This is a genomic window from Qipengyuania sp. CAU 1752, from assembly GCF_054482615.1.
On sequence record NZ_JBTLRE010000001.1, the window covers coordinates 1,631,619 to 1,744,140 of the forward strand.

Here is a 112,522-nt window from a genome sequence, read left to right on the forward strand (position 1 = left end):
CGATTACGAACAGGCTACGGATACGCTGGTCATCATCGCGCGTCAGTTCGTCGGCGAAGGCGATGGTCGGGATTTCGCCCATGATGGATGGCAAGGTGCCGCGCGCGGTTTCGACCGTCCTGATGTTGCCCTTGCCGACCTGTCCGACAAGATCAAGCAGCGGCTGCGGGAACATGGTGCCGCCTTCGCGGTCGAGGTTCCCGGTGGCGAGATTGATGAGCTGGATCAGCCATTGATTTAGGGTGCCGAACTCGCACACGGATACGCCCATGCGGCCATAAATCGCGGCCGGTTTGCCGCTCGCCAACTCTGCTGCAAGTGATCGGATCGTCGCTGCCTCGATCCCGCAGTGGTCGGCCAGCGTTCCTAGATCGAAACCATCAATGGCGGGCTTCACCCTGGCCCAGCTCTCATCGGCCAGCTCGGCCAAGCCCGCTCGCAGCGCGTCGCCCTCAGCCAGCACGCACTGCAATATGCCAACAAGCAGCGCGGTATCGGTGCCGGGGCGAACCGGGTGCCATGCGTCGGCCACATTCGCGGTCTCGGTTTTGCGCGGGTCGATCACCACCAGTTTTCCGCCGCGGGCCTGCATTTCCTTCACGCGATTGCGGAAATCGGGGACGGTCCACAGGCTTCCGTTCGAGGCCATGGGGTTGCCACCGACGATAACGATCAACTGCGTGCGATCGATATCCGGCACAGCTGCCAGGCTGACGTGACCATACATCTGGTATTGCGCATAGTGGTGCGGGATCTGGTCGAGGGTCGAAGCCGAAAAGGTGCCGCGCGCGCCCACCGCGCGTTGCAGATAGCCCGACTGCGTCGACAGGGCATAATCATGCGCGCCAGGATTGCCCCGATAGAATGCTGCCCGTGCGCCTTCGCGCTGCAAAGCGACCACTTTTCGCGCAATTTCTCGAAAGGCGCTGTCCCAGCTTATTTCCTGCCAGCCATTGTCTGTGCGTTTGACCGGGTGCCGCAGCCGGTCCGGATCGTCCTGCAGGTCGGCAATGGCGGTGGCCTTGGGGCAGATGTGTCCGCGGCTCAGGACGTGATCGGGATTTCCCCTGATCGAGACGACCTTGCGCCCCTCCATTTCCACCAGGACGCCGCAATTGGCCTCGCAGATATGGCAGGTGCGACTGTGAATCGTGGTCATGGGCAGGCTCCTTGCGCACACGAAACTAGCAGAACCGAACCAAGCGTGCCACACATCCCGCATGGACCATTGGGGGGATACCGCGCAGCCACATTGCTCGCTATCGTTGCGATATTCCCACGACTATCGGTGTTCCTCTTGCCTGGAGAAATCACTTTGCTGAAACCGTTCAAGACTTCACTTTTCGCTGCCGTTGCAGGCTTTGCTTTTGCGGGCGCTGTGCCAGCGCAGGCCAGTTGCGACGATCTTTGTGCAGCACCTGTCGAAACGGTGGAGACGGCACCAGTAGCGGCGGCAGCCGGCCCTGCGCTGTGGAAGGTCGCGGACGAGGACACGACGATCTATCTGTTCGGCACCATCCATGTCCTGCCTGACGGGGTGAGCTGGATGACCCCGGCGATCAATGCCGCGCTGGGCAGCTCGGATGTGCTGGTGACCGAAATCCTCATGACGCCCGAGGCGACAGTGAGAAGCCAGCAGCTTGTTGCGGAACTGGGTACTTTGCCGGCCGGCACGACGCTGCGCAGCTTGATGACCGACGAGCAGAAAGCGAATTATGAAGCGGCCCTGGCCGCTCTCGGCCTTCCCGCGGCGACTTTCGACCCTTACGAGCCGTGGTTTGCCACTCTCACCCTGTCGATCCTGCCTTTGGTCAAGCAAGGATACAAGATCGACCAAGGTGTGGAAAAAGTGCTCGAGACCAATGCCGAAAGCAATCTCGCGCGTGACGCACTGGAAACCATCGAATTCCAGCTCGCGATCTTCGACAGCGCCCCGATGGAGGCACAGCTTGAATACCTCGCGCAAGCCGTCGACGGGGTCGACGAAGTTGCACCGATGGTCGACGCCATGGTCGCGGAATGGCTCGAAGGCGATGCCGTTGGCCTTGCGGCGTTGATGAACGAGGACTTGGACAAGGCTCCCGAGGTGGCCGAAGCCCTGCTCTACAATCGCAACGCCAATTGGGCGCAGTGGATCGAGGAACGGCTTGCTACGCCCGGCAGTGTGTTCATGGCGGTCGGCGCAGGCCATCTTGCCGGGACCCGCAGCGTGCAGGACTTGCTGGGCCAGCGTGGTATCCAGGTTTTCCGGGTCCAGTGACCTGGCGGATGCTTCTTGCAGCCGCGGCGGCTCTGCTGCTGGGGGCCTGTGGCGAGACCTCCCCCCACCCCACCCAGGTGGAGCAGCCCCTGCTTTGGCAAATCGCGAGGGCGGACGGAGAAGTCGAGGGTTGGCTCTACGGCACCATCCATGCCCTGCCCGATGGGGTGGAATGGCGGGCTCCGGCGTTGCAGCGAGTAATTGGCCGAGCGGATTTTCTGGTGGTCGAGGTGGCTGGTCTCGATAATTCGGGAGCGATTGGCGAGGAATTCCAGCGCGCCGGGCGATCGACCGGGCATCCGCTCCTGCGCGACCGCATAGATCCGGCCAAGGTGGCGCAACTCAACGAGCTGACCGCTCGCACACCATACTCGCCGAGCGAGTTCAGGCAGATCGAAACCTGGGCCGCAGCCCTGATGCTGGCACAAACCATCAACAATGGTCTTGAAAGCGAAAACGGGGTCGACCGCGCGTTGCTGGGTGATTTCCGCAATCGTCAGGTAATCGAACTGGAAGGCGCTGCGGCACAGTTCGCAATCTTTGATGCTCTTGCGGAAGAGGACCAGCGGGTTCTCCTTGATGCCGTGATCGACGAAGCTGCTGCCGGCGGGGCGGCTCCCAATGCGGCGCAGGTCTGGCTGTCCGGCGATGTGGCGATGCTGGAACGGGAAACGCAAACGGGGATGCTGGCCGATCCGGAAGTGCGCGAGGCGCTGCTGGTGACGCGAAACCATGCGTGGACCGATCGTATTGCGGCGCTGCTCGCGGATGACCGACGCCCGCTTGTTGCTGTCGGTGCCGCCCATCTGGTCGGGGATGACGGTCTGATCACCCTGCTGGAAAGGAAGGGCTACAGACTGCGACGGCTGCGTTGAGCCCTCGCAAATCCCTTGCATCGCGCCGCCTTTGTCCGTAAGGGCGCGCCCTTCGGCAGCCATGGTCATCCCTGGAGGCGTGGTGAGGCCGATATGAACCAAAAAAGCACTCGAAAGGCTATGTGACATGAGCGACGCTCTGACCCTGCCGGCCGAAGCGCGCGAACGGGCTGGCAAGGGAGCCTCCCGTGCACTGCGACGCGAAGGCCGTGTACCTGCTGTAATTTACGGCGGAAAAGACCAACCCACGATGATCCACATCGAGGAAAAGATTCTCACCAAGCAGCTGCACAGCGGCCACTTCATGAACTCGATCGTGAACATCGAGATCGGTGGCAAGACCGTGCGCACGCTGCCGAAAGACGTTGCTCTGCACCCGGTCAGCGACCGTCCGGAACACGCCGACTTCCTGCGCCTGTCGAAAGACGCCAAGGTCGAAGTCGAAGTGCCGGTTGTCTTCATCAACGAAGAAGACAGCCCCGGCCTCAAGAAGGGCGGCGTTCTCAACGTGGTCCGTCACGAGCTGGAACTGATCTGCGAAGCCGACAAGATGCCTTCCGAGATCACTATCGATGTGACCGGCAAGGAAGTCGGCGATTCGATCCACATCAGTGAAGTCAAGCTACCTGAAGGTAGCGAAAGCGCCATCACCGACCGCGATTACACCATCGCGACGCTGGTTGCTCCGTCCGCGCTGAAGAAGGCCGAAGGCGAAGGCGGCGACGACGAAGAAGAGATCGAAGGCGAAGGTGAAGACGGTGAAACCGAAGTCACCGAACAGGACGCCGAAACCGTCGAAGGCGAAGACAAGAAGTCCGACGACTGATCGTCTCGCACACACGCGATCACCAAGGCGCCGGGTCCCTATGGGGCCCGGCGTTTTGCTTTTTACGGCATGCTCGCTAGAGGCACGAAATGCAGATCTGGGCTGGCCTTGGAAATCCTGGACCGAAATACGCGATGCACCGGCACAATGTCGGCTTCATGGCGTGCGATGTGCTGGGCGAAATGCATGGTTTCGGTCCGGTGCAGAAGAAATTCCAGGGCTGGTCGCAGGAAGGCCGCATCGGCAATGAGAAAATCCTGCTGCTCAAGCCCGCAACTTTCATGAACGAGAGTGGCAGGGCCATTGGCGAGGCCATGCGCTTCTACAAGCTGGGGCCCGAGGCGGTCACGGTATTCTATGACGAACTCGATCTCGATCCGTTCAGGATCAAGGTCAAGCGCGGGGGCGGCGCCGCTGGTCACAACGGTATCCGTTCAACCATCCAGCATATCGGCGAGGATTTTCGCCGCGTCCGGATCGGCATCGGCCATCCGGGCCACAAGGATCGCGTGACCGGCCACGTGCTCGGCAATTATGGAAAGAGCGAACAGGACACGCTGGTCCAGATGCTGGGCGCAATCGGGGCCGAAGCCTCGTGGCTAGCCGAAGGTGACGACGCCCGCTTCATGAGCGATGTCGCGCTGAGGATGCAGGATTGACGCTCGACGCTCCGTTGCGACGGGTGCTGGTCATCGGGCCTTGCGGCGCAGGCAAGAGTTCAGCTTCCCACCGAATAGCGAACGCGCTCGACCTGCCATTGCATCATCTTGATCGCCTGCATTGGCAGGCAGGCTGGCAGGAAGGTTCAATTGACGAGCTGCGCCGCGACCTCACTCCGATCCTGGCGGGCGAGCAGTGGCTCATCGACGGCAATTACGGTTCCACCCTCTCGCTGCGCCTCGCCCGCGCCGATTGCGTTATCTATCTCGATTTCCCTGTGATGCTCTGCCTGTGGCGTGCCGCCCGGAGAGTTTGGCGCTTCCGCGGTCGCACACGGCCAGACATGGCTGACAACTGCCCGGAACGGCTCGACCTCGCATTCTTCCTATATATCGCTCGATGGAACCGGGATGTGCGCCCCGGTGTCGAAGTTCGTCTTGCCCAATCGACAGCGCAGGTCCTACGGTTTTCCAACCCGCGCGAACTGGAGGACTGGCTCGTGCAATTGGAGACTCGCCATGCCCATGTTTGATCGTCGAACCCTACTTGCCAGCGCCGCCGCGACAGGCGCCATGGCCGCCAGTGCGTCTTTCGCCCACCCCGACGTGGCGGAAGTCACACCGGATCTTTCGGGCAAGGCCGTCATCATCACTGGCTGCTCATCGGGTTTCGGCAGGCTGGGTGCGGAACATTACGCGCGGCTCGGCGCAAAAGTGTTTGCCACCATGCGCAACCTGCCCCGGCCCGAAGCCGATGAATTGCGCGATCTTGCGACGGCCAATGGCCTCGACATTCATGTTCTTGAAATCGACGTGCTATCCGACGCGCAGGTTGCTGCCGGCGTTGCCGAGGCGGAGCGAATCAATGGCGGCCCGCTCGATGTGCTGGTCAACAATGCCGGAATCGGCATATCGGGGCCGCTCGAAGTGCAGGACATGGAAGCCACCAGGCTGGTCTTCGACACCAATGTTTTTGGTTGCCACCGGATGGTGCGGGCCGTGTTGCCGGGGATGCGCGCCAAGGGCGGCGGACAGATATTCCAGATCAGCAGCCAGCTGGGCCGCGTGATCGTGCCCTATAGCGGGCACTACTCGCCGACCAAGTTCGCGCTTGAAGCGATGGGCGAAGCACTCGCCTACGAATTGGTGCCGCACAATATCGATGTGACTATCATAGAGCCGGGTGGCTATCCGACCGAGGTCTGGGTCAATCGCAATGTCTATACGCAGGCGCTGAAAGAGCGAGCCAGCGAGGTGCACACTGACGGTTATCCGCAGGTGGTCGCGCGGATGGGGACCGAGGATGGTTCGGGCCGCTCGGCCGACCCGATGGATATCCCGCATGCCATTGCAAAGACCATTGCCATGCCGTCTGGAACACGGCCGCTGCGGATGCCGGTGAGTGGTGGACCTGTGCCACAGGTCGCGCTCAACAAGGCGACCGCGCAGACCCAGTTGGCATGGCTGGGTGAAAGCCGCATCGGCCCGATGATCCGCGCGGTGCACGAACGCTAGCCTTCGCAGGACAAGGCCGCTAAGGCGCGCGCCACACATTTAATCCGGAGTTCAAGATGGGTTTCCGTTGCGGGATCGTCGGCTTGCCCAATGTCGGCAAGTCCACCCTGTTCAATGCACTGACAGAGACGCAGGCGGCGCAAGCGGCCAATTATCCGTTCTGCACGATCGAGCCTAATGTCGGCCAGGTCGCAGTGCCGGACGAACGGCTCGACAAGATCGCTGCCATCGCCAAGTCGGCGAAGGTGGTGCCGACCCAGCTTGCCTTCGTCGACATCGCTGGCCTTGTTAAAGGTGCCAGCCAGGGCGAAGGTCTGGGCAACCAGTTTCTCGGCAACATTCGCGAAGTCGACGCCATTGTCCACGTCCTGCGTTGTTTCGAGGATGACGACATCCAGCACGTCAGCAACCGGGTTGATCCGCTGGCCGATGCCGAGGTGGTTGAAACCGAACTGATGTTGTCGGACCTCGAAAGTCTCGAAAAGCGCGTTCCTGCCGCCGACAAGCGCGCCAAGAGCGGTGACAAGGAAGCCAAGGTGATGGCCAGCGTGCTGGGCCAGGCGCTTGAACTATTGCGCGAAGGCAAGCCCGCTCGGCTGACCGAACCCAAGGACGACGAGGAAGCGCGCATCTTCCGTCAGGCACAGCTGTTGACCGCCAAGCCGGTCCTGTATGTCTGCAATGTTGCAGAGGAAGACGCGTCCAACGGCAATGCCATGACCGCGCAAGTTTTCGCCAAGGCCGAGGCCGAGGGCGCTCAGGCGGTAGTCGTTTCTGCTGCGATCGAATCCGAACTGGTCGGCATGGAGCAGGACGAGCGCGCCGAATACCTCGCCGAGCTCGGCCTCGAAGAGAGCGGCCTGACCCGCGTTATCCGCGCCGGTTACAAATTGCTCGGCCTGCAGACTTTCTTCACTGCCGGACCCAAGGAAGCCCGCGCATGGACCTTCCATACCGGTGCGAGGGCCCCGCAGGCTGCGGGCGAAATCCATACCGACTTCGAACGTGGGTTCATTCGCGCCGAGACCATCGCGTATGATGACTTCGTGACGCTGGGCGGCGAAGCAGCCGCGCGAGAGGCCGGCAAGCTGCGCCAGGAAGGCAAGGAATACCTGGTCCAGGACGGCGACGTCATGCTGTTCAAGTTTAACGTCTAGGGACCAATATCGCCCTTCGCCCGTTGCAACCCCTGAACCTAAACAGGGAGAATGTGCGTGGTGGACAAGTCCGAAAAGTTCGATTGGTTGGTTCGTACCGGCTATTTCAGCCGTGCGCTTCTATACGGCGTACTCGGACTTATCGCCCTCACCAGTGCGGGCAAGATTGCCGAAGGTACCGACGGTATCTTCTTGGCAATCGAGGATTTTCCCGCCGGTACGGTGCTCTTGTGGATCATGGTGATCGGCCTCGCCGCCTACGCCCTGTTCCGCTTCTCCTCCACTTTCTTTGATATCGAGAACAACGGCTCCGATACGAAAGGCTGGGGTAAGCGGATCGGCCATGCGGGTAGCGCCGTCGGTCACCTCGCGCTGGCCTACAGTGCTTTCAAATATGCCAGTTCGGACCGCAGTTCAGGCGGCGGGTCGGACGGAGCCGAACAAGCTGCGGCGGGCATATTGTCTGCGGAGTTGGGGGGGCTCGTCCTCGGGATTCTCGGCATTGCGTTTGCGTTGGCGGCAATCAACCAGTTCAAGAAGGCCTATACCGGTGATTTCATGAATCGGATTTCCGCCCGCGCACCCAGTTCTACGAGGTTGCTCGGCGGTGTCGGCTTCGCTGCGCGCGGGGTTGTCTACTCCATCATTGCCTGGTCGCTGATCAAGGCCGGGTTTCTTTCCAGCGGCGCGGAGCAGGTCAAGACGCTCGGCAGTGCGGTTGCTTCGCTTGCCGGTGAAGGCCTGCTGTTCAACCTGGTCGCGATCGGTCTGTTGATGTTCGGCCTCTTCAGCCTTGTGCTGGCCCGCTATCGTATCATTCCAGACCTTTCCAATGATGGCCGGGTGCCGTCTTTCCGCGCATAATCTTCATATAAGAGTAACGCATGAGCAAGACTGCCCAACTTTACCGGATGGTGACGGACGACCATGTCTGCCCCTACGGGGTGAAGTCCAAATACTTGCTCGAGAGCAAGGGTTACACGGTCGAGGATCATCATCTCGCCAACCGTGACCAGACCGATGCGTTCAAGCGCGAGCATGGTGTCCAAACCACCCCGCAGACCTTTATCGATGGCAAGCGGATAGGCGGCCATGACGCGCTGCTCGAGCACTTTGGCAAGGGCCGCGACGAGAACGCGACGAGCTACCGCCCGGTGTTCGCCGTTTTCGCCGTTGGCCTCGCATTGGCGCTGTCACTCAGCCAATTCGTCTATGATACGGCGCTGACAATCCGCACTGCCGAATGGTTCGTCGCCTTTTCGATGGCGATGTTGGCGATGCTCAAGCTGCAGGATGTCGAGCAGTTTTCGAGCATGTTCATTGGTTACGACATGCTTGGCCGACGTTGGGTCCCTTACGCATACGCCTATCCCTATCTCGAAGCGACCGCGGCGGTCCTGATGGCAGGGCGGATATTGCCATGGCTGTCGATCCCGATCGCCCTTGTGATCGGGACCATCGGCGCGGTCAGCGTGTTCTACGCCGTCTACATACAGAAGCGCGAAATCAAATGCGCTTGCGTTGGCGGCAGCAGCAACGTGCCGCTCGGGTTCGTTTCGTTGAGTGAGAACCTCGCCATGGTTGGCATGGCGTTTTGGATGCTGCTGCGTCCGACGCTCTAGCCCTTAGCCGATGCAGTCCAGCGTCCCTCGCTGCTCGAAAGCGATGCGGTCCCGTCCATCAAGCAAAGTCAGCCGAACGGGGATATCATTGGCTGTCGCCTCCCCGTCTGCCGCAAGCCGCACCCCGTGTTCGAGCCCGCCAAAGCGTGCGTGGATGTCACCTGCGACCAGCTTGCTGCCTCCGTCGGCAACTACGCGCCGTACCTGCCCCTGGCGCTTGTAAATCCCGATTTCCGAAGTCACGACAAACAGGGGCGAAGCATCTCCCGCGCCGGGGTGGAACGCGCATTGTTCATCGGGCAACGCGGCGAGGTCAACATCGCGCTCATTCAAAGGTTGGAGCTCGACAGGTTCGAGCGGATTAATGTTGGCGCCTTCGACCAGAGCAATCTTTTCCGCGTCGGTGGTGGGCGGTGAGCCCTCGCTGCAGGATGCGACGATCAGTCCGAAGGCAGCGGGTAGCAGGCAACGCATCAATGTCTCCCGAACAGTTTCTCGACATCTTCCATCGACAGCTTGATCCACGTCGGACGTCCGTGATTGCATTGGCCTGAACGAGGGGTCCGTTCCATCTCCCGAAGCAGTGCATTCATCTCGTCGGCGCGCAGGACCCGCCCGGCCCTGACCGAGCCGTGACAGGCCATCGTGCCCAGCACCAGGTCGAGCTTTTCCTCAAGCCACAGCGCGTCCCCATGCTTGGCAAGATCATCGGCAATATCGCTCAACAGCTTGTGCGGATCTGACCCTGCCAGGGCATGCGGCAGCGAGCGGACCAGCATCGCGCCCGGTCCGAACCTCTCTATCGCCAGCCCCATCATGTCGAGCCTGTCGACGGCGTCTTCCAGCCGGTCGCAAGCCGGTTCGTCCAGTTCGACCACTTCGGGCATCAACAGGGCCTGGCTCCGCGCAACCGCTTGCCCTGCACCGGCCGCCTTGAGCCGTTCGAGAACAAGCCGTTCGTGGGCCGCGTGTTGATCGACCAGTACCAATCCGTCCTTCGCTTCGGCCACGATGTAGGTGTTGGCGACTTGTCCCCGGGCGATGCCAAGCGGGTAGTCGGGTTGATCCTCCTCGGCAGTGTCGGACTCTACTGCCCGGCCCTGGGGCAGTGGTTCCAAGGCCTGCACGTCGACTCCGCGCCAATCGCGCATTGGCTCGCGAACGCCGGTCCCGCCTCCGGTCCAGTCGCGCCCACCGAAAATCGAGCGTAGCACAGGTGATGTTTCGTCGAGGACAGGTTCCTGCTGCCAACGTCCCATGGCCCGGGCATCTGGCCCTTGGGCGCTGCGTCGGTCGCCAGTGGACAGCGCTTGCCGCAGGCCGCTGACGATGAAGCCACGCACCGCCGCCGCATCGCGAAACCGGACTTCCGTCTTGGCCGGATGCACATTCACGTCAACATCCTCGGCCGGTAGCTCGAGAAATAGCGCCAGCACCGCGTGCCGGTCCCGGGCGAGCATGTCCGAATAGGCACCGCGTACTGCCCCGACCAACAGGCGATCTTTCACCGGGCGCCCGTTGACGAAAAGATACTGCTGGTCGCCCACTCCGCGGTTGTATGTCGGCAGGCCCGCAACCCCTGTCAGCCGCATGGCGTCGCGCTGCATGTCGAGCAGCACTCCGTTGTCTTTCAATTCGCGCGCGACGATTTGCGCGACCCGGTCGGCCAGGGTCTCGTCGGGTTGGACAGCGATCGTGCGACGCTCGCCGTGATCCAGGGTGAAACCTATGTCCGGTCGCGCCATCGCCAGTCGGCGGACGACATCGAGACAAGCGGCATATTCGCTGCGCGCTGTGCGCAGGAACTTGCGCCGCGCCGGCACCTTGGCAAAAACCTGTTCGATTCGGGCACGCGTACCGGGCGGCAGGGCGGCCGGACCCTCTTCGACCAACTGGCCGTGATCGACGACGCGGCGCCAGCCCTGCCCAGCCTGTGGCCCCCCATGGGGACGGCTTTCCAGAGTAAAGCGTGAAACGCTGGCGATAGACGGCAAGGCTTCGCCGCGAAAACCCAGCGTGGCGACGCGTTCGATCGCCTGCCCGGAACCGATCAGCTCGTCGGGCAATTTCGATGTTGCGTGGCGTTCGAGCGCGAGCTCCATTGCCACCGGGTCCATCCCGTAACCGTCGTCTGTCACCTCGATCCGAGAGAGCCCGCCATCGACAAGCTTGACGGCTATTCGAGTGGCGCCGGCATCCACGGCGTTCTCCACCAGTTCCTTGAGCGCAGCCGCGGGTCGCTCGACCACTTCACCAGCTGCGATGCGGTTGACCAGGTCTTCGGGAAGGCGGCGAATGACGGGCATTTCACCTGCGTAGCGGCCAGTGGCAGCTATTTCGAGACGAGCCGCCCTTTTTCCGTGGGATTACTTGGAAAATTTTTTCCCTTTTTGCGCACGACTCGGTAAAGGGAGCCACTCCCACAATCAGGGATTGCCGTTTTCGCAATTTTGCGGGCCGTCCCTTGTATCAAAAGACGGATTCCCAGTTGCGATGAGCTTCTTTTCCAAACTTCTCAAATTCGGCACCCAGAACATGGCTATCGACCTCGGCACGGCCAACACTTTGGTCTACGTCCAGGATCAAGGCATCGTTCTCGACGAGCCGTCGGTGGTTGCCATCGAAACGATCAATGGGCAGCCCAGAGTCAAGGCCGTGGGTGACGATGCCAAGATGATGATGGGCAAGACGCCGGACAGCATCGAGGCCATTCGTCCGCTGCGCGACGGTGTCATCGCCGACATCGAAATCGCCGAGCACATGATCAAGCACTTCATTCAGAAGGTGCATGGAAAGAAGAGCCTGTTCCGTTATCCCGAAATCACCATCTGCGTTCCCTCGGGATCGACCTCGGTGGAACGGCGCGCCATTCGCGACGCGGCCAGCAATGCCGGTGCCAGCGCGGTTTACCTGATCCTCGAGCCAATGGCCGCGGCGATCGGTGCCGATATGCCGGTGACCGAGCCGGTCGGTTCAATGGTCGTCGACATTGGCGGCGGCACCACCGAAGTAGCGGTCCTCAGCCTGCGCGGCCTGGCCTACACCACTTCGGTCCGCACTGGCGGTGACAAGATGGACGAGGCGATCGTTTCCTACGTGCGTCGTCATCACAACCTGCTGATCGGGGAAAGCACGGCGGAGCGGATCAAGAAGGATTACGGCATCGCGGTTGCTCCGGCGGACGGCATCGGTGAAATCATTACTATCAAGGGGCGCGACCTCGTTAACGGCGTACCCAAGGAAATCACCATCAACCAGGCGCATATCGCCGAGGCGCTGAGTGAGCCAATTGGCGCCATCGTCGAAGGCGTTCGCATTGCGCTTGAAAACACCGCTCCCGAACTCGCTGCCGATATCGTCGACCAGGGCATCGTCCTGACCGGCGGTGGGGCACTCATCAAGGGACTCGACGAGCACCTGCGCGAAGAAACCGGCTTGCCGGTGAGTATCGCCGAGGATCCGCTCTCCTGTGTCGCGCTTGGCACGGGTCGGGCAATGGAAGATCCAATCTATCGCGGCGTTTTGATGACCGCCTGACACGAAGGAAGTCGAGGACATGGCGCCGCCTTCCTCACGGCGCTCGGGGCATTCGCGAAGGGCGCAATACGGACAATTCACTGGCTACGTGCTGGCCAGCATAGGTGCGCTCGTGGGCGCGTTGTTGCTGGGCATTTCGCTGCTCAGCCCGCACGCCTTCAGCGGCCTGCGCAGCACTGCGGCGGAAACGGTCGTCCCGGTTGGCCAGGGAGCCGCTGTCGTGCGGTCCGAAGGTCGCAGCTGGATCAACAGCGTGGCGGGTTACTTGCGCGCCGGCAGCCAGAACGATGCACTCAAGAAAGAAGTCGAACTCGCTCGCATTCGCCTCGCCGAAGCCGAAGCCCTCAAGCAGGAGAACGGCCGCCTCAAATCGTTGCTCCAGATCGACGACAGCGACATGGAGCCGGTTGCGATTTCCCGGGTGGTCGGTTCGACCGCAACCAGCGCACGCCGCTTCGCCTATCTCGGGGTCGGATCACGCCACGGGGTCCGGCCAGGAATGCCGGTCCGTTCGCCCCGCGGCTTCATTGGCCGGGTGCTCGAGGTTTCACCCAATAGCGCACGGGTATTGCTGTTCACCGACACCGAAAGCGTTGTGCCGGTCCGCCGCGTCAAGGATGACGTGGTCGCGTTTGCCGAAGGGCGCGGTGACGGGATGATCAGTGTCCGCCTGATTAACCTTGGCATCAACCCCCTCAAGGTCGGCGACATATTCGTAACTAGCGGGGCCGGCGGTTTCTTCCGTCCCGGCGTCGCTGTCGCCGTCGCCACTGAACTGACCGATGATGGTGCGGTTGCTCGCATCATCAGCGATCCGGCCGCCACGGATTTCGTCTCGGTCGAACCGATTTTCCAGCCCAGTACCGTCAAGGCTGCCCGCGTGCCGCCCGATGTGCCGCTCGGAGAATCGACGGTGGTCGAGTAATGCTCGCGCCCAGGCACAAGCGTCGCTTTCGCCTGGCCCGGCGCGATGCCTATGGCAGCCGCATCAACCGCGAACCTTCGCCATTCCTGTTGGCCCTGGTCCCCTGGGGCTCGGTCATGCTGGCAGCGATCATACCGTTCATTATTATCACCACAGCCGTGCCGCTGGTTCCCCCCCTTTCACTGCTATTTTTGCTCGGTTGGCGGCTCGTCCGGCCAGGCGTGATACCAGTCTGGGCAGGCCTGCCTCTGGGTCTGTGGAACGATCTTTTCAGCGGCCAGCCGTTTGGTTGCTCGGTCCTGCTGTTTTCGCTGACCCTGCTGGCGATAGAGTTTGTAGAGAACCGGTTCCCTTGGCGTGATTTCCGACAGGACTGGTGGACCGCTGCGCTCGCCCTGGCGGCCAATATCATCATCGCCGCCATCTTCTCAGGGGCTGACGTCGATCTCGTCCTGCTCGCAGCGATGGGCCCGCAGGTCTTGCTGTCGGTGCTCGCATTCCCCATTGTGGCCCGCATGGTCGCCGATCTCGATAAATTGCGCCTCCTGCGCGTGCGGGAGGTCGACTGATGCCGCTGGGCTTTCCCCGCCTGCCGGTCAGCACCACCCTCCTGCAAAACCGCTTCAACCGCCGCAGTTTTGCGATTGGCAGCGTTGGTGGTGGGGTCGGTATGCTGCTCGCAGGGCGGATGGCCTATATCGCCATCGCGGAGAACGAGAAATACGCGACCGAGAGTGAGAGCAACCGGGTCAATCTTACTCTGATTCCTCCACGCCGAGGGTGGATCCTTGACCGTAATGGTGCGCCGCTGGCCTCTAACCGGGCAGATTTCCGCGTCGACATCATCCCCGAACGGATGGTCGAGCCGGAAGTGACACTCATCCGCCTTGGCGAACTGCTCGATCTGGATCCTAACCGGTTACGGGATCTGCAGGACGAAGTTGCGCAATCGCGGGGCTGGGCCCCGATAGAAGTCGCTAGCGGCCTTGATTATGAACAGTTCGCAGCCGTTTCGCTGCGTTTGCCCGATATGCCCGGTGTCGTGCCCCAGCGCGGTTTTTCGCGCTTTTATCCAACCGGGCCGTCAGTTGGCCATTTGCTCGGTTATGTCGGGCCGGCATCAGCCGAAGAATATGACCAGGACCGCAACCCGCTGCTGATCACGCCTGGGTACAAGATCGGCAAGGACGGCCTCGAGAAGCAGTTCGAACAGAACCTGCGGGGCAAGCCCGGAGCGCGACGGGTCGAAGTGACCGCGTCGGGCCGGATCGTGCGCGACCTCGACACCAGGCCCGATGTCCAGGGCAACCCGGTCAAGCTGACGATCGACGGGCCGTTGCAGGATTATGCTGCACGCCGCATCGGGCTCGAAAGCGGGTCGGTGGTGGTCATGGACTGCGACACGGGCGATTTGCTGTGCATGGCGTCGATGCCCAGCTTCGATCCGAACAGCTTTTCCGAAGGTATCGGTAGTGTGGAATATTCCATGCTGCGCGATGATGACCGCGTGCCGCTGCGGAACAAGGTGCTAAAGGGCCTCTATCCGCCGGGATCGACGATAAAGCCAATGCACTGCATGGCGTTCCTGCAGGCAGGTATCGATCCCAACGAGAAGATCGTCTGCGGCGGCGGGCGCAGGATCGGCAACCGTTTCTTCAATTGCTGGAGCAATCACGGCGTGGTCGATATGGCCAAGGCCATCTACCAGAGCTGTGACAGTTATTTCTACCACTTCTCCCAGCAGATTGGTTTCGGCCCCATTGCACAGATGGCTGAAACCACGGGCCTGGGTCAGGAATTTCCGCTTCCGGTGATAAGCCAGTTTTATGGCACAGTCCCTAACCCGGAGTGGAAGGAGAAAAAATACGGCGAACCTTGGCGCGCGTTCGACACTGTCAATTCCAGCATTGGCCAGGGGTATTACCTGGTCAATCCGCTGCAATTGGCGGTCATGTCGGCCAGGCTGGCGACCGGCAAGAACCTGATGCCGCGGCTACGGCTCGATAAACCACCAACCCCGGCGAGCCTCGGTTTCTCGCAGGAAAATATTGAACACGTCCGGCAGGCCATGGCCGATGTCGTCAACGGACCCGGCACGGCTGGCCGTGCACGGTTGCCGCTGGAGAACATCCAGATGGCCGGAAAGACCGGTACGGCGCAGGTGGTCAGCCTCAGCGTGTCCGATGGTCGCTCTGGCCCGTGGAAATACCGCGACCACGGCCTGTTCGTGTTCTTCGCCCCGCTCGACAAGCCCAAATACGCTGGCGCGGTAGTGATCGAACACGGTGGCGGGTCGGGCGCTGCCTATCCGATCGCCCGCGACGTAATGACCTTCCTGTTCGACCCCGGTAAGGGGCTGGAGGCGCTCAAGACTCTCGAAGACCAATGGGGTGGCACCGCGCAACAACGGCTTTCGCGTAAATATGCTGCCTATGCTGCCGAGCGCGGCGCGCAAGTCGAGCCGGTTCCCCGGCGCGACGAAGAAATTTTCGACCGGGTGGATGCGGAGGCAAGGCTCGCGGCACAGCAGACCGAGGCACTGGCCGAGGAAGCAAGCACGAGTCGGAACGAGAGTACCCGTGGACCTGAGATCGACCGGGGGGCGCGGTGAATTCGATCATCCCTACCCCCGTCGCGCGGCAGCCGTGGGGCGTGCTTATTCCCTTGTTTCTGCTGGTCGGTTTTGGCGCGGCGGTTCTTTATTCGGCGGCAGGCGGCAGTTTCCAGCCGTTCGCTTCCTCGCACCTGATCCGTTTCGCCATATTTCTCTTCGTCGCCAGCATGATGGCGCTGTTTCCGCGCGATGTGGCGAAGTTCTTTGCCTACCCCGGCTATGTCGTGGTGCTGGTGCTGCTGATGGCGGTCGAGGCAGTCGGGGCAATGGGCGGCGGTAGCCAGCGGTGGCTCGAAGTCGGCCCGATCAGGCTGCAGCCGTCCGAACTGATGAAGCCCGCCGTGGTGCTTGCCCTCGCCAAGTTCTATTCCGAATTGCCGGTCGGCATGGTCGGAACCTGGCGGTCGCTGATCCCGGCGGGGGTTATCATCGCCCTGCCCGTCGGGCTGGTGCTGATGCAGCCCGATCTCGGCACCTCGCTGGCGATCATTTTCGGCGGGGCGTTGGTGATGTTCCTTGCCGGTTTACCGATGCGTTGGTTCATGAGCGGGGCCGCGGCCGGCCTAGTAGCAATACCGCTGGCCTATTTCTTCGCGCTCAAGCCCTACCAGCAACAGCGGGTGACGACCTTCATGGATCCGGAAAGCGACCCGCTCGGCACCGGCTACCACATTACCCAGTCCAAGATCGCAATCGGATCGGGCGGGTTAACTGGCAAAGGGTTCAACGAAGGTTCGCAAAGCCATCTCAATTACCTCCCCGAACCGCATACCGATTTCGTCTTCGCGACCATGGCCGAGGAATGGGGATTGCTCGGCGGAATTTTCACACTGGTGATGTTCGGCCTGATCCTGGGCTGGGGTCTCAGGGTGGCGCGACAGGCCCGGCACCGGTTCGACCGTTTGCTTGGCGCAGGGCTCGTCGGCACCATGTTCTTCTACATCGCCATCAACCTGTTGATGGTGATGGGCCTGGCCCCAGTGGTGGGCATCCCCCTGCCCTTCATGAGCCATGGTGGTTCGTCCATGATGACGAATATGATCTGTCTTGGTGGCCTGCTGATGATCAACCGCTGGAACCGCCTGCGGACGGCCGACGGGATTGCCTGATCGGGAGCAGCGCAATCCCCTCTTCCAATTGGCGCAACGCTCGCTATATGCAGCGCCTCGCGTGATTCGGAGACTGCAAAGCAGGACGCCGAATGACCGTTCCGCCAAGCGGAAAGTGGACCCTTAGCTCAGTTGGTAGAGCGTCTGACTCTTAATCAGAATGTCGTTGGTTCGAACCCAACAGGGTCCACCATTTTCCTTTAGATTGCGGATTTGGAGCGCCTTGCGGTCGTGGCGTGATACCCGATGTTCAGCCAAGCGATTCTTGCAATCACATTATAATGTGATATCTGGTCTGCATGAGCACATCCACGATCACACGCGTTCGCGAGCTAATTCAGACCGGACACATGACCCGCGCCGGCCTCGCCAGAGCAGCGGGGCTACACGCCAACACGCTGCGCGAATGTACCGACGCAAGCTGGAACCCGACAGTCGAGACATTGTCCAAGCTGGAAGCCTTCCTGATAGAGAATGATGACCGTCCGGTCCTGGTAGGCGCCGAGGAAATCATCAACGAGGCACGCAACGGGCGCATGTATATCCTCGTCGACGACGAAGACCGTGAGAACGAAGGCGATCTCATCATCCCTGCCCAGATGGCGACGCCCGACGCGATCAATTTCATGGCCACCCACGGCCGCGGCTTGATCTGCCTGGCGCTCGACAAGGATCGGGTGGATACGCTCGGTCTCGAGCCGATGACCCGCAACAACACTGAAAGCATGCAAACCGCCTTCACGATCTCGATCGAGGCAAAAGAAGGCGTGACCACCGGCATTTCAGCAGCCGACCGCGCGCGCACCGTTTCGGTCGCCATCGACGCCGCCAAGGGGCCTGGCGATATCGTCATGCCGGGCCACGTATTCCCGCTCGCTGCGCGTAAGGGCGGAGTCCTGGTCCGTGCCGGCCATACCGAGGCGGCGGTCGATATCTCGCGCCTTGCCGGGCTCAACCCCTCGGGCGTGATCTGCGAGATCATGAACGAGGACGGCACCATGGCCCGGCTCGAGGACCTGGTCAGCTTCGCACGGATGCACAATCTCAAGATCGGTACGATCCGCGATCTTATCGAATACCGCATGCGGCACGATCACCTGGTCGAGCGGGTCGACGACAAGGCATTCGAGAGCGATTACGGCGGCCAATGGCGCCTGCTGACCTATCACAACAAGGTCGACGGTCGGGAGCATTACGTCCTGCAGAAAGGTCATGTGGTTCCGGGCGAACCTACCCTCGCCCGCGTCCACCCGATCTCGATCTTCGATGATGTGCTGGGCCAGCCCGGCCCGCGCAAGCGTACTTTGCAGCGCGCTATGCAGGCGATCGGCGAGCACGGTTCGGGGATTATCGTGATTATCACCGGACGACGTGCCTCGGGCAGCTACAGCGAGGAGGACGAGGTCCGTAATGTCGGCATCGGTTCGCAAATTCTCGCCGACCTTGATGTGCACGAGATGATCCTGCTCAGCAATTCGCAGCCGAATGTCGTGGCAATCGAAGGCTACGGCCTCGATATCGTCGACCACAAGCCCTTGCCGGAGTAAATAGCATGGCCCGTTTCCTGATTGTCGAAGCCCGTTTCTACGACCATCTCAACGACATGCTTGTTGCCGGGGCGCTCGCTGCGCTCGAAGCCGAGGGGCACGAGGTCGAGGTCTTGACCGTACCGGGTGCGCTTGAGCTGCCCGGTGCCATCGCCATGGCTGCTGAAAGCGGCGAATTCGACGGCTTCGTCGCAATTGGCGTGGTTATTCGCGGCGAGACCTATCATTTCGAGATCGTCGCCGGCGAAAGCGCGCGGGGCATCTTGGCGCTGACGATGGATGGAATCGCCATCGGCAATGGCATCATCACCACCGAGAACGAACAACAGGCACTGGAGCGCGCCGATCCTGCGCGCAAGGACAAGGGTGGCGAAGCTGCCAAGGCGGCAATGGCCTTGCTGGCGTTGCACACGCGCTTCGGACGCTAGGAAAAACCGTCGAGGATGCCCTTCAGCCCCAATGGCGCGAAGGGACCCAGGATCAATTGTTCGAATACGCCGATCCCTTCTGTTCCATCGCTGCCCAAGACCGAGACGGGAATTTGCACATGCAGGTTCTCGGGCTGGAGCGGATCGACTTTTGTGAGGTCGATGTCCTCGCGCTCTACCGAGAGTGCGCCGTGGTAGATGCCGTGCCCCCACTTGGGATGGGTATAACCCAGCCCCTTCATCTGGAACCGGCCAAGAGGTTCAAACTTGACCTGTTCGGGCGCGCCCATCAACGCCAGTGACAATGTGCCGCCGCTGGGCCAGCGCGTATCGCTTTCCAGTCGGGTGCGCATTCCTCCCGCGCCCTCGGTTATCTCGCTTGCCCGCGCTCCGTCATCTGCCCAGGCCGCACGCGTGTTCCAGGCTTCGCCATGGGTATCATTGTTGACGTGGAAGAACAGGCTGCCGCCAGGGAAGTTGACCGGGGTCCACTGCCAGAAGAAGGACGGCACCTCGTGCCCGGGAATTGGCTGCGGATCGCGCATCCCGATCGGGCGGACACCCCAACTGCGATCGCGCGTGCCCGTTGTTCCGGCCGCCAGTTCCTGTCGCTCGTCCCCAACCGAGATCCAGCCCTCGTAACGCCCGTTTTGCGTCATCCGGGTGTAATCCATGAAAGAGCGTGTCCCCATGCGATGGGTAAAACGCGGTTCCTCGATAGGATAAGCTCGGCCAGTAAAGGTGATATCGGCAGCAATGCCGTCGTGTTCCTCGACCACAAGGCGCAAGGATTGCAGTGGCTCGATCACTTCTATTCGGATTGGCCCGACGGCCATGGCCATGCGTTCCAAGCCCATGACGCAGCTGGCGTGGAGGCAATGCTGCACACCGTCACGGATGACGCAGAAATGCGCGTCGGCGATGTCGAGATGCGGGTAGACGCCAAATGCAGCGGCGAAGAAACCTCTGCCATCCGGCGCGTAGCCATTGAAGAAATACCGATCGTAAAAATTGCGATCAGTGCCAGCATAGGCGACCGGCTCGGCGGTCTGGTGGATTGGGAACTCGTCGCCTTTGCTAAGTGCCATCGCATCGCTCCTTCAGGGTAGCCAGGGCGTCATGGTCCAGCGCTAGTGCGCAGGCACCACGGGCCATCGACAGGAAATTGGCGTCGCCGCGTTCGGTCCGTTCGACAAACGAAGCACTGAATACCGCCGTGGTCAGGCCGCTCAGCGCGCCGCGCCGGTAGTCGTCCCAGATCTTGTCGCGCGTGATCGATACGCCGCGCCGCCCCATCTCGGTGCAGTAGAGATCGAGCAGGTGGTCTTCATTTGCGCTTCGCAATTCATGACCGATGCCGCAGCCAAGGAAATAGCCGATGTCGGTCAAGGGGTTGCCCAAGCTGACCGTTTGCCAGTCGAGGACGGCCGCCGGTTCGGCGCCGCCGCGGATATCGAACAGCATGTTGTCGAGACGAAAATCGCCGTGGACCAGGCCTATCGGCTCTTCCTCGCGCATGGCGAAAAAGCGATCGCTCAATGCGGCGATTTCCTCGCACAGGGCCATGTATTCCGGTTCCAGCAGGTCGACATAGCGTTCGCGCCAGACACCCTGAGCCTGCGGATACAGTTCACACAATTGTGCGGTAAGGTCGGGTTGGACTTGCAACCAGTCGCGTTCGAGGATTTCGGCGTTGCCCCAGGACGGAGCGTGGACCGCCGCTGCTTGCCTGATCGCGGCCTCGGCATCAGCCAAGGTGCAACCGGCAATCTGGTCTCCGCCGCGTGCGGGGCCCAGATCCTCGAAGAGGAGAACGAACTCGCTGCCATCCGCCGACAGCCCGGCAAAATGCACTTCTGGCACCCGGACATCGAGCAATGGCGCGATTTCACGGTAGAAGCGCACCTCCTTGGCATAAAGGCCCATCAGCGAGGCTGTGCCCCTGCTTGTGGCGTCGGCTGCAGGAAACTTCGCTGCTAGAGTTGCAGGCGTAGTCCCGGCCTCGCGGGAAGAGAGCAAGAACCGAACGCTGTCGGCAACCTGCCCGGTGCCTATCGGGGACCACTCGACTGCATCGACATGCAGGCCGAGCGCCTCGCTCAGCCAGCCCGGCGTTACGGCGTCGGGATGCGTCGGAAATTCGGCCATTACCCTCCCCTCGAAGGGAGGGGTATGGGCCTTTGCGCGGTAGCTGCCAAGATGCCTCTGAGCGAGGCATCTTGGCCGGAGTTCAGCGGGCCAGTCTTCCGAAGCAGGCAGCGCCAGCGTAGTGCGCGCTGCCGCCCAGCTCTTCCTCGATCCGGATCAGCTGGTTGTACTTTGCCAGCCGGTCCGAGCGGGCAAGCGAGCCGGTCTTGATCTGCCCGCAATTGGTCGCCACCGCGAGGTCGGCGATGGTCGCATCTTCAGTTTCGCCCGAGCGGTGGCTCATCACGCAGGTGTACCCTGCGCGGTGGGCCATATCGACCGCTTCAAGCGTTTCGGTCAGGGTGCCGATCTGGTTGACCTTGACCAGCAGCGAGTTGGCCAGGCCCTGTTCAATGCCCATTGCCAGTCGCGCCGGGTTGGTCACGAACAGATCGTCGCCGACCAGTTGCACGCGGTCACCGATGGCTTCTGTCAATGCTTTCCAGCCATCGAAGTCATCCTCGGCCATGCCATCCTCGATCGAGCGGATCGGGTAGTCGGCGCACAGCTTCGCCAGGTAGTCAGCCATTTCCTGGCCTCCAAGCGACAGGCCTTCACCCGACACTTCGTATTTTCCGTCGCGATAGAATTCGGTCGAAGCGCAATCGAGTGCCAGCGCAACCTGTTCACCAGGCTTGAATCCGGCCTGTTCAACCGAACGCATAATGAAGTCGAGCGCATCGCGAGTGCTGGAAAGATTGGGAGCGAATCCGCCCTCATCGCCGACCGAAGTAGACAGACCCTTGTCGGCCAGCCCCTTCTTGAGCGTATGGAAGATTTCGGCGCCCCAGCGCACCGCCTCGGTCAGGCTATCGGCGCCAATTGGCATGACCATGAATTCCTGGATGTCGATCGGATTGTCGGCATGTTCGCCGCCATTGACGATGTTCATCATCGGCACCGGCAGGACGTGCGCGGATACTCCGCCAACATAGGCCCACAGCGGCAGGCCTCGTGCTGCAGCGGCGGCCTTGGCAACCGCCAGGCTGGTGCCGAGGATGGCATTGGCGCCCAGCGATGCCTTATTGTCGGTCCCGTCGAGATCGATCAGTACCTGGTCGAGATCGCGCTGGTCCTCCGCATCAAGACCCAGCAAAGTGTCGGAAATAGTCCCATTGACCGCGTCGACGGCCTTTCGCACGCCCTTGCCCAGGTAGCGCCCCTTGTCGCCATCTCGCAGTTCGACTGCTTCGTGTGCGCCCGTCGATGCGCCCGAGGGGACGGCAGCGCGACCGAAACTGCCGTCTTCGAGCAGGACGTCGACCTCCACCGTGGGGTTGCCCCGGCTATCCAGGATTTCGCGAGCGTGAAGATCGATGATGGCAGTCATGGGTTTATTGCTCCGGCGCGCAGGTGTTGTGTACTGGTAAGACACCCCCATATAGGGTATGGGTGAGCGCTCTATGCAACGGAACTATACGGTGCAAGCAGCGTTGGACCCGTGCATGCGTATTTATCGACGCGCAGATATTACAACGTCTAACGGAGGGATCCCCACATGGCCAAATCAGCAAGCAGTTCGGGCGGTTCGAAATCGACCGCCAAGTCGAAGAACACCAGCAGCAAGTCAACAACCCCGGCTCAGGAACCTGAAGTCATCCAGGCGACCGCACATCGCGATGAAGCCAAATCGCGCTTCAACGCAGCGCTCGATGAAGCCAAGGCTGGCGCTGCCGCGCTCAAGGCAGAAGCAGGCCAGGTCGTGGGCACTTATCGCGAACAGGCCAAGGGCCGCAGCAGCGATCTTGCCACTGATGCGCGTGCCTATGGCGAAGAAGCCAAGGTAAAGGCGAGTGAACTGGCGGTCGAAGGCAAGCTCAAGGCCAGCGAAGCACTGGCTGCACTCAGCCGCCTGGTTTCCGAAAACGCCACCCAGATCGACGATCAGTTCGGTCCGAAATACGGCGACTATGCTCGCAATGCCGCTCGCTCGCTGGAAGAAAATGCCGCCAAGCTCGAAGCCAAGAGCATCGAGGAACTCGGCGAGGACACTCGCGAAATGGTTCGCAAGAGTCCTGGCACGGCGCTCGGCATAGCAGCAATCGGCGGATACATCCTCGCCCGACTCTTCCGCCGCTAAGATACGGAAAGGGGCCCGCGTGAATGCTGGATGATGGCGTAGACGACGAGCAACCGAATATGCTGGATACAGCGCCTAGGCCGGACGGCAATGGTGAAGAACCTCCGCCGTTCGGATCTTTGGCCGAAGATGTCGGTGCGCTGTTCGAAGACGGCAAGACCTATCTCGAAGCAGAGGTCGCCTTTCAGAAAACGCGTGTGGCCTATGTTGGCGACAAGGCTCGCCAAGGCCTGTTCTTCGGTCTTGGCGCCCTGGCGTTTCTGCATCTGGCGCTGATTGGCCTTGTTATCGGCCTTATCTTCGCTTTGGCCCCCTATCTCACGGCATTCGGATCGACTGCAGTGGTGGTCGGCATCTTGTTGATCGGCACTGTAATCTTCGCCCGGCGGGCGAGCCGGAAATTCGGCGACCTTGGTGACGCTTTTTCAGACCCGGCGGAGCGAAATGAGCAGGATTGACCAACAGTTGCATGAAGACCGCTTGTTGCGCGATGCCGCACGCGCATTGGTCGATGCCGATATTGCGAGGGTGAAGGCCGATCTCGATGGCGGCAGCCTGGGTCGTCGCGCAGTGGCACGGATCAAGGACGGGGCCGAGGAATTGCTCGAAACCGCCAGCGATGCTGCTGAATCGAAGCCTGGTGTCCTGGCCGCTCTGGTCGGAGCGGTGGTCTTGTGGTTTGCCCGCAACCCGATCCTCGACGCCTTCAGAGACCCGGATCCGAATCACGATGCTGACAGCGAAGAACATCAACCCCCGAACCCCCAATCGGAGACATAATATGACCACGACCGAAGACACCCGCGACGCTCTGCGTCAACGCATCGAAGAGGGACAGGCCCGTCTTGCCGAACGCGATTGGGCAGCTGACGCGCAGAAGGCAGCCGACAGTGCCAAGGAGTTCGTCCGCGAACATCCGATCGCCACTGTTGCAGGTGTTGCTACCATCGGGCTGCTGATTGGCGCCATGACCCGGCCGGGTCGCCGCCTTGGCAATCGCGCCGCGGGACTGGTGACCTACGCCACCGAAGCCGGCGTTGCCTATGCGCTTGGCGTTATCGACGCTGCCGGCGACCTCGCTGTCGACGTCCGCGAAGCCAGTGCCGAGAAGATGGAAGACGTCGGCGATAGTCTCGAGCGGACTACCCGCAAGGCCAAGCGCGAAAGTGCCTATCTTGCCGCCTCTGCGCGCGATACCGTGCACGACCTGGGCCGCAAGGCCGGTCGTAAGGCCGGGCGTACCTTCCGTAACACGCGAAACCGGGTAGCCAGCTAAACACGGCGATCCTGCTTTCGGGCAGTTGACGGCGCGCGCTTGGCGGTTTGCCAGCGCGCGCCCTTCGTCTATGTGCGCGCACGAGATTCTCAATCCCGAAGAAAGTCGACATCATGCAAGAAACCACCCCCAAACAGGAACTCTACCTCGTCATGGGCGGCCGTGTTGCCGATCCGCGCGCGATCACTTTCCAGGATCCGGAAAGCGTGCACGTTGTGGGAGTGTTCAGCAGCTATGAGACAGCCGAGGACGCATGGCGTGGCCAGGCGCATCGCACGGTTGACGATGCTGAAATGAAATATGTCATCGTGCATCTGCACAAATTGCTGACGCCCAAGGCCTGAACCAGTCCGGATGGCCTATACCATCCGACCTTTCGACACTGGCGATGCCGAGCAGCTCGCCGAATTGGCGCTGCGTGCTATCCGCAGGATCGGCCCTCGCGCTTATTCGGCGGAGCAGGTTGATACTTGGGCACGCCGTCAGGGCGATGCAGCGACCTATCGGCAACGGGTGGATCGCGGGGCAGTCATTTTCGTAGCCGCCGACAGTGAAGATATGCCGGTTGGCTATGCGCTGTTGGAACCGGACGGCCATGTCGACCGCCTCTATTGTGACCCGGCGCACACCAGGCAGGGACTGGCGGTGCAGCTGCTGCTGGCTGCCGAGACACACGCCAATGCGCGAGGTATCAAGCGTCTTTATTCAGAAGCCAGTGAGCTGGCACGTCCTGCATTCGAGCGCGCTGGCTACGACGTGACGCATCGCCGGGACTTCGTCCTCGACGATGTCGCAATCCATAACTACGCGATGGAAAAGCGGCTCGATTAAGAATCTGGGCGCATCCCGCCGCAGCGGGACGCGCACCACCTGTCAGATGAATTCGATTTTCTCGACGAGGTAGAACTTGTCGCCCGACGGGACGGTCACTTCGATCTCTTCGCCAACCATCTTGCCGATCAGCGCCCGCCCGATCGGCGAATTATAGCTGATCCGGCCCTTGGCCGCATCGGCCTCGGTCTGGCCGACAATCTGGTATTTGACCGGCTTGTCGTTCTCGTCGAGCAAGGTCACGGTCGCACCGAACACGATCTTGTCGCCCGACAGGGTCGTGGGATCGATGATCTGTGCCCGGGTAACGCGGTCCTCGATGTCGGCGATTTGCATCTCGACATGGCCCTGTCGTTCCTTGGCCGCATGATATTCGGCATTCTCCGACAAATCGCCATGCGCGCGCGCTTCTTCGATCGCGTCGACGATTTTCGGCCGTTCTGCCCGCAGCGCCTTGAGATCGGTGGTTAGCCGCTCGTAGCCTTCTGCAAGCATCGGAACCTTATCCATCACTGTCCCCACTTCGTTTCTTTCTCTTAAGACTCCACCCGAGGGTTTTGACCGTCAATTCGAGGCTTTGCCGCGGTAAAAACGCGCGGTGCAGCACATCGAACTGTCAGGGGAGCTTGTGTTAGGTAGAGCTATAATAGTCTTGCAACGAGCGCACTTCAAGTTCGCTCGAACTAACAGTGGCAATTGCCTGTGCGACAGCCAGGCAAGCAGCGGCGGTCGTGTAGTAGGGGAGCTTGGCTTCCAACGCGCCGGCGCGGATCGATTTGCTGTCGCGCAAGGACTGCCAACCTTCGGTTGTATTGAAGATAAGGTCGACCTCTCCATCGATAATGGCATCGACGATATGCGGCTGTCCCTGCGCTACCTTGTTGACCCGTTCGACCGGCAATCCCTGCTCGGCAAGATAGGTCTGGGTGCCGCCGGTGGCTATCACCCGGAAGCCCTTTTCGATCAATGTCCGCACCGCCGGCACGATCACCGGCTTGTCGGTATCCTTGACCGACACGAACAGCGTGCCGCTTTCCGGCAGCGGCATTCCTACGCCCAATTGCGACTTGAGGAAAGCCTGCGGGAAATCGCTATCGATCCCCATCACTTCGCCGGTTGATTTCATTTCCGGCGAAAGCACCGGGTCGGCGCCGGGGAAGCGGCTGAACGGGAACACCGCCTCTTTCACCGACATATGGGCAGGCCGCAGGTTGAACGGTTCGAAGCTGGTCAGCGGTTCGCCCGCCATCACCAGGCTGGCGATCTTGGCGATCGGGCGGCCAATGGCCTTGGCGACGAAGGGCACGGTGCGGCTAGCGCGGGGATTGACCTCGATCAGGTAGACCTCGTCATCCTTGACCGCGAACTGGACATTCATCAGGCCCTTCACGTCGAGCGCGATGGCCAAAGCCTCTGCCTGGCGCTCCATCTCGGCGACAATCTCGTCAGACAGGCTGTAGGGTGGGAGCGTGCAGGCGCTGTCGCCGGAATGGACCCCGGCTTCCTCGATATGTTGCATCACGCCAGCAATGCGGACTTCGGTGCCATCGGAGACGACATCTACATCGCACTCTATTGCGTCGCGCAGGTACTGGTCGACCAGCACCGGGCTTTCGCCGGAGACATTGACGGCGGTGCGGATGTAATCGTCGAGCTGCGCTTCGCTATCAACGATTTCCATCGCCCGGCCACCCAAGACGTAGGACGGGCGCAACAACACCGGATAGCCGATGCGATGGGCGACTGCCGCTGCTTCGTCACGGCTGTAGGCTATGCCGTTGTCGGGCTGCTTGAGCTTCAACTTGTTGACCAGCTTGGCGAAGCGTTCGCGGTCCTCGGCAAGGTCGATGGCGTCGGGCGACGTGCCCAGGATCGGGATCCCGGCATCTTCCAGCGCCTGCGCCAGCTTGAGCGGGGTCTGCCCGCCGAACTGGACGATCACTCCGACCAATTCGCCCGATTGCTGTTCGACGCGCAGAATTTCGAGCACGTCTTCGGCCGTCAACGGCTCGAAATAGAGCCGGTCGGAAGTGTCGTAATCGGTGCTGACGGTTTCCGGGTTGCAATTGACCATGATCGTCTCGAACCCGGCTTCGCTCAGCGCGAAACAGGCGTGGACGCAGCAATAGTCGAATTCGATGCCCTGCCCGATCCGGTTCGGGCCACCGCCAAGGATGACGATCTTGCGCCGGTCGCTCGGCATGGCCTCGTCTTCCGCTTCGCCGAAGCTGGGGGCTTCATAGGTCGAGTACATATAGGGCGTGATGGCCTCGAATTCGGCGGCGCAGCTGTCGATGCGCTTGTACACCGGCAGCACGCCGAGCTTGTGGCGCAGGTCGCGAACTTCCTGCTCGCTGGTGGCGCCAGCCATGACCTTGAGCGCATCGTGCAGCAGGCCCGAACGGCGTGCCTGCGTTTCTCCGAGGCCGCCCGCGACACCGACAGAACGAACCGCGAGGGTCGCCAGGCGCTTGTCGGAAAAGCCCATGGCCTTGAGCCTGCGCAGTCCGGCCGCGTCCTGCGGCAGGCCGTGTTCGCTGATATGCAGTTCGGCCCGGATAATGTCCTCGATCTGGCGCAGGAACCACGGATCGTATGACGTAACCGCGTGGACTTCCTCCACGCTCAGACCTTCGCGGAAGGCCTGTGCGACCTTCAGCAGCCGGTCGGGTGTGCGTTGGCTGAGGGAGGCGGTGATGACGTCCTTGTGCACGCCCTCCAGCGCCGGGATTCGGTTGAAGCCGTCGAGATCGGTTTCGAGCCCGCGCAGCGCCTTCTGCATCGACTCCTGAAAATTGCGGCCGATGGCCATGACTTCGCCGACCGACTTCATGGCGGTGGCAAGGTTCGGCTCGGCGCCCTTGAACTTCTCGAAGGCAAAGCGCGGGATCTTGGTCACGACATAGTCGATGGTCGGTTCGAAACTCGCCGGCGTCGCGCCGGTGATCTCGTTCTCGATCTCGTCGAGCGTGTAGCCGACCGCCAGCTTGGCAGCGACGCGGGCGATAGGAAAGCCGGTGGCCTTGGAGGCGAGCGCCGAACTGCGCGAAACGCGCGGGTTCATCTCGATTACGATCAGGCGACCGTCCTCTGGATTGACGGCGAACTGGACGTTCGATCCGCCGGTCTCGACCCCGATCTCGCGCAGCACCGCGATGCTGGCGCTGCGCATGATCTGGTATTCCTTGTCGGTCAGCGTCAGCGCCGGGGCGACGGTGATCGAATCGCCGGTATGCACGCCCATCGGATCGACATTCTCGATGGCGCAGATGATGATCGCGTTGTCCTTGCGGTCGCGCACCACCTCCATCTCGTATTCTTTCCAGCCGAGCAGCGATTCTTCGATCAGCACCTCGTCCGTGGGAGACGCATCGAGGCCTTCCCGCACGATCTTCTCGAACTCGGCCTTGTTATAGGCAATGCCGCCGCCGGTGCCGCCCAGCGTGAAACTGGGTCGGATGATGGCAGGCAGGCCAGTGCGTTCAAGCACGTCGAAGGCCTGGGCAACGGTATTGGCAATGCCGCTGCGCGCGCTTTCGAGGCCGATGGCATCCATCGCCTCGCGGAAACGCTGGCGGTTCTCGGCCTTGTCGATGGCGTCGGCCTTGGCCCCGATCATCTCGACGCCGTGTTCGGCCAGCACACCCATCGCGTCGAGCTTCAAAGCGCAGTTGAGCGCGGTTTGCCCGCCCATGGTCGGCAACAGCGCGTCGGGCTTTTCCTTGGCGATGATCTTGGCGACTATCTCGGGCGTGATCGGCTCGATATAGGTCGCGTCGGCCATTTCCGGATCGGTCATGATCGTGGCGGGGTTGGAATTGACGAGGATGACGCGATAGCCCTCCTCCTTCAGCGCCTTGATCGCCTGCGTGCCGGAATAGTCGAACTCGCAAGCCTGGCCGATGATGATCGGGCCAGCGCCAATGACGAGGATCGAGGAGATGTCAGTGCGTTTGGGCATTAAAGAAGCTTCTCCAGAAGATCGAACAATCTTTTCGCCGCTTCCGCGACCGCCGTTCCAGCAAATTTTTCCATTACAAACTGGAGAGCACGGCGAATCCAACCCAGTAGGCTAGCCACACGAAATGAGTTTGACGCGACTACCGTCTGAGCGATGTCAATTTCTTGTTGTAGGAGCTCCCGACTGTCACCGAGTTTGTCCCCGATCTCGTTGTCTTGCGAATAAACGTGTTCTTTTAGAATCCGAATTTCCTCTTCGATTCGATCGAATTCCCTTTGGTTATCCTTTCTACTAACTACCCGATCCGATGCAGGGACCCTTGGACCCTGACGATCAAACTCAAGAACATCGGTTTCATTAGTCTCGATCAGCCTTTCGGCCTCTCTAATCCCATGAGCGGTCAGCCAGATTCGCTGCTGCTCCATTTCTCCCGAATGCAGCGTCTCCTTAGAAATGCCGCCGCGGCCAAAATCTGCCAATGCGACCCTTGTGAATCGCACTGGCATCTCAAACGAGAATTGTTCTGAAATTTCTTTTAGGGTGACCGTGTCCTTGTCGAGCCGGTTCGAGGTATAATAGGCCGCGACAAGAAGGCGATTTTCCAGTGCGGTGTAGCTATCAGCTATAATGGTCACCCCAACATCCCCACGAATTTCTCGAAGAGGTAGAAGCTGTCCTGCGGCCCTGGGCTCGCCTCGGGGTGGTACTGCACGCCGAAGGCTTTCTTGCCGCGGATGCTGATCCCGCAATTGCTGCCGTCGAACAGGCTCACATGAGTCTGCTCGACGCCAACGGGCAATGTCTCGCCATCGACTGCGAAGCCGTGGTTCATGCTGGTGATCTCGACCAGGCCGGTGCTGTCGCCCCAGCCCTCTCCCACGCGCTGGACCGGGTGGTTGGCGCCGCGGTGGCCCTGGTGCATCTTGGAAGTCTTGGCCCCCGCAGCCAGCGCCAGCATCTGGTGGCCGAGGCAGATGCCGAAGATCGGCACGTCGCGTTCGAGCAATCCCTTGATCACCGGCACCGCATATTCGCCGGTCGCCGCCGGATCGCCCGGCCCGTTCGAGAGGAACACGCCGTCCGGCTTCAGCGCCAGCACTTCGCCCAGCGTGCTGTGCCCCGGCACCACCGTCACCTTGGCCCCGGCGCGGACGAGATTGCGGAAGATGTTGTCCTTCGCACCGTAATCGATGGCGACGACATGGGGCTTGTTGGCATTGCCTTCGCCATAGCCGTGGCCGAGCTGCCAATGTGCGCCGCGCCAATCCTCGTTTTCCTGCCGGCTAACGCGCGGGACCAGGTCCAGCCCCTCCAGCCCGGTGAAGGCGCGGGCCTGTTCGAGCAGGACAGGCAGATTGAAATTGCCGTTCGGTTCGTGCGCAATCACCGCATTGGGCGCTCCGCTGAGGCGGATGAAGCGCGTCAGTGCGCGGGTATCCACGCCCGACAGGCCGATCTTGCCATACGCCTTGCACCATTCCACGAACTCGTCGCGGGCGCGGAAATTGGAATGCGGGGTCACTTCCTCGCGCACCACGCAGCCGACTGCGCCCAGCCCGCGGCTTTCGACATCTTCGTCATTGGCACCGACATTGCCGATATGGGGGAAGGTGAAGGTGACGATCTGGCTGTCGTAGGAGGGATCAGTCATCACCTCCTGGTAGCCGGTCATCGCGGTGTTAAAGCACACTTCGCCCACCGAACTGCCGATGGTGCCAAAGCCCTTGCCCCAGATCGCCGTACCATCGGCCAACAGCAGAACGCCGGTGGCTCCTTTGGGTTGCGCAGGCGTAATGTCGGCAGATGCCATGATGGGCTGCTCCGAGTCAGGTGGTTCCAACGATGTCGCTAAGACCCAGCGGCTAGGCGCAGCCCGCCCTTGCGTCAAGCGCCCGTGAAGGCCAGTTAGACGCAATTCTGCGCCTATTTATCCCGAGGCGCCCCTCCATCCACAGGAAACACCATGCTGAGAGACGATATCAAGGCCGAAACTGTCACCGCCATGAAAGCCAAGGACAAGAAACGCACCGCCGCGCTGCGCCTGATCGGGGCCAAGATCAAGGACCGAGATATCGAGCTGCGCACCTCCAGCAAACAGGTCAATGACGACGAAATGGTCATCGAAGTCCTGCAAAAAATGGCCAAGCAGCGGCGCGAATCGATAACCATGTTCGATGACGGTGGTCGCACGGAACTGGCCGACCAGGAACGCGCCGAACTGGCGATTATCGAGGAATTCCTGCCGCAGATGATGGACGAGGCCGCAACCCGTGCTGCGATCGAGGAAGCCAAGGTAACCACTGGGGCCGATTCCATTAAGGATATGGGCAAGGTCATGGGGGAACTGAAGGCGAAACACGGCGCTGTACTGGACATGAGCCTCGCCTCGAAACTCGTGAAGGATAGCTTCTGATGATCCGTACTGCCGCCGCTTCTGCTCTTGCTGTCTCGCTAGCCCTCGCCGCCTGTTCCGATGGCGCTGAGTATGAAGACGAGACCAACACCATCGAGGGCAGCGATGTCACCGATTTGCAAGGGGCGAATACCGACGGCAAACGCATCTCGCAGGCTGTCGATCGCGGGAAGGGCGATTTCGCAGATTTGAAACTGGGCGCCAAGATCGTCGGTCCGCAGGGGCCGGAGGTCAAGGGCGCACTGTCCAATGCCAGCGGCAATTATGCCGACATCACCTCTTACGTCGCCTGCCCGGCAGGCATGGAAAAATGCGACCCCAAGACCGCGCCCGAAGGCACGATCTACACCTATGTCCACATCGTGTATCCGGGCGAGGACATGGACCCGACCACCGGCAGTGGCGATGGCGCGGATTCGAGCGATGTCGAACGCGCAACCGAGTTTCGCATGACCAGTCCGGCTCACGGCTTCACCGGCGGGGCCGGCTATTCCAAGGCCGAGGCTATGGCCGCTATCGGGGCCAAAGCCGACATAGTGATGTCGTGCGATAATGGCGCGCTGGTCTGGACCATCAATGCCGGCGACGGCGGCGACCAGTGGCAGTCAGGCGAACCGCTTACCTTCTACTGGCAATCCGTGCTGCCCCCGGCCGGCCCGGCCGATGCCTACCGGATTGAGGTCGATGGAACTGCGGCGAGCGGCAAAGGCCCCTTCCCTGCAGCCGCGGACGGCGTCCAGAACGCGTGCCTTTCCACCCCAGCTGACCGCTAAGGGGAAAACTCGAAAGCCACAGCGCTTGAAGACTCGCCCTCCAGCGAGCAAAGATGCGCCATGCTTTCTCCGCAATGGCTTGATGAACTGCGCGCGCGCGTAACGCTGTCCAGCGTCATCCTGCGCACGACCAAGTTGCAGAAATCAGGGCGCGAGTGGAAGGCGTGTTGTCCCTTCCATAACGAGAAGACCCCCAGCTTCACCGTCTCTGACGAGAAGGGCTTCTACCATTGCTTTGGCTGCGGCGCGCATGGCGACGTTATCCGCTGGATGACCGACCAGCGCGGCCTGGGGTTCATGGATGCGGTGAAGGAACTGGCGCAGGAGGCCGGGCTGGAAGTCCCCGCCCCCGATCCGCGCGCTGCCCAGCAGGCCGAGAAACGCGCTACCCTGATCGACGTGACCGAGGCGGCCCAGGGCTGGTTCGTCCAGCAATTGCACGAGCCCGGCGCTTCGGGGGCGCGGGAATATCTTGCAACGCGCGGGTTTTCCGACGCCATCGTCCGCGAATTCGGCTTTGGCTATGCGCCCGACAACAAGCAGGCGATCAAAGGGGCGCTCTCGCAATTCGATGAAGCCATGCTGGTCGAGGCAGGGATGCGGATCGAGACCGAGGAAGGCCAGCATTACGACCGCTTTCGCGATCGGTTGATGCTGCCGATCCACGACGCTCGCGGGCGGGTCATCGCGTTCGGCGGACGCATTCTCGGCAAGCGCGAAGGCATCGCCAAGTATCTCAACTCGCCTGACACCCCGTTGTTCGACAAGGGTCGCACCCTTTACAATTTGCACCGGGCCGGTCCGGCCTCGCGCCAGAGTGGGCGCATGGTCGTGGTCGAAGGCTATATGGATGTGATCGCGCTCGCCAATGCCGGGATCGAGGACGTTGTTGCTCCGCTCGGCACCGCGCTGACCGAACGGCAGATCGAGATGCTGTGGCGGATGGTCGAACGGCCAGTGTTGTGTTTCGACGGCGATGCGGCAGGACAACGTGCAGCCATGCGGGCGGTCGAGCGCGCACTGCCTTTGCTGCGTCCCTCCCACTCGCTGGCCATCGTTCGCCTGCCGAGCGGGCTCGACCCCGATGATCTGATCAGGCAGCGCGGCGTGAAGGCGATGGAAGACATGCTGGGTCAGCCCGACAGCCTGCTCGATACGCTCTGGCTTTATGAGCGCGAGGCTGAGCCACTCGACAGTCCTGAGGCCAAGGCCGGTCTCAAGGCGCGCCTCATGCATCATGTCGATGCCATCGCCGATCCCGACATCAAGGCGCTTTACCGCCGCGAATTGCTTGATCGCTTTTCGGCCTTTGCCTTCCCCAAGCGCGAGCGCGAACCGTGGAAACCTGGCGGGTTCCAGGGCGGTTTCAAGGGTAGACAGGAGCGGCGATCGCGCCCTGACCCGGCCTCTATCGAAAAGCTTCGCAAGTTGGTGGCCGGGCGCGGGCGCGATCAGCTGCTGGGTGCAGTGACGGCTGGCCTGATGCGCTTTCCAGACATGATTGCGGGCCACGAAGACGCGCTGGTGGAAGCGGCCGAGCGTGACGCAAATATCGCGCGGGCGATAAATCCACTGCTTGATCTTGCGGAAACGCTTGAAGACGGCGGCGAATTGCCCATATCAGCCGACAGCGGTCGTCTTGTGCCCCCGGACATAAGTCATTTTACCTTCCTTCGAGAAGGTACCGATCCCGAGGACGCGCGCGAAGATTTGGCCGAAGCCGTATCGATGCTGGTCGAAAGGCCTGCGCTGGAAGCTGCCTTGGCTGCTGCCACTGCAAGGTTCGAGACTGACCCGGAAGGCGCTTTTGCCGAACAGCAGAGATTGCTTAAGCGAAAGCTGGATTTCGAGGCGCGACTCGGCCAGATAACGAGTTTAAGAGCTGCTCGCGCCGAGGCGCAGTCGCAGCAGGACAAGGGGCTTTCGCCGGCAACCCAATCGGCCGGTGAACAGGAAACGGACTGAACGAGACTTATGGCGTCCGACGCAAAGAATAAGCAGAGCGAAGATGCACCCTTGATCGACCTCAACGAGGCGTCGATCAAGAAGCTGATCACGAAGGCCAAGCGCAAGGGTTACGTCACTTATGACGAGCTCAACGAGGCTCTGCCTTCGGGTGAAATGAGCCCTGACCAGATCGAGGACATCCAGACCGCCCTGTCCGAAATGGGCGTACAGATTGTCGAGAACGACGAGGAAGCCGAGGCCGAGGCCGAACAGGCATCCGAAGTCGAGGAAATCGCCGGCAGCGCCAAGGACGACAAGAAAGACGCCAAGAAACCCGCCGCTGCGGCCAAGAAAACCGGGACCGGCGACCGTACCGACGATCCCGTCCGCATGTATCTGCGTGAGATGGGCGCGGTCGAGCTGCTCAGCCGCGAGGGCGAAATCGCCATTGCCAAGCGGATCGAGGCCGGTCGCGACACCATGATCATCGGCCTTTGCGAAAGCCCGATCACCTTCCATGCCATCATCCAGTGGTCCGAAGCCCTCAATAACGAGGAAATGCAGCTGCGCGAGATCCTCGATCTCGACGCCATGCTGTCCAAGGAGCCTCCCGTCGACAAGATGGAAGAAGGTGCCGAAGACGACGACGATGGCGAGATTACCGAAGAGAACGCGGGTCCGACGATCGTCGATGACGAGGATGAAGACGAGGACGAAGACAGCGACGACGAGGACGGCGAAGAAGGCTCGAGCAAGAGCGACGACGAAGACGAGGACGAGGACAACACCATGTCGCTCGCCCAGATGGAAGCGGCCCTCAAGCCCGATGCCATCGAACGCTTCGCCCGCATCACCGACCTGTTCAAGAAATTCGAGAAACTGCAGGGAGAGCGGGTCGACACCCTGGGTGCCGGCAACGCCTTCCCGCCGGCCAAGGAAAAAAAGTACGAAAAGCTGCGCGAAGACCTCACTGCCGAGGTCGAAAGCGTCCAGTTCCACGCCACCAAGATCGAATTCTTGGTCGACAATCTGTATGCCTTCAACCGCAGACTGACGGCGCTCGGCGGCCAGATGCTGCGCCTTGCCGAACGGCACAAGATCAAGCGGATCGACTTCCTCCAGTCCTATATCGGCAACGAGCTCGACGACGACTGGATCAAGGAGAAGGTCAAGAAGGACAAGAAGTGGGCTGCCTTCGCTGACAAGGAAGCCGACGCGGTCGACCGCATCCGCACCGAAATTGCCGATATCGCCAGCCAGACCGGCATGGCGCTGCCCGAGTTCCGCCGCATCGTGAACATGGTGCAGAAGGGCGAGCGCGAGGCACGTATTGCCAAGAAGGAAATGGTCGAGGCGAACCTGCGCCTGGTGATTTCCATCGCCAAGAAATATACCAACCGCGGCCTGCAATTCCTTGATCTCATCCAGGAAGGCAACATCGGCTTGATGAAGGCGGTCGACAAGTTCGAATACCGCCGCGGTTACAAGTTCAGCACTTATGCTACGTGGTGGATCCGGCAGGCGATCACCCGCTCGATTGCCGACCAGGCACGCACTATCCGTATTCCGGTCCACATGATCGAAACGATCAACAAGTTGGTCCGCACGAGCCGCCAGTTCCTGCACGAGCAGGGCCGTGAACCGACGCCCGAAGAAATGGCCGAGCGCCTGTCCATGCCGCTCGAAAAGGTCCGCAAGGTGATGAAGATCGCCAAGGAACCGATCAGCCTTGAAACGCCGATCGGCGACGAGGAAGATTCGCACCTTGGTGATTTCATCGAGGACAAGAACGCCATCATCCCGGTCGACGCTGCGATCCAGGCCAACCTCAAGGAAACCGTCACCCGCGTGCTGGCATCGCTCACCCCGCGTGAGGAACGCGTTCTGCGCATGCGCTTCGGCATCGGCATGAATACCGATCACACACTCGAGGAGGTCGGCCAGCAGTTTTCGGTCACCCGCGAACGTATCCGCCAGATCGAGGCCAAGGCACTGCGCAAGCTCAAGCATCCGAGCCGCAGCCGCAAGATGCGCAGTTTCCTGGATCAGTAGGAAAAAATTTCGAACCGCGGGAACCCGATCGGGGATCGCGCGTTGAATGTGTACCAGACGACGTAAAAATCATCTGGCTTGACGGAGTTTCTTTCGAGGAGCTTTCGTCAGGAGCCCCGACGCCCTTGTGGCGCCGGGGCTTTTCCTTGTTCGGCCCAGGCGCCATTTCCTTGTGCGCGACCGTCCTTCTGGGGTGGAGAGAATCGCACGGCTCGCCTATGCGTGCGCGCATGAAGATAGCAATTGCATCAGACCACGCCGCCATCGACCTGAAAGCCGCATTGCGCGAATGGCTTGTCGATCAGGGACATGAAGTCGCCGATCTCGGTCCCGACAGCACCGACAGCGTCGATTATCCCGACTTCGGCTACAAGCTCGCCAGTGTTGTCGCCGATGGCACTGTCGAACGTGGCATTGCCCTGTGCGGCAGCGGGATCGGAATCTCGATCAGCGTCAATCGCAACCCGCACGTGCGATGTGCGCTGGTCTCCGAGCCGTTTTCGGCCGCTCTTGCTCGAGAGCACAATGACGCCAATTGTATCGCCATGGGCGCGCGGCTGACCGGCATCGACATGGCCAAGGCATGTGTCATTGCCTTTCTCGAAACCGAATTCGGCGGCGGGCGCCACCAGCGCCGCGTCGACAAGCTCTCCAACCCTCCTGCAACGGACCCCAGCTGACCCATGAGCACCGTGACCACTGCCGAACCCGACATCATGCATCGCTTCTGGCACGACAGCCTGGCCGAGGCCGATCCCGAGATCGCACAGGCCGTGCGTAACGAACTGAAACGTCAGCAGGACAAGATCGAGCTGATTGCCTCGGAAAACATCGCCTCCACGGCCGTGCTCGAGGCAACAGGGACCGTTTTCACGAACAAGTATGCCGAGGGTTATCCCGGCAAGCGCTACTACGGCGGATGCGACTATGCTGACGTGGTGGAAACGCTCGCCATCGATCGTGCAAAGGAACTGTTCGGCTGCAACTTCGCCAACGTCCAGCCGAATTCAGGCAGCCAGATGAACCAGGCGGTGTTTCTCGCCCTGCTCTCGCCCGGCGACACCTTCATGGGGCTCGACCTCAACTCCGGTGGCCACCTGACCCATGGCTCGCCCGTCAATATGAGCGGCAAATGGTTCAATCCTGTCAGCTATGGCGTGCGCAAGGATGACGAGCTGATCGACATGGACGATGTCGCTGCCATCGCCCGTGAGCACAGGCCCAAGCTGATTATCTGCGGCGGCACGGCCTACTCGCGTACGTGGGATTTCAAACGTTTCCGCGAGATAGCTGACGAAATTGGCGCCTATCTCCTGTGCGACATGAGCCATATTTCGGGGCTGGTAGCTGGGGGCGCACACCCCTCGCCCTTCCCTTATGCTCACATCGTCACCACCACGACGCACAAGAGCCTGCGCGGCCCCCGCTCCGGCGTGATCCTGTGGGATGACGAAGCCCTGACCAAGCCGCTCAACATGGCGGTATTCCCCGGCTTGCAAGGTGGCCCGCTGATGCATGTCATCGCCGCCAAGGCAGTCGCATTCCGCGAAGCCCTCCGACCGGACTTCAAGACCTATGCCAATGCCGTGGTCGAGAATGCCCGGGCGCTTGCGGCAAGCCTGGAAGAGAACGGTTTGCGGATCGTCTCCGGCGGAACCGACAATCACTCCATGCTGGTCGACCTTACCGCGAAGGACGTTACCGGCAAAGCCGCCGAAGCCGGGCTCGACCGGGCATGGCTGACCTGCAACAAGAATGGTATACCCTACGATACCCGCAGCCCCTTCGTCACCAGCGGCATCCGCCTGGGTACGCCGGCAGGGACAACGCGCGGTTTCGGTCCCGATGAGTTCCGCCAGATCGGTGCGCTGATCGCAGAAGTCGTTGAGGGTCTGTCGAAAAACGGACCCGAAGGCGATGCCCAAGTGGAACAATCCGTGCGGGGGCGCGTCGAGGAGATGTGCAAATCATTTCCCGTTTATCCCGGAAGGTAACAATCATGAGCCACCACGACGAAACCAATGAAATCGAAACGCCGCCGATGACCGCAACCGAAGGCAAGGTCGTGCCGACCAAGCAAGCCTATGGCGACGAAGACCACGACGACCTGCTCGGCGATGCGCAGCGCGAGGCCAAGGCCATGGCGCGCGACGGGATGAAGCATCCCGCTACCAAGCCTGTGCTCAAAGGTGCCGCCATCGGTGCGGTTGCAGGGCTCGTCCTGCCGCTGGTCGGGCCAATATTCGGCGCGACCGCAGGTGCAGGTTACATGTTCTATAAGCGATTGCGCCCCAGATAGATGCGGTGCCCATTTTGCGCGCATGACGACAGCCAGGTAAAGGACTCGCGTCCGGCGGAGGATAATGCAGCCATCCGCCGGCGCCGTCAGTGCGGCAGTTGCGGAGCGCGTTTCACAACCTTCGAGCGCGTCCAGTTGCGCGACGTCACCGTGGTCAAATCCGGAGGCAGCGGCGAAAACGCGCGACGCGAGGCTTTTGATCGCGCCAAGCTGGAGCAGTCGGTCACCCTTGCCTGCCGCAAACGCGGTGTTTCGCAAGAGCAGATCGATCAGCTTGTCTCCGGAATCCAGCGCCAGGTCGAAGCCAGTGGCGAGAGTGAGTTTCCCTCCCACCGCATTGGCGAGCTGGTGATGGACGGGCTGCGCCAGATCGACACCGTGGCCTACATCCGCTTTGCCAGCGTCTATCGCGACTTCAGCGAAGCCCGTGATTTCGAAGAGTTCGCCAGCACCGTGCAAGACGCTGTGAAGGGCGACTGAGCATGTTGGCCGAAAAACCTGTCATCGTTCTCGTCCGGCCACAACTGGGCGAGAATATCGGCAAGGCCGCGCGGGCCATGCGCAATTTCGGCCTGACCGAGTTGCGCCTCGTCGCTCCGCGCGATGGCTGGCCCAACCCCGATGCCGGCCCCTCTGCCGCCGGGGCGGACGACGTGCTGCAACAGGCCAAGGTGTACGACACCACGGCCGAGGCTGTGTCCGACTGCTCGCATGTCTACGCCACCACCGTGCGCAAGCGTGGCGTTACCAAGCCCGTCGTCACGCCGGAGGAGGCTGCAAGCGCTATCCACGCCGGTCCCGGACGTTCCGCCATCCTGTTCGGTCCGGAGCGTTCGGGCCTCGAAACCGCCGATGTCGCCCTTGCCAGAGCCATCCTCACCGTTCCCATTGATCCCGACTTCGGCTCTCTCAACCTGGCTCAGGCAGTCATCTTGTGTGCCTATGAATGGTCGAAAGGCCTTCCCATCGATGACGAGGCCTCTGCGTTGGTCCAACCGACGCAAGAAGAATTGCTGCCCCCTGCCCCGCAAGAAGAACTCGAAGGGCTGATCGCTCATCTCGAGACGATGCTCGCGCCCAAGGGGTATTTCATGCCCGAAGAGCGCACCGATGCAACCCGCAGGACATTGCGTGGGGTCTTGACCAAGCCGGGCTGGAACCACCTCGAGATCCGCACTCTGCGCGGGGTCTTGTCAGCGCTGCAACGTCGTGACCGGGAAGGCTCGCTTGCGTTGCCGTACACGGTAGACAGCGCACGAGACACCGACTAGCCATGAGCCGTACTTTCCCAGCTACTACAGGACCTTCCGATGCTTGCCTCGCTTTTCGCACTTCTTCTCGTCGCCAATCCGCAAGGTGCGGACAAGGCTGCGAGCCAGGAACGGTCGGCCTCCGACAGGACGCAGGAACAGGCCGAACAGAAGCCAATCTGCCGCTATATTCGCGGTGAGATGGGCAGCCGGCGCAAGGAAAAGGTCTGCATGACCAAGGACCAGTGGCGCGAATTCAACCAGGGCAATTGATCGCCCCGGTCGATACCATGATCAGGTGCTCGACCTGATCTGGTCCCATTCAACCAGCTCATAGGCGATCGATGCCTCGACCAGCTGGTCCCACAAGGCTGCGATAGGGTCACCCGGCAATCCGCGTGCTTCGGCATCGGCCCGGGCTGCATCCACGACCTGCGCCTTGCGCGCTTCGTCGCGCACCTTATCACGGCTCTGTTTGATCCGTGCTGCGGCACGCATGTAATTGAACCGGCGTTCCAGCAATTCCATCAACTCGCGGTCGGTCGCATCGACTCCGGCGCGCACTTCGGTCATGTCGTTGCAGGCATCTGGCAGCTTGTAATTGCTCATGACGCGCCCTGTGGCGCGCCCTGCCGATTTTGTCGAGAGCGCGTAGGCCGAAGCGGGTACTTTACCTTGACTTGGCCCGCACAGGCGCTATCTGGCGCGCTTCACTTCGGCAACGCGTCTGATGCAGGCGCGCCCGATTGGCCCCGCACCCCGGTGAAGCGGCGGCCGCATCCGGCACAATTGGTCGGATGGTGCGAACCGGGTTCAATGGTCGCCACTGGGGCGGCTTGGCAAATCGAAGGAATATCTCATGTCGAAGCGCAAGAGCGCCAAGTATAAACTCGACCGTCGGATGGGCGAAAACATCTGGGGTCGCCCCAATTCCCCGGTAAACAAGCGTCCGTACGGCCCCGGCCAGCACGGCCAGCGCCGCAAGAGCAAGGTCAGCGACTTCGGCCTGCAGCTGCGCGCCAAGCAGAAGCTCAAGGGCTATTACGGCGACGTGACCGAGAAGCAGTTCCGCCGCACCTACAAGGAAGCGGCAAAGATCAAGGGCGATACCGGCCAAAACCTGATCGGCTTGCTCGAGCAGCGTCTCGACATGGTTGTGTATCGCGCCAAGTTCGCACCCACGATCTTCTCGGCCCGCCAGATCGTCAACCACGGTCACATCTATGTGAACGGCGTGAAGACGAACATCCCCAGCGCCCGCATCAAGGTTGGCGACGTCGTCAGCCTCGGCAGCAAGGCCAAGGAAATGGCACTTGTGATCGAAGCACAGAGCCTGCCCGAGCGTGACATCCCTGACTACGTCGCCACTGACGGCAACGACAAGGTGACTTTCACCCGCGTGCCCAAGCTTGACGAAGTCCCCTACCCGGTGACGATGGAACCGAACCTCGTAGTCGAGTTCTACTCGCGCTAAGGTCCGGCATCACGAATTCGAAAGGGCGGCCCGTCGTGGCCGCCCTTTTTCGTTTCACTTGCCCAGATTGGTTTCGAGAAATTCGCCGATACGCTTGAGCATGATGCCGCGCGCCTGGCTGTGCAGCAGGTAATGGTCGAGTCCGTCGAACTTGAGGAAGTCCACTTTTTTGCCTGCCGCCGTGAGCCGGCCTTCCATCAGCTTCGACTGCGCGATGGTGGTGTTCTGGTCCATCGAACCATGCACCAGCAAGACCGGTGCCTGGAACTTGGCGGCATGGCGCGCCGGTGAACCGGCTTCGACATGGGGCCCGCTACCAATCATCCGGTCATGGGCAGTGTAACTGGTGTAGCGCCGGTTCTCCTCCTTCAGCAGGTTGAGATCGGTAACCGGCGCGATGGCCACCACCGCCTTGAACAGCGTGGGATCGACGACCTGAGACTGGAGCGTGGCATAGCCGCCGTAAGACCAGCCGACGCCCGCCAGCTTGGCCGGATTGGCAATGCTCTGAGCAATCAGCCAGCGCGCCCCGTCATTGACGTCGGAAATTGCCGCGTCCCATTGCTGGAAGCCGTTCTTGCCAAACCAGTCGCTTCCAAACCCTGCCGAGCCGCGGTAATTGGGCTGGAGCACGGCATAGCCGCGAGCAGCGAAGAACTGCACGAGCCAGTCGAAGCCCCATACGTCGCGCGACCCCGGCCCGCCATGCGGCATGACGATCGCAGGCAGGTTCTTGCCATCGCTACCAGGAGGCAGGGTGAGATAACCGGGGATCTGCGTCCCGTCGGCGGCCGGAAAGCTGATCGGCTTCATCTCGCCCATTGCGCGTCCGTCCAGCGGGACCCGCAAGGACAGCAACTCGCTGAGCGAGCGCGTGTCCTTTTCGAACAGATACGCCCTGCCGGGGTCGGTATCGCTCGATGCGATCAGGATGAGCTCGTTCTCGTCCGCGCTGGCATCGGCAATGGTGATCTGCGGCGTGCCGGGCAAGGCCTTGGCGAAGGCACTGGCAAGCGCGTCGAGCTCGGGGTCGAAATAGCGCGTATAGGCCCGCTCGGTGGCGAAATTGGCACCAACCACGCGGCGTTGCCGCCCAATCTGAGAGACCCCGTCGACATCGACGCCGTCCAGGGCCAAGACCTCGGTCATGGTGTCCGATCCGTCGAGTGCGAACGTGAACAGGGCCGTGTTACCGTTCTTATGATCGAGACCGTAGACCACGTCCTTGGCGCTATCGATTGCCAGCGGTTGAAAGCCGACAGTCAAAGGGCCGCCGGCATCGACGCTAGACAACGGGTACCACTTGGACGAACCCTTGCGACGATAAAGGTAGCGGTAGTCGCTACCATCATAGCCGCTGGCCGCGGAATCGGATGCCAGCATGATGCGCACCCGACCTGTTTCGTCTGCGATATAGGTCACAGCCCGAAGCGCCGCATCCTCGACCGTTCGGGCGCTACCGCTCTCGATGTCGACTGCGTCGACGCCGAGCCCTTCCTTGTCGTTGCACAGGCGGGTCTTGGCGCAGCGTTCCTTGATATAACGCCTGGTCATCAGGATCTTGCCCGGCGCGCCTTCGGACTCCAGCGCCAGCACTTCGCCGCCGTTCTGCAGAACACCCATGGTCTTGTGACTGGTCGAAGGGCTCAACATCTCGGTATTGGTCCCATCGGCGCTGATCGAGATAATCCGCGTAAACCCGAGCAGCATGCCATTGGTGTCGGCCATGCCGAATACTTCACAAACGATCCGATCATCGGTTGCCCACTGGCACCAGCTGAGCCGCGCTTTCGCCTCGTTCATGGTTATGATGGGGGTAGGAGCCCCCCCATTGACCAGGTCGACCACGTAAATCGTTTCGTCGGCCTGGCTGCCGGGTTGGACATAAAGGATCTTGTCGCCTGAAGGCGAGATCGAGATATCTTCAACCGAACGGCGCGCACCGAATGCCGCAGCATCTTCCGCCAGTGATTGTGCCGCTGCCGGCATTGCAAATACAGCCGCCGCAATCGCGGCAAGCGACGTCATCAAACGCATGATAGACCCCCAACCCAAATCAAGCACTGCAATAACTTCTAAACTGCTGCTTTTGTTTGAGAAGGGGGAAAAGCGACTTTATCCCGAACCCAAGTAATCTCGCCGGAAATCGGCGGCGAAACTTGCAAAGCGTCCTTCACCAATCGCGTCGCGCATGGCCTGCATCAACTGTTGGTAGAAGCCGATATTGTGTTCGGTCATCAGCATCGCGCCGAGGATTTCTTGGGATTTGACCAGATGGTGCAAATAGGCGCGGCTGTAGGTGGCGCAAGTTGGGCATTTGCAGCGGCTGTCGAGCGGCTCCTGGTCCTCGGCAAAACGGGCGTTTCGTAGGTTGAGCGGGCCGTTCCAGGTGAACGCCTGCCCGTTGCGGCCCGATCGGCTCGGCAGCACGCAATCGAACATGTCGACCCCGCGCTCGACTGCGCCGACCAAATCGTCGGGTTTGCCAACCCCCATGAGGTAGCGCGGCCGATCTGAGGGGAGCTGCCCAGGCGCGAAATCGAGCGTTGCGAACATGGCGTCCTGACCCTCGCCCACGGCCAGGCCGCCGATGGCGTAGCCGTCGAAGCCGATCTCGGTCAGTTTCTCGGCGCTGATCTGGCGCAGGTCCTTGTCGAGCGCGCCCTGCTGGATGCCGAACAAGGCGCTGCGCGAGGCATGTTCTTCGCCGCTATCGAATCCGTCGCGGCTGCGCTTGGCCCAGCGCATCGACAGTTCCATGCTCTGCGCGATGACATCACGGGGCTGGTCAGCGCGTGGACATTCATCGAATGCCATCACGATGTCCGACCCGAGCAGGCGCTGGATCTCCATCGACCGTTCGGGGGTAAGCATGTGCTTGGAGCCATCGAGATGGCTGCGAAATTCCACACCTTCTTCGGTCAGCTTGCGCAAATCCGACAGGCTCATCACCTGGTAGCCACCACTATCCGTCAGGATCGGACGCTGCCAATTCATGAATCTGTGTAGCCCGCCAAGTCGGGCGACCCGTTCGGCCCCCGGGCGCAGCATGAGGTGGTAGGTATTACCGAGGATAATGTCGGCACCCGCGCTGCGCACGGCTTCGGGCTTCATGGCCTTTACAGTGGCAGCGGTTCCTACCGGCATGAACGCAGGCGTGCGGATTTCACCGCGCTGCATTGTGATGGTGCCGCTACGCGCAGCGCCGTCGGTTGCGTGGATGGAAAAGGCGAAACGGGTGGTCATGCGCGGTGTCGACTAGCGGCGGGATAGGGGCCTGTCACCCAGTTGTGTGCGGACAAAAGAAAACGGGGTCGGCGCGGTGCCGACCCCGTCCTCAGATTTTGCCAGTCGTTCGATCAGAACGAGAAAAGCACGCCTGCGGTCAGACGCGTCGAATCGAAAGCAATCGTATCGGCTGCAAGACGCAGCTTGATGGCATCACCCGGGAGGCCGATGTCGGCGCCGACGCCGACGATGTAGTCACCGTCGGTATCATCGAGACCGGCAGCAGCCGGACCAGCGATACGCACGAGGTCGAAATCGACTTCCTGGTAACCGCCCTTGACGTAGAACTTCGATCCGCCGGCCTTGATGCCAGCGCGTGCGGCAATACCGTATTCGCTGTCGATCACGCCGTCGCCGAGGTGGTAGTTGCCTTCGGCACCGATGAAGAACGTGTCACCAGCGTTAAAATCGACTCCGCCTACGACACCGTAGATCATGCCGTCGTCGTCAGGCACGCCAACACCGATATCGTGGTAACCGATCGAAGCACCGACATAAGGTTCGACCGAAGCGGCCGGGTTTTGTGCAAGAGCCGGGGTAGCGAAGATCGCAGTTGCAGCAACTGCGGAGAGAAGTTTGATCTTCATGAGAATGTTCCTTCATTCAATCCAGAAGCTGGATGAGCGAACAGATGGTGTCAGGCCGCTGTCGCTGCAATGAATGGCGCGTTCAAACAAACCTGAATGACTAACGGCGCGGCAATTTTGTTGCATTGTAGCAACAGGGTCTATTCGCGCAGGCGCCAGCCCGTCTTGAAGATAAAGGCAATAACGACGACGCAAACTGTCAGGAAGACCAGAGTCAGGCCCAGCGAGAGGCCGATTGACAGGTCTGCAGTGCCATAGAATGTCCAGCGCAGGCCATTGACGAGGTAGACGATGGGGTTGAACAGCGCGAGCGTCTGCCACGGTTCCGGCAGCATCTGGATCGAATAGAATGTCCCGCCGAGGAAGGTCAGCGGCAACAGGATCAACTGTGGGATGATGCCAAGTTTCTCGAACCCGTCGGCCCAAATCCCGAGAATGAAGCCGAACAGGCTGAAACTGGCCGTTACCAACAAGATAAACCCGAAAGCGTAGAATGGATGGGTGATCGAATAATCGACGAACAGGCTCGCGGTGAGCAGGATGATGCTGGTGAGGATCAACGACTTGGTGATTGCCGCGCCGACGAACCCCACCAACGTTTCAGCCACTCCCACTGGCGCTGACAACAACTCGTAGATCGTGCCGGTGAAGCGCGGCATGTAAATGCCGAAGCTGGCATTTGACGTGCTCTCGCTCAGCAGCGTGAGCAGCAACAGTCCCGGAACGATGAAGGCGCCATAGGATATGCCGTCGATCTCGCCCATGCGGCTACCGATCGCGCCGCCAAAGACGATGAAGTAGAGGCTGGTGGTAAGCACTGGCGCCAGGATCGACTGGAAGGCTGTGCGCAACGCGCGAAATACTTCGCGCTTGTAGATCGCCCAGGTGCTGCGGGGGTTAAAAACGCTCATTCTGCGCCCTCCCCGCTCTGTTCGACCAGGTTGACGAAGATATCCTCCAGCGAGCTGTCACGGATATCAATGCCAGTATAGCCAATGCCATTGGTGGCCAGCAGCCTGGTGATTTCCGCCACTTCTGCGCGGCCCTTGCCGCTTCCGTCGCCGCCGCGGTAACAGAGGTCTTGCCCCCCCCGTTCCAGCGCGACGTTGAATCCCTGAACCATGTCGGGCAGCGCCTTCATCGGCTGCGCCAGCGAAATGACCGCCTCGGTCCGGCCAAGCCGCTTCATCATTGCGGCCTTGTCATCGACCATCAGGATACGCCCTTGCCGGATTACGCCGACCCGATCGGCCATTTCCTCGGCCTCGTCGATGTAGTGAGTGGTGAGGATGATCGTGGTGCCATTGGCCCGCATCCGGTCGATCAGCTTCCACATGCCCTTGCGCAATTCGACGTCGACCCCGGCGGTTGGTTCGTCGAGGAACAGCAGGTCAGGTTCGTGCGAAAGCGCCTTGGCGATCAGAAGGCGGCGTTTCATTCCGCCCGACAGGGCCATGATGCGCTCGTCGCGCTTGTCCCATAACTCGAGTGTGCGGAGCAGTTCCTCGATCCGGTCGGGGTCTGGCGCGAGCCCGAACAGGCCGCGCGAATATTCCACCGCCCGCTTGACCGGTTCGAACATGTCGGTCGACAATTCCTGCGGCACCAGGCCGATCCGGCTACGAGCGCTGCGCCAGTTTTTCGCCAGGTCATCGCCAAACGCGCGGATCGTGCCCGAGCTCGGCCGCACCAGTCCACAGACCGCACCGATCAGCGTCGTCTTGCCAGCACCGTTTGGACCCAGGAGGGCAAAAATCTCACCTTTGCGAATGGAGAGATCGACATTGTCCAGCGCCTTGAGTCCGCCCGGATAGACCTTGGTCAGCCCTTCAATCTCAAGGATAGAATCCGTCATGCGTGCGTTCGCCCCACTGGTTGCAATGGGCTACTTAGCTTCCCGTGCCGGGATTAACAGCGAGGAATCGCCATAGGAGTAGAAGCGGTAGCCATTGGCGATCGCGTGGGCATAGATTTCCATCACCCGTTCGCGGCCCATGAGCGCGCTGACCAGCATGATGAGGGTCGATTTGGGCAGGTGAAAATTGGTCATCAGCCCATCGACTGCCCGGAAACGATAGCCTGGCGTGATAAAGATATCCGTGTCGCCCGCGAAGGGCCGGATGATGCCATCCTCACTGGTCGCGCTCTCGAGCAGGCGCAGGCTGGTGGTGCCGACTGCGATGATACGGCCACCTGCCGAACGCGTGGCATTCAGCCTGTCCGCCACGTCTTTTTCGATCCGGCCCCATTCGGAGTGCATCTGGTGCTGGTCGGTATCCTCGGCCTTGACCGGCAGGAATGTCCCCGCCCCAACATGCAGCGTCAACGTCTCGCGCGCGACACCTGCTGCGTCGAGCGCTTCGATCAGCCGCGGGGTGAAATGCAGAGCAGCGGTCGGCGCAGCCACAGCTCCATCCTCGCGGGCGAACAGTGTCTGGTAATCCTCACGGTCCCGCTCGTCGGTGGGACGCTTGCCGGCGATATAGGGCGGAAGCGGCATGGTTCCCGCGCGTTCAAGCAGCACTTCGACAGGCTCATTACCGGCAAATGCAAGGGTAAAGCTGCCATCGTCCCAACGCTCTTCGGCCAGTGCCGTGACCCCGGCACCGAAATCGATCCGCTCGCCGACCCGCAAGCGCTTGGCATTGCGGATGAAGGCTTGCCAGCGCCGCAAGTCCACCCGCTTGTGCAGCGTGGCGCCGATTGTCGCTTCGCCCCGCTTGCCGGTCAATTGCGCGGGGATGACCCTGGTATCATTGAAAACCAGCACGTCTCCACGGCGCAATTGCTGCGGCAGGTCGAGCACTTGAGCGTCGCTGATCGGCGCCTCGCCCTTGGCCACGAGCAGGCGTGCGGCGTCCCGCGGCGTTGCCGGACGCAGCGCTATCAGGTCTTGGGGAAGGTCAAAATCGAACAGGTCAACGCGCATGACGCGCGGTTAGCCTCCACGCCGCCGAGCGTCGACCCGCAATCGCAAAAGCCTATTGGCCGATCGGCGCGTTCAGCTCGTCCGCAGTCACTTCCTGCTCAACCGGAGCGGGAGCCCGCCGCGGTACCGGTTTGTTGTCGGATGCGATCGATGCCTGCACGATCCGGCTGGGATTGGCAGGTGGTTCACCGCGGGCAATGGCATCGACTGCAGCCATGTTGCCGATCACGCGGCCGAAATTGGTGTAGCGTTTGTCGAGCGCGAAACGCGGATAGAACACGATGAAGAACTGGCTATTGGCGCTGTCTTCGGATTGCGCGCGCGCCATGGAAACCGTGCCACGCACATGCGGCATCGGATTGAACTCTTCCTCGAGGTCCGGCAGGGAGGATCCGCCCTGCCCGGTGCCGGTCGGATCGCCGGTCTGCGCCATGAAGCCTTCGATTACGCGGTGGAAAATGATCCCGTCGTAGAATCCCTGCCGCGTCAACGTCTTGATCCGTTCGACATGGTTGGGTGCCCAGTCCGGCATCAGGCGAATGGCCACCCGCTCGCCGGTCGAGAGATCGAGCAGCAGGATGTTCTCGCGCTCCTCGTTCAGATTGTAATTGATCTTGGCATAGGACAGCGGCAGGCGCGCCGGCGCCTCGGCTTCGCTTTCCACGGCCGCTTCTGTCGTGGGCGTCGCGTCTTGCGCCCCCAGTGGAGTGGTCGCGAGCGCCGCGATAGCCGTAGCTGCAATGAAGCGTTTGATCATGAAGGTTCCGCAATGTTTGAAAAGTGTTGGAGGCCCCATAACCGCGCCCCTCTGTCACTGCAATGAATAGGCACCGATAACTCAGTAATCGCCGCGAGGGCCGATTTCCTGCACCCGCGATTCCACCTGCTGTCTTACAGCCGGGCTAACGAAGGGTGCGATATCGCCACCATACAGGGCGATTTCCTTGACCAGCTTCGAAGCGATCGGCTGCAGAGATACGTCCGCCATCAGGAAGACGGTCTCGATCTCATTGTCTATCTGCTGGTTCATCCCCGCCATCTGGTATTCGTATTCGAAGTCCGCGACCGCTCGCAGGCCGCGAATGATCACATTGGCATTCTGCACGCGAGCGAACTTCATCAACAGGGCATCGAAGCCGACCACTTTCGTGTTGTCGATGCCCATTTCGGCCAGTTCGTTGGTGACCATCTCCATGCGTTCTTCCGGCGTGAACATGGGGTCCTTGGACGGATTGGTGGTGACTCCAATGATCAGTGTATCGACCAGCTTTGCACCTCGCCGGATGATATCTCGGTGACCACGGGTGATGGGATCGAATGTCCCTGGATACACTCCGACGCGTTCCTGCATTACCTGTCCCTCTCGACGATATAGCGCGCCAGTGCCCGCAGCACCGCTGCGTCATGGCCGAAGGGGGCGAGGTGCCCCACGGCCTGGTTAACCAATGCTTCGGCCTGGGCGCGAGCGCCATCGACCCCCATCAGGCTAACGAAGGTCTGCTTGCCCTGCTCATCATCCTTGCGCAACGCCTTGCCGGCAGCCGCCTCGTCACCGGTCGCATCGAGCAGGTCGTCGGCGATCTGAAAAGCAAGGCCGATATCGCGGGAGTAGGCTCGCAGGCTGGCACGCCCTTCAGGAGGCATCCGGGCAAGAATGGCTCCCATTTCGACCGACGCAGCAAGCAAGGCGCCGGTCTTGAGCTGTTGGAGGCGAGTGATATCGCGCAGGTCATAGCTGCTGCTTTCGGCAACCATGTCCATCATTTGCCCGCCGGCCATGCCGCTCATGCCGCTTGCAGTCGCGAGGCATCGGACAAGTTCGGCCTGGGTGAATGGGTCTGAGGTGGTCTCTTCCGCTGTCAGGATCTCGAACGCCAATGCGTGCAGCGAATCACCAGCCAGCACCGCTGTCGCCTCGTCAAAGCGGCGGTGAGTCGTCGGCTTGCCACGCCGCACATCGTCATCATCCATGCACGGCAGATCGTCGTGGATCAGCGAATAGACATGGATCGATTCCACCGCACAGGCCGCACGTAACGCCGGATCGCGTGCCACGCCCAGCATTTCCGCCGTGGTGACCAGCAACAACGGCCTAACCCGCTTGCCGCCGTTCATGGCTGCATAGCGCATCGCCTCGACCAAGGGCGCCCTGGTATCGTCAGGGACGGGAAGCAGGGCGTCGAAGACAGCATCGATATCGCGTGCGATCCGGGTCAGCGCCGCATCGAGCATCGCCCCGTCGCTGTCGACAAGGCTGAATTCACCCATCGGAATCGAACGGCTTCGTGCTGCTGGCCTGACCCTGCGAGTCCTGAACGATAGCTTCGATACGCGCCTGCGCCGCGTCGAGACGGGCCTGGCAATGGCGACGCAGTTCCTCACCGCGCTCATACAATGCAATCGATTCGTCGAGCGGCACTTCGCCGCCCTCGAGATCGCGCACGACCTTCTCCAGCGCTCTGAGCGCGTCTTCGAAGCTCATTTCGGATATATTCGCCGCTCCGGCGGTTTGTCCCTCAACCATGCTGTGCAGCATTGGCCGCGCCCCTTGCGCTGGTCAAGCGGCGAGCCGACAGGGGGAAACAATATGACCTGGATTATCGCCTACATCGCTGCTGCGCTCGTTTTCGGAATTCTCGATGCCATCTGGCTTGGCTGGGCAGGGAACAATTTCTACCGGCCCAACATCGGCGAGATCATGGCCGACGATTTTCGCGCGATCCCTGCGGGCGTGTTCTATGTCTTTTATGTCGCCGGAATGGTCTATTTTGCTGTCCGACCGGGATTGCAGTCCGGCATCGGGACAGCGGCGCTTAACGGCGCGCTGCTTGGCGCGCTGGCATATGGAACTTGGGGCCTGACCAATCAGGCGACCTTGAAAGTCTGGCCAGTGCACGTCACCATGGCGGATATAGCCTGGGGCGCCTTTGCCACCGGCGCGGCCGCCGCTGCCGCAACATGGATCACGGGGCGATTTGCCTGATGTTCATTGGCCACTGGGCCCCAGCTTTTCTTGCAGCAGCCGCGGCGCCGCGGGCACCCAGGCTCGGCACACTGTTTGTAGCAGCGCAGTTGGTCGACTGGGCCTTCATGGGTTTCCTCCTGGTCGGCGTTGAGCACATGCGCATGACGCCGGGCATAACGGCGATGAACGCACTGGACCTCTATCACATGCCATTCACGCACAGCCTGGTCGGGTCGGGAGTGTTCGCGCTGCTGTTCGGTCTGTTTCTTTGGTGGTGGCGTCGTGACGTCATCCTGGCATCCATCGGCGCGCTGGTTGTGGTGTCGCATTGGTTCATCGACTGGCTGGTGCATCGCCCAGACCTGACCATCGACGGTGCGGCACCTTTCGTCGGTCTCGGCCTGTGGAATGTGCCCGCGATCGCCATTCCGCTCGAGCTGCTCCTGACTGTCGGCGCATTTGCACTTTACGTGCGATCGACCAAGGGCCCGATTGCGCCGGCCTATATCCTTCTGTTGGTCCTGCTCGCCCTGCAGGCGTTCAACTGGCTGGCGCCCGAGCCGGAGCAATACTCCATCGCCTTCCCGCTTATGGCGTTCCTCGGCTTCGGAATCCCGACGCTAATCGCGGCATGGGTCGGATCGACACGATGGCATAAACGGGAGCACGGGCTAGCGGTTGCCACCGTCCGCCGCTAAGGGCGCTGGCTATGTCCGAGATCACTCCCGAGGTCGTCGAGTCGCACGGCCTGTCATCGCAAGAATACGAGACCATCCTTCACGCGCTGGGCCGCGAGCCCAACCTCGTGGAATTGGGGATTTTCTCGGTCATGTGGAGCGAGCATTGCTCCTACAAATCCTCGCGCATCCACCTCAAGAAGCTGCCGACCGAGGCGCCCTGGGTGATTTGCGGCCCGGGTGAGAACGCTGGCGTTATCGACATCGGTGATGGCCAGGCAGCCATTTTCAAGATGGAGAGCCACAACCACCCTAGCTATATCGAGCCGTACCAGGGCGCGGCGACTGGCGTTGGCGGCATCTTGCGCGATGTCTTCACTATGGGCGCACGGCCCGTGGCGAACGCCAATGCATTGCGCTTTGGCCGTCCTGAACATCCCAAGATGAAGCATCTTGTGCAGGGCGTGGTCGCGGGCATCGGCGGATATGGCAATTGCGTTGGCGTGCCGACCGTTTGCGGAGAAACCAACTTCCACCGCGCTTACGACGGGAACATCCTCGTCAACGCGATGACTGTGGGCGTCGCGGATGCGGACAAGATCTTTTATTCGGCCGCCACCGGCGTGGGCAACCCGATCGTCTATGTCGGCTCCAAGACCGGGCGCGACGGGATCCACGGCGCGACCATGGCCTCTACCGATTTCGCCGAGGACAGCGACGCCAAGCGTCCTACCGTCCAGGTGGGCGACCCCTTCACCGAAAAGCTGCTGATCGAGGCATGTCTCGAATTGATGGCAACCGATGCGATCGTGGCGATCCAGGACATGGGTGCAGCAGGCCTGACATCCTCCAGCGTGGAAATGGCCACCAACGGCAAGACCGGCATCCGGCTCGACATGAACATGGTGCCGTGCCGTGAAGATGGCATGACGCCCTATGAAATGATGCTGAGCGAGAGCCAGGAGCGGATGCTCATGGTGCTCAAGCCCGGCAAGGAAGCAATGGCCGAGAAAATCTTCCGCAAGTGGGAACTGGATTTCGCCGTTATCGGCGAAGTGACCGATACCCAGCGGATGGTGCTCGAATTCGATGGCAAAGAAGTGTGCGACATTCCGCTCGGCCCGCTTGCCGACGAGGCACCGCTGTACGAACGACCGACCCTTTCGAGCGAGGAGTACCAGGCCTGGGCCAAGGTCGCACCGCTCGGTGAAGTGCCGAAAAGCAACGATATCTGTGGCGACCTGCTCAAGCTGATAGCCACCCCCGACCTTGCGTCGCGGCGCTGGATTGCCGAGCAATATGACAGCCAGGTGGGCGCCGACACCCTTCAGACGGGCGGCGATGCTGGCGTCGTTCGGGTACACGGGACCAAGAAGGCGCTGGCAATCAGCACCGACTGCACCCCGCGCTATGTCTACGCCGACCCCTATGAAGGCGGCAAACAGGCCATTGCCGAGGCCTTTCGCAATTTGTGCGCTGTGGGTGCGCGACCACTGGCGGTGACCAACTGCCTCAATTTCGCCAATCCTCAGCGACCTGAAATCATGACCCAGTTCGTCGAGGCGCTCCGCGGCATGGGCGATGCCTGTCGCGCGCTCGACTTCCCCGTCGTGAGCGGCAATGTCTCGCTTTATAACGAGAGCAAGGCGACTGGCGGAGGCTCGGCCATCCTGCCGACACCAGCAATTGGAGGTGTCGGCCTGATCGACGATTACGATTACATGATGACGATGGGCTTCAAGGCGAAAGGCGAATTCATCGCTGCCATCGGCCCGCATTACCCGGACATGGGCCAGTCGCTGTGGCTGCGCGAATTGCATGGGCAGGAGGCGGGCGCCCCGCCGCGGGTCGATCTCGAAGACGAGAAGCTAAACGGAGCCATCATCCGCAAGCTCATCGCCGAGGGCAAGGTGACTGCGGTGCATGATATCAGCGACGGTGGCATTGCCGTGGCGCTTGCCGAAATGGCGCTGGCCGGCGGAATCGGCGCGACGGTGGACGCGATGACCAGCGAGTTCGCCTTCAATGAAAGCCAGGCACGCTATCTCGTGACCTATCGCAATGAAGCGGACCTCGACCGCGCCGAGGTGCCGTTCGAGAAGATCGGCACCGTGGGCGGTGACAGGCTCTCGATCGGCAGCAGCGCGGTATCGCTTGACGATCTGCGCGAAGCCCATGCCGGTTTCTTCCGCGAATGGATGGAAGCCTGATCAACGGCAGCGCGACGGCGATCTTGCAGCCCATGCTGCATTATGGCGGCCACATCGTTGTGCCCTTTGCAATCGCCTGGCTGTTATGGCGCGAGAACTGGCAGCGCGCCGGCCTCGTGATCCTGGCGGCCAATTTGATCGATCTCGACCATTTGCTGGCCAATCCCATCTTCGATCCCGGGCGGTGCAGCATCGGCTTCCACCCGCTGCACACGATCTATGCCGGTGGGTTCTACGTGCTATTGTTGGTCATCCCCAAGTGGTGGGCGCGTGCGCTGGCTGTCGGAGCGCTTTGGCACCTCGCCGTCGACTGGGGCGATTGTCTCATGCAGGAAGGACCATGGTGACCGCAGGATATTCCGATACGCCGCTGGCAAAGAAGCTCAATCTGCGTGACGGCCAGCGGTGCTGGTTCGAAGCCATGCCCGAAAGCATTCAGGACGAAATTGGCGAATATGCGCTCGAATTGACCTTTGTCGGAGATCCGGCGGAAGGTCTGGACGCAGCGCATATTTTCGTGACCGATGCGAAGGCTTTGGAGGAAAGGCTCGGCAGCCTTCGCCAGCAGATTGCCAGTGACGGGCAGGTCTGGGTCAGTTGGCCCAAGAAGGGGTCGGCCAGCGAAACAGAACTCGACCAGGACGAGGTCCAGCGTATCGGGCTTGCTGCCGGGTTCATTGATACCAAGAAATGCGCCGTGGACGATACCTGGTCGGCCCTCAAATTCGTGATTCCCAAAGCCGACCGCTAGGCGGCTTTCGGGGTCAGCAGGTCCTGGCCAAAGTGACCCTCTGCCTCGAGAATCTCCAAGCATTCGCGATAGACAACCGGCTGTCCGATGCCGAGCCGTTCGCGGGCCTTGTCAATATCTTCACGCATGACCTGCTCGACATCCATATGCGCCAGCTTCTGCGCCGCACGGCCGAGCTTGCGACCTTCCTTGACTGCAGCATAGAGCGGCGCACGGGTGCCGGTGGCCTTGCGGATCTCGCGCGCGCCGGCATAGGCAATGAACAGGATCCCCGGGTTGTGGTTCTGTTCGTAGCTGAAACCGAGCAGCGCCTGTTCGCCAAGAGCATCGCGGCCATAGCCGGTCAGTACGTGGAACAGGTCATGCGTGTCGCGGAGCCGCTCGAAATACCATTCGGTCAAATCCGTTAGGCGCTTCTCAGGCGGTAACCAGCGATGTGATTCCGCCACCAGGCCGGCAGCTGAAAGTCCCTCGCGCTTCATGAACCGGATATAGTTCTGCGCGACGCTGTTCGGCCCGCAATCTGCCCAGCGATCGTGATCGTCGAGAACGGTGGGAATATCGACCGCTTCCCCGAGCAAGCGCTGTCCTTCCGGCGACTGGATGAATTTCCACGCCTCGCGGTGGCTCTTGCGGCTCTTGGTCGCTTCGATGATGTGGAATACCTGCGCGGTGTCTTCCTTGTCGGCCACCAGCTTGCGGAAATGGCGCCACGCCTTGAGCGGCCGAAAGCGGATGGTCTGCCGGTCGGGATGCACAAGGGGTCGGTGAGCGAGCATGCCGAGAGGATGCTCTCTACTTACATCGATGTCAATATGACTGCTTAGCGTTGCTTTTCATCGACCCTCTACCAAGGCATAGCTACGCGAATGAACCAGCCTGACACGATTCCCTACGCCCTTCCTGACCTTTCTGACTCCGAGCGCATCGCCCGCGCGACCGCCATGCGCGAAAAGCTTTCTACCCGCCGGAGCTGTCGCTATTTTTCCGATACGCCGGTCCCGCGCGAAATTATCGAACAGGCCATTCTGGCTGCTGGCGGCGCGCCCAACGGAGCAAATCACCAGCCTTGGCATTTCGCGGTCGTATCCTCGCCCGAGAAAAAGCGCGCGATACGCCAAGCTGCCGAGGAGGAGGAGCGCCGCTTCTATGGGGCGGACGGAGACCGGCCCAAAGCGAGCGAGGACTGGCTCGCCGCACTGGCGCCGATCGGAACCGACGAGGACAAACCGTTTCTCGAAGAAGCGCCGTGGCTGATCGTGGTGTTCGCCCAACGCAAGGGTGGGTTCGAGGAAGATGGCACAACCCAGAACTACTACGTCAATGAAAGCGTCGGCATCGCCTGCGGAATGCTGCTCGCAACCCTGCACGGAGCAGGCATCGCCACGCTCACCCATACCCCGTCCCCGATGGGTTTCCTGCGCCAATTATGTGGCCGCCCGGACCACGAGAAACCATTGATGATCGTAGTGGCCGGGATTCCGGCAGATGATGCGCGCGTCCCTGTCCACGCGCTGCGCAAGAAGCCGCTTAGCCAGATCGCGAGCTGGCTCTAGGCCGCAGCGCCGCCCTTGCCGAGTAGGTCGTAGGGATCAACCCCCTGCGCCTGCCAGATAGCATGGGCGCGATGATATTCGGTTGGTTCACCAATATTCATCAAGGCGCGCGCTTCACTCAATTGCATAGCGAGCAATTGCCTGATCGGCATTTCGCAAAGCGTAGGCGCGCATGACCCCATCCGTTGCGCCTGCCGGACGGCGCGAAGCACTGGCGCCGAAGATTTGGTACCCATGCGCACGTTGAGCGCACCGAGATATGCGATGAAGAGGTGCGCAATGCCCCCGTTTTGGCCATAGGTGAACGCCAGCACGCACTGTTCGCCCAGTGCATCCCGGCCGTATCCGGTAAGGACGTGCAACAGGTCATGCGTATCGCGCCGACGACAGGCATACCAATCGACCAAATCGCCATAAGCTGGCCGGTCTGGCCATGCGCGCTCGCCCTCTTCGACCAGGCCAGCGGCGGTCAGTCCCTCGGCTTCCATGAAATCACAATATTCCTGCGCTACCGAGCCCACGGGAAATTCGCGCAAGGCTTCGTGGTCGTCGAGGATGTCGGGGAGAAACGGTTCGCTTTCGCGGATCCGTTCGCCCTGGCGGCTCAATGAAAAAGCGCGCGCCTTGGGAAGGAACTCTTTCGACGGCAGTGCTTCGAAGATCTTGAAGACATGCGACGTGTCTTCCTTGTCTTTCAGCAATTCACGAAAATGCCGGAAGGCGGCACGAATATCACGCCGGGGCTGCGGCCTGTCGGGATGACGGAAAAGCATGCCGTCGCACCCGATATCGACCTGCATTTCTGGCGGAAAGGCGCGGATGGTATCGTTCATGCAAACCTACTTCGATGGAGTTTCAAAGCATTGTAGTACTGACATCGATGTCAACATAGGATGAATGCGCCAAACAGCATCCGGGTTCCGCTCACTCCTATCTTGAAATACCCAGCAACGTCAGGATCGATGTCAGGTCACCACGGTCGATCCAGCAATTGGCCGCGGCTCGAGCCTTGGGCTTGGCACGATAGGCAATGCCATAGGTGGCCGCCTCGATCATCGGGATGTCGTTGGCGCCATCCCCGGCCGCTGCACTGGCAGTGCCTGCAGGAAGCCTCCCCAACTCCTCGTCGAGCACGGCTTTCTTTTTCGAGCTGTCGACTATTGGTCCGTCAAGCCCGCCGGTCAGCTTTCCCTCTGCGACGGCCAGGCGATTGCCCACGACAAGATCGAACCCGATTTGCTCAGCCACTGGATCGGCGAAATGGTGGAAACCACCAGTCACCAGCACAGTCCGGCATCCCACTGACTTCAGTGTCTCGACCAGTTCCTGTGCGCCGGGATTGGGGCTTATGCGCTCCGCCAAGCACTGACCGATGGCGGTCTCGGCCAATCCTTCGAGCAATCTGACCCGCTCGCGCAGCGCATTTTCGAAGTCGAGCTCGCCCTGCATGGCGCGCTCGGTGATCGCAGCAACCCTGTCCTTGAGCCCGGCGAAACCCGCCAGTTCGTCGATGCATTCCTGGCCAATCATGGTCGAATCCATGTCCGATACGAACAGTCCCGGCACGCGGATATCGTCCTGCGCAATCAAGCCGTCGCACCGCGGAAAGGCGCGCTCAATTGCAGCGCGTAGTACCCGGCGCTTGCTGCCCATGGTGCGCACTTCCACCAGCACGCCGTGTGCGACCGGTTCGGCCGACGCCTCGATGGGCATGCCTTCTGCGGACAGCGATCCCTTGAGTGTTTCGATATTGCTCAACAGTGCGTCGGCGTCTGCTATCAGGCGGGCAATGAGCAAGACAGATTCTCCGGTTGGCGGGCCGCTCGGGCTCATCGCAGGGCCGACCGCCAGCGGCAAGAGCGGATTGGCGCTCAGGCTGGCCGATGCCTTGGCGCAGCGCGACAAGAATGCCGTGATCGTCAATGCCGACAGTATGCAGGTCTATCGCGACATCCCGATCCTGTCGGCAGCTCCGGAGCCAGGCGACATGGCCCGGCATCCGCACAGGCTTTATCTCGCCTGGGATGGGAGCGAGACCTGCTCTGCCGCCGATTGGGCAATACGTGCAAAGGTCGAAATCGAAGCAGCCCATGCGGACGACGCGGTTCCAATCCTTGTCGGCGGTACGGGGCTCTACATGCGAACCTTGCTCGAAGGGATTGCCCCCATCCCTCCGATCGACCCGGATATTCGTGCCGAAGTGCGCGCACTGGACCAGACCGAAGCGCGCGCTGCGCTCGAAAGTGAAGATGCAGAAGCCGCCGCACGCTTGGCTCCTGCTGATCGCGCACGGACAGCGCGGGCGCTGGAAATTGTCCGCTCGACGGGTCGGACGCAGAGCCATTGGCAGGCGCGCAAGGAAGGCGGAATAGGTGAAGAGGTCTCGCTTAACGCCGCCATTCTGCTGCCTGATCGCGAGTGGCTCTATGGCCGGTGTGAACAACGCTTCGAACTGATGCTTGAAGCAGGGGCGGTGGCCGAGGTCGAAGCCCTGCTTGCGCGGAATCTTGATACTTCGCTGCCGGTCATGCGCGCCATCGGCGTAGCCGAAATCGCGTCCTGGATCGATGGTTCGATTACCCGCCAAGACATGACCGCTGCAGGTAAGCAGGCCACCCGCAACTATGCCAAGAGGCAGTATACCTGGTTCCGCAATCAGCCGCCCGCCAACTGGGTTCGGTTTGAAAGCCAAAATTTCTCGATTGATAGTCTTCTTGAAGGAATATTACGCGAATAGCGTTTGACAGGACATAAACGGACTCCTACGAAGGGGGTGGACAATCCCCTCGGGCTCGACGTTTCTTTGTAAACGTCGGGCCCAATTTTTGACGGAGAACAACATGACGACCTCAGGCGAACGCAGCGGTGCGGCGATCCTCGTCGACTGTCTCGTGCGTGAGGGCGTGGAATTCGTATTCGGCTATCCTGGTGGGGCGGTCTTGCCGATTTATGACACGCTGTTCGACGATAACCGCATCCGCCACATCCTCGTCCGTCATGAAGCCGGCGCGGCCCATGCGGCCGAAGGCTATGCCCGCAGCACTGGCAAACCCGGCGTGGTACTGGTGACCAGTGGGCCCGGCGCGACCAATGCGGTTACCGGTATTGCCGATGCCTATATGGATTCAATCCCGCTGGTGGTCATCACCGGGCAAGTGCCCACAGCGCTGATCGGCACCGATGCCTTTCAGGAAGCTGATACTGTCGGCATCACCCGTCACTGCACCAAGCACAATTACCTCGTGAAGGATCCAAACAAGCTCGCCGCAACCATCACCGAGGCGTTTCGCATTGCCACCAGTGGCCGACCGGGACCGGTGCTGGTTGATATCCCCAAGGATGTGCAGATCGCGATGGCTGACGCCGATGCGGCTGCGAAGGCTGTGCCGTTGGCATCGACCCGCTACCAACCTCGGACTGTCGGCGATGCCGAGGAGATCGCCCAAGCGGTTGAAATGTTGGCATTGGCGAAAAGGCCGGTTTTCTATACCGGCGGCGGGGTCATCAATTCCGGTCCGCAGGCAAGTGAGGCGTTGCGCCAGTTGCAATCGCTGACCGGCGCTCCGCTGACTTCCACACTGATGGGTTTGGGCGCCTTTCCGGCCGATCATCCCGACTGGCTGGGAATGCTCGGCATGCATGGCACCTTCGAAGCCAACATGACGATGAACAAGGCCGATTTGATCGTTGCCGTCGGCTCGCGTTTCGATGATCGCGTGACCGGTCGACTCGATGCCTTTGCGCCTGATGCCAAGAAGATCCACATCGATATCGACCGCGCGCAGATCAACAAGGTGGTGCCGGTCGACCTCGGCATAGTCGGGGATTGCGGCACGGTACTGGAACAGATGATCGCCGCGTGGGGTGATCGAAAGGCCCAGGACATGGGCGAATGGAAGGCGCGCATCACCGGTTGGCGCGCACGCGAAAGCCTCGCCTATCCCGAAAAGACCAACGATCTGATGCCGCAAAAAGCCGTTGAACGGTTGTATGAACTGACCAAGGACCGCGACCCGATCATCACCACCGAGGTCGGCCAACACCAGATGTGGGCGGCGCAGTATTTCCATTTCTTCGCGCCCAACAAATGGCTGACCAGCGGAGGCCTCGGCACGATGGGTTATGGCCTTCCCGCCGCAATCGGCGCGCAACTCGGCAATCCCGGTGCGCTGGTGATCGACATTGCCGGTGAAGCTTCGATCCAGATGAATATCCAGGAGCTCGGCACCGCCAGCCAGTACCGCCTGCCAGTCAAGATATTCATCCTCAACAACGAGTATATGGGCATGGTGCGCCAGTGGCAGGAGCTGACATACGCCAGTCGCTACTCAAACAGCTATTCCGACAGTCTTCCCGATTTCGTGAAGCTGGCAGAAAGCTACGGTTGGACCGGCATCAGGATCGACGACGAAGCGGGGCTCGATGCCGGGATTAAAGCGATGCTGGCCGCAGACGGGCCGGTCGTGGTCGATTGCCGCGTCTCCAAGGATGCCAATTGCTTCCCGATGATCCCCAGCGGCGCGGCGCATACCGAAATGCTGCTTTATGGCGATACCGTGGAAGGCACGATGGACGACGAAGCCAAGGCACTGGTGTAGGAACCCCGCCATGAAAATCACCCAAGCCGATGCCGAGCGCCACGTATTGGCCATAACGGTTGATAACGAGCCGGGTATCCTGGCCAAGATCACCGGCCTGTTCACCGCGCGCGGCTATAATATCGACAGCCTCACAGTCGCCGATATCACCGAAGACCATGCCGTTAGCCGGATCACCGTCGTTACCAACGGTCCCCCAGCGATCATCGACCAGATCCATGCCCAACTCGAACGACTTGTGCCGGTTCACCGCGTCGTCGATCTGACCGAGGCTGGTCCCCATGTCGAACGCGAACTGGCGCTGGTGAAGGTTTCGGGCACTGGCGAGAAACGGGTCGAGGCCCTGAGGCTGGCCGATATTTTTCGCGCCCGCCCGGTCGATACCACGACCGAGAGCTTTATTTTCGAGATTACTGGCCCACCCGACAAGGTCGAGAGCTTCGTTGCACTGATGCGCGAACTCGGACTGGTCGAAGTTGGCCGGACAGGCATTGTCGGCATGATGCGTGGTGCCGAAGCGGTTTAAATACAAAGGGTTAATGATGAAAGTTTACTACGACGCCGATGCTGATCTGGGCCTGATCAAGGACAAGAAGATTGCCGTGCTCGGCTATGGCAGCCAGGGCCACGCCCATGCTCAGAACCTGCGCGACAGCGGCATGCAAAATGTCGCCATTGCCCTTCGTGAAGGCTCGACCACGGCAAAGAAGGCTCAGGACGCGGGCTTCAAGGTGATGACCAATCGGGATGCGGCCGAGTGGGCCGATATCCTGATGGTATTGGCGCCCGATGAGCATCAGGCCGCCATCTGGGAAGACGATCTGGCAGGCCGTCTAAAGCCGGGCAGCGCACTCGCCTTTGCCCACGGGCTCAACATTCATTTCGGCCTGATCGAGCCGCCGGCCGATATCGACGTCATCATGATTGCGCCCAAGGGCCCTGGCCATACCGTGCGCGGCGAATACCAGAAGGGCGGCGGCGTGCCGTGCCTGATCGCGGTCCACCAAGACAATAGCGGCGCTGCGCACGATATCGCGCTCGCCTATGCCAGCGGCGTCGGCGGCGGCCGCAGCGGGATCATTGAGACCGATTTCAAGGAAGAGTGCGAGACCGACCTGTTCGGCGAACAGGCTGTCCTGTGCGGCGGGATCACCCACCTGATCCAGGCTGGCTTCGAGACTTTGACCGAAGCCGGTTACGCGCCCGAAATGGCCTATTTCGAATGCCTTCACGAAACCAAGCTGATCGTCGACCTGCTGTATGAAGGCGGCATCGCCAACATGCGTTACTCGATAAGCAACACGGCAGAATATGGGGATATCAAGACCGGGCCGCGCATCATCACTGATGAGACCAAGGCCGAAATGAAGCGCGTGCTCGCAGACATTCAGTCAGGCCGCTTCGTCAAGGACTTCGTGCTCGACAACCGCGCTGGCCAGCCTGAATTGAAAGCGAGCCGCAAAGCAGCCGAGGCCCACCCGATCGAGCAGACCGGCGCGCGCCTTCGCGGCATGATGCCGTGGATCGGCAAGAACAAGCTGGTGGACAAGGAACGCAACTGACCAGCGATTGGTGCTTGCGGCTCGACAAGTGTGTCGAGCCGCGCCAAACCGACCCGCAACGGGAAATCCACGCTTTAACATAATTGCCCTCGCCGCCTGCGCTGCAATCTGGGTGGCGCTGGTGCTCAACGCTGCGATCCGCGCGCGAGAAAACCCCAACAGTGGGCGCGAACCCATTGCCGCCCCGCAAGAGATCGCCCGGTTTGCCAAGCAGGCGTTGAACGATATGCAGGGTCGATCCTTTGCCTCGGGCAAGGAGCTGTGCGGCTTGCTGCTGGAAGACGAGACCGGCAGTCTCAGCGTATCGACGATATCCGAAGGCCGCGAGGCGGACTGTGATCTACCGTGGGTCCTGCCGCGCGGTAAATTTGCCGTGGCAACTTTCCACACCCACGGCACATTCAGCGAAGAATATGACAGCGAAGTGCCTTCAGTGCAGGATTTGCAGGCCGATATCGACGAGCAGATCGATGGTTTCGTCGCTACTCCGGGTGGACGGATCTGGTACACCGATTGGGAGACCAAGGTCGCCAGCCAGGCGTGTGGGGAGAAGTGCATAGCGCAGGATCCCGCCTACCGGCCCGACCGGCAAAACCCGCCTGCGCCCCGCTATACGCTGCGGGAACTGGAAGAGCGGCAAGGAAACTGGGAGTGAGACTTTCCGACTGCCACAATATCGAAGATTTCCGGCGGCTCGCAAAACGGCGCCTGCCCTGGCCGGTGTTCGACTATATTGACGGGGCAGCCGATGACGAGCTGACCAAGGCGCGTAATACCGATGCTTTTGCCCAGGCCGACCTCGTCCCGGACGTCCTCGCCGGGGTGGCAAAAATAGACACCGGCTGCACGATCATGGGGCGCCGCAGCGCGCTGCCGCTCATGCTCAGTCCAACTGCAGTCCAGCGCGCCTTTCACTGGCAGGGCGAGACCGCCGTGGCGAAGGCGGCGGAAAAGTTCGGCCTGTGGTTCGGCATTTCCAGCCTCGCGACACGCAGTATCGAGGAGATCGCCGCGCTGACCGATGGCCCCAAGCTGTTCCAGCTCTACGTTCACAAGGACACCGGCCTCAACGCATCGATGATCGAGCGCTGCCAGGATTCCGGTTACGATGCTTTGGCCCTGACCGTGGACACCATTGTTTCCGGCAAGCGCGAGCGGTGTCTACGCAGCGGTTTCACCACTCCCCCCCGTTTCACTCCCAGCGCCTTGTGGAGTTATGCCACGAGACCGCGCTGGACGCTCGACTACCTGCTCCGCGAGCGTTTTCGCCTCCCCAATCTCGATGGCCATGTCGGCGAAGGGTCGAGCCGCGCGGTCAGCATCGCGGATTATTTCAATACCATGCTCGACACAGCGATGGACTGGGACACGGCCGCGCAGATCCGGCAGGATTGGGGCGGAACCTTCTGCCTCAAGGGTGTGATGAGCGCTGCCGATGCCCGCCGTGCTGTGGAGATCGGGGCCGACGCCATCATGATCTCAAATCATGGCGGCAGGCAGCTCGACGGCAGCCGCGCGCCCTTCGATCAGTTGCGCGAGATTGTCGACGCGGTTGGCGGCGAAATCGAGATCATCTGCGATGGCGGGGTCCGGCGCGGCACGCATGTATTGAAGGCATTGAGCGCAGGCGCGACTGCGGCCAGCGGCGGGCGGTTGTATCTATATGCCTTGGCAGCAGCAGGTCAGCTTGGCGTGGAGAGGGCGCTTGGCATCTTGCAGGACGAGATCGAGCGCGGGATGCGGCTAATGGGCGTGACCTCTGTCGACCAGTTGACCTCGGATCGCCTGCGCTGGCGTTAACGCATCAGCGTGAAGCAGGACTGCAATTCCCGGGCGAACAAGTCCGGCTGCTCCCATGCGGCGAAGTGACCACCCCTGGGCAGCTCGTTCCAATAGACGATATCGGTATATCTGCGTCCGGCCCAATTACGTGACGCGGGAAGGATTTCCTTGGGAAAGGCGCTAACCCCGGTCGGCAGCGCAACCTTTCCTTCGCTCATTCGGGCAAAGCTTTCCCAGTAGAGCCGCGCCGCCGATGCGCCTGTCGCGGGCAGCCAATAGAGCATTATGTTGTCAAGGATGGCATCACGGTCGAGCGCGTCGAAAGGCGAGCCGTCATTGTCGGTCCAGGCCCACATCTTTTCGAGTATCCAGGCAGCCAGCCCAACCGGTGAATCAATCAGTCCATAACCGATTGTTTGAGGCCGCGTGCTCTGCTGCTTGGAATAGCCTGAATCCCAGTCCTGATAATACCGAAGTGCTTTCAAGGCGCGTACTTCCGTGGGAGAAGGATTGGCCAGGTCATCCGGCCCCGGTCGCCCGATCGGCATGTTGAGATGAATCCCCCGACACCCTGACGGTGCCTGCGCGCCAATCGCGGTGGTGACTGCCGCCCCCCAGTCGCCGCCTTGCGCAAGCCAGCTCTCGTAACCAAGCCGCTCCATCAGGATAGCCCAGACCTGCGCAATCTTCTCTACTCCCCAACCCGTCGTGTCCGGCTTGCCCGAGAATCCGAAACCCGGAAGCGAGGGGATCACCAGGTGAAACGCGGGGCCGTCTGCAGGCTCGGTCAGCAAGGGAATGACTTCGAAGAACTCGCGTACCGAGCCGGGCCAACCATGCGTCATAACCATGGGCATGGCATCGGATTGCGAAGACCGCACGTGCAGGAAATGGATGTCGAGCCCGTCGATCCGGGTCACATGCTGACCAAACCCGTTGAGCTTCGTTTCGCACACACGCCAATCGTATTCGTTGCGCCAATAAGAAACCAAGTCCCCAAGTACCGTCAGTTTTGTGCCCTGTGACCAGTCCCTCACCGGCTCCTTCTCCGGCCACCGCGCATCGTCTATCTTGCGATGCAGGCGATCCAGCTCCTCTTCCGGAACGTCGAGCGAGAAAGGCCGGATGGCGCTCACGCTTGCGAATCTCTGGCAGCCTTTTCGACCCGGTTACGATCGGCCAGCAAAATGGTGCTGGTGGCCTTGGCCAGCACAGTGCCGTCGGGCGACTTGAGGTGTCCCTCGTAGAAGCTTGTTCGCTTGCCGTGCCGTTCTACCCATCCCTCGGCAATCACCAGCCCAGGCCGCGCCGGCGCGAAGAAGCTGACCTTGAGTTCAAGCGACATCGGCGTGATCGTATCGCCGTTCTTGGCGATAGCAGCATGAGCCATGGCTGCATCGATCCAGCCCGAGATGAAGCCGCCTTGCACCACCCCGCCCGAGTGACACATGGCCGGTTTTGCCTCATATTCCAAAGTCGCCAACCCACGCGGATCGAGGCTGACAATCCGGACAAGCCCCATCGTCTCATAAAGCGGATGTTGTTTCTCGGGAGTTTCCGACATGGCCAACCTTTTCGCACTGAAAGATAATTGCCAGCGATGCCTGCGCAGCTTTGCCTTTACAACCCCTCGCGGCCCTCGCATAAGTCGGACATGGCTATGAAGCGCGCACTGCTCCTACGACTTACACGCCCTTGGGCGTGACTATCGGCGTGCCGGACTGAGCGCGCTGCAGCGTTCAAGGGGTTTTCCACCGTCCAGCCAGCAGTTTCCAGGCCGAAAACATGACCAGCCAACGCTCCATGCTCCGCGATCCGTCGCAGAAATACCGCCCCTTCCCGCAGATCGACCTGCCCGATCGGCAATGGCCGAGCCGGACGATTACACAGCCTCCTCGCTGGCTGAGCACCGACCTGCGCGATGGGAACCAGTCAATCATCGATCCGATGGATGCGCTGAAGAAGAATCGCTTCTTCGACCTGCTGGTTGAGATCGGCGCCAAGGAAATCGAAGTTGGCTTCCCCAGCGCCGGCGCGACCGAGTTCGACTTTATCCAGGGCCTCGTTCGCTCGGGCCGCATTCCCGACGATGTGACGGTCCAGGTCCTTACTCAAAGCCGCGAAGAGTTGATCCGGACGAGCTTCGAAAGCCTCGATGGCGCGCGCACAGCGATCGTTCACCTCTACAATGCGGTCAGCCCCGCGTGGCGCGAAATCGTATTCCGGATGACCCCGGCCGAAGTGGTCGATGTCGCCGTAAAGGGCGCGCAGGTCATGGCCGACGAGGCAGCAAAGCGGCCCGGCACCAATTGGCATTTCCAGTACTCGCCAGAAACATTTTCGACCGCCGAAATCGATTTCAGCATCGAGGTCTGTGCGGCCGTGATGGAGGTGCTTGCGCCGACCCCGGACAAGCCGATCATCCTCAACCTGCCGGCCACGGTCGAGGCGGCCACACCGAACATCTATGCCGACCAGATAGAATACTTTTGCCGCCACTTGCCGAACCGCGAGAGCGCTGTGATCAGCCTGCACACGCACAATGATCGTGGCACGGGTGTTGCGGCGGCGGAACTGGGGTTGATGGCGGGCGCCGACCGGGTCGAGGGCTGCCTGTTCGGCAATGGCGAGCGGACCGGCAATTGCTGCCTCGTGACCATGGCGCTCAATCTCTACACCCAGGGCATCGATCCAGGACTTGATTTTTCCGATATCGACCGGGTGATCGAGACCGTCGAATATTGCAACCAATTGCCGGTGCACCAGCGCCATCCCTACGGGGGTGAACTGGTTTATACCGCCTTCTCCGGCAGCCACCAGGACGCGATCAAGAAGGGCTTCTCGGCCCGCGAGACACAGAATGACCTGGGGTGGCGCGTGCCCTACCTGCCGATCGATCCGGCCGATCTGGGGCGCAGCTATGAAGCCGTGATAAGGGTCAATTCGCAAAGCGGGAAAGGCGGTTTTGCATGGGTGCTGGAGCAAGACCAGGGCCTCAAGCTCCCCAAGAAAATGCAGGCCGATTTCAGCCCTTACGTGCAGGCCATGGCTGACCGCCTGGGTCGCGAGCTCAACGCAGCCGACATCTGGCAGACATTCCGCACTGCCTATCACGTCCAAACCGACTCCCAACGGTTCCAACTCGTCGATTACGAGGAAAGCCGCGCGACTGACGGGACGCGGTTGTTCGCTGGGACCATCGCGGTCGATGGCGAGGAGCAAAGTGTCAGCGGGCGCGGCAACGGCCTGATCTCGAGTGTGATGGCAACATTGCGCGATGCCTTCGGGGTCAAGCTGGAAGTGGTCGACTATACCGAGCACGCGCTCGGGACCGGGACCGATGCACGCGCCGCCGCCTATCTCGAATGTTGCACGCCAGGGGGTCAGACGGTGTGGGGTTGCGGGATCGATGAAGACATCGCCACCGCCAGCGTCCGCGCCGTGCTGAGCGCAGCAAATGGCGCGATGGAAAAGACGGAGCGCGCGACCGCCGATTGAGGAACACCGCCAGCGCCTTCTCGTTTATCGGACAAGGAGGCATTCATGCTGTTGAAAAAGATCAAGACCCCGGGCCTGTCTCACTTGTCCTACCTGTTTGGTTCGGGAGGCAAGGCGGCCGTTATTGACCCGCGCCGTGATTGCGAAACTTATCTCGAGCAAGCCCGGGCGGAAGGCCTGGAAATCACCCATATCTTCGAGACGCACCGCAACGAGGACCTCGTTTCGGGCGCGCCAATCCTGGCCGAAATGACGGGTGCCAAGGTGCTGCATGGGCCGAACCCCGAAGGCGAAGTCGTCTATGCCCAGACCACCCGCGAAGGCGATTGCTTCGCCATCGGCCAGCTTGAAGTGCGCGTAATAGAAACGCCGGGTCACACGCATGATCACCTCGCCTTCGCCTTGTTTGATAGTGAATATCCGGAAAAGGCAGTGGGCGTATTCACCGGCGACGCGCTTTTCGTCGGCGATGTCGGGCGAACCGATTTCTACCCCGACCGCATGCGCGAGATGGCCGGTACGCTTTATGATTCCCTGCGCAAGATCCTCGATCTTGGAGACCAGGCGCTGATCTGGCCAGCGCATGGGGCCGGTTCAGTTTGCGGATCGGGCATGGCTGAAAGAGAGTTTTCAACTGTCGGTCATGAACGCCAGAACAATCCTCGCCTGCAGATCGAAAGCCGCGAAGAGTTCATCGACGCCAAGGTCTCCGAAAATCACTACCAACCACCCTATTTCCGCCTGATGGAGCGCCTGAACCTCGAAGGCGGGGAAGCAGCACCGCGGGTCATGCGCCCGCCCCGTCTCACGCTTGAAGAGATGCGCAAATGCGGGGCCGACCACCTGGTCGATATTCGCGAGCCCCTGGCGTTTGCGTCTGGCCACCTGCCTGGCGCGATGAACCTGCCGGTAGGAATGGTTCCTGCCTTTGCCGGGTGGTTCATCGGCGAGGGAGAGAGCATCGCCCTGGTCGCGTCAGAGGAAGATCAACTCGCAAAGGCCATGGAACACTTGGTGCGAATTGCTCTCGACAATATCGTGGGCGGGTATGTCGGCGTTGTGCCGGCTGCGGCGCAAGGTGTTGAGACGCGGGCGATTCCGATGGTCGATACCCCCTTGATCGAAAAGCGTTTGCAGGAAGGCGGTTCGGACTGGACGTTGCTCGACGTGCGCGACGCCGACGAACGCGCCAGCGCCGCGATTGACGGTTCGCGGCATGTCTACGTTGGCTGCCTCAACGAGGAGTGGAAGTCATTAGACAAGGACAGGCACTATACCCTCATGTGCGCGAGCGGGATGCGGGCGACTGTCGCCGCCGGTTGGCTAGCGAGCAAGGGATTTTCGAAACTGGACATTTATCTTGGCTCGATGGGGGCATGGAAGGCCGCACACAGCTAGCCCAACCTCCACCTGCCGACGCCTCCGCCATGTTCTTCCTTGTCAATCACTGCGGGTGTGTGCTCCACCTGATGACCGACCGGGAGAGGACATCACATGACCGAAGCCATTATCGAGCCCAAACTGCCAATCATCGATCCGCACCATCATTTGTGGGATTTGCGACCGATGATCCCGGCATTTCCGGAGCCGCGCCACGACTTCATTGAAGCAATTGCGGGGGCGGCGCATTACACCTTCGATGCGCTCCAGGCGGATACCAAGGGCGGCCTCGAAGGTGGCCACAACATTGTCGGCACGTGCTTCATGGAGTGCGGAGCATTCTACAATCCCGCATATGGCGATGCAAAGAAAACGGTCGGTGAAGTCGAGTTCGTTAATGGCGTGGCGGCACAGGGCGCCAGCGGACTCTACGGCGATTACCGCCCATGCCACGCCATCATCGGCCATGCTGATCTTTCGCTCGGCGATTCGGTTGGTGAGGTTCTCGAGGCGTTGCAGGCGGCAAGCCCGCGCTTCAAGGGAATCCGCCATCAGGGCGCCTGGGATGCAGATCCGGAAGTTCTCGGTGCGCCATTCCATGCGCCCGAAGGCCTCTACCGCGCTACTAGCTTCCGCGAAGGGTTCAGGCATCTGACCAAGGATGGCCTGACCTTCGATGCCTGGGTCCTGGAACCACAGATTGAAGATGTTACCGACTTGGCGAAGGCATTTCCCGAGCAGCCGATCGTCCTCGATCATTGTGGTACACCGCTGAACACCGCCAGCTATCGTGGCAAGCTGCACGAAAATTTCGATCGTTGGCGCAAATCGATTCACACCCTGGTCGAATGCGAGAACGTCTCGGTCAAGCTGGGCGGCCTGGCGATGGCATTCTGCGGAATGCCCGAGGATGGCCCGGCCAAAGGCCATGGTTCAGAACACTTGGCCGCACTCTGGCGCCCTTACATCGAGACTTGTATCGAAGCATTCGGACCGGACCGGGCGATGTTCGAGAGCAATTATCCTGTGGATCGGTGGGGCGCGAGCTACGATACCCTTTGGAACGCGTTCAAACGAGTTGCGCAAAGTCATTCTGATGACGAGAAACGCGCTCTGTTCGCCGGGACTGCGGCCAAGTTTTATGGCATCGAAGACTTGCTTGCATAGAAAGTCAGGCCTCTCGACAAGCATTGCGCGAACGCATAAGCGCTGAAATCCATTGCAAAACAAAACTGGAGTCTCCCGGATGCCGCTACCCGCCCCGTTCGACAAACTGCGCCTGCCCGTCATCGGATCACCGCTCTTCATCGTTTCCGGGCCCGAGCTCGTCATCGCGCAGTGCAAGGCCGGGATCGTGGGCGCGTTCCCTTCGCTCAATGCGCGCCCGCAATCGCTGCTCGACGAATGGCTGCACCAGATCACCGAAGAACTGGCCAAGCACAATCGTGAAAACCCCGAGCGCCCCGCAGCGCCATTCGCGGTCAACCAGATCGTTCACAAGTCGAACGACCGGGTCGAGGCCGACATGGCAACATGCGAAAAATGGCAAGTTCCGATGATCATCACCTCGCTGGGCGCGCGCGAGGAGATCTTCAAGGCGGTAGACAACTGGGGCGGCATCACCATGCATGACGTGATCAATGATCGCTTCGCCCGCAAGGCTATCGAGAAGGGCGCGACCGGCCTGATCCCCGTCGCTGCCGGGGCCGGCGGCCATGCCGGCGCGACATCCCCCTTTGCGCTGATGCAAGAGATCCGTGAATGGTTCGATGGACTGGTAGCGCTGTCGGGTTCGATTGCGCACGGCCAATCGATTTTGGCGGCGCAGGCGCTGAGCGCTGATTTCGCATATATCGGCAGCGCTTTTATCGCTACCGAGGAAGCCAATGCCGACCAGGGTTACAAGCAGGGCATTGTCGAAGGCAGTGCGGACGGCATTGTCTACACAAATCTGTTTACCGGCGTGCATGGCAACTATTTGCGCTCTTCGATCGAGAATGCCGGGCTGGATCCCGACGCATTGCCGGTTAGTGACCCCAGCAAGATGAACTTCGGTAGCGGGGGCAACACCAAGGCCAAGGCCTGGAAGGATATCTGGGGCTCGGGCCAGGGCGTAGGTGCGGTCAAGTCTGTCCAGAGCGTTGAAGACCGCGTTGCACAGTTGGAAAGCGAATATCGCCAGGCAAGGAAAGCGCTGGAGCAGGCGAGCGAACCCTATTGCTAGGGCGCGGCGTCAGTCCCTTTGAACATCGATCAGGTGGCTGTCACCAGAGGGTTCAAGCCTGAGGACGAGACCATCGGGCCCGGTAAATCGTTCGGATGTATCCAGCCCGCCCATGTAGATCACCTGGTTGGCGAGCCGCAAGGCAAGCAGTGCTGCCTCCGGCGTGTCTTGCGCGACACCTGACCGAATTTGCAGTTCCTGTCCGCTGAAATAGGAAAGGCCTTCGGTTACCACGTGCCCCTCCGGGGTTTCATGGGTTGCCACCAACCATGGGAGTGGAAGGGTGCCGCCGCCGTCGGCACGCTCGATCATGCTCTCAAGTGATTGCCGATCAACCGCCATTCTCGAAGCAAGCCAACAGGCCCCAGCGCAATCCTCAAACGACCCAGCCAGGTCGACGGTGAGTTTCAGCAGCCCGCGAAGGATAGGAAGAACCGCTTGGCCAGCCCGAATGTGGGGTCCCAGCCCAAGCCCGATATGCGAACTCTTGCCTACTGCACTTTCGGGTTGAGTCCCCAGCCACCGGTTGATGTCCGGCATGGCATTGACGGGTCCTGGCGCAAGGCCGGAACAATCATAGGTCAGTCCGTCGCGCTGCACCTCCACCCACAAGGTCTCTTCCGAAGCACTTACGCCCGGCGTATCGCGTACGATATTCAGCCCCTCGATCGCCGCCGCCGCAGCCGCAATTCCTGCGCTGTCCGGTCGTTGGCCTGAGGGAAAGAATAGCAACAAATCCGGTTGCGATCCGGTGCTGCCTACACGGTCCTCACTCTTCTGAATCGCCCTGTCCTCTGGAGATTGCTGCCCCGGTTCTTGCAGACAAACCCCAGTCTAGTCGAGTCGGACACTGACAAGTGCCCGCAAACGGTACAGATTATCAAAAAACGCCGAGAGCAAGTCCGGTCGCCAAGGCCTCTCCCAAATCTCTGCACTTGGCTAGATCGGACGGCTCCAGCACCTTGGGCGCGAGGATCTCTTCGGGCTCCTGCGCATAGGTGCAGATAATAATCGGAGCCGCCACCCGCTTCAGCCGCCATCCCTTTGCAATCCGGTCAATCTGGCGCTGAGCGCCCTCCCCGTCCGACCCGGCAGCAATGGCGGTGGCATAAGGGCGCCCCTCGATCTGACCCAGCACAGGATAATAGCAGCGGTCGAACATTTCCTTCATCAGCCCACTCATGGTGGCGAGGTTTTCCGGACAGGTGAACAGGTAGCCCCCGGCGGCAAGGACATTTTCCGGTTCAACTTTATCGGCACGAAGCAGGCACGCAGCGTCGCCAGCGCCTTCCGCCGCGGCCCGGGCCATCGCCTCGCTCGCGCCGGTACGGCTGTGCCATGCAATCAGTAACGTCCCTGTCTTGCTCATAACGAGTAGCGTTTGCGCGTGAGCGTTGAAAGTCAATGCGAAGCCATTGGCCCGGAGGGAACGAAGCCCTAGTGTCAATGTCATGGCCTCTCGTTCGCTCTCACATGTCTGTGGCGTATCGCAATCGCTGTCAGGCCGCGCCTGGCGCTGGCGCGGTGGCAATATGGAATTGCAGTCGGGGGCAATCGGACTGGAAGACAATATCGTCACCCAGCTGTTGCTTTCGCGCGGGGTCGAGCGCGAGGACCTGGAGCGCCATCGCAAGCCGACCTTGGCGGGTTTCCTGCCTGATCCCTCCTGCTTCCAGGATATGGACAATGCCGCCGAACGGATCGCCCAGGCAATCCTCGCGGGCGAGACCATGACTGTCTATGGCGACTACGATGTTGACGGGGCGACCAGTGCAGCCCTGCTTATCCGCCTATTCCGTATGCTCGGCCATGACGCGCGTTATTACATTCCCGATCGCCTGCTCGAAGGCTACGGGCCGAGCGGGGAAGCATTGGTGAAGCTGGGCGAGCAAGGTTCGAGCCTGGTCATTACCGTCGATTGCGGAGCGATGGCGCAGGAAGCCCTGTCTATGGCCCGCGATGCCGGTGTCGACGTGATCGTCGTAGACCATCACAAATGTCCGCCCGACCTCCCGCCGGCAATTGCGCTCGTCAATCCGAATCGCCTCGACGAAAGCGATGAAGCTGCAGCCCACGGACACCTGGCAGCGGTGGGCGTGGCGTTCCTGCTGGCAATTGCGGTTGTGCGCACCTTGCGTGGGCGCGGCTATTTCACAGAACGGTCCGAACCCGATCTGCGCGGCTTACTCGACCTGGTTGCGCTCGGTACGGTGGCCGACGTCGCTGCACTGCATGGACTCAACCGCGCGTTCGTTGCCCAGGGCCTCAAGGTGATGGCCAAGCGTAACAACGTTGGCATGAGCGCGCTGATCGATGCGAGCAGGTTGAAACGCGCACCTGTGTGCAGCGATCTCGGCTTTGCACTGGGTCCGCGAATTAACGCCGGGGGCCGGGTTGGCGAATCAACCCTCGGCGTACGGCTTCTCACTACTGAAGACGGCGAGGAAGCCCAGGCTATCGCTGCGCAACTTTCCGCGCTGAACGAAGAACGCCGGGCAATCGAGGCCGAAGTTCAGGAAGCTGCTGAAGAGCAGTTAGCCGGCCAGCACAACCGAGCGGTTCACTTGGTGGCCGGGCGCGGCTGGCACCCTGGGGTGATCGGCATCGTCGCCGGTCGTATCAAGGAGAAGACCGGCAAACCTTCGATCGTGATCGCCGTTGATGATGAATCGGGTGAAGGCAAGGGTTCGGGCCGTTCGATAGCGGGCGTCGACTTGGGGGCCGCGATCATTGCAGCGCGCGAGAATGGCTTGCTAGTAGCTGGCGGTGGCCACGCGATGGCGGCTGGCCTGACCATTGATCGCAACCGGCTCGAAGAATTTAGCGAGTGGCTCGAGGAACGGCTCGCCGGACCTGTCAGCCGGGCAGTTGCCGAACAGGCGATGACGCTCGATCTGGCCGTGGGACCTTCAGGTCTCACTCCCGACCTGGTCAATTCGCTCGACCTTGCCGGACCATATGGCGTCGGTTGGCCAGGACCGCGCGTGGCTGTCGGCCCGGTACACGTCATCAAGGCAGATATCGTCGGCAGCGATCACCTGCGGGTGATCGCGGGTTCGCCCGACGGCGGCTCGCTCAAGGCTATCGCATTCCGCGCCGCGAATACCGAGTGGGGCCAGGCAATTCTGCACAGCGCCCGCGGACGACGCATGTGGCTCGCCGGTCGTGCGAAGATCGATGACTGGGGCAACCGCCCTGCCGCCGAACTGCACCTCGAAGACGCGGCCTGGGCCGACTGAATAAAAAGAGCGGTGCCGCGCCCTTTCTGGGCTTGACCGTTCCAACTCACGTCCCTAGATGCGCGGCTCGCCTCCGGGACGGGACCAAATGGCCCCTTCGTCTAGCGGTTAGGACGCGGCCCTTTCACGGCTGAAACACGGGTTCGATTCCCGTAGGGGTCACCACCCCGGAGGCGCATTTCCACATTATAATGGTCCGGCTGGCCTGCGATTGTGCAGGCATGCCCGACTTTCTTTATCGCCCGGCTGGCGGCTCCGGCGCATCGCCATTATGGCGTCTGCCATGAACGCGGAGACAGCTTTCCCCTGGCCTGGAATACTGCTGGCACTGGGCACGACCGCCATCCTGACGGCCGCTGGCCTCAACACGGGACTGGCACTGCTGCTGCTGGTGGTCTGGATCGGTTCGCTCTGGCTCGTGATGCCGCGCCAAGAGGCAGTGCCACAGAAGCCTGCCAAAACGCCGTTCTCACGGGAAGGCATGGCCGAGATCATCGAGCATTCGGGTACGCCGCTGGTGATTACCCAGCGCAATCGCATCATCATCGCCAATCGTGCAGCCCGCGAGGTTCTCGGAAACTATATCATCGAGCAGGATGTACGGATGGCTTTTCGTCATCCCGAGGCGATTGCCATGATGGATCGCAGCACACCCGGCGACGCGATCGTGACGGGGCTCGTCAGACCGAAGGATATCTGGCGCATCAGCCGTTACCAGATGGATGAGAAGCTTGCCGTGATCGAGCTGATCAACAAGACGGCAGAGGCCGACATCAGCCGCGCGCATACTGACTTCGTCGCCAATGCCAGTCACGAACTGCGCACGCCGCTCGCTTCGATCATCGGCTATGTCGAGACGCTCAGCGAAGATCCGGCCGGGCTCGACACCGCCACTGCGCGCAAGTTCCTCGATACCATTCATCGTGAAGCTCGGCGGCTCCAGGCGTTGGTCAGCGACCTCATGTCGCTATCGCGCATCGAGGCGGAAAAGCATGAACGTCCGCAGAAGCGGGTTGAGCTGCAAAGCCTGGTCGAACGCGCTGCGCGCGATGCTGCCATGCATAGCGCGCGCGAAGGTCGATTGGACTTGCGGCTCGAGGGCGAGTTCGAAATCGCCGGTGACCAACAGCAACTCGAGCAGCTGGTCCGCAATCTGGTCGATAATGCCTTCAACTATGGTGGAGACGAGAGCGATGTGACTGTGCATCTGTTTCGGGCCAGGAACGGTGATGCCCACCTCCAGGTCATTGATCGCGGGGACGGGATTGCGCCAGAGAATGTGCCTCATCTTACTCGTCGGTTCTATCGCACAGATCCGGGGCGCAGCCTCGCGACGGGCGGGACCGGCCTTGGGCTGGCAATCGTCAAGCATATTGTCCAGCGACATCGCGGACGGCTCGATATTGCGAGTGAACTGGGCAAGGGCACCACTATTTCCGTGCGCTTTCCTCCTTTAGATGAGCGCAGTTCCAAGACTTCCAGCCGGACCACCGACAATAGCGTGGAGGCTAGCGAATGAGACTTTCCCCTCCATTCGGTCACCCGCTGTCATCAATCTGCCATAAACCGGCATCATGGCCCAAGACCGTTAGTCATGCGTGTAATTGGCTGCGGTTGGCAGACGTGTTGCCCAGTCGCCAAGCGCATACCCTGCTGAACAAAGTTCGGGATCGCATTTAGGTTATGTCGCCTGCCTTCTTGATATTGTTGGCCCTCGGTCTCGGCCTGATTGGCTGGCTGGCCGGTCGGGCCCGCGCCTGGACCTTCGTCCGCAAGGCGGATGCAAAGGTCATCTCGGCGCGACCGATCTACCATGCCTGGTATGTCGCGTTATGGGTTGCCGTCCCTTTGCTGTTGTTCGCTATCGTGTGGAGCGCGCTGGCCCCGACGCTGGTGATGCAATCGGTGCTGGCGAGCCCGGAAGCCAGCCAGCTGCCGGCCTTTTCATTCGTGCGTGATACCTTGTTGTCCGAAGCGCGGGCCGTGGCAAACGGGTCGGCAAATACCGTTTTCAATCCCAAGGCGCGCCCTCTCATTGCACCGTTTCGCGAAGCGATGGCGTTCTACAACTGGATCGGTTTCGGCCTCGGCCTTTCGATTGCCGTGATCTGCGGCGCGTGGTCCTACACCCGGCTCAAGCCCGATTTCCGCGCCCGCACGAGGGTGGAAAAGCTGGTCATGGCCGTGTTGCTGATGGCGTCGCTCGTCGCGATCCTCACCACCTTTGGCATCCTGGCGTCGCTGGTGTTCGAGACAATCCGTTTCTTCGGAATGGTCTCACCGATCGATTTCCTGTTCGGAACGAGCTGGAATCCCGATCCGATGTCGAATCCCGATGCCCCTCAGGGCGACCGCTACGGCGCGGTACCGCTGTTCTGGGGAACGATCTTCATCGGGGCGATCATCGCCATGATCGTAGCCATCCCGCTTGGCCTGATGAGCGCTGTATACCTGACCCAGTATGCCCACCCCCGGTCGCGCAAATGGCTCAAGCCGGCGCTCGAAATCCTCGCTGGCGTGCCGACGGTGGTCTACGGATATTTCGCCGCGCTGACCGTAGCGCCGATTATCCGCGACTTTGCCATCTCGCTTGGTGTCTCCAATGCATCGAGCGAGAGCGCGCTCGCAGCAGGCCTGGTCATGGGCGTGATGATTATCCCGTTCGTGTCCTCGATGGCTGATGACAGCATCGCCGCGGTGCCGCAGGCCATGCGCGACGGCAGCCTGGCGATGGGCGCAACCAAATCCGAAACCATCAAGCGCGTGCTTGTCCCTGCCGCCCTGCCCGGCATCGTTGCTGGCATCATGCTGGCCGTAAGCCGTGCCATCGGCGAGACGATGATCGTGGTGATGGCAGCGTCGACAGCCGCCAATCTCACTGCCAACCCGCTCGAAGCCATGACGACTGTGACAGTGCAGATCGTTGCGCTGCTGACCAGCGAAGGCAGCTTCGATCACCCCGCCACGCTAAGTGCGTTTGCCCTGGGCTTCGTCCTGTTCATGGTTACGCTCGGACTGAATTTCATCGCCCTGAGCGTCGTCAAACGGTTCCGTGAAGCGTATGAGTGACATGGTTTCTCCTTCCTCGCCGGGCCCAGGTCCGACGCGCACAGCAGCGTTCGAACAGCGTCTTAAGCGCCGTTATGCGGCCGAGCGACGTTTCAAGCGACTTGGCTTTGCCGCCATCGGCTTTTCAGTGCTCGTGCTGGTCCTCCTGCTCGGCAATATGTTGATTACCGGGGCGGCCGGGTTCCAACGCGAGGAATTGCGGGTCGAGATCGATCTCGCCAATTCGGGTATTGCTATCAACGCCCAGGACCAAGCGGCGGTCAACGCCGTGCAGCGCCTGGAACAACAGGGCTTGCGCGAGGTCGTTGCCTATTCCGCCGAGGTGTCCCTTGGTGCCGAAGGGGCCGCCGCGCTGAGCGACCAAGCTTGGCGCGACCTTGCCGACTATATCATCGACGATCCGACTCTTCTTGAGGGAAGTGAAGAGTTCTGGCTGCCTGCTTCAGCAAGCTTGGCGCAGGGTGCCGATGGCGAGGGTTCGCCCGAGCTTCAACAGCTTGCCAGCGAGTTGAAGGCGGAAGGCAAACTCGCGACCCGGTTCGATTTCGGCTTCCTCACCCGATCCGATGCCACGGATCCCCAAATGGTCGGTATCTGGGGCGCACTCAAGGGTTCGATGCTGACCATGCTGGTCACACTGCTGCTCGCCTTTCCCATCGGTGTCCTGGCAGCAGTTTATCTCGAAGAATACGCGCCCAAGAACCGCTGGACGGATGTTATCGAGGTCTCGATCAACAATCTCGCCGCGGTGCCATCGATCATATTCGGTCTGCTCGGCCTCGCCGTGTTCCTGTGGATCTTCCCGACCATGCGTTCCGCCCCCTTGATTGGCGGCATGACGCTGGCGCTGATGACAATGCCGGTGATCGTCATCTCCGGGCGTAACGCGATCAAGGCAGTACCGCCGTCCATTCGCGATGGCGCGCTGGCAGTGGGCGCGTCACCGGTTCAGGTTGTGTTCCACCACGTGCTGCCATTGGCCCTGCCTGGTATCCTCACGGGGACAATTATCGGGATGGCCCGCGCGTTGGGCGAGACTGCACCATTGCTGATGATCGGCATGCGCGCCTTCGTTGCTACGCCACCAGACGGGTTAACCTCGGCCGCGACGGTCCTGCCGGTGCAAATCTTCCTCTGGTCGGACGAGATCGATCGAGGATTTATCGAACGCACAAGTGCCGCAATCATCGTCCTCCTGCTGTTCCTGCTTTTGATGAACGGCATCGCCATTTACCTGCGCAACAAATTCGAGAAAAGCTGGTGACACTCATTCACGACATGGACGCGCCGACCGATCCCAAGATGCGCACTCGCGGCGTCTCCGTCTATTACGGCGACAAGCAGGCAATCGACAGCGTTTCGATCGACATCCCGGCAGAATACGTAACGGCCTTCATCGGTCCGTCGGGCTGCGGCAAATCGACGTTCTTGCGCGCGCTTAACCGCATGAACGACACCATCCCCTCTGCCCGTGTAGAGGGGCAGATCGAACTCGACGGTGAGGATATCTACGACAGCCGGATGGATGTTGTGCAGCTTCGCGCGCGAGTGGGAATGGTGTTCCAGAAACCCAATCCTTTCCCCAAGAGCATTTACGATAATGTTGCTTATGGTCCGGGCATCCACGGCCTGGCCAATTCGCGGGCCGAGCTTGACCAGATTGTTGAAAGCTCGCTCCAGCGCGCCGGCCTGTGGAACGAGGTCAAAGATCGCCTCCAGGAATCGGGCACAGCGTTGTCGGGCGGACAGCAGCAGAGGCTATGCATCGCGCGGGCTATCGCGGTCGATCCGGAGGTGATCCTGATGGACGAACCATGTTCCGCGCTCGACCCAATTGCCACGGCCAAGATCGAGGAACTGATCGACGAGTTGCAAGGGCGATATGCTATAGTCATCGTCACACACTCGATGCAGCAGGCTGCCCGCGTCTCGCAACGCACCGCATTTTTTCACCTCGGTGAGATGGTCGAATACGGCCCCACCGACGCCATCTTCACCAATCCCTTGGAGGTCCGCACCAAGGATTATATTACAGGTCGTTACGGATGAGCCAGGATCATACAGTCAAGGCGTTTGACGAAGACATTACCCGCTTGCGCGGCTTGATCGCGGAAATGGGCGGGCTTTCCGAAGTCGCGCTGCACAACGCCATCGAGGCAATGGTCAAGGGTGACCAGGATCTCGCCAGCGAAGTCGTTCGCCGCGACAAGGAAATCGACGTTCTCGAAAGCGAAGTCGACAAATTATCCGTGCGGATCATCGCCCTGCGGGCGCCAATGGCCGACGATCTTCGCGAAGTCATTGCTGCACTCAAGATTGCCGGCGTGGTCGAGCGTATTGGTGACTACGCCAAGAACATCGCCAAGCGGGTTGGCCAGATCGACGGTCGCGACCGGTTCGAACCGTTGACCCTGCTGCCGACCATGGCCGACCTTGCCTCCGAAATGGTGCATGACGTGCTGACGGCATATTCGGCGCGCGATGCCGCCCTTGCACTGGAAGTGATCGCTGCCGACGAGAAGGTGGACGCGTTTTACAACAGCATTTTTCGTAATCTTGTCAGCCACATGGTGGAGAACCCTGCGACAATCTCCAGCGCGGCCCAACTGTTGTTTGTGGCCAAGAACATTGAGCGGATTGGCGACCATGCCACCAATGTTGCCGAAATGGTGCATTTTGCTGCGACCGGCGATTATCCGGCCGACGCGGACTGAAATCCATCCGATTGAAACAATACTGACGCGTGATTGCCATAAGGCTCTGCCCGAAGCTAAAGCAAAGGGGTGGTAGAAGTGCCGTCAGCCAAGCTCCTCCTGGTGGAGGATGATCCTGCTCTTTCCGAGCTGCTTGAATATCGTTTCACCAATGAAGGATACCATGTCCGTGTCACTGGCGACGGTGACGAAGCTTTGCTCATGGCAAGTGAGGATGTGCCGGACCTGATCCTGCTGGACTGGATGATCGAAGGCACCAGCGGTATCGAAGTGTGCCGTCGATTGCGGCGTGACAAGGCGACAGCGCATGTCCCGATCATCATGCTGACCGCCCGTGAAGCCGAAGACGACCGTGTTCGGGGGTTGGAAACCGGGGCCGACGATTATATCACCAAGCCGTTTAGCCCGCGCGAATTGCTGGCCCGCGTGGCGGCCGTAATGCGAAGGATTCGTCCCGCACTGGCGGGCGAAACAGTGGAAGTCGGAGACATACAGCTCGACCCGGTGGCGCACAGGGTCAAGCGAAGAGGCGAGACGCTGCAACTCGGACCGACCGAATATCGCCTTCTCAAGTTTTTCATGGAAAGTCCGGGCCGGGTCTTCAGCCGCGGCCAGTTGCTCGACGGCGTATGGGGCACTGGCAGCGATATCGAGCTGCGCACGGTCGATGTCCATATCAGGCGATTGCGCAAGGCAATCGAGCTGCCCGGCGCCGATGATCCGATCCGAACCGTTCGCTCCGCCGGCTACGCGCTCGAAACCGTCTAGCGGCAGACCCCGCCAAAGCCTCGCGCGGCCTGGTCGAGGTGGAAATGGTCGCGATGGGCGGCGTTGTAGTCAGGTGACAGCACCGTTCCGAACACCGCGCAGGCCCCGTCGCGGACCTGCCGCAGGAATGCCTTGTCCGTTTCGTTTCCATCCCAGTCCGCCGCTAGCCCGATGCTCGTTCCGTCCGCCAGCACGAAGCCGGCAATGTCAATCGCATTGCCGGTAGCGTGCTCGCTCCATTGCCCCTCCGACCTTCCGTAGAGCCTGCGACAGCTGTAGCTGCCGAGATGCTCGATCTGTGCCACGGCCTGTCCGTAAGCGTCATGCGCTGCTGCCTGCACGCTCTGGTTGAGCCAGACCTGCAGTGCGGCGGCCACTGCGCAACTGGTCGGCGGTGTTTTCGGTGTGAGGGGATAGGAAGTGAGCCGGGTGCGATCCTCGCGCCGGCAGGCTCCCTCACCCGCCGGATTGAGCCGGGCGAACGCTACTTCGCTGCGTTTGAGCACTGCGCGGCATTGCTGTGGATCGTCGCGCAGGGCGATGATCTTGCGGCCGGTCGCCCAGCCCGGTTCGTCCCGCAGGTCGAGCGGAGCCCATGGGTTGTCGCCCGGATGCGTCTGCAGCCAGTTCCAGCCCCACATGGCGGCACCGAGCAGGACCAGCAGCCTGAGAGCGCTACGGTCCCATCGCATCCGCCCGATCCGGCGCGAGATCTTCCAGCGGCGTGTTTTACTCAATGGAAGTCCCGCGACTTGGGAATGATGCGTACATCGCGCGGATGGCCGCCACTGCCGGGGCCATGAAATCCACATTTGCGGTTACCTGCTGGCGGCTCCTCCCACGGCTCTACCGGTTTGTAGGGACCGCCCTTCCCCTGGCGCAGATAGTCACGCGAGTTGGAGTGCGAAGTCGGCAGCGGATTGTTGACATGATCGGCGCGCGCGACCGGCGTATTGAGCATGTCGTCGGACAGCTTGGCGAGTTGGTGCGTCGCGTCGGTCATGTGGTGGGCGATGACATGAATCACCTCGTCATCATACTCGACCCGGCCCCGCACTTCCATCAGCCGCGAGCCCATCACCACCTTGCGCTGTTTCTCCTTCAAGTCCGGCCACACCACCAGGTTGATCACCCCGGTCTCGTCCTCGAGCGTGATGAAGCACACGCCCTTGGCGCTGCCCGGTCGCTGGCGGATCAGCACCACCCCGGCAACCTGCACCATGGAACGGAACTTGCGGTCGCGCAGGTCGCAGGCGCGCACGAAGCCGCGCTCGGCCAGGTCGGGACGCAGGAAGGCCATCGGATGCGCTTTCAGGCTCAGCCGCGTGGTCTGGTAATCGGCGACGACCTCTTCGGACAGCGGCATGGCGGGAAGCATGGTGCGTTTACGCTCCGCGCCCTCGTCGCGTTCCTCGGCGGCGCGGAACAGTGGCAGGTCCGGCCCCGCGACCAGGCTGCGCGCATCCCACAGGGCCTGACGGCGCGACAGCCCCATCGAGGAGAAGCAATCGGCACTGGCAAGCCGCTCGACATGCGCCGGGCCGATGCCGGCACGGTCCTTCACCGCCCTGACGTCAGCGAACGGCCCCCTGGCGTCACGCTCGCTCAGCAATCGCGCGGCAACATGCTCGGGCAGGCTATCGACTTGTCGTAGGCCGAGCCGCAGTGCGATATGCCGGTCCTGCCGCCCGGCATCGTGCCCCATGCCACCATGCCGCTTGGGCGGCGCGGCAATTTCTTCCAGCGTGCAGTCCCATTGCGAATGGTTCACATCAGCCGGCAGCACTTCGACCCCGTGCTCGCTGGCATCGCGCACGATCTGGGCCGGGGCATAGAACCCCATGGGCTGCGAATTGAGCAGCGCGCAGGCAAAGGCTGCGGGGAAGTGGCATTTGAGCCAGCTCGACACGTAGACGAGGTGAGCAAAGCTCGCCGCATGGCTTTCGGGGAAGCCATATTCGCCGAAGCCGCGGATCTGGTTGAAACAGCGCTGGGCGAACTCGCGGTCGTAACCCCGGTCGACCATCCGCTCGACCATCATGTCCTGCAACTCGTCGACCATGCCGCGGCTGCGGAAGGTCGCCATCGCCTTGCGCAGGCGGTTGGCTTCGAGGCTGGAGAATTTCGCCGCGTCGAGCGCGATCTTCATCGCCTGTTCCTGGAAGATCGGCACCCCCAGTGTACGCTCGAGAATGCTCGACAACTCGTCCGGCGGGCCATGCTGCGGACTGGGTGCGGGAATGACCACTTTCTCCGCCCCGCGCCGCCGCTTGAGATAGGGGTGCACCATGTCTCCCTGGATCGGCCCGGGGCGCACGATCGCGACCTGGATCACCAGGTCGTAGAACTCGCGCGGGCGCAGGCGTGGCAGCATGTTCATCTGCGCCCGGCTCTCGACCTGGAACACGCCGAGTGAATCGCCGGTGCGCAGCATCGCGTAGGTTTCGGGATCCTCGCGCGGGACACTGGCGAGTTCGAGCGGTCTTTGATGATGGTTTTCAAGTAGATCGAGGCATTTCCTGATGCAGGTCAGCATCCCCAGCGCCAGCACGTCGACTTTCAATATGCCCAGCGCCTCGATATCGTCCTTGTCCCATTCGATGAAGCTGCGATCAGGCATGGCACCATTGCCGATCGGCACCGTCTCGGTCAGCGCGCTTTCGGTGAGGATGAACCCGCCGACATGCTGCGACAAATGTCTTGGCATTCCAATCATTTGCCGAGTAAGCGTGAGGACACGGCGAAGCTGCGGATCGGTCACGTCCATGCCGGTTTCCGCGACATGACCTTCGCCGATCTCTTTGCCCCACCCGCCCCACACGGTCTTCGCCAGCGCGGCAGTCACATCTTCGGATAATCCCATCGCCTTACCCACCTCGCGGATCGCCATGCGCGGACGATAGTGGATCACCGTCGCGGTCAGGCCGGCGCGGTGGCGGCCGTATTTGCGATAGATGTGCTGGATCACCTCCTCGCGACGCTCATGTTCGAAATCGACATCGATATCGGGTGGCTCCTTACGCTCTTCGGAGATGAAGCGATCGAACAGCAACTGGTGCTTGGCCGGATCGACCGAGGTGATGCCCAGCACGAAACAGACCGCTGAATTGGCCGCGCTGCCGCGCCCCTGGCACAGGATCGGCGGCGAAACCCCGGTGCGGGCATAATCGACGATATCCTTGATAGTGAGGAAGTACCGCGCCAGGTCGAGCTTGGCGATCAGCGCCAGCTCGCGCTTCAGCGTGTCACGAACAACTTCTGGCAAGCCATTGGGATAGCGCCATTTTGCGCCCTTCCACGTCGCCTCTTCGAGGAATTGTTGTGGCGTCATGCCGTCGGGATATATCTCCTGCGGATACTCGTATTTGAGTTCATCGAGGTTGAAGCTGCAGGCATCTGCCACGTCGCGCGTCGCCGTGATGGCATGGGGCCAGCGCGCGAACAGGTGGACCATCACCTCGGGCGGCTTGAGATAGCGTTCGGCATTGCCGTGGAGCAAGTGCCCGGCCCTGGCGACCGTGGTCTTGTGCCGGATCGCGGTCATGACGTCCTGCAAGGGACGCCGGCCAGGTGCATGATAATGCACGTCATTTGTCGCCAGCAGCGCAAGGCCATTGGCCTGCGCGAGCGTGTCGAGCCGGTCGATCCTGGCGATATCGTCACCGCGATAGAGATGACTGGCGGCCAGGTGCCGCAGGCCGGGCAGCTGGCGAACCAGATGTGGGAGCAGTTCAACGAAGCCCGCGGTCATGCTCCCTTGCACCGGGGCACGGTCCAGCCCGACGACATTGCCGGTGCCCGCGATAGTGAAGCGCGACGCAAGGTCATCGGGTGGCAGCAGGATCAGTTGCACGCCTTCGCTGTGTGCAGCGAGCATGGCGAGGTCGATCTCGCACGCCCCCTTGGCCTGCCATTCGCCATCCAGCGTCGCCATCCGCCCGGCGCTGATCAGGCGGCAAAGCCTGCCATAGGCGGCGCGGTCCTGCGGATAAGCAAGGAAGGCAAGCCCCTCGACCGTCTCGATCCGGGTCCCGACAATGGGCCGCAGCTTGAGGGTCTGGGCCTCGGTATGGATGCGCACCACTCCGGCCATCGAGTTGACGTCGGCAATCCCGATCGCGTCATAGCCATGGCTGCGCGCGGTCAGGACGAGATCGACCGCGTCGCTCGCCCCGCGCAGGAAGCTGAAGCAGCTGACTAGTCCGAGCTCGACAAAGGGCGCGCGCGGCGGCGCTTCTATCGCGTCGGGATCGACCTCGATCCGGCGTTTGTCAGGGGTGAGCGGTTGGTCGGGCATCTCACGCCGCCAGCTCCGCCAAGCGTTCCTTCACCGCTGCCAGGTCAGCCTCGAACAGCCGGGCCTGCTTTTCCGCTGCCTCGCCGTCGAGCCGCAGCAGGTAGGACGGGTGCGCGGTGACCCACAATTCGCTGCCATCGTCGAGCAGGATCGGGGCACCGCGAACCTTCGACATGCTGACCGTCTTGCCCAGCATCCCGCGCGCCGCGCTCGCGCCCAGGGCCAGCACCAGCTTGGGCTGCACCAGTGCGCGTTCGCTCTCGATCCACCAGCGGCAGGTATCGATTTCCTTGGCGGTGGGTGCCTGGTGCAGCCGCCGCTTGCCGCGCTGGACATATTTGAAATGCTTGACCGTGTTGGTGACATAGGCGCTGCGCCGTTCGATCCCGGCCTTTTCCAAGTGCCGGTCGAGCAATTGTCCGGCCGGACCGACGAAGGGCCGCCCGGACTGGTCCTCGTGATCGCCCGGCTGTTCGCCGACGATCATTAGTTCCGCGTCTTGCGGCCCCTCCCCCATCACTGCCTGGTTGTCGAGTTCGCCGATCGGACACTGGCGGCACTGGTGGATAGCGCGGTCAATTGCCGCAAGCGTGTCGGGCCGTTCCTCGAATTCGCGTTTGCCGGCATCCACCATGGTCGCCTCGCGCGCCTGCGCCCCGGCGATCAGATCGGGAATGAGCGCCGCCTCGGGCAGGTTCTTCCAATATTTCTTGGGCATTTCCGACAGCATCGCCCCGACCTTCAACCGCGCAGGGTTGAAGATGGAAGCGTAATAGGTGCGCCACAGATCCTCTGCCGGATCGCCCAGCGGGGCATCGGATTTCTGCGCCGGCGGACCTTCGCGCATGGTCTCGCCATCCCAGTGCAGCGTGCCGCGCGGGGTCAGGATCGACCAGCGCATATTGGCGAAGCGGCGTTTGAAAAAGCCGGCATTGGCGCGCACGATATGATGGTCAGGCTCGAACCAGGCGACATAGTGTTCGCCGCCATCCTCCTCCTTGACCTGTCGGAAGCGGACGAAGGCGTGCATCTTGTGGCTGTCGCGGCGCACGTTCTTGTCGAGCTCCTCGATCCGGCGCACATCGGTATCGGCCTTGTCCTCCATCGCCCGCGGATTGCGCTGCAGCCGCCAGACCAAGCGATAAAGTAGCGCGAACCTCTCGGGATCGGAATGGAGCGCGGCATTCTGCGCCAGCTTGAGGAAGCGCTTGCTCGCCCGGACCGGCGGTGCGTCTGCGGGTGGCACCGGCAGCCGCGTATCGCCGCCGGAGAACAGGTCACCCGACCCACCCGGTTCGACCCATGCCACCCGGTCGGGCGGCACGTCGCATTGCACCAATTGCCGCGCCCGCTCGCGCCAGAAAGCGAAATCGTCGGGTCGCGGGATGTGAACCACGTAATAGGTGCCGAGTTTGACGTGCTGGAGCGAAGTCATGCCGCGAACAGCTCCAACTGCTCCTGCCTCGGCGCCAGCAGGCGGCGCAGGTCGGCGCGGTCGGTCAGCAGCGTCGGCCGCCAGTCACAGGTGACGATAAAGGGGCGTACCTTGGCGAGCGAGACGGTCAGCCTGGCGACATCGTCGAGCCGCAGCGTCCGGTGCCGCCGCGCGGTGAGGATGCGCGCCACCGCCGTCGTCCCCAGCCCCGGCACCCGCAACAATTGCTCTTTGGTCGCACGGTTGACGTCGACCGGAAACGATCCGCGAAACTTGAGCGCCCAGGCCAGCTTGGGATCGATGTCGAGCGGCAGGTTTCCGTCCGCACCGGTCGCCTGCATGATCTCGCCCGGTTGGTAGCCATAGAACCGCATCAGCCAGTCGGACTGGTAGAGCCGATGCTCGCGGATCAGCGGCGGACGTTTGAGCGGCAGGACCGCACTGGCATCGGGGATCGGACTGAAGGCCGAGTAATAGACCCGGCGCAGCCGGAAATTGTCATACAGTCGGCTCGCCTTTCCAACGATATCGGAATCGCTGGCGGTATCGGCCCCGACGATCATCTGGGTAGACTGGCCAGCCGGGGCAAAACGCGGCGCATGGCGAAACCGCTTGGTCTCGTCCCTGGCCTGGGCGATCGCCATCTTGGTACCGCCCATTGCGCCTTCGATTTGGCGCGCATCCTTGTCGGGCGCGAGGCGGGTGAGCCCGGCATCGGTCGGCAGTTCGACATTGATCGACAGGCGATCGGCGAGGAGCCCGGCCTGGTGGATCAAGTCCGGGTCCGCCTCCGGGATGGTTTTGAGGTGGATGTAGCCGCGAAAATCATGCTCCTCGCGAAGAATCCGGGCGGTCTCCACCATTTGCTCCATGGTGTGGTTGGAGCTCTTGACGATACCCGATGAGAGAAACAGCCCTTCGATGTAATTGCGCTTGTAAAAGCTCAGCGTGAGGTCGGCGACCTCCTGCGGTGTGAAGCGGGCGCGGCGCACGTTCGAGCTCTTGCGGTTGATGCAGTAGTGGCAGTCGAAGATGCAGTGATTGGTCAGCAGCACTTTGAGCAACGAGATGCAGCGGCCATCGGGCGCATAGGCGTGGCAGATGCCCATCCCCTCAGTCGAGCCGATACCCTTCCCGCCCAGCGAGTTCTTCTTCGCCGTGCCGGAGGACGCGCAGGAGGCATCGTATTTCGCCGCATCGGCAAGGATTTCGAGCTTTTCGAGGATGGTCTGACGAGTCATGCGTTCTATATATGTTCTCTGACGCCACGACGCCAGAACAAAAGAAGATACCTGGCCCCCGCACAGCGTTTTTCCTAGGCGCAGAGCCCCTGCAAATACCAGTCGGGCAGGCCGCCGCGCCCGTCGCCGATCAGCCCGTGGCGGTAGATCCAGTAGCGGCGACCCTTGCTGTCCTCGATCTTGTAATAATCGCGCAGCCGCACGGTCGAACGTTCGCGCCACCACTCGGGCGCGATCCGTTCCGGTCCTTCCACCCGCACCACTTCGTGCACCTGTCCCCGCCAGCGGAAGCGCTGGGGATAGCCGTCAGGCGTGGCATAAAGCACCGCGATTGGCTCGGCCCGGTCGAGCAGCTTCAGGGGCCGCGCGTGGAAGCACAGCTCCTCTTGCGTCGAAGGTGGCGGTTCGAGCGGTGGCTGCCAGCGCTGAGCGCGTTCGGGCACGTGGCTGCCGAAGGGGATAGGGCGGCGCACCGCCCGGGGGCCGAGCCGGGTGGTCAGCCGGTCAACAAAGGCGGCAAGCGAGGTGCCATGCTCCTCGGCCGCAGCCTCGATATCGCCTTGCGCCAGCGCCAGCGGCTCGGCCCAGCTGGCGCGCAGGCGCACGGTCTCGATCCCAAAGCCGGCGTCGATATCGTCCAGCTTCTCGCCGAACAGGCGACAGATGTGATCGCCATCGCGGGTGGCGGCGGCGAGTTCGAGGCGCCGCACCACCACTTCGCCGTCGACCCGCCACAACCCCAGCTCAAGCCGGCGTGCACCGCTGCCCCGCCCCTCCAACTCACGCGCCATATCGGCGGCAAGATCGCGCAGCACCTGGTCGAGCAACTCGCGGTGGCGGATCGGTTCGACCAGGCGGCGCTGTACTAGCGGATCATGTTGGGCAAGCACCGGCAGCAGCGGTTCGGGCACCTTGCCGAGCAGCTGGTCCATCCGCACCAGCGGGTTGGCGGCGGGCGATTTGCGGTTGCGAAAGCGCCGCATGATGGCATCGCGACCCCCGCCCTCGCTTTCCACCGTATCCAGCTGGCCCAGCGTCTTGAGACCGAGCCGGCGCAGGATAGTCAGCACGTCGTCGTCGAGCCGCAAGGCCGCGACCGGCAGGTCGGACAGGCGCGCGGCCATGTCGTCACCGGGCGCAAGGATGCTGCGCGGCGGACCGTAATGCGCCAGCGCCCAGGCGGCACCGGCGGTCGGCGCGATGGCGAGCCGCGCGGTCAGCCCGCGCTTTTCGAACAATGCCTGGGCATCGTCCAGCAGCTTCGCCTCGCCGCCAAACAGATGTGCAGCTGCGGTGACATCGACGATCACGCCATCGGGCGGATCGAGCGCCGACCACGGGCCCCAGCGCTGCGCCCACAGGGCCAGCTTTTCCAGCGCATTGAGATCGCCGGCCGGATCGGACGGCGCGACCTTGATCTCGGGACACAAAGTGCGGGCATCGGCCAGCATCATTCCCGGCCGTGCACCACTGGCAAGGCCGGCATCATTGGCCGCATCAATCCGGGGGCCGTGGGCGGTTTCCGTGATCAGCGCGAGCGGCACGGCATCAGGACCGTCACCGCGGTGTGCGCCTTCAGCCAACCGCCAGCGATCGACCGCGAGACGCGCGCACCAGATGGAAAGGATTCGCCGCGGGGGCGCTTCCTTCCCGGTCCTGGCCCGGACGACCGGCGACAAGTCCTGTACCGTCATCACTCAACATCCATTGGCCCGGCGCATGAGCGCGGGCGCGGAACAATTCGGCTCGCCAACTGGGCGCGCCGGGGGCCTGGGCGTTCCATTCGGGCGCCGGCGACGGGGCGCTCTCCACATCCCAGCGCAGCCGGGCGGAGGAAAGATCATGGCGAGCATCGAGCCGCACCAGCCACAGCGGCACACCATGCTTTTCCGCTGCCAGGCTGAGTCGGCGCGAGGCAGTGAAATCGAGGACCTTGGGATTGCCCACCAACTCGCCAATCACGCAGGCGAGGTCGCGGCAGCGCAGCCCCTCCTCCAGCGCGAACAGCATGTCCTGCGGCTTTTCCGCCAGCACATGGATTATCCGGTGCCGCAACTGTGGCGGCAGACCGGGGCGATAGGGCCGGCCGGTCAGCCGCGCTGCCACCTTGTCCTGCACCCACAGAATCGCGCGCCGATCCTCCGCCTCGGTACCTGCGCCGGGCTGGCTTCCCTGCAATTCGTCGAGCGCCAGCGACAAGGCCAGTCCGGCCCCACTCCCTTCGCGCCCGCTGGCAAAGACTTCGCTATGACGCGCAGACTGACCCTGCGCCGCGAGTCCCGGGCGCCAGCGATTACTGCGCGCAGCCGAAAGCGCGGCGATATCGGCGCTTCCCAGCATGGGGAGCCCGGATGGGAGGGCGGTCTTGCTCATAGCGAATCTACTGTATGTTCTTTATATGTTCCATTCCTGGCCGAGACGCAATGCCCTCTTGCGCGCGGAAGGTGAGCCCGCCCCGCTTATGGAACAAAAGGAAGCGCCATCCCGTTGATGAAGAAAACAAGGAGACCCCCACCATGAAATACGACCAAGGCAATGCCGACGAACTAAAAGCCAAATTCTGGAAGGCACTGGCCGATTCGCCATTCGTATTCCTCGAGCGCACGGAGGCTCCGACAGATTCCGTGGTAATGACCGCCCAGCTCGATAAGGATGCCGATAGCGCCATCTGGTTCTTCACCACCAAGGATCACAACCTCGCCCAGATGGGCCAGGCAGTGGCGACTTTCTCAGGCAAAGGACACGAGATGTTTGCCCGCTTTGAAGGCACGCTGGCGCACGAAACCAGTCGCGAACGCCTGGAAAAGCAGTGGAACAACGTCGTCGAGGCCTGGTTTCCCGGCGGCAAGGACGATCCCAACTTGCTGATGCTGCGGATGGACCTCGGCAAGGCCGAAATCTGGAACAGCGACCTTGGCGTGATCACCACAGCCAAGATGCTGATGGGCAAGGACGTGCGCGAAGAAGCGCGCGACGAGCACGTCGAAACGACGCTCTAGAAACCTTCGTCCCAAAACAGAAAGGGCCGCTCGATTGAGCGGCCCTTTTCGTAACGGCGTTCCGGATCAACTGCCCAGGATACTGGGGAACAGGCCAGTGATAAGGATGATCGTCACCGCAATCGGGCACAACCAGGCGATCAGGAACCGCCATACGACGAACATGCTACCAGACAGCCCGGTCACTTCCTGAACCATTCGGCTGTCGGCCTTCCAGCCAATAAACACGGAGGTGAGAAGCGCCCCGATCGGCAGCATCACCTTGCCGGTGAAGCCATCCACCGTGTCGAGAATATCGGTATTCTCGAACAGCGACCAGAAGCCCAGCGGCCGCACGTCGGACCACACATTGTAGCCAAGCAAGCAGGCGATCCCGATTACGAACGCGCCGCCGCCGAAGATCGTGGCCGACTTGTGTCGGCTCCATCCGCGCTCGCCGATGCCATAGGCCGTGGGCACCTCCAGCAGCGAGATCGAACTGGTGATCGCCGCCACCAAGATCAGGACAAAGAACAGGAAGCCGATCAGAGCCCCCCCCGGCATGGTCTGGAAGGCGAACGGCAGGGTCTGGAACACCAACGTCGGACCGGCCGCCGGATCAAGTCCGACAGCATAGACAATCGGGAATATCATCAAGCCTGCAATCAGGGCCACGCTGGTATCGGCGACCGCGATGGCAGCCGAAGTCGACCCCAGCTTGGACCCTTCATGGATATACGAACCATAGGTAATCAGGCCCGCCACGCCGAGCGAGAGCGAAAACAGCGCCTGGCCGAGTGCAGAATTCATCACTGCGGGAGTCAGTTTCGACCAGTCAGGCGTAAACAGGAAACGCACCGCCTGCTCCATATCGCCGACGAATGCCCCGTAAATGGTGATTCCCACCAGCAGTACGAAAAACGCCGGCATCAACCAGGTCGCAGCCTTTTCAATACCTGACCCAATGCCGCGGGCGACGATAAAAAGCGTCAGGCCCATAAAGGCGAAGTGCATAGCGAGCAGCAGACCGGGGCTGGCGAAAAGATCGCCCATCCGGCCCTCGATCACGTCCTTGCTTTCCCCGGCGAGCGCGCCGCGGAACGGTTCACCCGCACCAATCGCCTGCAACAGGTCCCAGCCCATCACCCCGACGTAGTAGAGCACCCAGCCAGCAACGACCGAGTAGAAGGACAAAATCAGCCATGCGGCCAGCGCACCGATCCCGCCGAAAATCGACCAGCGCTCGGACGCGCCCGACTCTTGCGCGACCTTCTTGATCGAACCAACCGCATCGGTCTGCCCGGCACGGCCGATGAAAATTTCCGACAGCACCAGCGGCAGGCCGAGCAGGAACACGCAGCCGATATAGAAAATGACAAAGGCGCCGCCGCCACTCTCGCCCGCAAGCGTAGGAAAACGCCAGACATTACCAAGCCCGACAGCCGCACCGATCGCGGCGAGAATGAAGGCCGAGCGGGATGACCACCCGTCGCGCGTTGCGCTGCTGCCTGAAGCTGCTGCTACCATATTCCGTATTATCCCCTCGAAACGCTTTGAGTGCGCTCTCTGAGCGGCCTTACTGCAACGAAATGTGAACCGCGCCAAGGGGCAAGCTTTGCCTTTGCCCCGAAGCGCGGCTAATTGCTGGTCTTATGTCGACGACTTTCCAGCTCGATACGAGCACAAGCCGCGCCAACCCGACCCCGGCGCCGATGAAACGCCTGACCGTTCCGCGCATCCGTGCGCGCAAGAAGGACGGGATAACGCAAGAACCGCTGGTGATGCTGACGGCCTACACCGCAAGGCAGGCCCAATTGCTTGATGCACATTGCGACCTGCTGCTGGTCGGGGATTCGCTCGGCCAAGTTATTTACGGGCTACCTTCGACCATTCCCGTCACCATGCGGATGATGGCCGACCATGCGGCTGCAGTCGTGCGGGGAAGTTACCATTCGGTGGTCGTCGTCGACATGCCGTTCGGCTCCTATGAAACCTCACCGCAGCAGGCATTCGAAAGCGCCAGCTTCCTACTCAAGGAAAGCGGTGCTGCTGCGGTGAAACTGGAAGGTGGCGAAGTGATGGCCGAGACCGTCGCTTTCCTGAATCAACGCGGGATCCCGGTGATGGGGCATGTCGGCCTGACCCCGCAGGCGGTCAATGTCCTGGGCGGTTACATGGCCCGCGGCCGCGACGATGCCGAGGCCGACAAGATCGTCAGCGACGCCAAGGCACTCGACGAGGCGGGAGCCTTTGCCATCGTTATCGAGGGCGTCGTCGAACAAATCGCCATCGCGGCCACGGAAGCGGTCAGCGCGCCCACCATCGGCATTGGAGCGTCGGCCAAGTGCGATGGGCAGGTGCTGGTGACGGAAGATATGCTCGGCATGTTCGAACGGGTGCCGCGCTTCGTGAAGAAATACGGCGATATCGCCCAGACTATCGAAGCCACGGCCAAGACTTACGCCGAGGAGGTGCGCACGCGCAGGTTCCCCGGCCCTGACCAGCTTTACCAACCCAAATAGCGCGAGTGCACAACTTGCAGTGCGCCGGCAAATGCCATAGCCGCGCGCCGACACCGGAAGGCGACCATGGCCACACTGCTGCGTTTCTATAAGTTCTCGATCCTGTTCACCCTGGCATGCTTTGCCATGGCCGCATGGTACGGCTGGGCAAGCACGGGCACGCTGATGGGCACCTTGTCGCTGCTGTGGATCGTGTTCGTGCTGTCGATCCTCGAGGTTTCGCTCAGCTTCGACAACGCAGTCGTCAACGCCACCGTGCTGCGCGACATGGACCCGGTATGGCAGCGACGGTTCCTGACAATAGGCATACTGATTGCCGTGTTCGGCATGCGGATAGTCTTTCCAATCGCCATCGTCGCTATTGCTGCCGATCTAGGCCCGGTCGAAGCGATGACCCTGTCGCTAAACCAGCCATCGGAGTACGAACGGATCGTCAACGAAGCGCATCTGGGCATTGCCGGGTTTGGCGGGGCATTTCTCGCCATGGTCGGGCTCAGCTTCTTCTTTGACGGGGACAAGGACGTTCACTGGATCGCCTCGGTCGAACGCGCGATTAACCGATTCTCAAATGTGCCGGCGGTTGAAATCGGCCTCGTTCTGGCACTGGTCTACGGCGTTTCGACCCTTCTGACTCCCGAAGATTCCCTGGCCTTTCTGACAGCAGCCATTCTCGGCCTCGTCACATTCATTGCCGTCCAGGGTCTCGGCGCTATCATCGAGCAACGTGAGATCCGCAAGAAGGCGGCGGGGGAAATTGTCCGTTCCGGGCTTGGCGGGTTCCTCTATCTCGAGGTTCTCGACGCGAGCTTCAGTTTCGACGGCGTGATTGGCGCTTTTGCATTATCGAACAACATGATCGTCATCGCGCTCGGTCTGTCCGTCGGCGCGATGTTCGTGCGCTCGATGACGATCCACCTCGTGCAGACGGGTACGTTGGCGCAGTATCGCTACCTCGAACACGGTGCCTTCTGGGCCATCATCGTTCTGGGCGCGATCATGCTGCTTTCGGCCAAGTACCATATTCCCGAAACCGTCACCGGCCTGATCGGTGCCGTTCTGATCGGCCTGTCACTGTGGTGGTCGGTCCGCCATAATCGGCGGGTTGCGACTAATCGCGCAAGTGCCGAACCTGCCGCGCAAGAATAGCGGCAAGCGGTGCCGCTGCCATCAACTGGATGAGATGATAGAGCAGCAGCGGAGCAATCACGTAACCCGCGACCGATGGCGGGAACAGTAACGCCGCAAGCGGTGCACCTACCGCGACGCTTTTCTGGCTTCCCGCGAACAGGAAGGCGATCCGGTCCCGCAAGGGCAGCTGCAGGAAACCAGCGAACATCCACACTCCAACATTGGCAGCCAGTAGGAATACGACCACCAGGGCGACGAGCCAGGCCCACCCGGCAACCTCCATCGCCTGGCCGAGCCCCTGCTCGACCGCGCCCGAGAACGCGACATAGACCGCAATGCCGATCACGATTCGGTCAAGCCAGACAATCTTCTCACGCCTCTCGGCGATCCAGTGCATTGTCCAGCCCTGGAGTGCCTGACCGAGCAGGAACGGCAGAACGAGCAAGAGGGCGATACGCACAATGACGCCGCCTCCCGTATCCGCGGCCTCGCCACCGCCGAGCAGGGCGAACAGCGGAGCGGAAACAAATACTCCGACAATGTTGATCAGCGCCGCACCGATCACCGACAGTGCGGCATTGCCATTGGCCATCGTCGTGTAGGATGTAGCCGATTGGATGGTGGATGGCAGAACACCCAGAAACAGAAAGCCAAGCGCAACAAGCGGAGGCAGGACACTTGCCGCAAGCTGGGCCAGACCAAGACCAGCCAAGGCCATCGCCCCGAATACCCATAGCCCTAAAGGCAGGAAGAACCGCCAATTGCGCAGGCCCTGCAGGATCTCTGCACGAGAAATGCGCATTCCGTTGACCAGGAATAGTGTGAAGATAGCGCCGGCGGACACGGTCTCGGCGATGGCGCGGGTGTCTCCGGTGGACGGGAACACCGCCGCCAGCAGCGTCGCCAACAACAGGACGGCAATCATCGGATCGCGCAGGATGGTGAGGCGGCTAATCATGCGATTGTTCTGTGGTGGTTCTCCCCAAGCCTGTCGAGAAGGGATTGGTCAGCGACGCGCCAATCGCTCCGCCCTGCCCAACTTTTGCAATTTCGCCAGCAGCATATCACGCAATTTTCCGTCCGAGCTCATCGCCATCGCTTCAACTGAAGCCGGATGGGTTGGCTGTATCGCGAAGGCACGCGCCGCAAACTCGTGGGCCTTTTCGGGCTGATCGAGTCGCAAGGCCATGGCCGACCGCAGCGCAAGCAGCTCGGGGTCGCGGTCGCCCCCAGCCAGGAGCGCCGCGTCGAGCAACAGCGCAGCTCGTGCAGTCTCGCCGGCGTGGTAATAGGTTCGCGCCAGATCAGCCGCCGGTTCCACCGCGCTTTGATGTCCGGCCAAATATTGTTCGAGCAGGACACGGGCGTCGCCTTCGCGTCCAGCGACACGAAGAGCGGCGGCGTGGCGCCTGGCCAAACTCCACGGCTGACGAACCTTGGCTGACCGCTCGTAATATTGCAGCGCCCTCGTGATGTTACCGCCAACCAATTGCGCGTCCGCCGCAAGCGACAGGGCATCCGCCGAGCCAGGAAACCGCTTTCGAAATGTTTCCGCTGCGGCCACGGCGTTCCGCGCCTCGCCATCGACGAGATAACTGCGAACCAACGACAAGGCATCGTCGCCGCTTTGCGGATCGATGATAGTACGGCGATCGAAGGGGCCAGTCGGCTGTAGCGCCACCAGTCTTTCCGATCGGGAATGGGCTGCCAAATCCAATAGCTTGCCCGCATCCTCGCGTTCACCCAGTGCCTCGTGTGCGCGGGCGACGAGTGTCTGGAGATAGGGCGAAGCGCTACTCTGGGTTGCCACATCGCCAAGCCGATAAACCAGTTCGCGATGGCTCCCGCTCATGACGAGTGCACGCGCCAGCAGGTCGCGCGCCCGGCGGTTCTCGGGGCGCTGGCGATAAAGTCGGTCGAATTGCTGGGCCGCACTGGCGTAATTGCCAGTCTCCAAATCGATGATCCCTGAAAGCAGCAGACCCGCCGGCGCGCTGCGGGCAGTTTGCCCACTGCGTGCCAGCAATTTGCGCGCAAGTTCATAGCGGCCCGCACGTGCTGCCAGCACTGACTGGAGATAAAATCCTCGCCAATATGCGGGATCGATTGCGGCAATCCGCCGGACGGCGACGAGCATTTCTTCGGCCTCGCCAGCCTCACCAAGCGTTGCGGCGTATTCGGCCAGCAGTTCGAGCTGATCCGGCCGCGCTGCGATCGCCCTCTCGAACCATGGCAACGCCTGGGCCATCCCGTTCGCATCGCGGGCGAGCTGCCCACGGAACATCAAGGCCTCCCAGTTGTCGGGTCCGTAAGTGACTGCTTTGTCGGCAGCCTCCAGTGCTGCGGTCTGTTCGCCCCCACGATAGCGAAGGCGGCCGATATCGACCCACAAGCGGGCATCCTGCGGGATCCGCGCCAAAGCGCGATCGAAAGCTTGCCCCGCTTCGGCAAGCCGCCCTTCGCGCATTTCTAACATGCCCAGCGCATGGAAACCCCGCCCGGCCGTCTCCGCGCTGAAAGCACCATCACCCAGCCACTGACGCGCTTCGACAGGCTGGCCTTGCAGCAATTCGGATGCGCCAAGATATGCCGCCACGTCCTCGCGCGGGGTGCCGGCCTCCATCATTTCACGCAGCGCCAACTCTGCACCGAAGCCGTCGCCCTCTTCCAGCGCGGCCAGAGCGCGCTGCATGGGTGGCAACTGTGATTCGCGTTCAGCGCAGGCGGCGAGCGCCATGGCTGCACCAATCGCGAGCGCTATCGACCAGCGGATCTCAGGTCTGAAGGTCATATTGCTTGAGCAAATCATAGAGCGTCGGGCGGCTGATCCCGAGCATCTTGGCGGTGCTGGAGATATTGCCCTCGCTGCGAGCAAGCGCGTGGCGTATCACGCGGCGATCAGCCATCTCGCGCGCGGCCTTGAGGTTGAGCACCTGCCCCTCGTCTTCGCCGTCTGCTGTCAGATCGAGGTCCTCGGCACTAATCAGGCGCGTGTCGGCCATGATAACCGCCCGTTTCACCCGGTTCTCCAATTCGCGCACATTGCCCGGCCAGCCCCAACCATCGATTGCTGCCAGGGCGTCTGGAGCGAAACCCTTGACCTGCGGATTCATCTCCGCGGCAAAACGATTGAGGAATGCCTTGGCCAACAGCGCGGCGTCCCCCGGCCGCTCGGCCAGGCCTGGAATCTTCACGACGATCTCGGCCAGGCGATAGAACAAGTCTTCCCGGAACGTACCCTCGCCGGCCATAGCCTCGAGATCCTGATGCGTCGCACACACGATGCGCGTATCGACCACAATCTGCTTGCGGCCGCCGACGCGTTCGATTGTACGTTCCTGCAGGAACCGCAGCAGCTTCACCTGTAACGGGAGAGGTATGTCGCCGACCTCGTCAAGAAACAGTGTGCCGCCGTGGGCCTGTTCGATCTTGCCTTCGGTTGTCTTGACTGCACCGGTAAAAGCGCCCTTCTCGTGCCCGAACAACTCGCTTTCCAGCAGATTCTCCGGGATCGCAGCGCAATTGATAGCGACGAACTCCGCATCCCGGCGGTCGCTGACATCATGCAGTCCGCGTGCCAGCAATTCCTTGCCTGTTCCACTGGCTCCCAGAAGCATCACCGTCGCCCCGGTATTGGCAACCCGCTCGATGGTGCGGGCGACCTTGGCCATTTCCGGTGCGCCTGTGATCAGGGTTCCAAGCACCTTTCGGTCGTCTCCGACCCGTTGCGCAAGCCGTCGGTTTTCCTGCTCGATTGCATGGAGGTTGAAGGCGCGGCGCACGATCAGGCCCAGATCATCGATATCTACTGGCTTGCGATAAAAATCATAGGCGCCGCGAGCTATAGCCTGCAGCGCACTGTCGCGGGCACCATGGCCTGAAGCAACAATCACCTTGGTATCGGGCTTGAGCGACATGATGGCGTCAAGAACCGCGAAACCCTCGCTCGTCCCATCGGGATCGGGCGGCAGGCCCAGATCTAGCGTGACAACAGCCGGCACGTCGGCGCGCAGGGCGGCCAAGGCCTGATCGCGATTGCCAGCGATGACGACATCGAAATCGTCATAGGCCCATTTGAGTTGCGCCTGCAGGCCCTCGTCATCCTCGACGACCAGGAGTTTGGGTTTGGAATCGGCCATTATCAGGCAGCCTCCTGGCTGGAGTTCGATTTCATCACGCGCGCAGCTTCTGCAAGCGGTAGAACAATGGTGAAGCGCGTCCCGATTTCGGGGCGTGACTGGACATCAAGGCGACCGCCCATCGCCTTGATCAATTCGCGGGCCTCGAACGCCCCGATCCCGAAACCGCCATCCTTCGATGACACAAACGGTTTGAACAACCGATGCCGGAGGAAGTCGGGATCCATGCCGCTACCGCTGTCAGCGAGAACAATCGTGCCCGACACCCCATCGGAGCGGATTTCGAGCGTAATCGGCATATCCTGGTCGCTGGCGTCGATGGCGTTCTGCACCAGGTGGACGAGCGATTGTTCCAGTCCCTCGGCATCGGCAAGAACGGTGCATGGATCAAGCCGGGTGAGTGTAACCTTGTGGATGGCATCGAACCGGTCGATCAGCGACCGTGCCATCAAGGCTAGGTTGACCGGGGCCAAAGCAGCGGGGCCGCCGGTGCCATAGCGACCTAGCCGTGCGAGAAGCTGGTTCAACTTGTCTGCGCCACTGCGCAAGGTAACCAGCATGTCGCGGCGGAATTCCGGGTTCTCTGCGTGCTTTTCCGCATTTCGCGCGAGCAGCGAAAGCTGGCTGGCGAGATTCTTGATATCGTGCATGACGAAAGCAATGCGCCGGTTGAAATCGTCGAACTGGGCGCGTTCCATCAACGCGCTCTGGTTCTCATGTTCGGCAATATAGCTGGCAAGTTGGCGCCCTATCACCTTGAGAAGATCGAAATCTTCCCAATCGAGGCGCCGAGGCACCGGCGGTCGCGCCAGCAGGACGGCTCCGGCAAGCCTGTCGAAATGCAACAGGGGGACCAGCACCCATGCCGAAGGATTGGCCAACAATTCCGGCGGTGGTTTCAATCCGATTGGTGAATGGCCCGAACGGATCGCGTCTAGTTCAAGAATGTGCTCCTCGCGTTCCATCGCAGAAGATAAATCTGCAGGCAGGCGCAGCGCGGAACGTCCTTCGCTGGCCCATTTCCAATCGGCCGCCTCTTCCAGCAAGCCGTCATCGCCCGGCAACATCAACAACGCAGCAGGGCTGTTGATGACATCCGCCATGGCCTTTGCCGAACGCTCGTAGAGGCTCGCGTTGTCCCCTCCCGAACGCCCGATTGTCTCGGTAAACCGCATCCATTCCTCGCGGTAGTCATAGCGGTGCTGGAACAGGTGTTTGAGAACGGTGACTCTCAGCCAACCTCGCATACGTTCGGATGGCATCCACAGCAGCGTAACGGTCGCCGCAGCGACCAGGAAACCGATCTGCGCCAAGGGCCCAAGATCGCCTTCAATCAGGGACAGCAGTTGCGCAGCGCCAAACATGACGAGCAGGTAGCCACCGATCAGCAAAAGTGAGAGCGTCTTGAACGCGACACTGTGGCTTGCCCGGATGACGCGACCCGCCAGGCCATTGCTGGCTCCGAGCGCCAGTGGAATTGCCATCATCCCGGCTACCAGTCCCCGCAGCGCACTGAACTCCAAAGCTGGCGATCCAGCAAGATAGGCCACCACGTAGTGATTAAGTTCCACCGCCCAGAAGCCAGCCAATCCGGCGGCGCTCCAACGCAGCACGTCACGCGTTTCGCGCGCGGCCCCGCCATAAAGATTGTGCAGGAGCACCAGCGATCCAATTGCCACCAGGATATGGAACAAGGTGACCGTTTGCCACATCGCTGCGACAGTGACCGCGTCAACTTTCCAATAGGCGCCGAGGTAGATCAGCAAAGGATGCAGCAATTCGACAGTGGCAAGCACCAGCAAGACCGGTCGGACGGCTCTGATGATCTGGTCACGCCCGTCAGCGGCAAACAAGCGATAGATAACCAGCAGCCAGGCCAGGTCGCGCGCGGCTTCGGCAGCGACCGCTGCGTGAGAAGTCGAGCCATAGGCCGCAACAACAGCAGCCCAGAGGCCGGTGAGCATGAGACCAGCGATGGTCGGCCGACGGTCGGATCGCTTGGTAACCGGTTGGCGAGATAGCCAGATAACGGCCAAGGCGCATGCCGCCGCCCCTAACAGGTGCAGAAGGATGCCGGCGAAAGCCCAGAAAGGTGATTGCTCGATCATCGTGCACCTGCCGGCCAGAGGATCACACGGAGGGTCTGGAGCAGGATAAGCAGGTCCAGAAACGGGGTGTAATTCTTGGCGTAGTACAGATCGTATTCGAGCTTGTGGCGGGCATCCTCGATGCTGGCTCCATAGGGATAATTGATCTGCGCCCAACCGGTGATGCCGGGCTTCACCATGTGACGCTCGGCGTAATACGGCATTTGCTGTTCGAGTTCGGACACGAATTTCGGCACTTCGGGACGCGGGCCGACGAAGCTCATTTCCCCTCTCAGAACGCTCCATGTCTGCGGCAATTCGTCGATCCGCACCTTGCGGATAAACCGACCAAGGCGCGTGATGCGCGGATCATGTTCCTCCGCCCATTTCGCCCCGTCCTTTTCCGCGTCTGTTCGCATCGAGCGAAGCTTGAGCACATCAAAGGACTGGCCATACAAGCCAATCCGCGTTTGCCGGAAAAAGGCAGGGCCCTTGCTGTCGAGCTTCACCAGCAGGGCAAACAGGGCGATCAATGGAAATGTAATCAGGAGCAACAGGCCGCTCGCGACAATATCGAATATCCGCTTGGCAACGCTGGAAAGTGTCCTGCCGGCGCTGAACCCGTCCGAAAAGATAAGCCAGCTGGGATCGACCGTATCGAGATCGACCCGGCCTGTTTCGCGCTCCAGAAAGCTGCTGAACTCGTTGACGTGGACCCCTTTGGTCTTGACGCGCAACAAGTCCTTGAGCGGAAGCGAATTGCGTCGTTCCTCGAGCGCGAGGACCACCTCGCTTGCGCGCAAATCGCTGACGAAATGGCCAAGATCTCCGATATCTTCCCGAGCGATGGCTTCGGACAGATTAGCCTTCCCCTGCATCAGTGCGATGTAGGCAACAATGACGAAACCGCTTTCAGGTCGGTCGCCTAATTCCTTGAGCCTCTTGGCGCGCGGCCCTGCTCCCAGAACCACGACGCGCCGCCTGAACGCCGATGTTCCCAGCAGTTTCCCAAGGATCAGGCGATTGATCATCAGGGCGACGGCGCCACCCACCATGGCGTAAAAAAGCGTGGAGCGCCAAAGGGTCGCGCCGGGAAATACGAAGTCGACAACCGAGAGAGCAATAACCGCAAGGCTGATCGCTACCAGCAGCCTGGTTCCGGCAAACTGCAACGATCGCAAGGCTTCCGCGCCATAGACCCCGACGGCGATCATGGCGGTCCATACGACAAGCGCAAATATTACCAACAGGCCGGCGTGGGCACCCATAGGCTCGGGTGCCATTTCTATTTGTGCCGAGCGGACAATCCAAGCAATCTCCCCCGCCAGCAGCAGGAGAGCAAGATCACACAGGCCGAGCAGCATCACGGCGTGCGGAATATAGTGCTTGAACAGGCGGATCATGGCCCTGGTCCGGTGGTCCTTTCAGTGAGGCTCCGGCCTAGGGCAAAGAAATGAAATGTCGGTAAACTTTACAACGACGCGCGATACCCCTCGGGACCGCGCGTCGTGATGGCTAATGAAAGCTTATCAATTGTTATCCAGAGCACCGGCGGCATCCTGCGCCGCTTCGCCAACCTGCCCGGCTGCTTCGCCCACTTGATTGGCTGCATCAGTAATGGCGGTATCCTTGGCGATTTCTGCATTGGAACCCGCGCTGATGAAATAGATGACTGCCGCGACAACGATCGCGAGAATTATCAAAAAGAACCATTTGCCAGCACCGCCGTCCCGCTCACCGTCGTTGATCACGGTGGTGTGCGTGGTGGACGAAGTACCGTCCGGATTTTCAGTACGGATGATGCGCTCTTCGGTCATGGCATTTTCTCCTATCAGCCCAAAACGTCGATCGCGGCCTCACGTTCCCGCGGCAGAAATTTTAAGAGAAGGAGAAAGGGGTGTTCGCTCGCGCCATCCGGTCGAAGGACAAGCCCACCCCTCGTGGAGGAAGTGACCGCTGCCGGCAATCAAGGCGGCGGCAATTGCGGCAGCCGAGGCCGATTGGAGTGGCATCCTCGGCTCGCAGGGAGGTTCCGCGGGCCTGGGCGAGATCACCGGCGAGTCCGGCCTCCAGGCCCAGCACGACAACAAATTGCCCTGCTTCCGCACCATCGGCGGAAGAAACCGCATGAGCCAATGTGAACCAGTGGGACGCCCCACCGGCCCCTTCTTCCAGCACGACTGCCTGGCCGAGCCAACGATCAGAGCGCTCGAAAGCGCGATGGACGAACCATAGCGGACAGCTGTGCTCTGCTTCGAGCAAGGTCGCTCCACTGGCACCGGTAAACCGCTTAGAAAACTGCCCCGCTCGGTCGACGCGGGCCATGAAGAATGGCAGCCCGCGCTGGCCAACCCGCTGGAGCGTCGTCAGGCGGTGAGCAACCTGTTCAACGCTCGCCCCGAACCGCCGCGTCAACACTGCTATGTCGTAACCCGTCGCGTCGCAGGCGCGAAGGAAGCGGCCATAGGGCATGATCAAGGCCGCGGCGAAATAACCTGCCAGATGCCGTTCGAACAATTTCCTCGCCGCTTCATCGGCGAAGGAGGGGCCAGAGGCAAGATTGGCGATGGCCTCACCTTGCTCGAGCTCTGCGATCTGCAACGCCAGCTGGAAAGCGCGCGAGGATGGCGGAAGCATTTCCGACAATTGCACTTGCCGGGCATGGAAATCGAGCCGACGGATCGCATCAGGCATGACTTCGCGAGGCAGGATGCGGATGGCGAGCTGGTGCTTCTCGCGCAGGCGCTCGGTCACGGCGAGCAGGAAATCTCCGCGTGACAGGCGCATTTCGTCAGCCAGCTCTTCTGCCGCATTGTCGAGATCTGCAAAGTGATTGCGCCAGCGCTCGATCTCGCGGCGCGAGGCGACTAGGGGATCGTCGCCTTGTTCGACATCGACAGCCTTGGAATCGAACAATTGCGCAAATGCCGCCGCTGCATGGGGGGCACTGGCAAGAAATTCGGCAGCCTCATCGCGGTCGATTCCCAGATTGGCAAACCGTTCATCGCCGAGTCGTCGGTATAGGCCATCGAGTCCGCCGATTGATTCGTCTTCGCGCAGGCGACGTGGATCGAAGTCGAACTGATCGACAAGCTGCACAATAACGCGGGCCGAGACAGGGCGCTGGTTGCGCTCCATGAGGGTCAGGTAGCTGGATGATATCCCGAGCCTCTGGGCCATGGCAGCCTGCGTCAGCCCCTCGCGTTTGCGCAATCGGCGCAGGGCCGGTCCAGAGAACAGCGAGCGGTCGACCATTGTCACTTTCCTTACATGGTTACAACAATCTCTGCATTAGATACCGCGAAAAGACAACAAAGTTTGTAAGTTTTCCTGCCTTTGAGTCCCTGCCCGTGTTTTAAGTGTGGCAACAGACCTTCCCCAGACAGGAGAACCCCTCGTGACTTATCAAAACGCCATCACCGAATTGCGCGGCACCATCGACAAGGCTGGTAAGCCTTGGGATGCAATCGATGCCGAAGCCGCTGCCCGCATGCAGGTTCAGAACCGCTTCCCCACAGGGCTCGACATCGCCCGCTATACCGCGCGCATCATGCGCGAGGACATGGAAGCTTATGATGCCGATCCCGCAAACTACACCCAGTCGCTGGGTTGCTGGCACGGGTTTATCGCACAGCAGAAGATGATCTCCATCAAGAAGCACTTCGGCAATACCAAGAGGCGCTACCTCTATCTGTCTGGCTGGATGGTTGCCGCCCTGCGCAGCGAGTTCGGCCCCCTGCCCGATCAATCGATGCACGAGAAAACAAGCGTCCCGGCACTCATCGAGGAAATCTACACTTTCCTGCGCCAGGCCGACGCCCGCGAGCTGGGCGGCCTGTTCCGCGAACTCGATGATGCCAAGGACGCCGACGACGACGTCAACACTCAGCGCCTTCTCACGAAGATTGACGAGCATGAAACGCATGTCGTCCCAATCATCGCCGACATCGATGCCGGTTTCGGCAATGCCGAGGCGACCTATCTGCTGGCCAAGAAAATGATCGAGGCCGGTGCCTGCGCGCTACAGATCGAAAACCAGGTTTCTGACGAGAAACAGTGCGGTCACCAGGATGGCAAGGTCACCGTACCGCACGAGGACTTCCTGCAGAAGATCCGCGCCATTCGTTACGCCTTCCTCGAACTCGGCGTTCCCGACGGCATTATCGTTGCCCGTACCGACTCGCTCGGTGCCGGCCTGACAAAGCAGATCGCCTACACCAGGGAGGCCGGCGATCTCGGTGACAAATACAACAGCTTCCTCGACTGCGAGGAAGTCGCCCCGCAGGACATGAAGAACGGCGATGTCGTTCTCAACCGCGACGGCAAGCTGTTGCGTCCCAAGCGCCTGCCTTCGAACCTCTACCAGTTCCGCGCCGGAACCGGCGAAGACCGCTGCGTTCTCGATTGCATCACCGCGCTGCAGAATGGTGCAGACCTGTTGTGGATCGAGACCGAGAAGCCGCATATCGGCCAGATTGGAGGAATGGTTGACCGGATCCGTGAAGTCGTTCCCAATGCCAAGCTGGTCTATAACAACTCTCCCAGTTTCAACTGGACGCTTTCCTTCCGCCAGCAGGTTTTCGATGCCTGGAAAGCCGACGGCCGCGATGTCAGCGCATTCGATCGCGACAAGCTGATGAGCGAACAATATGACGCCACTGAACTGGCTGCTGAAGCCGACGAGCGCATCCGCACTTTCCAAGCCGATGCGGCGCGTGAAGCCGGCATCTTCCACCACCTCATCACCCTGCCGACCTATCACACGGCTGCCCTGAGCACGGACAACCTGGCCAAGCGCTACTTCGGTGAGGAAGGCATGCTCGGCTACGTCAAGAACGTCCAGCGCGAGGAAATCCGCCAGAGCATCGCATGCGTCAAACACCAGAACATGGCCGGTTCCGACATCGGCGATGATCACAAGGAATACTTTGCCGGTGAAGCTGCCCTCAAGGCAGGCGGCAAGGATAACACCATGAACCAGTTCGAAGCAGCGTAAGGAGAGGCACGATGACCGAAGAAACAACCGCGCCGAAGGAACCGGGCCGGGCTCGCGCCCTGCTCTCGACAGCCGACTTCAAACTGCTGCGACGGGCCCTCGAAAGTCATGCAAAGGCGACCGAGGACCGCGACGAGCTGGCCAAGATCAATGCCCTGCATCACCGCCTTGGCAATTACGGCTGAGGCATAGCAACCAATCTCCTGGGGAGGAGATGACGGCCGTCGGAGCAAATGCTTCGGCGGCCGTCCAATTTTGCTTAACCCGTTGCCGCTATAGCGCGAGGCATGGTCCGCAAAGCCAGAAAAACGAAAAAGAGCCCGGTGCAGCTTTACAAGCACTTTGCAGTCGTGACGATCGCTATCACGGCCGTCGTGGGCGTGTTCGCTGATGGCGAGGCCCAGAATGCCATAGCTTCACACCAGGCTGAGAAGGCCGAACGGGAAAGGCTCGCCAAGGCCGAAAAAGCCTCGCGCGGCAACCGTCGACTGATCAAGTCGGGCGAAGACACGGGCGGGGGTGGAAGCTTTGGTCCGCAGACCTCCCCGGGCTTTTCGTTTGCCGGTAGCGATACCAGCAACACCGATAGTTTCGTCATTCGCGACGCTCAAGGCGCATCGGATACGCCGGTCTGGCTCAAGCTCGGGTTGACGAAGGCCGAGTGGAATTCACTCAGCGAAAGCGAGCGCGAAGACCTCGCAGCGGGGGTCGACCCTAAGGCGCCCAGCGTCGCTGCGGTAGAAGCGGCAGCGAGCCGCAAGCTTACCGCCGCTTCGCGTAGCCGGTCCGGCGGGCTCGACGCCAGCTTTGCCGGCGGTTCCGATGCGCCGGGCAGCGAGTTTTAACCGCCCCGTCGTGCAAAGATATCGAGTGTCGCCGCCGTCAGCGCCTCGCTGGCGGTTGCAATTACCTTTTCAGCATCAGGGGCCCAGAAAGGGCTGTGCAGCGAAGGCAGGCTCGTTTCGCCGCGTTCAGCCGCTGCGAACTCGTCGTGCGGAACGCCGCCGACCCAGAAGATCAGCGATTCGATATTCTCGCGATCGGCGCGGTAGAACTGGCCGAAATCCTCGCCTCCCATCACCGATGGCACCTGCATCACCCGATCCTCGCCGAAACGGGTGCGGAGACCAGCCATGACCTGCTCGGTAAACTCGGGCGTATTGTAGGTCGACGGGGTATAGGGTTCCTCGATCGTCACTTCGGGCATCCGATCGTCGGGAACGCCGGCAGCAATGGCCTCACCCCGGACAATGCGCTTGATGCCATCGAGCAAAAGCGCCCGCGATTCATCGGAATAGGAGCGCACTGTCAGTTGCAGGCGCGCCTCGTCGGGAATGATATTGTGCTTGGCCCCGGCCAGGAAGCTGCCGACGGTGACCACTGCCGGATCAAGCGGCGAACTTTCGCGGCTTACAAGCGTTTGCAGCTTCATGACGATCGCGCTCGCCAGAACGATCGGATCCTTCGTTGTGTGGGGATAAGCGCCGTGGCCGCCGACGCCCTTCACGCTGATGTCGACACTGTCGACATTGGCCAGTGCGTAGCCTGGTGAATAGCCGATCATCCCGGCCGGAAACTGTGCAGCGTCGTGGAAGCCGAGCACGTAATCAGGCTTGGGAAATTTTTCGAACAGGCCGTCTTCCAGCATGGCAAGCGCGCCCAGCCCCAGCTCTTCAGCGGGTTGCAGTATCATCACCAGTGTACCCGCCCAGTCTTGCCGGCGCTCGGCCAACAATTGCGCCGCGCCGACCCAGGCCGCCATGTGCGTATCATGGCCACACGCGTGCATGACGCCGGTCGTCACCCCTGAGGCAGGAGTGGCGGTTACCTTCGATGCATACGGCAAACCGGTCTGCTCAACTACCGGGAGCCCATCCATATCTGCCCGTAGCATGACGGTTGGCCCCTCGCCGTTCCGCATCACCGCGACGACACCGGTCTTGCCGACGCCCTCCGTCACTTCGAAGCCCAGCGCACGGGCTCGTGCGGCAAGTTTCGCGGCGGTTGCGACTTCCTCGAAACTCAGTTCGGGGTTGGCGTGCAGATCCCGGTAAAGCTCCATCAGAGCAGGCATGTCTTCGGCAAGATCCGTGCGAATGTCGTCGGCACGCGCGTTGGCCGGGATGGTCGCAAATGCCAGTGCCGCTATGCTTCCGATTGTCGCAATTCGCATGGATATTCCCCCTAGAAATTCAGGCGTGACGAACGCCCGCGCCTTGTCTTGGTTACAAACGGTAAGTCAGTGCCAACAGGATCGACAATGTCGTCACCATCAGCAGGACCAGCGGTACCCCCGTGCGGACGTAGTCGCCGAAATTGTATGACCCTTCTGCCATGATCAGCATGTTGGTTTGATATGCAATCGGTGTTGCGTAACAAAGATTGCACCCGAAGAGAACGGCCAGGACCAGCGGCTCCGCGGGCATGCCCAGAGTATGGGCGATGCTGAACGCGATCGGTGTGCCGACCGTGGCCGCCGTGGCGTTGGAGGCAAAATTGGTAAGCACGGTCACGAACAGCATGATGGCCGCGATGACCGCTGCAGGGGCGAGGAATTGCAGGCCATAGGACAGAACCTGCCCAAGCCAGTCTGCCGCCCCGCTTTCATCTATAATCCGCCCCAGGGCGATACTTGCTGCGACGAGCACGATGACTTGGCCCGACAGCGCCCGTCCAACCCGGTCGAACTTTACACAGCCGGTAACGAACATGAGAATGGCACCGGCCAGCGCGGCAATCGCAATCGGCAGGAAGCCGAACGCAGCGAGACCGACCGTTCCGCCCATGATGACCGCTGAGAGCATGGCCTTGGAACGGCGCGGCAATTCGCGCACGCCTTCGAGGATCAGCAGGCTATCGCTGCGAGCAAAATCCTGCAGATCGCTCTCGTTCCCCATGACCAGGAGCACATCGCCCTCAGCCATGCGCAGGTCGCCGCCGTCACTATAGGTATCGCGCTGCCCGGCGATTCGCTCCGGCCGGTGAATGCCGAGCACCGCCACGCCAAAAAGATCGGCGATACCCGAACTCGGCAATGTCCGATTGATTAGGCGCGAATCGGCGGTAACCGCCATTTCAGAGACAAGGATGTCGCTCTTGTCGGCGCTCGCCTTGCGCCGGATCTTGTCCAGCACCCAGGACGGAGCCACTTCGCTGCCGAGCGTACGCATCGCTTCTTCGAGCGCATCATGCGTCCCGGATACATGCAGCCTTTGTTGCGGACTGATCGCGCCTGTGACCGTGTCATGGAAGGTCAGGTCGGACGGGAGTGTCGGAGCAACCTCCGCCAGTTCCTTGCCGGCCAATACGCTTTCGTCGCTGATCCGCAAACGGGTGTGAAAACGGCGTTTTTGATGCGGATCAGTTACCGTGTTGTCCCGCAGCAAGCGCGGCATCACCAGCCACAAATACGGCAGCGCGATGGCCGAAGCCAGCAGGACGATGGGGGTGAAGTGAAACACGCCCATCTGCCGCATTCCCAGATCGACCGCGATCGAAACCACCAGGATATTGGTCGAGGTCCCGATGGTAGTTGCCAGTCCGCCCAGCAGTGATGCTGCGTTGAGGGGAATGAGGGTTTTTGACGCAGGCAAGGCTCCGCGTGCAGCCAAGGTAACGAAGATCGGTATCAACAGCACCAGTACAGGAGTGTTGTTGATGGCCATCGACAGCACGAAAGCGATCAGCAGGCTGATCAGCAAGCCCAGTTGCAGATTGTATTTGAAGACCGATTCGAGCAACCGCGCCGCTGGTTCCAACGCGCCGGTCACAACTAGCCCTCGTCCCATGACCATCAGGGCGCAAATAGTGATCAAGGCGTAGTGGCCGAAACCGGCGAATGCGAGCACCAGCCCGTCCTGGGGGTCAGCGCCTTCGAGGGGGAAGAAATACAGGCCGACAGCGATCACAGCGATGGTCAGCAGGGAGATGATCTCCACCGACATCTTGCCCCTGGCAAAGCCGATGAACATCGCGATCGTCACGGCCATCGCTGCTAGCGCGTGGAAGGATGGAGCGGCGATCATGCCGATGCAGGATTATCGCTCAGGCCAGCAACAGGCAAATCCTAATATGACTGCTAGGGCGTTCCCTGGGGTTCCTTGACGACAAGCAGGCCTGTAATGGCCAGCAAGGCGGTCGTCGCTGTCCCCGCCGCACCGGTAGCGAAGACAAGTTCCATGCCGTTGGCCATGCCATAGATGCTCAAGACAGCCGCCGCGAGCCCGCTGGCGACACATGCCCAGCCCAGCCCCTTGGCCAGAGCACCGGGTGCGCCAGTGGCCGCCAAACCGAGGCCGACTGCGGCAACACCCAGCATCATCTTGCCATGGAAATAGAGAAAGAAGGCTCCATTAAGCACGGTTTTGAAAACCTGCTCATCCGCCGCCTGCTGCGCCTGCGGAAATTCGAGAAGCCCCATGCCAACCTGGATCAGGTTCACGAGGCCTGCAATCGCCACCGCCGACCAGACCAGCGGCATCGTGCTGCGTGCGGCCAGCGGGAGCGCAGCCCAGGCGACGAGCGAGAACAACACCATCTCGCTGGTCCAGGTGATCTTGCGCAACACCGCGCTATCGCTCGGAGAGACAACGCCAAGGTAGAACAATTGCGTCGCGACGGTTGCCAGCAAGGAAATCGAAACGACGACGACTGCGCCGCGAAGTGTGAAAGTCATGGCGTCAGCCTCTGCAGTTCTGGAACAGATATGCCGGAGCTCCGGCAACAGCTGTTCGCGCCCGGCAGGGGCATGGTTACACCGTTAGGCATGGAAAGGAAGATGCGCGAGTGGTGCCCCTGGCCCGACTCGAACGGGCACTTCCGTAGAAAAGCGATTTTGAGTCGCTCGCGTCTACCAATTCCGCCACAGGGGCACTGCGCGAGCGAGCGCGGATAGCGGCGCCTGCTCGATCCCGCAAGTTTACTTCAGTGAATTCGCCACCAGTTTGTGCAACCTCGAATGCAGGACATCGTTGGCCGCCAGCACCTGCTCCGCAAGGATAGACTGCGAACGACCGCGAAAATCGCTCACAAAACCGCCAGCTTCGCGTACCAGGAGGCACCCTGCTGCGGTATCCCAGACATTGAGCCCGGTTTCCCAGAACCCATCAAAGCGCCCAGCGGCCAGCCATGCAAGATCGAGCGAAGCTGCACCGTAGCGACGGATGCCGGCCACTTCGGGGCCGATGGCGCCGAATATCCTGCTCCATTCGGCGAAGTCGCCGTGGCCCTGGAAAGGAATACCGGTCGCAATCAGCGCTTCTGAAAGCTGCCGACGGGCGGAAACGCGGAGCCGGCCATCATGCAGCCATGCCCCACGGGTCTTCTCGGCCCAAAATGTTTCGTCGGTGATTGGCTGGTAGATGACCCCCGCCGTCACCTCGTCCCAGCCTGAACGATCAAGCTTGGGCTCCTGCACCGCGATGCTGATGGCGAAATGCGGGATTCCGTGAAGGAAGTTGCTGGTCCCGTCGAGCGGATCGATGATCCACCGTGGCTTGTCCTTGTCGCCTTCGATAACGCCGCCTTCCTCCAGCACAAAACCCCAATCGGGGCGCGCATGGAGCAATTCGTCATAAATGGTGCGTTCGGCAATTTGATCGGCCTTGGAAACGAAGTCGGCCGGCCCTTTACGGCTGACCTGGAGGTGTTCGACTTCGCCGAAATCGCGCCGTAGCTTGCCGCCTGCCTTGCGGGCGGCTTTTTCCATGACGCGAATGATACCCGAGAGGGCTGACATAAAAGTGAGTCTTTCTGTTCTAGTCGAAGGCGACGCGGATCGAACCGGCTGTCAGTTCAATCTCGCCCCAACCGCTGTCGACATGTGCATAGTCCTCGGCAATCGTGGCCGAGAAAATTTCGCTAAAGTCCTGGTCCTTGCCGTCTTCGACCTTCTTCTTGCGGAGCCGCAAATCCTCAAGGTCGGAAAAACGCACGAAGCCCTGCCTGAAACAGCCGTCCGCCCCCTCGTCTGGCTCGGCATAATCCGGGTGGCCGGATTCGAGCCGGAATTCCATCTCCAATGTCAGCGACTTGTCGTCGTAGATAACGCCGAGAATAAAACTGTTGTCGAGATCGACCTGGGTCAGCTTGGGATGTGTGTCAGACATGGCTTGCTCTTGTTCGAAACGGGTCAGCCGGCCTTGCCGACGTAGCTCTGTTCATAGACATCAACGACAATACGCGTACCGCTTTCGATATGCGGCGGCACCATGATCCGCACGCCGTTGTCGAGCACCGCGGGTTTGTAGCTGGAAGATGCGGTCTGGCCCTTCACCACGGCATCGG

At 61.3% G+C, this 112,522-nt stretch carries 110 protein-coding genes and 3 tRNA genes (2 of these 113 only partly in view); 64 read left to right on the forward strand and 49 right to left on the reverse strand.

What is annotated here, in order from left to right:
- A protein-coding gene (locus ACXYL9_RS07945) for a molybdopterin oxidoreductase family protein (RefSeq protein ID WP_459039044.1) crosses the window boundary here: on the reverse strand, positions 1–1,159 show its 5' portion. Its footprint begins 941 nt before the window's first position; the window shows 1,159 of its 2,100 coding nt (coding positions 1–1,159); the start codon lies at positions 1,157–1,159; the stop codon falls past the left edge of the window.
- A 129-nt stretch (positions 1,160–1,288) separates the two neighbouring features.
- On the opposite strand from ACXYL9_RS07945, the gene ACXYL9_RS07950 reads away from it, so the two are divergent.
- From ACXYL9_RS07950 to ACXYL9_RS07990, 9 genes are all read left to right on the forward strand, one after another.
- Positions 1,289–2,260, forward strand: coding sequence for a TraB/GumN family protein (locus ACXYL9_RS07950; protein ID WP_459039045.1), 972 nt, complete (start codon positions 1,289–1,291; stop codon positions 2,258–2,260).
- The gene (locus ACXYL9_RS07955) at positions 2,257–3,135 is read left to right on the forward strand and encodes a TraB/GumN family protein (protein ID WP_459039046.1); all 879 of its coding nucleotides are present in this window, start codon (positions 2,257–2,259) and stop codon (positions 3,133–3,135) included. Before ACXYL9_RS07950 ends, ACXYL9_RS07955 begins: the two co-directional genes overlap by 4 nt.
- A gap of 127 nt (positions 3,136–3,262) precedes the next feature.
- A complete protein-coding gene (locus tag ACXYL9_RS07960; RefSeq protein ID WP_459039047.1) occupies positions 3,263–3,961 on the forward strand; it encodes a 50S ribosomal protein L25/general stress protein Ctc in 699 nt (232 codons plus the stop codon).
- 89 nt (positions 3,962–4,050) lie between these two features.
- Positions 4,051–4,620: an aminoacyl-tRNA hydrolase gene (gene pth, locus ACXYL9_RS07965; protein ID WP_459039048.1), complete on the forward strand. Its 570-nt coding sequence runs from the start codon at positions 4,051–4,053 to the stop codon at positions 4,618–4,620.
- Positions 4,617–5,153, forward strand: a complete 537-nt coding sequence (locus tag ACXYL9_RS07970; protein ID WP_459039049.1) for a P-loop NTPase family protein — start codon at positions 4,617–4,619, stop codon at positions 5,151–5,153. The genes pth and ACXYL9_RS07970 overlap by 4 nt, the downstream gene beginning before the upstream one ends.
- A complete protein-coding gene (locus ACXYL9_RS07975; RefSeq protein ID WP_459039050.1) occupies positions 5,146–6,135 on the forward strand; it encodes an SDR family oxidoreductase in 990 nt (329 codons plus the stop codon). Before ACXYL9_RS07970 ends, ACXYL9_RS07975 begins: the two co-directional genes overlap by 8 nt.
- A gap of 56 nt (positions 6,136–6,191) precedes the next feature.
- On the forward strand, positions 6,192–7,292 hold the full coding sequence (gene ychF, locus ACXYL9_RS07980) for a redox-regulated ATPase YchF (protein WP_459039051.1): 1,101 nt from the start codon (positions 6,192–6,194) through the stop codon (positions 7,290–7,292).
- Positions 7,293–7,343: 51 nt separating this feature from the next.
- Positions 7,344–8,156 (forward strand): DUF1206 domain-containing protein, encoded by an 813-nt coding sequence (locus ACXYL9_RS07985; protein ID WP_459039052.1) that lies wholly within the window; start codon positions 7,344–7,346, stop codon positions 8,154–8,156.
- A gap of 20 nt (positions 8,157–8,176) precedes the next feature.
- Positions 8,177–8,914, forward strand: a complete 738-nt coding sequence (locus tag ACXYL9_RS07990) for a MauE/DoxX family redox-associated membrane protein (RefSeq protein ID WP_459039053.1) — start codon at positions 8,177–8,179, stop codon at positions 8,912–8,914.
- Positions 8,915–8,917: 3 nt separating this feature from the next.
- Here ACXYL9_RS07990 and ACXYL9_RS07995 read toward each other — a convergent pair whose 3' ends face one another.
- Together ACXYL9_RS07995 and mutL are read right to left on the reverse strand one after the other, a co-directional pair.
- Complete coding sequence (locus ACXYL9_RS07995; RefSeq protein WP_459039054.1) at positions 8,918–9,388, reverse strand: hypothetical protein; 471 nt, start codon at positions 9,386–9,388, stop codon at positions 8,918–8,920.
- Positions 9,388–11,220: a DNA mismatch repair endonuclease MutL gene (mutL, locus tag ACXYL9_RS08000; protein ID WP_459039055.1), complete on the reverse strand. Its 1,833-nt coding sequence runs from the start codon at positions 11,218–11,220 to the stop codon at positions 9,388–9,390. Before mutL ends, ACXYL9_RS07995 begins: the two co-directional genes overlap by 1 nt.
- Positions 11,221–11,407: 187 nt before the next feature.
- Between mutL and ACXYL9_RS08005 the strand changes: the two genes are divergently transcribed.
- The 8 genes from ACXYL9_RS08005 (at position 11,408) to ribH (ending at position 19,074) form a co-directional block, all read left to right on the forward strand.
- Positions 11,408–12,451, forward strand: a complete 1,044-nt coding sequence (locus ACXYL9_RS08005) for a rod shape-determining protein (protein WP_459039056.1) — start codon at positions 11,408–11,410, stop codon at positions 12,449–12,451.
- Between the two features lie 19 nt (positions 12,452–12,470).
- The gene (mreC, locus tag ACXYL9_RS08010; protein ID WP_459039057.1) at positions 12,471–13,376 is read left to right on the forward strand and encodes a rod shape-determining protein MreC; all 906 of its coding nucleotides are present in this window, start codon (positions 12,471–12,473) and stop codon (positions 13,374–13,376) included.
- Positions 13,376–13,945, forward strand: a complete 570-nt coding sequence (gene mreD, locus ACXYL9_RS08015) for a rod shape-determining protein MreD (protein WP_459039058.1) — start codon at positions 13,376–13,378, stop codon at positions 13,943–13,945. Before mreC ends, mreD begins: the two co-directional genes overlap by 1 nt.
- Positions 13,945–15,987, forward strand: a complete 2,043-nt coding sequence (mrdA, locus tag ACXYL9_RS08020) for a penicillin-binding protein 2 (RefSeq protein ID WP_459039059.1) — start codon at positions 13,945–13,947, stop codon at positions 15,985–15,987. Before mreD ends, mrdA begins: the two co-directional genes overlap by 1 nt.
- On the forward strand, positions 15,984–17,099 hold the full coding sequence (rodA, locus tag ACXYL9_RS08025) for a rod shape-determining protein RodA (RefSeq protein WP_459039060.1): 1,116 nt from the start codon (positions 15,984–15,986) through the stop codon (positions 17,097–17,099). Before mrdA ends, rodA begins: the two co-directional genes overlap by 4 nt.
- A gap of 117 nt (positions 17,100–17,216) precedes the next feature.
- Positions 17,217–17,292, forward strand: a tRNA-Lys gene (locus ACXYL9_RS08030).
- A 106-nt stretch (positions 17,293–17,398) separates the two neighbouring features.
- The gene (gene ribB / locus ACXYL9_RS08035) at positions 17,399–18,646 is read left to right on the forward strand and encodes a 3,4-dihydroxy-2-butanone-4-phosphate synthase (RefSeq protein WP_459039061.1); all 1,248 of its coding nucleotides are present in this window, start codon (positions 17,399–17,401) and stop codon (positions 18,644–18,646) included.
- A gap of 5 nt (positions 18,647–18,651) precedes the next feature.
- A complete protein-coding gene (gene ribH, locus ACXYL9_RS08040; RefSeq protein WP_459039062.1) occupies positions 18,652–19,074 on the forward strand; it encodes a 6,7-dimethyl-8-ribityllumazine synthase in 423 nt (140 codons plus the stop codon).
- Here the strand turns inward: ribH and ACXYL9_RS08045 are convergent.
- The 3 genes from ACXYL9_RS08045 to eno form a co-directional block, all read right to left on the reverse strand.
- The gene (locus ACXYL9_RS08045) at positions 19,071–20,162 is read right to left on the reverse strand and encodes a hypothetical protein (protein WP_459039063.1); all 1,092 of its coding nucleotides are present in this window, start codon (positions 20,160–20,162) and stop codon (positions 19,071–19,073) included. The two genes, ribH and ACXYL9_RS08045, sit on opposite strands and share 4 nt — an antisense overlap.
- Entirely contained in the window at positions 20,152–21,222 is a 1,071-nt protein-coding gene (locus ACXYL9_RS08050; RefSeq protein WP_459039064.1) for a phosphotransferase family protein, read from the reverse strand. Before ACXYL9_RS08050 ends, ACXYL9_RS08045 begins: the two co-directional genes overlap by 11 nt.
- Positions 21,223–21,304: 82 nt before the next feature.
- Positions 21,305–22,591, reverse strand: coding sequence for a phosphopyruvate hydratase (gene eno / locus ACXYL9_RS08055; RefSeq protein ID WP_459039065.1), 1,287 nt, complete (start codon positions 22,589–22,591; stop codon positions 21,305–21,307).
- A 168-nt stretch (positions 22,592–22,759) separates the two neighbouring features.
- On the opposite strand from eno, the gene ACXYL9_RS08060 reads away from it, so the two are divergent.
- From ACXYL9_RS08060 to ACXYL9_RS08085, 6 genes are all read left to right on the forward strand, one after another.
- Positions 22,760–23,341 (forward strand): hypothetical protein, encoded by a 582-nt coding sequence (locus tag ACXYL9_RS08060; protein WP_459039066.1) that lies wholly within the window; start codon positions 22,760–22,762, stop codon positions 23,339–23,341.
- A gap of 23 nt (positions 23,342–23,364) precedes the next feature.
- Positions 23,365–23,799, forward strand: coding sequence for a phage holin family protein (locus tag ACXYL9_RS08065; protein ID WP_459039067.1), 435 nt, complete (start codon positions 23,365–23,367; stop codon positions 23,797–23,799).
- Entirely contained in the window at positions 23,786–24,121 is a 336-nt protein-coding gene (locus tag ACXYL9_RS08070; protein ID WP_459039068.1) for a hypothetical protein, read from the forward strand. Before ACXYL9_RS08065 ends, ACXYL9_RS08070 begins: the two co-directional genes overlap by 14 nt.
- Before the next feature lies 1 nt (position 24,122).
- Entirely contained in the window at positions 24,123–24,617 is a 495-nt protein-coding gene (locus tag ACXYL9_RS08075; protein ID WP_459039069.1) for a hypothetical protein, read from the forward strand.
- A 113-nt stretch (positions 24,618–24,730) separates the two neighbouring features.
- The gene (locus ACXYL9_RS08080; protein ID WP_459039070.1) at positions 24,731–24,961 is read left to right on the forward strand and encodes a DUF4170 domain-containing protein; all 231 of its coding nucleotides are present in this window, start codon (positions 24,731–24,733) and stop codon (positions 24,959–24,961) included.
- Between the two features lie 10 nt (positions 24,962–24,971).
- Positions 24,972–25,448, forward strand: a complete 477-nt coding sequence (locus ACXYL9_RS08085; protein WP_459039071.1) for a GNAT family N-acetyltransferase — start codon at positions 24,972–24,974, stop codon at positions 25,446–25,448.
- A 42-nt stretch (positions 25,449–25,490) separates the two neighbouring features.
- Here ACXYL9_RS08085 and greA read toward each other — a convergent pair whose 3' ends face one another.
- The 4 genes from greA to carA form a co-directional block, all read right to left on the reverse strand.
- Positions 25,491–25,958: a transcription elongation factor GreA gene (gene greA, locus ACXYL9_RS08090; RefSeq protein ID WP_459039072.1), complete on the reverse strand. Its 468-nt coding sequence runs from the start codon at positions 25,956–25,958 to the stop codon at positions 25,491–25,493.
- A 121-nt stretch (positions 25,959–26,079) separates the two neighbouring features.
- Positions 26,080–29,409: a carbamoyl-phosphate synthase large subunit gene (carB, locus tag ACXYL9_RS08095; protein WP_459039073.1), complete on the reverse strand. Its 3,330-nt coding sequence runs from the start codon at positions 29,407–29,409 to the stop codon at positions 26,080–26,082.
- Positions 29,409–30,044 (reverse strand): hypothetical protein, encoded by a 636-nt coding sequence (locus tag ACXYL9_RS08100; RefSeq protein WP_459039074.1) that lies wholly within the window; start codon positions 30,042–30,044, stop codon positions 29,409–29,411. The genes carB and ACXYL9_RS08100 overlap by 1 nt, the downstream gene beginning before the upstream one ends.
- Positions 30,041–31,219: a glutamine-hydrolyzing carbamoyl-phosphate synthase small subunit gene (carA, locus tag ACXYL9_RS08105; RefSeq protein WP_459039075.1), complete on the reverse strand. Its 1,179-nt coding sequence runs from the start codon at positions 31,217–31,219 to the stop codon at positions 30,041–30,043. The genes ACXYL9_RS08100 and carA overlap by 4 nt, the downstream gene beginning before the upstream one ends.
- A 153-nt stretch (positions 31,220–31,372) precedes the next feature.
- On the opposite strand from carA, the gene ACXYL9_RS08110 reads away from it, so the two are divergent.
- The 10 genes from ACXYL9_RS08110 to ACXYL9_RS08155 all read left to right on the forward strand — a co-directional run bounded on the left by ACXYL9_RS08110 (position 31,373) and on the right by ACXYL9_RS08155 (position 40,416).
- A complete protein-coding gene (locus ACXYL9_RS08110; RefSeq protein ID WP_459039076.1) occupies positions 31,373–31,822 on the forward strand; it encodes a GatB/YqeY domain-containing protein in 450 nt (149 codons plus the stop codon).
- Complete coding sequence (locus ACXYL9_RS08115; protein WP_459039077.1) at positions 31,822–32,595, forward strand: hypothetical protein; 774 nt, start codon at positions 31,822–31,824, stop codon at positions 32,593–32,595. The genes ACXYL9_RS08110 and ACXYL9_RS08115 overlap by 1 nt, the downstream gene beginning before the upstream one ends.
- A 60-nt stretch (positions 32,596–32,655) precedes the next feature.
- Positions 32,656–34,560, forward strand: coding sequence for a DNA primase (gene dnaG / locus ACXYL9_RS08120; protein WP_459039078.1), 1,905 nt, complete (start codon positions 32,656–32,658; stop codon positions 34,558–34,560).
- Between the two features lie 9 nt (positions 34,561–34,569).
- On the forward strand, positions 34,570–36,594 hold the full coding sequence (rpoD, locus tag ACXYL9_RS08125; RefSeq protein ID WP_459039079.1) for an RNA polymerase sigma factor RpoD: 2,025 nt from the start codon (positions 34,570–34,572) through the stop codon (positions 36,592–36,594).
- 230 nt (positions 36,595–36,824) lie between these two features.
- On the forward strand, positions 36,825–37,274 hold the full coding sequence (rpiB, locus tag ACXYL9_RS08130; RefSeq protein ID WP_459039080.1) for a ribose 5-phosphate isomerase B: 450 nt from the start codon (positions 36,825–36,827) through the stop codon (positions 37,272–37,274).
- Between the two features lie 3 nt (positions 37,275–37,277).
- Positions 37,278–38,588 (forward strand): serine hydroxymethyltransferase, encoded by a 1,311-nt coding sequence (glyA, locus tag ACXYL9_RS08135; RefSeq protein WP_459039081.1) that lies wholly within the window; start codon positions 37,278–37,280, stop codon positions 38,586–38,588.
- A gap of 5 nt (positions 38,589–38,593) precedes the next feature.
- Positions 38,594–38,893 carry a hypothetical protein gene (locus ACXYL9_RS08140; RefSeq protein WP_459039082.1) on the forward strand — a complete coding sequence of 100 codons (300 nt, stop codon included), beginning with the start codon at positions 38,594–38,596 and terminating at the stop codon, positions 38,891–38,893.
- Positions 38,894–39,373, forward strand: coding sequence for a transcriptional regulator NrdR (gene nrdR, locus ACXYL9_RS08145; protein WP_459039083.1), 480 nt, complete (start codon positions 38,894–38,896; stop codon positions 39,371–39,373).
- 2 nt (positions 39,374–39,375) lie between these two features.
- Positions 39,376–40,164 (forward strand): RNA methyltransferase, encoded by a 789-nt coding sequence (locus tag ACXYL9_RS08150; RefSeq protein ID WP_459039084.1) that lies wholly within the window; start codon positions 39,376–39,378, stop codon positions 40,162–40,164.
- A 39-nt stretch (positions 40,165–40,203) separates the two neighbouring features.
- Positions 40,204–40,416 (forward strand): hypothetical protein, encoded by a 213-nt coding sequence (locus ACXYL9_RS08155; protein ID WP_459039085.1) that lies wholly within the window; start codon positions 40,204–40,206, stop codon positions 40,414–40,416.
- Between the two features lie 21 nt (positions 40,417–40,437).
- Here the strand turns inward: ACXYL9_RS08155 and ACXYL9_RS08160 are convergent, their stop codons facing one another.
- Positions 40,438–40,752, reverse strand: coding sequence for a chorismate mutase (locus ACXYL9_RS08160; RefSeq protein WP_459039086.1), 315 nt, complete (start codon positions 40,750–40,752; stop codon positions 40,438–40,440).
- A gap of 250 nt (positions 40,753–41,002) precedes the next feature.
- On the opposite strand from ACXYL9_RS08160, the gene rpsD reads away from it, so the two are divergent.
- On the forward strand, positions 41,003–41,617 hold the full coding sequence (gene rpsD / locus ACXYL9_RS08165) for a 30S ribosomal protein S4 (protein WP_459039087.1): 615 nt from the start codon (positions 41,003–41,005) through the stop codon (positions 41,615–41,617).
- A 54-nt stretch (positions 41,618–41,671) separates the two neighbouring features.
- On the opposite strand, the gene ACXYL9_RS08170 is transcribed toward rpsD, so the two are convergent.
- From ACXYL9_RS08170 to ACXYL9_RS08215, 10 genes are all read right to left on the reverse strand, one after another.
- Entirely contained in the window at positions 41,672–43,645 is a 1,974-nt protein-coding gene (locus tag ACXYL9_RS08170) for an alpha/beta hydrolase family protein (protein ID WP_459039088.1), read from the reverse strand.
- Positions 43,646–43,732: 87 nt separating this feature from the next.
- Positions 43,733–44,863 carry a tRNA guanosine(34) transglycosylase Tgt gene (gene tgt, locus ACXYL9_RS08175; protein WP_459039089.1) on the reverse strand — a complete coding sequence of 377 codons (1,131 nt, stop codon included), beginning with the start codon at positions 44,861–44,863 and terminating at the stop codon, positions 43,733–43,735.
- Positions 44,864–44,976: 113 nt separating this feature from the next.
- Positions 44,977–45,492: a hypothetical protein gene (locus tag ACXYL9_RS08180; RefSeq protein ID WP_459039090.1), complete on the reverse strand. Its 516-nt coding sequence runs from the start codon at positions 45,490–45,492 to the stop codon at positions 44,977–44,979.
- A 140-nt stretch (positions 45,493–45,632) separates the two neighbouring features.
- Positions 45,633–46,403 carry an ABC transporter permease gene (locus ACXYL9_RS08185; RefSeq protein ID WP_459039091.1) on the reverse strand — a complete coding sequence of 257 codons (771 nt, stop codon included), beginning with the start codon at positions 46,401–46,403 and terminating at the stop codon, positions 45,633–45,635.
- Positions 46,400–47,347, reverse strand: coding sequence for an ABC transporter ATP-binding protein (locus ACXYL9_RS08190; protein WP_459039092.1), 948 nt, complete (start codon positions 47,345–47,347; stop codon positions 46,400–46,402). Before ACXYL9_RS08190 ends, ACXYL9_RS08185 begins: the two co-directional genes overlap by 4 nt.
- Before the next feature lie 30 nt (positions 47,348–47,377).
- Complete coding sequence (gene queA, locus ACXYL9_RS08195; protein WP_459039093.1) at positions 47,378–48,421, reverse strand: tRNA preQ1(34) S-adenosylmethionine ribosyltransferase-isomerase QueA; 1,044 nt, start codon at positions 48,419–48,421, stop codon at positions 47,378–47,380.
- Positions 48,422–48,473: 52 nt separating this feature from the next.
- On the reverse strand, positions 48,474–49,178 hold the full coding sequence (locus tag ACXYL9_RS08200) for a peptidylprolyl isomerase (protein ID WP_459039094.1): 705 nt from the start codon (positions 49,176–49,178) through the stop codon (positions 48,474–48,476).
- An 81-nt stretch (positions 49,179–49,259) separates the two neighbouring features.
- A complete protein-coding gene (coaD, locus tag ACXYL9_RS08205) occupies positions 49,260–49,772 on the reverse strand; it encodes a pantetheine-phosphate adenylyltransferase (RefSeq protein WP_459039095.1) in 513 nt (170 codons plus the stop codon).
- The gene (locus tag ACXYL9_RS08210; protein WP_459039096.1) at positions 49,772–50,689 is read right to left on the reverse strand and encodes a polyprenyl synthetase family protein; all 918 of its coding nucleotides are present in this window, start codon (positions 50,687–50,689) and stop codon (positions 49,772–49,774) included. Before ACXYL9_RS08210 ends, coaD begins: the two co-directional genes overlap by 1 nt.
- Positions 50,682–50,945: an exodeoxyribonuclease VII small subunit gene (locus ACXYL9_RS08215; RefSeq protein WP_459039097.1), complete on the reverse strand. Its 264-nt coding sequence runs from the start codon at positions 50,943–50,945 to the stop codon at positions 50,682–50,684. Before ACXYL9_RS08215 ends, ACXYL9_RS08210 begins: the two co-directional genes overlap by 8 nt.
- Before the next feature lie 63 nt (positions 50,946–51,008).
- Here ACXYL9_RS08215 and ACXYL9_RS08220 point away from each other — a divergent pair, with 63 nt between their 5' ends.
- The 5 genes from ACXYL9_RS08220 to ACXYL9_RS08240 are packed head-to-tail and all read left to right on the forward strand — an operon-like array spanning position 51,009 to position 55,024.
- Entirely contained in the window at positions 51,009–51,404 is a 396-nt protein-coding gene (locus ACXYL9_RS08220; RefSeq protein ID WP_459039098.1) for a DUF2177 family protein, read from the forward strand.
- Positions 51,404–52,084: a hypothetical protein gene (locus ACXYL9_RS08225; RefSeq protein ID WP_459039099.1), complete on the forward strand. Its 681-nt coding sequence runs from the start codon at positions 51,404–51,406 to the stop codon at positions 52,082–52,084. The genes ACXYL9_RS08220 and ACXYL9_RS08225 overlap by 1 nt, the downstream gene beginning before the upstream one ends.
- A gap of 11 nt (positions 52,085–52,095) precedes the next feature.
- Positions 52,096–54,273, forward strand: coding sequence for a phosphoribosylformylglycinamidine synthase subunit PurL (gene purL, locus ACXYL9_RS08230; RefSeq protein WP_459039100.1), 2,178 nt, complete (start codon positions 52,096–52,098; stop codon positions 54,271–54,273).
- The gene (locus ACXYL9_RS08235; RefSeq protein WP_459039101.1) at positions 54,258–54,620 is read left to right on the forward strand and encodes a DUF6122 family protein; all 363 of its coding nucleotides are present in this window, start codon (positions 54,258–54,260) and stop codon (positions 54,618–54,620) included. The genes purL and ACXYL9_RS08235 overlap by 16 nt, the downstream gene beginning before the upstream one ends.
- Entirely contained in the window at positions 54,614–55,024 is a 411-nt protein-coding gene (locus ACXYL9_RS08240; protein WP_459039102.1) for a DUF3052 family protein, read from the forward strand. The genes ACXYL9_RS08235 and ACXYL9_RS08240 overlap by 7 nt, the downstream gene beginning before the upstream one ends.
- Here ACXYL9_RS08240 and ACXYL9_RS08245 read toward each other — a convergent pair.
- Entirely contained in the window at positions 55,021–55,803 is a 783-nt protein-coding gene (locus ACXYL9_RS08245; RefSeq protein WP_459039103.1) for a Coq4 family protein, read from the reverse strand. The genes ACXYL9_RS08240 and ACXYL9_RS08245 overlap by 4 nt on opposite strands.
- 90 nt (positions 55,804–55,893) lie before the next feature.
- On the opposite strand from ACXYL9_RS08245, the gene ACXYL9_RS08250 reads away from it, so the two are divergent.
- On the forward strand, positions 55,894–56,580 hold the full coding sequence (locus tag ACXYL9_RS08250) for a nitroreductase family protein (protein ID WP_459039104.1): 687 nt from the start codon (positions 55,894–55,896) through the stop codon (positions 56,578–56,580).
- On the opposite strand, the gene ACXYL9_RS08255 is transcribed toward ACXYL9_RS08250, so the two are convergent.
- Together ACXYL9_RS08255 and serB are read right to left on the reverse strand one after the other, a co-directional pair.
- Entirely contained in the window at positions 56,577–57,413 is an 837-nt protein-coding gene (locus ACXYL9_RS08255; protein ID WP_459039105.1) for a Coq4 family protein, read from the reverse strand. The two genes, ACXYL9_RS08250 and ACXYL9_RS08255, sit on opposite strands and share 4 nt — an antisense overlap.
- Before the next feature lie 97 nt (positions 57,414–57,510).
- The gene (gene serB, locus ACXYL9_RS08260; protein WP_459039106.1) at positions 57,511–58,338 is read right to left on the reverse strand and encodes a phosphoserine phosphatase SerB; all 828 of its coding nucleotides are present in this window, start codon (positions 58,336–58,338) and stop codon (positions 57,511–57,513) included.
- A gap of 31 nt (positions 58,339–58,369) precedes the next feature.
- Here serB and miaA point away from each other — a divergent pair, with 31 nt between their 5' ends.
- The 6 genes from miaA to ACXYL9_RS08290 all read left to right on the forward strand — a co-directional run bounded on the left by miaA (position 58,370) and on the right by ACXYL9_RS08290 (position 64,540).
- Positions 58,370–59,317: a tRNA (adenosine(37)-N6)-dimethylallyltransferase MiaA gene (gene miaA / locus ACXYL9_RS08265; RefSeq protein WP_459039107.1), complete on the forward strand. Its 948-nt coding sequence runs from the start codon at positions 58,370–58,372 to the stop codon at positions 59,315–59,317.
- Positions 59,318–59,420: 103 nt separating this feature from the next.
- Positions 59,421–61,178 (forward strand): biosynthetic-type acetolactate synthase large subunit, encoded by a 1,758-nt coding sequence (gene ilvB, locus ACXYL9_RS08270; protein ID WP_459039108.1) that lies wholly within the window; start codon positions 59,421–59,423, stop codon positions 61,176–61,178.
- A gap of 10 nt (positions 61,179–61,188) precedes the next feature.
- Positions 61,189–61,704 carry an acetolactate synthase small subunit gene (gene ilvN / locus ACXYL9_RS08275; RefSeq protein ID WP_459039109.1) on the forward strand — a complete coding sequence of 172 codons (516 nt, stop codon included), beginning with the start codon at positions 61,189–61,191 and terminating at the stop codon, positions 61,702–61,704.
- Positions 61,705–61,720: 16 nt separating this feature from the next.
- On the forward strand, positions 61,721–62,740 hold the full coding sequence (gene ilvC, locus ACXYL9_RS08280; protein WP_459039878.1) for a ketol-acid reductoisomerase: 1,020 nt from the start codon (positions 61,721–61,723) through the stop codon (positions 62,738–62,740).
- 121 nt (positions 62,741–62,861) lie between these two features.
- Complete coding sequence (locus ACXYL9_RS08285; RefSeq protein WP_459039110.1) at positions 62,862–63,395, forward strand: DUF4329 domain-containing protein; 534 nt, start codon at positions 62,862–62,864, stop codon at positions 63,393–63,395.
- A complete protein-coding gene (locus tag ACXYL9_RS08290; protein WP_459039111.1) occupies positions 63,392–64,540 on the forward strand; it encodes an alpha-hydroxy acid oxidase in 1,149 nt (382 codons plus the stop codon). The genes ACXYL9_RS08285 and ACXYL9_RS08290 overlap by 4 nt, the downstream gene beginning before the upstream one ends.
- Here the strand turns inward: ACXYL9_RS08290 and ACXYL9_RS08295 are convergent.
- The gene (locus tag ACXYL9_RS08295; RefSeq protein ID WP_459039112.1) at positions 64,537–65,658 is read right to left on the reverse strand and encodes an epoxide hydrolase family protein; all 1,122 of its coding nucleotides are present in this window, start codon (positions 65,656–65,658) and stop codon (positions 64,537–64,539) included. The genes ACXYL9_RS08290 and ACXYL9_RS08295 overlap by 4 nt on opposite strands.
- Positions 65,655–66,086 carry a PaaI family thioesterase gene (locus tag ACXYL9_RS08300; RefSeq protein ID WP_459039113.1) on the reverse strand — a complete coding sequence of 144 codons (432 nt, stop codon included), beginning with the start codon at positions 66,084–66,086 and terminating at the stop codon, positions 65,655–65,657. The genes ACXYL9_RS08295 and ACXYL9_RS08300 overlap by 4 nt, the downstream gene beginning before the upstream one ends.
- A 239-nt stretch (positions 66,087–66,325) precedes the next feature.
- On the opposite strand from ACXYL9_RS08300, the gene leuA reads away from it, so the two are divergent.
- The 4 genes from leuA (at position 66,326) to ACXYL9_RS08320 (ending at position 71,624) form a co-directional block, all read left to right on the forward strand.
- Positions 66,326–68,020 (forward strand): 2-isopropylmalate synthase, encoded by a 1,695-nt coding sequence (gene leuA / locus ACXYL9_RS08305; protein ID WP_459039879.1) that lies wholly within the window; start codon positions 66,326–66,328, stop codon positions 68,018–68,020.
- A 45-nt stretch (positions 68,021–68,065) separates the two neighbouring features.
- Positions 68,066–69,418: an MBL fold metallo-hydrolase gene (locus ACXYL9_RS08310; protein WP_459039114.1), complete on the forward strand. Its 1,353-nt coding sequence runs from the start codon at positions 68,066–68,068 to the stop codon at positions 69,416–69,418.
- Between the two features lie 96 nt (positions 69,419–69,514).
- Positions 69,515–70,567: an amidohydrolase family protein gene (locus ACXYL9_RS08315; RefSeq protein WP_459039115.1), complete on the forward strand. Its 1,053-nt coding sequence runs from the start codon at positions 69,515–69,517 to the stop codon at positions 70,565–70,567.
- Positions 70,568–70,646: 79 nt separating this feature from the next.
- Positions 70,647–71,624, forward strand: a complete 978-nt coding sequence (locus tag ACXYL9_RS08320; protein ID WP_459039116.1) for an NAD(P)H-dependent flavin oxidoreductase — start codon at positions 70,647–70,649, stop codon at positions 71,622–71,624.
- 9 nt (positions 71,625–71,633) lie between these two features.
- Here the strand turns inward: ACXYL9_RS08320 and ACXYL9_RS08325 are convergent, their stop codons facing one another.
- The gene (locus tag ACXYL9_RS08325) at positions 71,634–72,356 is read right to left on the reverse strand and encodes a hypothetical protein (protein WP_459039117.1); all 723 of its coding nucleotides are present in this window, start codon (positions 72,354–72,356) and stop codon (positions 71,634–71,636) included.
- A 148-nt stretch (positions 72,357–72,504) separates the two neighbouring features.
- Positions 72,505–72,993, reverse strand: coding sequence for a flavodoxin family protein (locus tag ACXYL9_RS08330; protein WP_459039118.1), 489 nt, complete (start codon positions 72,991–72,993; stop codon positions 72,505–72,507).
- A gap of 82 nt (positions 72,994–73,075) precedes the next feature.
- On the opposite strand from ACXYL9_RS08330, the gene recJ reads away from it, so the two are divergent.
- The 8 genes from recJ (at position 73,076) to phoB (ending at position 81,414) form a co-directional block, all read left to right on the forward strand.
- Positions 73,076–74,863 (forward strand): single-stranded-DNA-specific exonuclease RecJ, encoded by a 1,788-nt coding sequence (recJ, locus tag ACXYL9_RS08335; RefSeq protein ID WP_459039119.1) that lies wholly within the window; start codon positions 73,076–73,078, stop codon positions 74,861–74,863.
- A gap of 90 nt (positions 74,864–74,953) precedes the next feature.
- Positions 74,954–75,028: transfer RNA gene (locus ACXYL9_RS08340), tRNA-Glu, on the forward strand.
- A 118-nt stretch (positions 75,029–75,146) separates the two neighbouring features.
- On the forward strand, positions 75,147–76,382 hold the full coding sequence (locus ACXYL9_RS08345) for an ATP-binding protein (protein ID WP_459039120.1): 1,236 nt from the start codon (positions 75,147–75,149) through the stop codon (positions 76,380–76,382).
- A 164-nt stretch (positions 76,383–76,546) separates the two neighbouring features.
- Complete coding sequence (gene pstC / locus ACXYL9_RS08350) at positions 76,547–77,932, forward strand: phosphate ABC transporter permease subunit PstC (protein ID WP_459039121.1); 1,386 nt, start codon at positions 76,547–76,549, stop codon at positions 77,930–77,932.
- Positions 77,925–79,196, forward strand: a complete 1,272-nt coding sequence (gene pstA / locus ACXYL9_RS08355) for a phosphate ABC transporter permease PstA (protein ID WP_459039122.1) — start codon at positions 77,925–77,927, stop codon at positions 79,194–79,196. The genes pstC and pstA overlap by 8 nt, the downstream gene beginning before the upstream one ends.
- Before the next feature lie 14 nt (positions 79,197–79,210).
- Positions 79,211–79,981: a phosphate ABC transporter ATP-binding protein PstB gene (gene pstB, locus ACXYL9_RS08360; protein WP_459039880.1), complete on the forward strand. Its 771-nt coding sequence runs from the start codon at positions 79,211–79,213 to the stop codon at positions 79,979–79,981.
- Positions 79,978–80,646 (forward strand): phosphate signaling complex protein PhoU, encoded by a 669-nt coding sequence (gene phoU / locus ACXYL9_RS08365; RefSeq protein WP_459039123.1) that lies wholly within the window; start codon positions 79,978–79,980, stop codon positions 80,644–80,646. Before pstB ends, phoU begins: the two co-directional genes overlap by 4 nt.
- A gap of 78 nt (positions 80,647–80,724) precedes the next feature.
- Positions 80,725–81,414: a phosphate regulon transcriptional regulator PhoB gene (phoB, locus tag ACXYL9_RS08370; protein ID WP_459039881.1), complete on the forward strand. Its 690-nt coding sequence runs from the start codon at positions 80,725–80,727 to the stop codon at positions 81,412–81,414.
- Here the strand turns inward: phoB and ACXYL9_RS08375 are convergent.
- The 6 genes from ACXYL9_RS08375 to ACXYL9_RS08400 form a co-directional block, all read right to left on the reverse strand.
- Positions 81,411–82,106: an extensin-like domain-containing protein gene (locus ACXYL9_RS08375; protein ID WP_459039882.1), complete on the reverse strand. Its 696-nt coding sequence runs from the start codon at positions 82,104–82,106 to the stop codon at positions 81,411–81,413. The two genes, phoB and ACXYL9_RS08375, sit on opposite strands and share 4 nt — an antisense overlap.
- A gap of 41 nt (positions 82,107–82,147) precedes the next feature.
- On the reverse strand, positions 82,148–85,711 hold the full coding sequence (locus ACXYL9_RS08380) for an error-prone DNA polymerase (protein ID WP_459039124.1): 3,564 nt from the start codon (positions 85,709–85,711) through the stop codon (positions 82,148–82,150).
- A gap of 1 nt (position 85,712) precedes the next feature.
- Positions 85,713–87,146 carry a UdgX family uracil-DNA binding protein gene (locus ACXYL9_RS08385; RefSeq protein ID WP_459039125.1) on the reverse strand — a complete coding sequence of 478 codons (1,434 nt, stop codon included), beginning with the start codon at positions 87,144–87,146 and terminating at the stop codon, positions 85,713–85,715.
- Positions 87,143–88,387: a putative DNA modification/repair radical SAM protein gene (locus tag ACXYL9_RS08390; protein WP_459039126.1), complete on the reverse strand. Its 1,245-nt coding sequence runs from the start codon at positions 88,385–88,387 to the stop codon at positions 87,143–87,145. Before ACXYL9_RS08390 ends, ACXYL9_RS08385 begins: the two co-directional genes overlap by 4 nt.
- 74 nt (positions 88,388–88,461) lie before the next feature.
- Complete coding sequence (locus tag ACXYL9_RS08395; RefSeq protein ID WP_459039127.1) at positions 88,462–90,081, reverse strand: DUF6504 family protein; 1,620 nt, start codon at positions 90,079–90,081, stop codon at positions 88,462–88,464.
- Complete coding sequence (locus ACXYL9_RS08400) at positions 89,963–90,760, reverse strand: hypothetical protein (protein WP_459039128.1); 798 nt, start codon at positions 90,758–90,760, stop codon at positions 89,963–89,965. The genes ACXYL9_RS08395 and ACXYL9_RS08400 overlap by 119 nt, the downstream gene beginning before the upstream one ends.
- 143 nt (positions 90,761–90,903) lie before the next feature.
- On the opposite strand from ACXYL9_RS08400, the gene ACXYL9_RS08405 reads away from it, so the two are divergent.
- Positions 90,904–91,386 carry a pyridoxamine 5'-phosphate oxidase family protein gene (locus ACXYL9_RS08405; RefSeq protein ID WP_459039129.1) on the forward strand — a complete coding sequence of 161 codons (483 nt, stop codon included), beginning with the start codon at positions 90,904–90,906 and terminating at the stop codon, positions 91,384–91,386.
- A gap of 66 nt (positions 91,387–91,452) precedes the next feature.
- Here ACXYL9_RS08405 and ACXYL9_RS08410 read toward each other — a convergent pair whose 3' ends face one another.
- Positions 91,453–92,892, reverse strand: coding sequence for a sodium-dependent transporter (locus ACXYL9_RS08410; RefSeq protein ID WP_459039130.1), 1,440 nt, complete (start codon positions 92,890–92,892; stop codon positions 91,453–91,455).
- A gap of 125 nt (positions 92,893–93,017) precedes the next feature.
- Between ACXYL9_RS08410 and panB the strand changes: the two genes are divergently transcribed.
- Together panB and ACXYL9_RS08420 are read left to right on the forward strand one after the other, a co-directional pair.
- Complete coding sequence (gene panB, locus ACXYL9_RS08415) at positions 93,018–93,887, forward strand: 3-methyl-2-oxobutanoate hydroxymethyltransferase (protein ID WP_459039131.1); 870 nt, start codon at positions 93,018–93,020, stop codon at positions 93,885–93,887.
- Positions 93,888–93,953: 66 nt separating this feature from the next.
- Positions 93,954–95,033, forward strand: coding sequence for a DUF475 domain-containing protein (locus ACXYL9_RS08420; RefSeq protein ID WP_459039132.1), 1,080 nt, complete (start codon positions 93,954–93,956; stop codon positions 95,031–95,033).
- Here the strand turns inward: ACXYL9_RS08420 and ACXYL9_RS08425 are convergent.
- From ACXYL9_RS08425 to ACXYL9_RS08455, 7 genes are all read right to left on the reverse strand, one after another.
- On the reverse strand, positions 94,996–95,973 hold the full coding sequence (locus tag ACXYL9_RS08425) for a bile acid:sodium symporter family protein (protein ID WP_459039133.1): 978 nt from the start codon (positions 95,971–95,973) through the stop codon (positions 94,996–94,998). The two genes, ACXYL9_RS08420 and ACXYL9_RS08425, sit on opposite strands and share 38 nt — an antisense overlap.
- 48 nt (positions 95,974–96,021) lie before the next feature.
- Positions 96,022–97,806: a tetratricopeptide repeat protein gene (locus ACXYL9_RS08430; protein ID WP_459039134.1), complete on the reverse strand. Its 1,785-nt coding sequence runs from the start codon at positions 97,804–97,806 to the stop codon at positions 96,022–96,024.
- Positions 97,790–99,154, reverse strand: a complete 1,365-nt coding sequence (gene prsR / locus ACXYL9_RS08435) for a PEP-CTERM-box response regulator transcription factor (protein ID WP_459039135.1) — start codon at positions 99,152–99,154, stop codon at positions 97,790–97,792. Before prsR ends, ACXYL9_RS08430 begins: the two co-directional genes overlap by 17 nt.
- Positions 99,155–99,156: 2 nt before the next feature.
- On the reverse strand, positions 99,157–101,262 hold the full coding sequence (gene prsK / locus ACXYL9_RS08440) for an XrtA/PEP-CTERM system histidine kinase PrsK (RefSeq protein ID WP_459039136.1): 2,106 nt from the start codon (positions 101,260–101,262) through the stop codon (positions 99,157–99,159).
- The gene (locus ACXYL9_RS08445; RefSeq protein WP_459039137.1) at positions 101,259–102,644 is read right to left on the reverse strand and encodes a TIGR03013 family XrtA/PEP-CTERM system glycosyltransferase; all 1,386 of its coding nucleotides are present in this window, start codon (positions 102,642–102,644) and stop codon (positions 101,259–101,261) included. Before ACXYL9_RS08445 ends, prsK begins: the two co-directional genes overlap by 4 nt.
- A 126-nt stretch (positions 102,645–102,770) precedes the next feature.
- On the reverse strand, positions 102,771–103,058 hold the full coding sequence (locus ACXYL9_RS08450) for a hypothetical protein (protein WP_459039138.1): 288 nt from the start codon (positions 103,056–103,058) through the stop codon (positions 102,771–102,773).
- A gap of 61 nt (positions 103,059–103,119) precedes the next feature.
- Entirely contained in the window at positions 103,120–104,496 is a 1,377-nt protein-coding gene (locus ACXYL9_RS08455) for a helix-turn-helix domain-containing protein (protein WP_459039139.1), read from the reverse strand.
- Between the two features lie 142 nt (positions 104,497–104,638).
- On the opposite strand from ACXYL9_RS08455, the gene ACXYL9_RS08460 reads away from it, so the two are divergent.
- The 3 genes from ACXYL9_RS08460 (at position 104,639) to ACXYL9_RS08470 (ending at position 107,082) form a co-directional block, all read left to right on the forward strand.
- Positions 104,639–106,237, forward strand: coding sequence for an isocitrate lyase (locus tag ACXYL9_RS08460; RefSeq protein ID WP_459039140.1), 1,599 nt, complete (start codon positions 104,639–104,641; stop codon positions 106,235–106,237).
- Between the two features lie 11 nt (positions 106,238–106,248).
- Positions 106,249–106,422 (forward strand): hypothetical protein, encoded by a 174-nt coding sequence (locus tag ACXYL9_RS08465; protein ID WP_459039141.1) that lies wholly within the window; start codon positions 106,249–106,251, stop codon positions 106,420–106,422.
- A gap of 138 nt (positions 106,423–106,560) precedes the next feature.
- The gene (locus ACXYL9_RS08470; RefSeq protein WP_459039142.1) at positions 106,561–107,082 is read left to right on the forward strand and encodes a hypothetical protein; all 522 of its coding nucleotides are present in this window, start codon (positions 106,561–106,563) and stop codon (positions 107,080–107,082) included.
- On the opposite strand, the gene ACXYL9_RS08475 is transcribed toward ACXYL9_RS08470, so the two are convergent.
- The 7 genes from ACXYL9_RS08475 to efp all read right to left on the reverse strand — a co-directional run.
- Positions 107,079–108,410, reverse strand: a complete 1,332-nt coding sequence (locus ACXYL9_RS08475) for an amidohydrolase (RefSeq protein WP_459039143.1) — start codon at positions 108,408–108,410, stop codon at positions 107,079–107,081. The genes ACXYL9_RS08470 and ACXYL9_RS08475 overlap by 4 nt on opposite strands.
- Positions 108,411–108,462: 52 nt before the next feature.
- On the reverse strand, positions 108,463–110,262 hold the full coding sequence (locus tag ACXYL9_RS08480) for an SLC13 family permease (protein WP_459039144.1): 1,800 nt from the start codon (positions 110,260–110,262) through the stop codon (positions 108,463–108,465).
- 53 nt (positions 110,263–110,315) lie between these two features.
- Positions 110,316–110,912 carry a hypothetical protein gene (locus ACXYL9_RS08485; protein ID WP_459039145.1) on the reverse strand — a complete coding sequence of 199 codons (597 nt, stop codon included), beginning with the start codon at positions 110,910–110,912 and terminating at the stop codon, positions 110,316–110,318.
- Positions 110,913–111,023: 111 nt separating this feature from the next.
- Positions 111,024–111,108, reverse strand: a tRNA-Leu gene (locus ACXYL9_RS08490).
- 47 nt (positions 111,109–111,155) lie between these two features.
- The gene (locus ACXYL9_RS08495; RefSeq protein WP_459039146.1) at positions 111,156–111,974 is read right to left on the reverse strand and encodes an inositol monophosphatase family protein; all 819 of its coding nucleotides are present in this window, start codon (positions 111,972–111,974) and stop codon (positions 111,156–111,158) included.
- A 19-nt stretch (positions 111,975–111,993) separates the two neighbouring features.
- Positions 111,994–112,344 carry a hypothetical protein gene (locus ACXYL9_RS08500; protein ID WP_459039147.1) on the reverse strand — a complete coding sequence of 117 codons (351 nt, stop codon included), beginning with the start codon at positions 112,342–112,344 and terminating at the stop codon, positions 111,994–111,996.
- Between the two features lie 23 nt (positions 112,345–112,367).
- Positions 112,368–112,522, reverse strand: the 3' end of a protein-coding gene (gene efp, locus ACXYL9_RS08505) for an elongation factor P (RefSeq protein WP_459039148.1). It continues 409 nt past the right edge of the window; 155 of the gene's 564 nt are visible here — the last part of the coding sequence; the start codon falls outside the window, past its right edge; its stop codon occupies positions 112,368–112,370.

What these genes read in the sequence shown, in the direction of transcription:
- ACXYL9_RS08430 (WP_459039134.1), bottom strand. Translation starts at nt 97,806, where the DNA reads ATGACCTTCAGACCTGAGATCCGCTGGTCGATAGCGCTCGCGATTGGT.
- miaA (WP_459039107.1), top strand. Translation starts at nt 58,370, where the DNA reads ATGAGCAAGACAGATTCTCCGGTTGGCGGGCCGCTCGGGCTCATCGCA.
- recJ (WP_459039119.1), top strand. Translation starts at nt 73,076, where the DNA reads ATGGCCTCTCGTTCGCTCTCACATGTCTGTGGCGTATCGCAATCGCTG.
- ACXYL9_RS08485 (WP_459039145.1), bottom strand. Translation starts at nt 110,912, where the DNA reads ATGACTTTCACACTTCGCGGCGCAGTCGTCGTCGTTTCGATTTCCTTG.
- dnaG (WP_459039078.1), top strand. Translation starts at nt 32,656, where the DNA reads ATGCTTTCTCCGCAATGGCTTGATGAACTGCGCGCGCGCGTAACGCTG.
- queA (WP_459039093.1), bottom strand. Translation starts at nt 48,421, where the DNA reads ATGCGCGTTGACCTGTTCGATTTTGACCTTCCCCAAGACCTGATAGCG.
- ACXYL9_RS08115 (WP_459039077.1), top strand. Translation starts at nt 31,822, where the DNA reads ATGATCCGTACTGCCGCCGCTTCTGCTCTTGCTGTCTCGCTAGCCCTC.
- ACXYL9_RS08245 (WP_459039103.1), bottom strand. Translation starts at nt 55,803, where the DNA reads ATGCTCGCTCACCGACCCCTTGTGCATCCCGACCGGCAGACCATCCGC.
- ACXYL9_RS08385 (WP_459039125.1), bottom strand. Translation starts at nt 87,146, where the DNA reads ATGACTTCGCTCCAGCACGTCAAACTCGGCACCTATTACGTGGTTCAC.
- ACXYL9_RS08375 (WP_459039882.1), bottom strand. Translation starts at nt 82,106, where the DNA reads ATGCGATGGGACCGTAGCGCTCTCAGGCTGCTGGTCCTGCTCGGTGCC.
- ACXYL9_RS08450 (WP_459039138.1), bottom strand. Translation starts at nt 103,058, where the DNA reads ATGACCGAAGAGCGCATCATCCGTACTGAAAATCCGGACGGTACTTCG.
- rpiB (WP_459039080.1), top strand. Translation starts at nt 36,825, where the DNA reads ATGAAGATAGCAATTGCATCAGACCACGCCGCCATCGACCTGAAAGCC.
- ribH (WP_459039062.1), top strand. Translation starts at nt 18,652, where the DNA reads ATGGCCCGTTTCCTGATTGTCGAAGCCCGTTTCTACGACCATCTCAAC.
- ACXYL9_RS08445 (WP_459039137.1), bottom strand. Translation starts at nt 102,644, where the DNA reads ATGATCCGCCTGTTCAAGCACTATATTCCGCACGCCGTGATGCTGCTC.
- nrdR (WP_459039083.1), top strand. Translation starts at nt 38,894, where the DNA reads ATGCGGTGCCCATTTTGCGCGCATGACGACAGCCAGGTAAAGGACTCG.
- ACXYL9_RS08005 (WP_459039056.1), top strand. Translation starts at nt 11,408, where the DNA reads ATGAGCTTCTTTTCCAAACTTCTCAAATTCGGCACCCAGAACATGGCT.
- ACXYL9_RS08465 (WP_459039141.1), top strand. Translation starts at nt 106,249, where the DNA reads ATGACCGAAGAAACAACCGCGCCGAAGGAACCGGGCCGGGCTCGCGCC.
- ACXYL9_RS08240 (WP_459039102.1), top strand. Translation starts at nt 54,614, where the DNA reads ATGGTGACCGCAGGATATTCCGATACGCCGCTGGCAAAGAAGCTCAAT.
- ACXYL9_RS08220 (WP_459039098.1), top strand. Translation starts at nt 51,009, where the DNA reads ATGACCTGGATTATCGCCTACATCGCTGCTGCGCTCGTTTTCGGAATT.
- ACXYL9_RS08185 (WP_459039091.1), bottom strand. Translation starts at nt 46,403, where the DNA reads ATGAGCGTTTTTAACCCCCGCAGCACCTGGGCGATCTACAAGCGCGAA.
- mrdA (WP_459039059.1), top strand. Translation starts at nt 13,945, where the DNA reads ATGCCGCTGGGCTTTCCCCGCCTGCCGGTCAGCACCACCCTCCTGCAA.
- ACXYL9_RS08085 (WP_459039071.1), top strand. Translation starts at nt 24,972, where the DNA reads ATGGCCTATACCATCCGACCTTTCGACACTGGCGATGCCGAGCAGCTC.
- prsK (WP_459039136.1), bottom strand. Translation starts at nt 101,262, where the DNA reads ATGATCGAGCAATCACCTTTCTGGGCTTTCGCCGGCATCCTTCTGCAC.
- ACXYL9_RS08495 (WP_459039146.1), bottom strand. Translation starts at nt 111,974, where the DNA reads ATGTCAGCCCTCTCGGGTATCATTCGCGTCATGGAAAAAGCCGCCCGC.
- ACXYL9_RS08225 (WP_459039099.1), top strand. Translation starts at nt 51,404, where the DNA reads ATGTTCATTGGCCACTGGGCCCCAGCTTTTCTTGCAGCAGCCGCGGCG.
- greA (WP_459039072.1), bottom strand. Translation starts at nt 25,958, where the DNA reads ATGGATAAGGTTCCGATGCTTGCAGAAGGCTACGAGCGGCTAACCACC.
- glyA (WP_459039081.1), top strand. Translation starts at nt 37,278, where the DNA reads ATGAGCACCGTGACCACTGCCGAACCCGACATCATGCATCGCTTCTGG.
- ACXYL9_RS08110 (WP_459039076.1), top strand. Translation starts at nt 31,373, where the DNA reads ATGCTGAGAGACGATATCAAGGCCGAAACTGTCACCGCCATGAAAGCC.
- ACXYL9_RS08315 (WP_459039115.1), top strand. Translation starts at nt 69,515, where the DNA reads ATGACCGAAGCCATTATCGAGCCCAAACTGCCAATCATCGATCCGCAC.
- ACXYL9_RS08455 (WP_459039139.1), bottom strand. Translation starts at nt 104,496, where the DNA reads ATGGTCGACCGCTCGCTGTTCTCTGGACCGGCCCTGCGCCGATTGCGC.
- ACXYL9_RS08390 (WP_459039126.1), bottom strand. Translation starts at nt 88,387, where the DNA reads ATGACTCGTCAGACCATCCTCGAAAAGCTCGAAATCCTTGCCGATGCG.
- pstC (WP_459039121.1), top strand. Translation starts at nt 76,547, where the DNA reads ATGTCGCCTGCCTTCTTGATATTGTTGGCCCTCGGTCTCGGCCTGATT.
- mreD (WP_459039058.1), top strand. Translation starts at nt 13,376, where the DNA reads ATGCTCGCGCCCAGGCACAAGCGTCGCTTTCGCCTGGCCCGGCGCGAT.
- mreC (WP_459039057.1), top strand. Translation starts at nt 12,471, where the DNA reads ATGGCGCCGCCTTCCTCACGGCGCTCGGGGCATTCGCGAAGGGCGCAA.
- ilvB (WP_459039108.1), top strand. Translation starts at nt 59,421, where the DNA reads ATGACGACCTCAGGCGAACGCAGCGGTGCGGCGATCCTCGTCGACTGT.
- ACXYL9_RS08065 (WP_459039067.1), top strand. Translation starts at nt 23,365, where the DNA reads ATGCTGGATGATGGCGTAGACGACGAGCAACCGAATATGCTGGATACA.
- ACXYL9_RS08420 (WP_459039132.1), top strand. Translation starts at nt 93,954, where the DNA reads ATGGCCACACTGCTGCGTTTCTATAAGTTCTCGATCCTGTTCACCCTG.
- ACXYL9_RS08330 (WP_459039118.1), bottom strand. Translation starts at nt 72,993, where the DNA reads ATGAGCAAGACAGGGACGTTACTGATTGCATGGCACAGCCGTACCGGC.
- rpsD (WP_459039087.1), top strand. Translation starts at nt 41,003, where the DNA reads ATGTCGAAGCGCAAGAGCGCCAAGTATAAACTCGACCGTCGGATGGGC.
- ACXYL9_RS08170 (WP_459039088.1), bottom strand. Translation starts at nt 43,645, where the DNA reads ATGACGTCGCTTGCCGCGATTGCGGCGGCTGTATTTGCAATGCCGGCA.
- ACXYL9_RS08210 (WP_459039096.1), bottom strand. Translation starts at nt 50,689, where the DNA reads ATGGGTGAATTCAGCCTTGTCGACAGCGACGGGGCGATGCTCGATGCG.
- ACXYL9_RS08200 (WP_459039094.1), bottom strand. Translation starts at nt 49,178, where the DNA reads ATGATCAAACGCTTCATTGCAGCTACGGCTATCGCGGCGCTCGCGACC.
- ACXYL9_RS08380 (WP_459039124.1), bottom strand. Translation starts at nt 85,711, where the DNA reads ATGCCCGACCAACCGCTCACCCCTGACAAACGCCGGATCGAGGTCGAT.
- ACXYL9_RS08250 (WP_459039104.1), top strand. Translation starts at nt 55,894, where the DNA reads ATGAACCAGCCTGACACGATTCCCTACGCCCTTCCTGACCTTTCTGAC.
- ACXYL9_RS07995 (WP_459039054.1), bottom strand. Translation starts at nt 9,388, where the DNA reads ATGCGTTGCCTGCTACCCGCTGCCTTCGGACTGATCGTCGCATCCTGC.
- ACXYL9_RS07985 (WP_459039052.1), top strand. Translation starts at nt 7,344, where the DNA reads ATGTGCGTGGTGGACAAGTCCGAAAAGTTCGATTGGTTGGTTCGTACC.
- ACXYL9_RS07990 (WP_459039053.1), top strand. Translation starts at nt 8,177, where the DNA reads ATGAGCAAGACTGCCCAACTTTACCGGATGGTGACGGACGACCATGTC.
- ACXYL9_RS08080 (WP_459039070.1), top strand. Translation starts at nt 24,731, where the DNA reads ATGCAAGAAACCACCCCCAAACAGGAACTCTACCTCGTCATGGGCGGC.
- leuA (WP_459039879.1), top strand. Translation starts at nt 66,326, where the DNA reads ATGCTCCGCGATCCGTCGCAGAAATACCGCCCCTTCCCGCAGATCGAC.
- ACXYL9_RS08395 (WP_459039127.1), bottom strand. Translation starts at nt 90,081, where the DNA reads ATGACGGTACAGGACTTGTCGCCGGTCGTCCGGGCCAGGACCGGGAAG.
- tgt (WP_459039089.1), bottom strand. Translation starts at nt 44,863, where the DNA reads ATGACCACCCGTTTCGCCTTTTCCATCCACGCAACCGACGGCGCTGCG.
- ACXYL9_RS08140 (WP_459039082.1), top strand. Translation starts at nt 38,594, where the DNA reads ATGAGCCACCACGACGAAACCAATGAAATCGAAACGCCGCCGATGACC.
- ilvC (WP_459039878.1), top strand. Translation starts at nt 61,721, where the DNA reads ATGAAAGTTTACTACGACGCCGATGCTGATCTGGGCCTGATCAAGGAC.
- prsR (WP_459039135.1), bottom strand. Translation starts at nt 99,154, where the DNA reads ATGGCCGATTCCAAACCCAAACTCCTGGTCGTCGAGGATGACGAGGGC.
- ACXYL9_RS08255 (WP_459039105.1), bottom strand. Translation starts at nt 57,413, where the DNA reads ATGAACGATACCATCCGCGCCTTTCCGCCAGAAATGCAGGTCGATATC.
- ACXYL9_RS08155 (WP_459039085.1), top strand. Translation starts at nt 40,204, where the DNA reads ATGCTTGCCTCGCTTTTCGCACTTCTTCTCGTCGCCAATCCGCAAGGT.
- ACXYL9_RS08060 (WP_459039066.1), top strand. Translation starts at nt 22,760, where the DNA reads ATGGCCAAATCAGCAAGCAGTTCGGGCGGTTCGAAATCGACCGCCAAG.
- panB (WP_459039131.1), top strand. Translation starts at nt 93,018, where the DNA reads ATGTCGACGACTTTCCAGCTCGATACGAGCACAAGCCGCGCCAACCCG.
- ACXYL9_RS08425 (WP_459039133.1), bottom strand. Translation starts at nt 95,973, where the DNA reads ATGATTAGCCGCCTCACCATCCTGCGCGATCCGATGATTGCCGTCCTG.
- eno (WP_459039065.1), bottom strand. Translation starts at nt 22,591, where the DNA reads ATGACTGCCATCATCGATCTTCACGCTCGCGAAATCCTGGATAGCCGG.
- ACXYL9_RS08190 (WP_459039092.1), bottom strand. Translation starts at nt 47,347, where the DNA reads ATGACGGATTCTATCCTTGAGATTGAAGGGCTGACCAAGGTCTATCCG.
- ACXYL9_RS08235 (WP_459039101.1), top strand. Translation starts at nt 54,258, where the DNA reads ATGGATGGAAGCCTGATCAACGGCAGCGCGACGGCGATCTTGCAGCCC.
- pstA (WP_459039122.1), top strand. Translation starts at nt 77,925, where the DNA reads ATGAGTGACATGGTTTCTCCTTCCTCGCCGGGCCCAGGTCCGACGCGC.
- ACXYL9_RS08500 (WP_459039147.1), bottom strand. Translation starts at nt 112,344, where the DNA reads ATGTCTGACACACATCCCAAGCTGACCCAGGTCGATCTCGACAACAGT.
- ACXYL9_RS08160 (WP_459039086.1), bottom strand. Translation starts at nt 40,752, where the DNA reads ATGAGCAATTACAAGCTGCCAGATGCCTGCAACGACATGACCGAAGTG.
- ACXYL9_RS08180 (WP_459039090.1), bottom strand. Translation starts at nt 45,492, where the DNA reads ATGAAGATCAAACTTCTCTCCGCAGTTGCTGCAACTGCGATCTTCGCT.
- ACXYL9_RS08410 (WP_459039130.1), bottom strand. Translation starts at nt 92,892, where the DNA reads ATGGTAGCAGCAGCTTCAGGCAGCAGCGCAACGCGCGACGGGTGGTCA.
- ACXYL9_RS08045 (WP_459039063.1), bottom strand. Translation starts at nt 20,162, where the DNA reads ATGGCACTTAGCAAAGGCGACGAGTTCCCAATCCACCAGACCGCCGAG.
- ACXYL9_RS08150 (WP_459039084.1), top strand. Translation starts at nt 39,376, where the DNA reads ATGTTGGCCGAAAAACCTGTCATCGTTCTCGTCCGGCCACAACTGGGC.
- ACXYL9_RS07960 (WP_459039047.1), top strand. Translation starts at nt 3,263, where the DNA reads ATGAGCGACGCTCTGACCCTGCCGGCCGAAGCGCGCGAACGGGCTGGC.
- mutL (WP_459039055.1), bottom strand. Translation starts at nt 11,220, where the DNA reads ATGCCCGTCATTCGCCGCCTTCCCGAAGACCTGGTCAACCGCATCGCA.
- ilvN (WP_459039109.1), top strand. Translation starts at nt 61,189, where the DNA reads ATGAAAATCACCCAAGCCGATGCCGAGCGCCACGTATTGGCCATAACG.
- ACXYL9_RS08405 (WP_459039129.1), top strand. Translation starts at nt 90,904, where the DNA reads ATGAAATACGACCAAGGCAATGCCGACGAACTAAAAGCCAAATTCTGG.
- ACXYL9_RS08300 (WP_459039113.1), bottom strand. Translation starts at nt 66,086, where the DNA reads ATGTCGGAAACTCCCGAGAAACAACATCCGCTTTATGAGACGATGGGG.
- phoU (WP_459039123.1), top strand. Translation starts at nt 79,978, where the DNA reads ATGAGCCAGGATCATACAGTCAAGGCGTTTGACGAAGACATTACCCGC.
- ACXYL9_RS07975 (WP_459039050.1), top strand. Translation starts at nt 5,146, where the DNA reads ATGTTTGATCGTCGAACCCTACTTGCCAGCGCCGCCGCGACAGGCGCC.
- ACXYL9_RS08475 (WP_459039143.1), bottom strand. Translation starts at nt 108,410, where the DNA reads ATGCGAATTGCGACAATCGGAAGCATAGCGGCACTGGCATTTGCGACC.
- ychF (WP_459039051.1), top strand. Translation starts at nt 6,192, where the DNA reads ATGGGTTTCCGTTGCGGGATCGTCGGCTTGCCCAATGTCGGCAAGTCC.
- pth (WP_459039048.1), top strand. Translation starts at nt 4,051, where the DNA reads ATGCAGATCTGGGCTGGCCTTGGAAATCCTGGACCGAAATACGCGATG.
- ribB (WP_459039061.1), top strand. Translation starts at nt 17,399, where the DNA reads ATGAGCACATCCACGATCACACGCGTTCGCGAGCTAATTCAGACCGGA.
- coaD (WP_459039095.1), bottom strand. Translation starts at nt 49,772, where the DNA reads ATGCAGGAACGCGTCGGAGTGTATCCAGGGACATTCGATCCCATCACC.
- ACXYL9_RS08400 (WP_459039128.1), bottom strand. Translation starts at nt 90,760, where the DNA reads ATGAGCAAGACCGCCCTCCCATCCGGGCTCCCCATGCTGGGAAGCGCC.
- ACXYL9_RS08050 (WP_459039064.1), bottom strand. Translation starts at nt 21,222, where the DNA reads ATGGCCGAATTTCCGACGCATCCCGACGCCGTAACGCCGGGCTGGCTG.
- rpoD (WP_459039079.1), top strand. Translation starts at nt 34,570, where the DNA reads ATGGCGTCCGACGCAAAGAATAAGCAGAGCGAAGATGCACCCTTGATC.
- ACXYL9_RS08480 (WP_459039144.1), bottom strand. Translation starts at nt 110,262, where the DNA reads ATGATCGCCGCTCCATCCTTCCACGCGCTAGCAGCGATGGCCGTGACG.
- ACXYL9_RS08345 (WP_459039120.1), top strand. Translation starts at nt 75,147, where the DNA reads ATGAACGCGGAGACAGCTTTCCCCTGGCCTGGAATACTGCTGGCACTG.
- carA (WP_459039075.1), bottom strand. Translation starts at nt 31,219, where the DNA reads ATGGCATCTGCCGACATTACGCCTGCGCAACCCAAAGGAGCCACCGGC.
- ACXYL9_RS08215 (WP_459039097.1), bottom strand. Translation starts at nt 50,945, where the DNA reads ATGGTTGAGGGACAAACCGCCGGAGCGGCGAATATATCCGAAATGAGC.
- carB (WP_459039073.1), bottom strand. Translation starts at nt 29,409, where the DNA reads ATGCCCAAACGCACTGACATCTCCTCGATCCTCGTCATTGGCGCTGGC.
- ACXYL9_RS08070 (WP_459039068.1), top strand. Translation starts at nt 23,786, where the DNA reads ATGAGCAGGATTGACCAACAGTTGCATGAAGACCGCTTGTTGCGCGAT.
- ACXYL9_RS08320 (WP_459039116.1), top strand. Translation starts at nt 70,647, where the DNA reads ATGCCGCTACCCGCCCCGTTCGACAAACTGCGCCTGCCCGTCATCGGA.
- ACXYL9_RS08310 (WP_459039114.1), top strand. Translation starts at nt 68,066, where the DNA reads ATGCTGTTGAAAAAGATCAAGACCCCGGGCCTGTCTCACTTGTCCTAC.
- ACXYL9_RS08075 (WP_459039069.1), top strand. Translation starts at nt 24,123, where the DNA reads ATGACCACGACCGAAGACACCCGCGACGCTCTGCGTCAACGCATCGAA.
- purL (WP_459039100.1), top strand. Translation starts at nt 52,096, where the DNA reads ATGTCCGAGATCACTCCCGAGGTCGTCGAGTCGCACGGCCTGTCATCG.
- pstB (WP_459039880.1), top strand. Translation starts at nt 79,211, where the DNA reads ATGGACGCGCCGACCGATCCCAAGATGCGCACTCGCGGCGTCTCCGTC.